The sequence below is a fragment of the Paenibacillus puldeungensis genome (assembly GCF_042678945.1).
GTDB classification, from domain to species: Bacteria; Bacillota; Bacilli; order Paenibacillales; family Paenibacillaceae; genus Fontibacillus; species Fontibacillus puldeungensis.
Window position 1 is genome coordinate 172,163 of the sequence record NZ_JBHTLM010000003.1, and the last position, 115,343, is coordinate 287,505.

General features: G+C 45.8%; 113 protein-coding genes, 1 pseudogene and 1 riboswitch (1 of these 115 cut by a window edge). Of the genes and pseudogenes, 17 read left to right on the forward strand and 97 right to left on the reverse strand.

Annotation, left to right across the window (positions count from 1 at the left end):
* Window positions 1–127: 127 nt before the first annotated feature.
* The 4 genes from ACFQ3W_RS05770 to ACFQ3W_RS05785 form a co-directional block, all read right to left on the reverse strand.
* Window positions 128–811 carry a DUF554 domain-containing protein gene (locus ACFQ3W_RS05770; protein WP_379317564.1) on the reverse strand — a complete coding sequence of 228 codons (684 nt, stop codon included), beginning with the start codon at window positions 809–811 and terminating at the stop codon, window positions 128–130.
* Window positions 792–1,412 (reverse strand): MerR family transcriptional regulator, encoded by a 621-nt coding sequence (locus ACFQ3W_RS05775; RefSeq protein WP_379317566.1) that lies wholly within the window; start codon window positions 1,410–1,412, stop codon window positions 792–794. The genes ACFQ3W_RS05770 and ACFQ3W_RS05775 overlap by 20 nt, the downstream gene beginning before the upstream one ends.
* A 90-nt stretch (window positions 1,413–1,502) precedes the next feature.
* On the reverse strand, window positions 1,503–2,060 hold the full coding sequence (locus tag ACFQ3W_RS05780) for an NAD(P)H-dependent oxidoreductase (protein ID WP_379317568.1): 558 nt from the start codon (window positions 2,058–2,060) through the stop codon (window positions 1,503–1,505).
* A gap of 36 nt (window positions 2,061–2,096) precedes the next feature.
* Window positions 2,097–3,071 (reverse strand): aldo/keto reductase, encoded by a 975-nt coding sequence (locus ACFQ3W_RS05785; protein ID WP_379317570.1) that lies wholly within the window; start codon window positions 3,069–3,071, stop codon window positions 2,097–2,099.
* 242 nt (window positions 3,072–3,313) lie between these two features.
* Here ACFQ3W_RS05785 and ACFQ3W_RS05790 point away from each other — a divergent pair, with 242 nt between their 5' ends.
* Window positions 3,314–3,859 (forward strand): TetR/AcrR family transcriptional regulator, encoded by a 546-nt coding sequence (locus ACFQ3W_RS05790; RefSeq protein WP_379317572.1) that lies wholly within the window; start codon window positions 3,314–3,316, stop codon window positions 3,857–3,859.
* A gap of 100 nt (window positions 3,860–3,959) precedes the next feature.
* Here the strand turns inward: ACFQ3W_RS05790 and ACFQ3W_RS05795 are convergent, their stop codons facing one another.
* A complete protein-coding gene (locus tag ACFQ3W_RS05795) occupies window positions 3,960–5,012 on the reverse strand; it encodes an SGNH/GDSL hydrolase family protein (protein ID WP_379317574.1) in 1,053 nt (350 codons plus the stop codon).
* A gap of 238 nt (window positions 5,013–5,250) precedes the next feature.
* Between ACFQ3W_RS05795 and ACFQ3W_RS05800 the strand changes: the two are divergent.
* Window positions 5,251–5,391 (forward strand): annotated as a pseudogene (locus ACFQ3W_RS05800) (helix-turn-helix transcriptional regulator); the annotation flags it as partial.
* A gap of 37 nt (window positions 5,392–5,428) precedes the next feature.
* Here ACFQ3W_RS05800 and ppsA read toward each other — a convergent pair.
* A complete protein-coding gene (gene ppsA / locus ACFQ3W_RS05805; protein ID WP_379317576.1) occupies window positions 5,429–8,041 on the reverse strand; it encodes a phosphoenolpyruvate synthase in 2,613 nt (870 codons plus the stop codon).
* 236 nt (window positions 8,042–8,277) lie between these two features.
* Window positions 8,278–8,793 carry a GNAT family N-acetyltransferase gene (locus tag ACFQ3W_RS05810; RefSeq protein ID WP_379317578.1) on the reverse strand — a complete coding sequence of 172 codons (516 nt, stop codon included), beginning with the start codon at window positions 8,791–8,793 and terminating at the stop codon, window positions 8,278–8,280.
* A 127-nt stretch (window positions 8,794–8,920) separates the two neighbouring features.
* Here ACFQ3W_RS05810 and ACFQ3W_RS05815 point away from each other — a divergent pair, with 127 nt between their 5' ends.
* Window positions 8,921–9,559 carry a YczE/YyaS/YitT family protein gene (locus ACFQ3W_RS05815; RefSeq protein ID WP_379317580.1) on the forward strand — a complete coding sequence of 213 codons (639 nt, stop codon included), beginning with the start codon at window positions 8,921–8,923 and terminating at the stop codon, window positions 9,557–9,559.
* Between the two features lie 153 nt (window positions 9,560–9,712).
* Here ACFQ3W_RS05815 and ACFQ3W_RS05820 read toward each other — a convergent pair whose 3' ends face one another.
* Together ACFQ3W_RS05820 and ACFQ3W_RS05825 are read right to left on the reverse strand one after the other, a co-directional pair.
* Complete coding sequence (locus tag ACFQ3W_RS05820) at window positions 9,713–9,949, reverse strand: NTF2 fold immunity protein (RefSeq protein WP_379317582.1); 237 nt, start codon at window positions 9,947–9,949, stop codon at window positions 9,713–9,715.
* Window positions 9,834–10,202, reverse strand: a complete 369-nt coding sequence (locus ACFQ3W_RS05825; protein WP_379317974.1) for a hypothetical protein — start codon at window positions 10,200–10,202, stop codon at window positions 9,834–9,836. Before ACFQ3W_RS05825 ends, ACFQ3W_RS05820 begins: the two co-directional genes overlap by 116 nt.
* A gap of 272 nt (window positions 10,203–10,474) precedes the next feature.
* Here ACFQ3W_RS05825 and ACFQ3W_RS05830 point away from each other — a divergent pair, with 272 nt between their 5' ends.
* Window positions 10,475–11,752: an MFS transporter gene (locus ACFQ3W_RS05830; protein WP_379317584.1), complete on the forward strand. Its 1,278-nt coding sequence runs from the start codon at window positions 10,475–10,477 to the stop codon at window positions 11,750–11,752.
* A 69-nt stretch (window positions 11,753–11,821) separates the two neighbouring features.
* Here the strand turns inward: ACFQ3W_RS05830 and ACFQ3W_RS05835 are convergent, their stop codons facing one another.
* Both ACFQ3W_RS05835 and ACFQ3W_RS05840 read right to left on the reverse strand, forming a co-directional pair.
* Entirely contained in the window at window positions 11,822–13,462 is a 1,641-nt protein-coding gene (locus tag ACFQ3W_RS05835; RefSeq protein WP_379317586.1) for a glycoside hydrolase family 43 protein, read from the reverse strand.
* Window positions 13,463–13,478: 16 nt separating this feature from the next.
* A complete protein-coding gene (locus tag ACFQ3W_RS05840) occupies window positions 13,479–14,645 on the reverse strand; it encodes a glycoside hydrolase family 5 protein (RefSeq protein WP_379317588.1) in 1,167 nt (388 codons plus the stop codon).
* 149 nt (window positions 14,646–14,794) lie between these two features.
* Between ACFQ3W_RS05840 and ACFQ3W_RS05845 the strand changes: the two genes are divergently transcribed.
* Window positions 14,795–15,595: a helix-turn-helix domain-containing protein gene (locus ACFQ3W_RS05845; protein WP_379317590.1), complete on the forward strand. Its 801-nt coding sequence runs from the start codon at window positions 14,795–14,797 to the stop codon at window positions 15,593–15,595.
* A gap of 169 nt (window positions 15,596–15,764) precedes the next feature.
* Here the strand turns inward: ACFQ3W_RS05845 and ACFQ3W_RS05850 are convergent, their stop codons facing one another.
* On the reverse strand, window positions 15,765–16,163 hold the full coding sequence (locus ACFQ3W_RS05850) for a methyltransferase family protein (protein WP_379317592.1): 399 nt from the start codon (window positions 16,161–16,163) through the stop codon (window positions 15,765–15,767).
* 350 nt (window positions 16,164–16,513) lie between these two features.
* Here ACFQ3W_RS05850 and ACFQ3W_RS05855 point away from each other — a divergent pair, with 350 nt between their 5' ends.
* From ACFQ3W_RS05855 to ACFQ3W_RS05865, 3 genes are read left to right on the forward strand one after another with little or no spacing between them, the layout of a single operon-like run.
* Window positions 16,514–17,311 carry a MerR family transcriptional regulator gene (locus ACFQ3W_RS05855; RefSeq protein WP_379317594.1) on the forward strand — a complete coding sequence of 266 codons (798 nt, stop codon included), beginning with the start codon at window positions 16,514–16,516 and terminating at the stop codon, window positions 17,309–17,311.
* Complete coding sequence (locus ACFQ3W_RS05860; RefSeq protein WP_379317596.1) at window positions 17,312–18,127, forward strand: ABC transporter ATP-binding protein; 816 nt, start codon at window positions 17,312–17,314, stop codon at window positions 18,125–18,127.
* Window positions 18,124–18,840: an ABC transporter permease gene (locus ACFQ3W_RS05865; RefSeq protein ID WP_379317598.1), complete on the forward strand. Its 717-nt coding sequence runs from the start codon at window positions 18,124–18,126 to the stop codon at window positions 18,838–18,840. Before ACFQ3W_RS05860 ends, ACFQ3W_RS05865 begins: the two co-directional genes overlap by 4 nt.
* Before the next feature lie 190 nt (window positions 18,841–19,030).
* Here the strand turns inward: ACFQ3W_RS05865 and ACFQ3W_RS05870 are convergent, their stop codons facing one another.
* The 7 genes from ACFQ3W_RS05870 to ACFQ3W_RS05900 form a co-directional block, all read right to left on the reverse strand.
* The gene (locus tag ACFQ3W_RS05870) at window positions 19,031–20,725 is read right to left on the reverse strand and encodes a M3 family oligoendopeptidase (protein WP_379317600.1); all 1,695 of its coding nucleotides are present in this window, start codon (window positions 20,723–20,725) and stop codon (window positions 19,031–19,033) included.
* 166 nt (window positions 20,726–20,891) lie between these two features.
* Window positions 20,892–21,914, reverse strand: coding sequence for an NADH:flavin oxidoreductase/NADH oxidase (locus ACFQ3W_RS05875; protein ID WP_379317602.1), 1,023 nt, complete (start codon window positions 21,912–21,914; stop codon window positions 20,892–20,894).
* Window positions 21,915–22,075: 161 nt separating this feature from the next.
* Entirely contained in the window at window positions 22,076–22,498 is a 423-nt protein-coding gene (locus ACFQ3W_RS05880) for a MarR family winged helix-turn-helix transcriptional regulator (protein WP_379317604.1), read from the reverse strand.
* 198 nt (window positions 22,499–22,696) lie between these two features.
* Window positions 22,697–23,215, reverse strand: a complete 519-nt coding sequence (locus tag ACFQ3W_RS05885) for a cupin domain-containing protein (RefSeq protein ID WP_379317606.1) — start codon at window positions 23,213–23,215, stop codon at window positions 22,697–22,699.
* Between the two features lie 62 nt (window positions 23,216–23,277).
* Window positions 23,278–24,702: an L-arabinose isomerase gene (gene araA, locus ACFQ3W_RS05890; protein ID WP_379317608.1), complete on the reverse strand. Its 1,425-nt coding sequence runs from the start codon at window positions 24,700–24,702 to the stop codon at window positions 23,278–23,280.
* A 36-nt stretch (window positions 24,703–24,738) separates the two neighbouring features.
* Complete coding sequence (locus ACFQ3W_RS05895) at window positions 24,739–25,434, reverse strand: L-ribulose-5-phosphate 4-epimerase (protein WP_379317610.1); 696 nt, start codon at window positions 25,432–25,434, stop codon at window positions 24,739–24,741.
* A 16-nt stretch (window positions 25,435–25,450) separates the two neighbouring features.
* Complete coding sequence (locus tag ACFQ3W_RS05900) at window positions 25,451–27,049, reverse strand: xylulokinase (RefSeq protein ID WP_379317612.1); 1,599 nt, start codon at window positions 27,047–27,049, stop codon at window positions 25,451–25,453.
* 352 nt (window positions 27,050–27,401) lie between these two features.
* Between ACFQ3W_RS05900 and ACFQ3W_RS05905 the strand changes: the two genes are divergently transcribed.
* Window positions 27,402–28,487 carry a GntR family transcriptional regulator gene (locus ACFQ3W_RS05905; protein ID WP_379317950.1) on the forward strand — a complete coding sequence of 362 codons (1,086 nt, stop codon included), beginning with the start codon at window positions 27,402–27,404 and terminating at the stop codon, window positions 28,485–28,487.
* A 108-nt stretch (window positions 28,488–28,595) separates the two neighbouring features.
* On the opposite strand, the gene ACFQ3W_RS05910 is transcribed toward ACFQ3W_RS05905, so the two are convergent.
* The gene (locus tag ACFQ3W_RS05910) at window positions 28,596–30,074 is read right to left on the reverse strand and encodes an Lsa family ABC-F type ribosomal protection protein (protein WP_379317614.1); all 1,479 of its coding nucleotides are present in this window, start codon (window positions 30,072–30,074) and stop codon (window positions 28,596–28,598) included.
* A gap of 429 nt (window positions 30,075–30,503) precedes the next feature.
* Between ACFQ3W_RS05910 and hmpA the strand changes: the two genes are divergently transcribed.
* The gene (gene hmpA / locus ACFQ3W_RS05915) at window positions 30,504–31,676 is read left to right on the forward strand and encodes an NO-inducible flavohemoprotein (protein WP_379317616.1); all 1,173 of its coding nucleotides are present in this window, start codon (window positions 30,504–30,506) and stop codon (window positions 31,674–31,676) included.
* A gap of 108 nt (window positions 31,677–31,784) precedes the next feature.
* Here hmpA and ACFQ3W_RS05920 read toward each other — a convergent pair whose 3' ends face one another.
* The 10 genes from ACFQ3W_RS05920 to ACFQ3W_RS05965 form a co-directional block, all read right to left on the reverse strand.
* Window positions 31,785–32,621, reverse strand: a complete 837-nt coding sequence (locus tag ACFQ3W_RS05920) for a YitT family protein (RefSeq protein ID WP_379317618.1) — start codon at window positions 32,619–32,621, stop codon at window positions 31,785–31,787.
* 141 nt (window positions 32,622–32,762) lie between these two features.
* A complete protein-coding gene (locus ACFQ3W_RS05925; RefSeq protein ID WP_379317620.1) occupies window positions 32,763–33,545 on the reverse strand; it encodes an aminoglycoside N(3)-acetyltransferase in 783 nt (260 codons plus the stop codon).
* A gap of 56 nt (window positions 33,546–33,601) precedes the next feature.
* On the reverse strand, window positions 33,602–34,636 hold the full coding sequence (locus ACFQ3W_RS05930; protein WP_379317952.1) for a threonine aldolase family protein: 1,035 nt from the start codon (window positions 34,634–34,636) through the stop codon (window positions 33,602–33,604).
* Window positions 34,636–35,073, reverse strand: a complete 438-nt coding sequence (locus tag ACFQ3W_RS05935) for a MarR family winged helix-turn-helix transcriptional regulator (protein ID WP_379317622.1) — start codon at window positions 35,071–35,073, stop codon at window positions 34,636–34,638. The genes ACFQ3W_RS05930 and ACFQ3W_RS05935 overlap by 1 nt, the downstream gene beginning before the upstream one ends.
* A gap of 178 nt (window positions 35,074–35,251) precedes the next feature.
* Window positions 35,252–35,782 (reverse strand): DinB family protein, encoded by a 531-nt coding sequence (locus ACFQ3W_RS05940; protein WP_379317954.1) that lies wholly within the window; start codon window positions 35,780–35,782, stop codon window positions 35,252–35,254.
* Between the two features lie 67 nt (window positions 35,783–35,849).
* Window positions 35,850–36,797 (reverse strand): helix-turn-helix transcriptional regulator, encoded by a 948-nt coding sequence (locus ACFQ3W_RS05945; protein ID WP_379317624.1) that lies wholly within the window; start codon window positions 36,795–36,797, stop codon window positions 35,850–35,852.
* 40 nt (window positions 36,798–36,837) lie between these two features.
* Window positions 36,838–38,040 (reverse strand): iron-containing alcohol dehydrogenase, encoded by a 1,203-nt coding sequence (locus ACFQ3W_RS05950; protein WP_379317626.1) that lies wholly within the window; start codon window positions 38,038–38,040, stop codon window positions 36,838–36,840.
* A gap of 69 nt (window positions 38,041–38,109) precedes the next feature.
* On the reverse strand, window positions 38,110–39,264 hold the full coding sequence (locus tag ACFQ3W_RS05955) for a MalY/PatB family protein (RefSeq protein ID WP_379317628.1): 1,155 nt from the start codon (window positions 39,262–39,264) through the stop codon (window positions 38,110–38,112).
* 10 nt (window positions 39,265–39,274) lie between these two features.
* Window positions 39,275–40,135: a DUF3737 family protein gene (locus ACFQ3W_RS05960; protein ID WP_379317630.1), complete on the reverse strand. Its 861-nt coding sequence runs from the start codon at window positions 40,133–40,135 to the stop codon at window positions 39,275–39,277.
* Window positions 40,136–40,193: 58 nt separating this feature from the next.
* Window positions 40,194–40,586 carry a MerR family transcriptional regulator gene (locus ACFQ3W_RS05965; RefSeq protein ID WP_379317632.1) on the reverse strand — a complete coding sequence of 131 codons (393 nt, stop codon included), beginning with the start codon at window positions 40,584–40,586 and terminating at the stop codon, window positions 40,194–40,196.
* A 152-nt stretch (window positions 40,587–40,738) separates the two neighbouring features.
* Between ACFQ3W_RS05965 and ACFQ3W_RS05970 the strand changes: the two genes are divergently transcribed.
* Together ACFQ3W_RS05970 and ACFQ3W_RS05975 are read left to right on the forward strand one after the other, a co-directional pair.
* Window positions 40,739–41,062: a carboxymuconolactone decarboxylase family protein gene (locus tag ACFQ3W_RS05970; protein WP_379317634.1), complete on the forward strand. Its 324-nt coding sequence runs from the start codon at window positions 40,739–40,741 to the stop codon at window positions 41,060–41,062.
* Window positions 41,063–41,079: 17 nt separating this feature from the next.
* A complete protein-coding gene (locus ACFQ3W_RS05975; protein WP_379317636.1) occupies window positions 41,080–41,472 on the forward strand; it encodes a cupin domain-containing protein in 393 nt (130 codons plus the stop codon).
* Between the two features lie 67 nt (window positions 41,473–41,539).
* Here the strand turns inward: ACFQ3W_RS05975 and ACFQ3W_RS05980 are convergent, their stop codons facing one another.
* The 8 genes from ACFQ3W_RS05980 to ACFQ3W_RS06015 all read right to left on the reverse strand — a co-directional run bounded on the left by ACFQ3W_RS05980 (window position 41,540) and on the right by ACFQ3W_RS06015 (window position 50,905).
* Window positions 41,540–42,472, reverse strand: coding sequence for a GNAT family N-acetyltransferase (locus ACFQ3W_RS05980; RefSeq protein ID WP_379317637.1), 933 nt, complete (start codon window positions 42,470–42,472; stop codon window positions 41,540–41,542).
* 30 nt (window positions 42,473–42,502) lie between these two features.
* Complete coding sequence (locus ACFQ3W_RS05985) at window positions 42,503–43,738, reverse strand: cytochrome P450 (protein WP_379317639.1); 1,236 nt, start codon at window positions 43,736–43,738, stop codon at window positions 42,503–42,505.
* Between the two features lie 344 nt (window positions 43,739–44,082).
* The gene (locus tag ACFQ3W_RS05990) at window positions 44,083–45,288 is read right to left on the reverse strand and encodes an MFS transporter (protein WP_379317641.1); all 1,206 of its coding nucleotides are present in this window, start codon (window positions 45,286–45,288) and stop codon (window positions 44,083–44,085) included.
* A 67-nt stretch (window positions 45,289–45,355) separates the two neighbouring features.
* The gene (locus tag ACFQ3W_RS05995; RefSeq protein ID WP_379317643.1) at window positions 45,356–45,946 is read right to left on the reverse strand and encodes a TetR/AcrR family transcriptional regulator; all 591 of its coding nucleotides are present in this window, start codon (window positions 45,944–45,946) and stop codon (window positions 45,356–45,358) included.
* Between the two features lie 235 nt (window positions 45,947–46,181).
* Window positions 46,182–47,003: a GNAT family N-acetyltransferase gene (locus ACFQ3W_RS06000; RefSeq protein WP_379317645.1), complete on the reverse strand. Its 822-nt coding sequence runs from the start codon at window positions 47,001–47,003 to the stop codon at window positions 46,182–46,184.
* A 39-nt stretch (window positions 47,004–47,042) separates the two neighbouring features.
* Window positions 47,043–48,791: a glycoside hydrolase family 13 protein gene (locus ACFQ3W_RS06005; protein ID WP_379317647.1), complete on the reverse strand. Its 1,749-nt coding sequence runs from the start codon at window positions 48,789–48,791 to the stop codon at window positions 47,043–47,045.
* Window positions 48,792–48,982: 191 nt separating this feature from the next.
* Entirely contained in the window at window positions 48,983–49,801 is an 819-nt protein-coding gene (locus ACFQ3W_RS06010) for a DUF2935 domain-containing protein (RefSeq protein ID WP_379317649.1), read from the reverse strand.
* Between the two features lie 90 nt (window positions 49,802–49,891).
* A complete protein-coding gene (locus ACFQ3W_RS06015) occupies window positions 49,892–50,905 on the reverse strand; it encodes a serine hydrolase domain-containing protein (protein ID WP_379317651.1) in 1,014 nt (337 codons plus the stop codon).
* Window positions 50,906–51,056: 151 nt separating this feature from the next.
* Here ACFQ3W_RS06015 and ACFQ3W_RS06020 point away from each other — a divergent pair, with 151 nt between their 5' ends.
* Complete coding sequence (locus tag ACFQ3W_RS06020; RefSeq protein ID WP_379317653.1) at window positions 51,057–51,557, forward strand: hypothetical protein; 501 nt, start codon at window positions 51,057–51,059, stop codon at window positions 51,555–51,557.
* A 29-nt stretch (window positions 51,558–51,586) separates the two neighbouring features.
* Here the strand turns inward: ACFQ3W_RS06020 and ACFQ3W_RS06025 are convergent, their stop codons facing one another.
* Window positions 51,587–52,231: a hypothetical protein gene (locus ACFQ3W_RS06025; protein WP_379317655.1), complete on the reverse strand. Its 645-nt coding sequence runs from the start codon at window positions 52,229–52,231 to the stop codon at window positions 51,587–51,589.
* A 128-nt stretch (window positions 52,232–52,359) separates the two neighbouring features.
* On the opposite strand from ACFQ3W_RS06025, the gene ACFQ3W_RS06030 reads away from it, so the two are divergent.
* Entirely contained in the window at window positions 52,360–53,742 is a 1,383-nt protein-coding gene (locus tag ACFQ3W_RS06030; RefSeq protein WP_379317657.1) for an SMI1/KNR4 family protein, read from the forward strand.
* A 71-nt stretch (window positions 53,743–53,813) separates the two neighbouring features.
* Here the strand turns inward: ACFQ3W_RS06030 and ACFQ3W_RS06035 are convergent, their stop codons facing one another.
* Genes ACFQ3W_RS06035 through ACFQ3W_RS06050 form a run of 4 tightly spaced genes read right to left on the reverse strand, consistent with a single transcriptional unit; the run spans window position 53,814 to window position 58,190 of the window.
* Window positions 53,814–55,493, reverse strand: a complete 1,680-nt coding sequence (locus tag ACFQ3W_RS06035; RefSeq protein ID WP_379317658.1) for a DUF6138 family protein — start codon at window positions 55,491–55,493, stop codon at window positions 53,814–53,816.
* Window positions 55,490–56,194 (reverse strand): DUF4274 domain-containing protein, encoded by a 705-nt coding sequence (locus tag ACFQ3W_RS06040; protein ID WP_379317660.1) that lies wholly within the window; start codon window positions 56,192–56,194, stop codon window positions 55,490–55,492. The genes ACFQ3W_RS06035 and ACFQ3W_RS06040 overlap by 4 nt, the downstream gene beginning before the upstream one ends.
* Window positions 56,195–56,243: 49 nt before the next feature.
* A complete protein-coding gene (locus tag ACFQ3W_RS06045) occupies window positions 56,244–56,861 on the reverse strand; it encodes an SMI1/KNR4 family protein (RefSeq protein ID WP_379317662.1) in 618 nt (205 codons plus the stop codon).
* A 27-nt stretch (window positions 56,862–56,888) separates the two neighbouring features.
* Window positions 56,889–58,190 (reverse strand): DUF1963 domain-containing protein, encoded by a 1,302-nt coding sequence (locus ACFQ3W_RS06050; protein ID WP_379317664.1) that lies wholly within the window; start codon window positions 58,188–58,190, stop codon window positions 56,889–56,891.
* Between the two features lie 107 nt (window positions 58,191–58,297).
* Between ACFQ3W_RS06050 and ACFQ3W_RS06055 the strand changes: the two genes are divergently transcribed.
* The gene (locus ACFQ3W_RS06055) at window positions 58,298–59,101 is read left to right on the forward strand and encodes a phosphotransferase family protein (protein WP_379317666.1); all 804 of its coding nucleotides are present in this window, start codon (window positions 58,298–58,300) and stop codon (window positions 59,099–59,101) included.
* Here ACFQ3W_RS06055 and ACFQ3W_RS06060 read toward each other — a convergent pair.
* From ACFQ3W_RS06060 to ACFQ3W_RS06080, 5 genes are all read right to left on the reverse strand, one after another.
* On the reverse strand, window positions 59,090–61,351 hold the full coding sequence (locus ACFQ3W_RS06060; RefSeq protein ID WP_379317668.1) for a hypothetical protein: 2,262 nt from the start codon (window positions 61,349–61,351) through the stop codon (window positions 59,090–59,092). The genes ACFQ3W_RS06055 and ACFQ3W_RS06060 overlap by 12 nt on opposite strands.
* A gap of 387 nt (window positions 61,352–61,738) precedes the next feature.
* Entirely contained in the window at window positions 61,739–62,368 is a 630-nt protein-coding gene (locus ACFQ3W_RS06065; RefSeq protein ID WP_379317670.1) for an RNA ligase family protein, read from the reverse strand.
* Between the two features lie 11 nt (window positions 62,369–62,379).
* Window positions 62,380–63,339 (reverse strand): AAA family ATPase, encoded by a 960-nt coding sequence (locus tag ACFQ3W_RS06070; RefSeq protein ID WP_379317672.1) that lies wholly within the window; start codon window positions 63,337–63,339, stop codon window positions 62,380–62,382.
* A gap of 74 nt (window positions 63,340–63,413) precedes the next feature.
* Window positions 63,414–64,727, reverse strand: coding sequence for a hypothetical protein (locus tag ACFQ3W_RS06075; protein WP_379317674.1), 1,314 nt, complete (start codon window positions 64,725–64,727; stop codon window positions 63,414–63,416).
* 61 nt (window positions 64,728–64,788) lie between these two features.
* Window positions 64,789–65,436 carry a hypothetical protein gene (locus ACFQ3W_RS06080; protein ID WP_379317676.1) on the reverse strand — a complete coding sequence of 216 codons (648 nt, stop codon included), beginning with the start codon at window positions 65,434–65,436 and terminating at the stop codon, window positions 64,789–64,791.
* 112 nt (window positions 65,437–65,548) lie between these two features.
* Between ACFQ3W_RS06080 and ACFQ3W_RS06085 the strand changes: the two genes are divergently transcribed.
* A complete protein-coding gene (locus ACFQ3W_RS06085; protein ID WP_379317678.1) occupies window positions 65,549–66,205 on the forward strand; it encodes a DUF2625 family protein in 657 nt (218 codons plus the stop codon).
* A 1-nt stretch (window position 66,206) separates the two neighbouring features.
* On the opposite strand, the gene ACFQ3W_RS06090 is transcribed toward ACFQ3W_RS06085, so the two are convergent.
* The 3 genes from ACFQ3W_RS06090 to rhaD all read right to left on the reverse strand — a co-directional run bounded on the left by ACFQ3W_RS06090 (window position 66,207) and on the right by rhaD (window position 68,911).
* On the reverse strand, window positions 66,207–66,992 hold the full coding sequence (locus ACFQ3W_RS06090) for a class I SAM-dependent methyltransferase (RefSeq protein ID WP_379317680.1): 786 nt from the start codon (window positions 66,990–66,992) through the stop codon (window positions 66,207–66,209).
* A gap of 50 nt (window positions 66,993–67,042) precedes the next feature.
* Window positions 67,043–67,936 (reverse strand): polysaccharide deacetylase family protein, encoded by an 894-nt coding sequence (locus ACFQ3W_RS06095; RefSeq protein WP_379317682.1) that lies wholly within the window; start codon window positions 67,934–67,936, stop codon window positions 67,043–67,045.
* A gap of 129 nt (window positions 67,937–68,065) precedes the next feature.
* Window positions 68,066–68,911 carry a rhamnulose-1-phosphate aldolase gene (rhaD, locus tag ACFQ3W_RS06100; protein WP_379317684.1) on the reverse strand — a complete coding sequence of 282 codons (846 nt, stop codon included), beginning with the start codon at window positions 68,909–68,911 and terminating at the stop codon, window positions 68,066–68,068.
* 271 nt (window positions 68,912–69,182) lie between these two features.
* On the opposite strand from rhaD, the gene ACFQ3W_RS06105 reads away from it, so the two are divergent.
* Entirely contained in the window at window positions 69,183–69,938 is a 756-nt protein-coding gene (locus ACFQ3W_RS06105) for a DeoR/GlpR family DNA-binding transcription regulator (RefSeq protein WP_379317686.1), read from the forward strand.
* A gap of 167 nt (window positions 69,939–70,105) precedes the next feature.
* On the opposite strand, the gene ACFQ3W_RS06110 is transcribed toward ACFQ3W_RS06105, so the two are convergent.
* The 46 genes from ACFQ3W_RS06110 to ACFQ3W_RS06335 form a co-directional block, all read right to left on the reverse strand.
* Window positions 70,106–71,002, reverse strand: coding sequence for a cation diffusion facilitator family transporter (locus ACFQ3W_RS06110; RefSeq protein ID WP_379317688.1), 897 nt, complete (start codon window positions 71,000–71,002; stop codon window positions 70,106–70,108).
* Window positions 71,003–71,074: 72 nt separating this feature from the next.
* Window positions 71,075–71,172: riboswitch (NiCo riboswitch) on the reverse strand.
* Window positions 71,173–71,221: 49 nt separating this feature from the next.
* The gene (locus tag ACFQ3W_RS06115; protein WP_379317690.1) at window positions 71,222–71,419 is read right to left on the reverse strand and encodes a hypothetical protein; all 198 of its coding nucleotides are present in this window, start codon (window positions 71,417–71,419) and stop codon (window positions 71,222–71,224) included.
* 79 nt (window positions 71,420–71,498) lie between these two features.
* Window positions 71,499–74,699 carry a bifunctional cytochrome P450/NADPH--P450 reductase gene (locus ACFQ3W_RS06120; RefSeq protein WP_379317692.1) on the reverse strand — a complete coding sequence of 1,067 codons (3,201 nt, stop codon included), beginning with the start codon at window positions 74,697–74,699 and terminating at the stop codon, window positions 71,499–71,501.
* A gap of 247 nt (window positions 74,700–74,946) precedes the next feature.
* The gene (locus ACFQ3W_RS06125) at window positions 74,947–76,464 is read right to left on the reverse strand and encodes an Ig domain-containing protein (RefSeq protein WP_379317694.1); all 1,518 of its coding nucleotides are present in this window, start codon (window positions 76,462–76,464) and stop codon (window positions 74,947–74,949) included.
* A 2-nt stretch (window positions 76,465–76,466) separates the two neighbouring features.
* Entirely contained in the window at window positions 76,467–77,684 is a 1,218-nt protein-coding gene (locus ACFQ3W_RS06130; protein WP_379317696.1) for an NAD(P)/FAD-dependent oxidoreductase, read from the reverse strand.
* A complete protein-coding gene (locus ACFQ3W_RS06135) occupies window positions 77,681–78,013 on the reverse strand; it encodes a (2Fe-2S)-binding protein (RefSeq protein WP_379317698.1) in 333 nt (110 codons plus the stop codon). The genes ACFQ3W_RS06130 and ACFQ3W_RS06135 overlap by 4 nt, the downstream gene beginning before the upstream one ends.
* On the reverse strand, window positions 78,013–78,291 hold the full coding sequence (locus ACFQ3W_RS06140; protein ID WP_379317700.1) for a (2Fe-2S)-binding protein: 279 nt from the start codon (window positions 78,289–78,291) through the stop codon (window positions 78,013–78,015). The genes ACFQ3W_RS06135 and ACFQ3W_RS06140 overlap by 1 nt, the downstream gene beginning before the upstream one ends.
* Before the next feature lie 11 nt (window positions 78,292–78,302).
* The gene (locus tag ACFQ3W_RS06145) at window positions 78,303–79,739 is read right to left on the reverse strand and encodes an aldehyde dehydrogenase family protein (protein ID WP_379317956.1); all 1,437 of its coding nucleotides are present in this window, start codon (window positions 79,737–79,739) and stop codon (window positions 78,303–78,305) included.
* A gap of 63 nt (window positions 79,740–79,802) precedes the next feature.
* Window positions 79,803–80,690: a dihydrodipicolinate synthase family protein gene (locus ACFQ3W_RS06150; protein ID WP_379317702.1), complete on the reverse strand. Its 888-nt coding sequence runs from the start codon at window positions 80,688–80,690 to the stop codon at window positions 79,803–79,805.
* A gap of 38 nt (window positions 80,691–80,728) precedes the next feature.
* Window positions 80,729–81,739: a proline racemase family protein gene (locus ACFQ3W_RS06155; RefSeq protein WP_379317704.1), complete on the reverse strand. Its 1,011-nt coding sequence runs from the start codon at window positions 81,737–81,739 to the stop codon at window positions 80,729–80,731.
* 25 nt (window positions 81,740–81,764) lie between these two features.
* Window positions 81,765–82,766 (reverse strand): proline racemase family protein, encoded by a 1,002-nt coding sequence (locus ACFQ3W_RS06160; protein ID WP_379317706.1) that lies wholly within the window; start codon window positions 82,764–82,766, stop codon window positions 81,765–81,767.
* Window positions 82,763–83,962 carry an NAD(P)/FAD-dependent oxidoreductase gene (locus tag ACFQ3W_RS06165; protein WP_379317708.1) on the reverse strand — a complete coding sequence of 400 codons (1,200 nt, stop codon included), beginning with the start codon at window positions 83,960–83,962 and terminating at the stop codon, window positions 82,763–82,765. Before ACFQ3W_RS06165 ends, ACFQ3W_RS06160 begins: the two co-directional genes overlap by 4 nt.
* Window positions 83,963–83,983: 21 nt before the next feature.
* Window positions 83,984–85,054, reverse strand: coding sequence for a M24 family metallopeptidase (locus tag ACFQ3W_RS06170; RefSeq protein WP_379317710.1), 1,071 nt, complete (start codon window positions 85,052–85,054; stop codon window positions 83,984–83,986).
* An 89-nt stretch (window positions 85,055–85,143) separates the two neighbouring features.
* Window positions 85,144–85,974, reverse strand: a complete 831-nt coding sequence (locus ACFQ3W_RS06175; RefSeq protein WP_379317712.1) for a carbohydrate ABC transporter permease — start codon at window positions 85,972–85,974, stop codon at window positions 85,144–85,146.
* 5 nt (window positions 85,975–85,979) lie between these two features.
* Complete coding sequence (locus tag ACFQ3W_RS06180) at window positions 85,980–86,783, reverse strand: carbohydrate ABC transporter permease (protein WP_379317714.1); 804 nt, start codon at window positions 86,781–86,783, stop codon at window positions 85,980–85,982.
* A gap of 127 nt (window positions 86,784–86,910) precedes the next feature.
* Window positions 86,911–88,284, reverse strand: coding sequence for an ABC transporter substrate-binding protein (locus tag ACFQ3W_RS06185; RefSeq protein ID WP_379317716.1), 1,374 nt, complete (start codon window positions 88,282–88,284; stop codon window positions 86,911–86,913).
* A gap of 116 nt (window positions 88,285–88,400) precedes the next feature.
* A complete protein-coding gene (locus ACFQ3W_RS06190; RefSeq protein ID WP_379317717.1) occupies window positions 88,401–90,221 on the reverse strand; it encodes a cache domain-containing sensor histidine kinase in 1,821 nt (606 codons plus the stop codon).
* A 16-nt stretch (window positions 90,222–90,237) separates the two neighbouring features.
* Window positions 90,238–91,755, reverse strand: coding sequence for a response regulator transcription factor (locus ACFQ3W_RS06195; protein ID WP_379317719.1), 1,518 nt, complete (start codon window positions 91,753–91,755; stop codon window positions 90,238–90,240).
* A gap of 143 nt (window positions 91,756–91,898) precedes the next feature.
* Window positions 91,899–92,444 (reverse strand): helix-turn-helix domain-containing protein, encoded by a 546-nt coding sequence (locus ACFQ3W_RS06200; RefSeq protein ID WP_379317721.1) that lies wholly within the window; start codon window positions 92,442–92,444, stop codon window positions 91,899–91,901.
* A gap of 195 nt (window positions 92,445–92,639) precedes the next feature.
* Window positions 92,640–93,029 (reverse strand): YmaF family protein, encoded by a 390-nt coding sequence (locus ACFQ3W_RS06205; protein ID WP_379317723.1) that lies wholly within the window; start codon window positions 93,027–93,029, stop codon window positions 92,640–92,642.
* 23 nt (window positions 93,030–93,052) lie between these two features.
* On the reverse strand, window positions 93,053–93,268 hold the full coding sequence (locus ACFQ3W_RS06210; protein ID WP_379317725.1) for a hypothetical protein: 216 nt from the start codon (window positions 93,266–93,268) through the stop codon (window positions 93,053–93,055).
* 30 nt (window positions 93,269–93,298) lie between these two features.
* Window positions 93,299–93,640, reverse strand: a complete 342-nt coding sequence (locus tag ACFQ3W_RS06215; RefSeq protein WP_379317727.1) for a hypothetical protein — start codon at window positions 93,638–93,640, stop codon at window positions 93,299–93,301.
* An 89-nt stretch (window positions 93,641–93,729) separates the two neighbouring features.
* On the reverse strand, window positions 93,730–94,734 hold the full coding sequence (locus ACFQ3W_RS06220) for an alpha/beta hydrolase family protein (RefSeq protein ID WP_379317729.1): 1,005 nt from the start codon (window positions 94,732–94,734) through the stop codon (window positions 93,730–93,732).
* Window positions 94,731–95,396 (reverse strand): GNAT family N-acetyltransferase, encoded by a 666-nt coding sequence (locus ACFQ3W_RS06225; RefSeq protein WP_379317731.1) that lies wholly within the window; start codon window positions 95,394–95,396, stop codon window positions 94,731–94,733. Before ACFQ3W_RS06225 ends, ACFQ3W_RS06220 begins: the two co-directional genes overlap by 4 nt.
* Window positions 95,365–96,186 carry a MerR family transcriptional regulator gene (locus ACFQ3W_RS06230; RefSeq protein ID WP_379317733.1) on the reverse strand — a complete coding sequence of 274 codons (822 nt, stop codon included), beginning with the start codon at window positions 96,184–96,186 and terminating at the stop codon, window positions 95,365–95,367. The genes ACFQ3W_RS06225 and ACFQ3W_RS06230 overlap by 32 nt, the downstream gene beginning before the upstream one ends.
* Window positions 96,187–96,326: 140 nt before the next feature.
* Complete coding sequence (locus ACFQ3W_RS06235) at window positions 96,327–96,623, reverse strand: putative quinol monooxygenase (RefSeq protein WP_379317735.1); 297 nt, start codon at window positions 96,621–96,623, stop codon at window positions 96,327–96,329.
* 20 nt (window positions 96,624–96,643) lie between these two features.
* On the reverse strand, window positions 96,644–97,273 hold the full coding sequence (locus tag ACFQ3W_RS06240; RefSeq protein ID WP_379317958.1) for a nitroreductase family protein: 630 nt from the start codon (window positions 97,271–97,273) through the stop codon (window positions 96,644–96,646).
* Window positions 97,274–97,317: 44 nt separating this feature from the next.
* Window positions 97,318–97,749, reverse strand: coding sequence for a MarR family winged helix-turn-helix transcriptional regulator (locus ACFQ3W_RS06245; RefSeq protein WP_379317737.1), 432 nt, complete (start codon window positions 97,747–97,749; stop codon window positions 97,318–97,320).
* 171 nt (window positions 97,750–97,920) lie between these two features.
* Complete coding sequence (locus ACFQ3W_RS06250) at window positions 97,921–98,637, reverse strand: VIT1/CCC1 transporter family protein (RefSeq protein ID WP_379317739.1); 717 nt, start codon at window positions 98,635–98,637, stop codon at window positions 97,921–97,923.
* A gap of 117 nt (window positions 98,638–98,754) precedes the next feature.
* Window positions 98,755–99,327, reverse strand: a complete 573-nt coding sequence (locus ACFQ3W_RS06255) for a nucleotidyltransferase family protein (protein ID WP_379317741.1) — start codon at window positions 99,325–99,327, stop codon at window positions 98,755–98,757.
* Between the two features lie 18 nt (window positions 99,328–99,345).
* Window positions 99,346–99,786, reverse strand: coding sequence for a SecDF P1 head subdomain-containing protein (locus ACFQ3W_RS06260; protein WP_379317743.1), 441 nt, complete (start codon window positions 99,784–99,786; stop codon window positions 99,346–99,348).
* The gene (locus tag ACFQ3W_RS06265; protein WP_379317745.1) at window positions 99,767–100,240 is read right to left on the reverse strand and encodes a GNAT family N-acetyltransferase; all 474 of its coding nucleotides are present in this window, start codon (window positions 100,238–100,240) and stop codon (window positions 99,767–99,769) included. Before ACFQ3W_RS06265 ends, ACFQ3W_RS06260 begins: the two co-directional genes overlap by 20 nt.
* A gap of 175 nt (window positions 100,241–100,415) precedes the next feature.
* Window positions 100,416–101,111: a HEAT repeat domain-containing protein gene (locus tag ACFQ3W_RS06270; RefSeq protein WP_379317747.1), complete on the reverse strand. Its 696-nt coding sequence runs from the start codon at window positions 101,109–101,111 to the stop codon at window positions 100,416–100,418.
* Window positions 101,112–101,343: 232 nt separating this feature from the next.
* Complete coding sequence (gene moaA, locus ACFQ3W_RS06275; RefSeq protein ID WP_379317749.1) at window positions 101,344–102,357, reverse strand: GTP 3',8-cyclase MoaA; 1,014 nt, start codon at window positions 102,355–102,357, stop codon at window positions 101,344–101,346.
* A gap of 89 nt (window positions 102,358–102,446) precedes the next feature.
* Window positions 102,447–102,680 carry a molybdopterin converting factor subunit 1 gene (gene moaD, locus ACFQ3W_RS06280; RefSeq protein ID WP_379317751.1) on the reverse strand — a complete coding sequence of 78 codons (234 nt, stop codon included), beginning with the start codon at window positions 102,678–102,680 and terminating at the stop codon, window positions 102,447–102,449.
* Entirely contained in the window at window positions 102,677–103,120 is a 444-nt protein-coding gene (locus tag ACFQ3W_RS06285; RefSeq protein WP_379317753.1) for a molybdenum cofactor biosynthesis protein MoaE, read from the reverse strand. The genes moaD and ACFQ3W_RS06285 overlap by 4 nt, the downstream gene beginning before the upstream one ends.
* A 40-nt stretch (window positions 103,121–103,160) precedes the next feature.
* Window positions 103,161–104,414 carry a molybdopterin molybdotransferase MoeA gene (locus ACFQ3W_RS06290; protein ID WP_379317755.1) on the reverse strand — a complete coding sequence of 418 codons (1,254 nt, stop codon included), beginning with the start codon at window positions 104,412–104,414 and terminating at the stop codon, window positions 103,161–103,163.
* A 40-nt stretch (window positions 104,415–104,454) separates the two neighbouring features.
* The gene (locus tag ACFQ3W_RS06295) at window positions 104,455–105,480 is read right to left on the reverse strand and encodes a ThiF family adenylyltransferase (protein WP_379317960.1); all 1,026 of its coding nucleotides are present in this window, start codon (window positions 105,478–105,480) and stop codon (window positions 104,455–104,457) included.
* An 8-nt stretch (window positions 105,481–105,488) separates the two neighbouring features.
* Complete coding sequence (locus ACFQ3W_RS06300) at window positions 105,489–107,015, reverse strand: nitrate/nitrite transporter (protein ID WP_379317757.1); 1,527 nt, start codon at window positions 107,013–107,015, stop codon at window positions 105,489–105,491.
* Between the two features lie 570 nt (window positions 107,016–107,585).
* Window positions 107,586–108,233: a response regulator gene (locus tag ACFQ3W_RS06305; RefSeq protein ID WP_379317962.1), complete on the reverse strand. Its 648-nt coding sequence runs from the start codon at window positions 108,231–108,233 to the stop codon at window positions 107,586–107,588.
* Window positions 108,234–108,239: 6 nt separating this feature from the next.
* A complete protein-coding gene (locus ACFQ3W_RS06310; RefSeq protein ID WP_379317759.1) occupies window positions 108,240–109,331 on the reverse strand; it encodes a sensor histidine kinase in 1,092 nt (363 codons plus the stop codon).
* Window positions 109,307–109,765 (reverse strand): GAF domain-containing protein, encoded by a 459-nt coding sequence (locus ACFQ3W_RS06315; RefSeq protein WP_379317761.1) that lies wholly within the window; start codon window positions 109,763–109,765, stop codon window positions 109,307–109,309. The genes ACFQ3W_RS06310 and ACFQ3W_RS06315 overlap by 25 nt, the downstream gene beginning before the upstream one ends.
* A gap of 47 nt (window positions 109,766–109,812) precedes the next feature.
* The gene (narI, locus tag ACFQ3W_RS06320; RefSeq protein WP_379317763.1) at window positions 109,813–110,499 is read right to left on the reverse strand and encodes a respiratory nitrate reductase subunit gamma; all 687 of its coding nucleotides are present in this window, start codon (window positions 110,497–110,499) and stop codon (window positions 109,813–109,815) included.
* Window positions 110,496–111,062: a nitrate reductase molybdenum cofactor assembly chaperone gene (narJ, locus tag ACFQ3W_RS06325; protein WP_379317766.1), complete on the reverse strand. Its 567-nt coding sequence runs from the start codon at window positions 111,060–111,062 to the stop codon at window positions 110,496–110,498. The genes narI and narJ overlap by 4 nt, the downstream gene beginning before the upstream one ends.
* Window positions 111,055–112,692, reverse strand: coding sequence for a nitrate reductase subunit beta (narH, locus tag ACFQ3W_RS06330; protein ID WP_379317768.1), 1,638 nt, complete (start codon window positions 112,690–112,692; stop codon window positions 111,055–111,057). Before narH ends, narJ begins: the two co-directional genes overlap by 8 nt.
* Window positions 112,682–115,343: the 3' portion of a nitrate reductase subunit alpha gene (locus ACFQ3W_RS06335; RefSeq protein ID WP_379317770.1), read on the reverse strand. 1,013 nt of this gene lie beyond the right edge of the window; 2,662 of the gene's 3,675 nt are visible here — the last part of the coding sequence; the start codon falls outside the window, past its right edge — the gene reads right to left on this strand; it ends in the stop codon at window positions 112,682–112,684. Before ACFQ3W_RS06335 ends, narH begins: the two co-directional genes overlap by 11 nt.

The window sequence follows — 115,343 nt, forward strand, 5'->3', positions numbered from 1 at the left end:
GCATTAAGAAATTACGCTATTCAGTATTGCTTATTACACGTACATCGTAACACTAAGTAGTGAGGGTGTCAACAGGCTTTCTAAATGTTTTTTACATCGCTCGGCAGTTAGAAAACAAAGTACTCTATTACATACCTAGTACATTTTTGAGTATAAAAAAGACAACCGGTATCATTAGTGCGGGAATTAGATTCATCGTCTTGAAGTTTTGTATGCCGAGAATGCTTAAGCCAGAGCAAAATATTAGAACTCCGCCAACAATTGATGTCTCAGTCAAAAGCTCTGGGGTAATGAATCCTGATAAAACATTGGCCAGAAGGTACAGCAGCCCTTGCCAACAGAAGAGTACCGCTGCAGACCAAATGATCCCAATACCAAAAGTTGACGCCAGTACAATTGAAGTTACTCCGTCAAGAATAGCATTTGTGAATAAATACGTGTGATTCCCATGTAAAGCACTTTCCATTGGCCCCAGTATGGACATCGTTCCTAAGCAAAATAACAGTATCGCGGTTGATAACCCCTCTGCTAAATTCCCCTTTGAGATTCTGGTAACTAAATTCTTGAATCGTTGCTCCAAATTAAGCTTCTGACCAATGACACCACCTAGTGCAAAACTAACAATAAACAATACGGGATACTGGCTAGCCGACATATACGTGACGATCGAGTGGATGCCAAGGGCAGCCGCTGCAAGTCCCATTGCCTGCATCAGAATATTTTGGTAAGACTCGTTCAAACCCTTCTTGAAAAGACTTCCGGCTACGCAACCTGCCATAATGGTTGATACATTAACAATCGTTCCAATCATTGTTGCTCTCCCCGCTTGCATATGCCAGCAATTTTTCATAATCCGGCGATGCGTCTGCATGCGTGCCTACAAAACGAATCGTCAGATATTTTTGCTGAGGAAGCAATTTCGTAGTTGATTCCAAACGTTTAGGATCATCCGGTTCTACGAACAGGAATAAAGCATGGTACTCTTCGAAATTCCTTTCATGCAAATTTGTGACTGAGATCGTCAAACCTACTTGGCCCAAGAAAATACTGGACTTCATATTGTTACTATTTTCCCAAAGATCCTCTACTTTAGACGCATCTTCGATCTGCTGGATTCGGTTATTAATTTTCTGCCCAATCTGTTCGAACTCACGAATCTTCTCTTCCGTTCTGCGCTGTTGTTCCTTTAATAAAGACAGAATATGATGGATATCCCGCTGATCTATAAACTGCTTGATTTCCTTTAGAGGAACATTCAAGGCTTTGAGGTAAAGTATCGTATTCAAGCGCTCAAATTGCTCGATGGAGTAATAACGGTAGCCAGTTACATTGTCAACAAACGCTGGCGTGAAAAGATGGATCTCATCATAATAACGCAGCGTCCGGATATCGATCTGAAAGAGCTTTGACATTTCGCCGATTAAAAACATATTCTCATAGTTTCCCCCCTGCCCTTTGTTTCTTTACTTACCTTTTCATTAAGAATTGGAATTTGTACTTTGTCAATGTTCAATGAAAACGGTAAGCGGCTCAAGTTCAGGGTTTAGCGCATAGGCCACATAATCACGGGCGCTTAGCTCAAGCTCCTCGTCTGACAGATGCTGCATTACGCCGTACAAAATATAGGGTGTCAAATAGCGAGTCCCAATCAAGCTGCTGGTTGCCTGAAAAGGTCGGAGCAGCTCTGGAACGGTGTATTTAAAATTGCCGTCTGGTGAATAGTTTTCTTTAGCTGCACCGGTAGAAACGGCGATCAGCAGCTCTTTACCATGCAGCTTATCGCCTTTGCTTCCATAAGCCCAGCCGTAGGTGAGGACTGTATCCTCCCATTTTTTCAATAATGAAGGGCTGCTGTACCAGTAGAAAGGAAATTGTATAACAATACGATCGTGTTGCTCCAATAGTCTTTGCTCGGCTGCGACGTCAATCTTCTCATCGGGGTAAGCCTCATAGACACGGTGTACGGTAACTCCAGCTTGCTTCTCCATCTCTTCTGTCAAGCGTCGATTCACACGGGAAGCAGTTAAATCAGGGTGAAAAACAAGAACGAGTGTTTTCATATCAAATCTCCTCATAATTAGATCCTACTTCTATGCTTAAAAATGTCCAACAATTCGGTGCGGGACATACGGATCTTCCAAAAATGAAATCTCCTCGGGTGTTAGTTGAATGGAAAGAGCGGTTTCCGCATCTTCTAGCTGGGAGATCTTTGTTGCACCGACAATAGGAGCGGTTACCGGCTCTTTGTGAAGAAGCCATGCCAGTGCGATGTGAACCCGGTGAACGTTATGTTTCTCTGCGAGACTCGCAACCCGGTCTACCACCAACTGATCTGCATCTGCGGTTGCATCATATTTTTGTTTAGCAATTTCATCGGTTTCAGAACGAGGCGTGGCCACTTCCCGGGCTAATCTTCCTCCTGCCAGAGGGCTATAAGGAATGACTGCAATTTTTTCTTCCTTACAAAGCGGCAGCATCTCCCGCTCCTCCTCGCGGTAAATGAGGTTTAAATGATCCTGCATGGATACAAATCTTGTCCACCCATTCTTCTCAGCTACATGTAACGCCTTCTGAAACTGCCATGCCCACATGGCAGAAGCACCGATGTAACGCGCTTTACCGGCTTTAACTACGTCGTGAAGGGCCTCCATCGTCTCTTCGATGGGTGTGCTATAATCCCAGCGATGAATTTGGTACAAATCAACGTAATCGGTTTTCAGCCTTTGAAGGCTCTTATCGATTTCGCTCATGATTGCTTTGCGAGAAAGCCCGGCACCGTTGGGCCCTTGATGCATTCGTCCATGGATCTTAGTTGCGATGACAATTTCATCGCGGTTCGCATAATCCTTTAGTACTGCCCCGACAATTTCCTCGCTGGTCCCCTCAGCATAGACATTTGCTGTATCAAAAAAATTGATCCCCATATCCAAAGCTTTTTTGATGATGGGTCGTGCCTGTTCTTCATCAAGCACCCATCGATGATGTCCTTTTGAAGCATCGCCAAAACCCATACAGCCCAGACAAATTCGGGATACATCAAGGCCGGAATTTCCAAGCTTTGTATAATCCATTTTCTTGTTCCTCCCTTTCAGCTTTGATGAATATCAAGCGTTGTGTTGATATTATAAGCGTGTACCAAACTCGAATAAATATTAAGTAATCCTGAAATAAATGAACATTGATCGATTAATCAACTATAGTTTATAATTCTAGCCAGAAACAAAAGAGGTTCAATAATCAATTATTCGCGATGTGTGGATTACTCAACATATTTTTAATAATTGCCCATTATCTCAGAAGGAGGACTATAGAAATGACTAAAGTGGATCGGAGGGTGCTCAAATCCCAAGAAGCCATAAAGAAAGCCATTCTGGAATTAATGGCCGAGAAAAACTTTGACAATATTACCATCCGGGATATTTCCGACAGGGCAAACGTGAATCGGGGAACTATCTATCTCCACTACATGGATAAATATGACTTACTGGATAAAATTATTGAAGAACACATCAACAATCTCCGCGATCTTTGCCACTCTGCGTCTGAAATGAGTTTCCAGGAAGGAAATTATGTCTGGTTCGAATATTTTGCAGAAAATCATTTGTTCTTTTCAACCATGCTAAATACAAAAAGCGCAGCTTTTTTTCGTAGCCAATTCCTTGATTTAGTCGTTCAGGAGTATGGGGTTGAAGTAGATGTAACCGGGGGGAAAAATCAAGGCTTAAGTAAAGAGGTCATTCTACAATTTTTTGGAGCAGCTGTCGTGGGTGCAGTGGAATGGTGGTTCAGAAATTCAATGCCTCTACCACCTCGCTTCATGGCAGAACAAACTGGAATATTGTTAGATAGAAATTTTTAATTCCCGCGTTGTTTCAGGAAAATCTCTGGTCAAAGAACCCACATGTACTCTTAACAATAGAACGGCTTTATCCGGTGACGGATAAAGCCGTTTAATGAAGTCACCACTTCATAAGCTCTTTGATATGAGCAGTTAGTTTATTCGCCGCTTTACGATGAGTAGCTTGAGACGGGTGGAAGTCGGCTGCGTAGCCGTCAGTTGGCAGCTGCACGTCAAACCTCATGACAGTAATATTCCTGTCGCCTGTTTCCCGGCTATACCCGCTAACAGCTTGTTCGACAAAAGGATACAATCTATCCCCCATCATCCCCAACGTACACAGAATTGCGGCATGAGGATTGTTGCGTCTGACCATTTTTAGAAATTCAATATACTCCTGGGCATATTCTGCTTGCTTACTGGCTTCCTCTTTGGTGTAAGAATCATCGTTTGTTCCGAGGTTAATGACAATGAGATCAGGCACAAACTTATTGAAATCCCACCATAAGTCTTGAGGCAGCAGTGTACCATCAAATTTTCCCTCAGACTTGCCCACTTTTTCATAGTAATCCGGGATAAGATGAGTGGTAAGCTTTTGATCGTTTTCCGTGTAGCCTGTAATGATGCCGTATCCGCTGTAGGAAACCATGCTGTAGTCAGCCTGCAACTGCTGAGCGGTCAGGTATGCATATGTTTTTGTGACATCTTCCGTAGCCGTGGAAAAGGAATTCAGCTCATGCTCATCATCAACACCATAGCCGCAAGTAATGGAATCGCCGATGAACTCAATAGTATGTGCGTTGTCCGGGGTTGGCTTAATTCCATCTGCAGCGTCAACGGCGATCTCCTGAATCCCGACTGTTGACATCGCCGACTCAGATAGTTTAATAACCGTTACTGTTATATCCTGCACCGTATCGCTTTCAAATACAGTATACTTTGTAAGTGGCTTATTCAATTGATCGTCAATGACCCGTTTTCCGTTTACGCTGATTCCAATTCGGGCCAGATTATTACCTGTTGAGGCAATAGCATCCCCTTTTAATGTAATCTCCGCTTTTTTACCATAGAATGAAAATTCCACACCGCCGCCTGAGAGAGCCAGCCACAGCACATCATTATAATAGTGAGTCCGACCTATGATTTTGACATGGTTCTCTGTTGCTTTAAACACTTGGATTGATTCCAGCATCCTGAACCTACCTTCCTTTTCTGCTTCTGTACATGTAACAGTAACATAAGTCGTTCTATTGTTCCTGCAAATAATTACAATTTACTCTAATCTTCAAACCGTCGTTTGATAAATTCAAGCTCGGTTTCGATGTCTTGGACGTCCATAATTGAAAGTATCTATTGTAAAAATACTAGTCGGCATCGCCTGTCGAGGAATAAAATAAGCGATGGAAGTTTCAAATAATTCAGAAGAATTAACCGAAATAATAAACTGGCTACTTTTCCTAGGTGGGGATAATAAGGTCAGAGAAGTGCCAGATGAAGTCTTGGAGGGTTTACAAGAGAGATTATACTTATACTGTACTAAGATGGGTAGATGAAAGGGCGATCAGAGTAACCGCCCTTTTATCTTAGCTATTACAATATTTCGATATACCCTTCTGTTCCATGCACGCGAATTCGTTGCCCATCTTTGATCCGTTTGGTAGCATTCTCCACTCCGACAACGGCTGGCAAGCCATATTCACGCGCAATAACGGCTCCATGGGTCATCAGCCCGCCAACTTCGGTGACCAGGCCTTTAATGGATATAAACAATGGCGTCCAGCTCGGATCCGTAAAGGAGGTGACTAATATATCTCCATCTTCCAGATCAGCATCTTCCATGTTTAAGATAACACGCGCTCGTCCCTCTATCACTCCGGAAGAAACAGGTAGACCTATAATCGCTTCGGCTGGGAGGTTTTCCCGTTTGTACTTCCCTGCAATGATTTCGCCATCAGACGTAATAACACGCGGTGGAGTTAGTTTTTCATATAATTTGTACTCGTCTTTTCGTTTGCTGATGACTTGGTAATCCAGTTGATTTGTGCGGACGGCTTCGCGAAGCTCTTCAAAGGAGAGGTAATAGATATCTTCTCTTTCATGAATAACGCCCGCTTGTACGAGTTGTTCGGCTTCCTTCAGTAAAGCCTGCTTATAAACGAAGTAACGATTAACCATGCCGTATTTGGGATATTCCCGATATCCGGCGAAATTCCGGATGAGGTCGATCATTCGTTTGGTTTCTTTGGCTTTTTGTTCACCATCCGGTAATTGCTTCAAGCGATCTAATAATTCTTGTTCTTTATTCAAAGCTTCCTGTCGCCCTTGCTCAAATTTCCGAATGCTTGCATTAGGCACAAAGTTTTTGATGTTACTCAGAATCAACGGGACAAGTGTAGTTGGTTTTTCGCTCCAACGAGTTCTGGTTATATCGATTTCTCCGGCACATCGCATTCCGTATTTGTTGAGATAAGCATTGATCGCATCATAGGCTTCCTGCCCGCCCTCAAACTTAAGCAATTCATCCATAAAGCGATCATCTTGTACCTGCTGCAAATACGCAATGACTTCCGGATAAGGACGAATCACATCCGCGACATCCAATAGCGCCAGACCCATTTCCGAAGTAATATTGCCCGATACAGATTGAGAAAGCGTGTCTGCTGCGTTTTTTTCACCTAACCATTTGTTCATGTTTTCATTGATCCATGTTGAAGCATTCATGGCTGTCATAATTACACCGAAGCTTTGTGGATCAGATAAACTCCTCTTTAATTGCTGGATATCTTCCAGTATAAAATCAAACAGATCAGACCCTGATTTCGTTTGGATTTTTTGTTTTAACTCTTTTATCGATGTTTGACTACGCTTAATCAAATCAGAAACGATTGTCGGATCGTAGTCGATTAATGTATGGTAATCCGCAGGTGGCACATCTTTTTTGCTTTTACCGGGGCGCGTTTCTTTTTCATCATTGGGTAATTTTTTTATAAAATCTCCTCGCTCTAGTACGGTCATGAGTGCGTCTTTTATGAGCGGATCGGATTGTCCCAGTTTTAATATAGTTTCTCTACCGACAGGTGAAGCCAGCATAGGTGCAACATCAACAAACAACCTTCCAGCGGCTATACGCATGGTTGCAGGAGTCGTTAACAGCCAAAAAGACAATCCCAATGGTTTCATGGGGTCTGTCATCATTTGTTGGTGACCAACAGATACATAAACATGATTTTCCTGATCATTCGCCTCAGGGATCGGGTATAAAGTCGTGATTGGCCGGCTTTGGACAATGTAAAATGTATCATGGGCCAAACACCATTCGATATCCTGCGGCTGGTCAAAATAAGCTTCGATCTGTCTTCCAATGCATGCCAGTTGTAAAATTTGTTGTTCAGTAAGTGTTTGAATCGTTTGCTGATCAGGATCAAGCTGCTGAATCTCTGTTCCGCCTTCTTTTCGTCCATAGATCGCCAATTTTTTGGTCGCTATCCGTTTATCGACGATTTCCCCTTCCCGTACTTTATAATTATCGGCAGATACTAAGCCAGAGACCAGCGCTTCACCGAGTCCAAAACCGGCATCGATGGATATCAGCTTTCGGCTTCCGGTCATGGGATCGGCGGTAAATAAAATCCCCGAAACCTGCGGCAAAACCATCCTTTGAACGATAACAGATAAATAAACATGCCGGTGGTCGAATCCATTTTGCATGCGGTAGATGACTGCGCGATCCGTAAATAGGGACGCCCAGCATTTGCGGATATGCTGCAAGATGGCATCGACGCCGATGATATTTAAATAGGTATCTTGTTGACCGGCAAAAGAAGCCTGCGGCAAATCTTCGGCAGTCGCACTGGAACGCACGGCAAAGCCAAGTTCCTCGCCAAACCGGGAGAGATAGTGAGTCACTGCTTTCACAACATCGGAAGGAACTTCTACGTCCAAAATGGTTTGCCGAATCTTCCCGCTGATTTCGCCAATTTGGTCTCGATCCTCGACTTTTTGCATGGTTAGTTGATCCAATAAAGCTTGATACGTTGTGTTTTGTTCGATGGCTTTTTGAAATCCCACGGTTGTAACACAAAATCCTTCAGGTACTTGTATCCCTTCAATTTTTGATAACTCCCCTAAATTTAACCCTTTTCCGCCAACGAGCGAAAGCTGTGTTTTTTCGATTTCCTTAAAGCCGAGAACCAAAGAACTCATTCAACACCTCTCCTAACCATTAAATTGAGAAAAAACGTTTGACAAGAGCTTACCGACGTGTTACTATTAAAATGTAAGATGAGATTTTTATATCTATACATAATCACAGTCGCGATCTGATTATATCATCGTGTCTGTTTATATGCAATATAAAAGAACCTGGCAAAATTGCTCAGGTTCTTTTTTTGATTTCCGCGCTTCCCGCTCTGCATTTTGACTTTTCAAGTGATGGTTACCTATAGTGTCTTGACCATTATAAAATCTATTTGTTCTTCATCACCCATGTAGAAAGCGTGGGCTCCGGTTTGAACAAACCCCATTTTTTTATAAAAAGCAATAGCATGATCATTATTTTCCCATACGCCTAGCCAGATTTTCTTCTTATTACATTCCATCGCAATCTCCGTAGCTTTATTAAGCAAACTTTTACCAAGACCATGTTTTTGAAATTTATTTTTTATATAAATTCTTTCGATTTCAAGGGATTCATCGCCCATATCTTCAGACTGAGCATCATCGGTATTGACCTTTAAATATCCAGCGACTTCACTGTTCAAATAAACAAAAAAGAATTGCGAAGAATTATTGGACAATTCTTTTTCTAATTGTTTCAAGTTAAAAGCTCTTTCCAAATAGGCATTCATATTTTCAGGCGAATTCTGATGCTTAAATGTCTCATTAAATGTTTCATAACTAAGTTTCTGAAGTTGGCGTGAGTTTTCGAGGGTACACTTTCTAAAATGTATAGTCATCGTATGCATCGCTCCTTTTATTCAATCAATCATGTATTTATTGTTGCAAATACAACATTAATCTTATATATTAAAGTTACACCGATAATATTGTAAATGCAATAATAAAATAAAGAGGTCGAGTAAAATGAAATATTTATTTTATGTACTAGGAATTTTAACTTTAACCCTTGGTATTTCTTTAACCATACAATCAAACCTTGGAACTTCACCATTTGATGCACTTTTGGTAGGATTGTCCGCAAATGTAGGGCTTACTGTGGGAAGTTGGGAAGTAATAACTGCTTTATTATTGATTTGCTGCAATTCACTTTTAAAAAGACAAAGGCCAGAAGTTTTGGGGTTGTTTACAGCACTAATAACGGGTAGTGGTATTGATTTGTGGCTTTTTTTATTGCGCAATTTGATAACACCTGAGCTTTGGTACAGCAAACTGGTTTGTTTTGGAATAGGTTTAGTTGTTATCGGATTAGGAACTGCCACCTATTTGCACACAAACTTTGCACCGATCCCAGTTGATCGATTAACATTAATCATACAAGAGTTAACTAAAACGAATTTATTTTTCTCAAGAACAATCATTTACCTCGTATTCTTAATCATTGCCATGATTTTTAATGGACCAATTGGTGTTGGAACTTTATTAAACGTTTGCTTTGGAGGACTAATACTGAATTACTTTATGCCATTTACAGAAAAGATTTTAAACCGCGTAATAACACAATCAAGTACATCATCAATTCATGAGAAAGAAGAACCTATATGAAAAAAAAGAAGAAGATCGGTTGTCCCATGCTAAGCTCTGCTTGGACAACCAATGGAAGAGCTCGAGGGATGGGTCATCATTCGCATAGCTTTCATTATTAAAGGCGTATATCACCATTTATAATGGCCCATGAGTGTGGCTATACGCTACATCTCATCTGGTCCCATGCATCATGAGTAGATTGCCATTTTCCTTCGCTAGAGCAATATAGGTTACTCCGCCTACCCATCCTGGAGGCAGCGTTCCTTCAATAATCCAAGCTTCTGCAATAGGGTTATAGCTGATCGCGAAAGGGGGATTCCTCCAAGATAAAAGGGTAATGTTCCGCCAAATAGAGGAAGATTGCATTTGCAGCTGCATGTTCATCTGGTAGCTCACCCAAAGCAGCATCTTCTCCCACTCGGCTTCTCTGAATTAAAGTGTCCCGATCGGCGAAATAAAGCTCATATCTTCCAATTAAACTTTCATCGTCCAAATCGCGTTCCACCAATCCATATTCGATAGTCGTTTCCTGTTGGTGCACCTTGCTTTTGCTCTTTTTCTTAATTTTCACTTTTATAGTGATTTGATTAACGCGAAGCCGATCTCGTTGCCGCTGCTGCTCCGCGACCAATTCCTCCCAAGCATCCATAAAACCCATCATGAATCATCCTCAATAAACTTATTGTTGAAAATACTTTTCTATAGGTAGCTTTTCTCGCCTTAGTGAACGGAAAACCAGCCTCCCGTTTTTTTCATTTTATCACACTAGAAGAATCTGCTGCTTACTGCTATTGTTCTTGTTGTTCTTGTCACTGCGATTGTGAAACGCGAGAACTTCCTTCTATCGTCGCTACCTGCTAAAATAATAGATTAGCTGGTAAGATGAAAGTGAGGACTAGAAAAGTGGGCTTTATACGTTCTTTTTTTCTGGAAATGCAAGAATGGTCCAGAAATATCAGGCTATTTTTTCTAGCAAATATCCTGTATCAAATTGGCACCGGTATGTTCGGTGTGCTTTATAACCTTTACATACAAGGACTCGGCTATGGCGATGCCATGAACGGGCGCGTCGTCAGCATTCAGTCCTTAGCTACAGCGCTGTTGTTCGTACCTATCGGCATATGGGGGGACCGGACTAGTCACAAAAAAATACTTGTACTCGGTGCCTTGCTGAGTGGAATTGGCTTTATCCTCCGTTCGTTCTCATCCGGTGAAATCGCGTTAATCGGCTTCGCCGTATTCACAGGTCTGTTTGCGTCTTTTTTTCAAGTGTTGTCGATCCCCTTCCTGGCAGCGAACGTGGACAGCAAGAAAAGACTGCGCATGTTCAGCTATTTTTCCTCCCTTGGTCTTGCTTCACAGGTGATCGGTAGCATGGGAGGCGGCGTTATTGCCGATGCGCTCAGATCCATTGGCTTTACGAATTTACTCAGCCTGCGAACCGTGCTGGTCATGGGAGGAGCTGCCACCTTGGCTGCCTTCATTCCTATGCTATTCGTCCGTGAAAACGGCGGACCAAGCGCCGCTCAGCTTGACCAGAAATCTGCAAACAAACCGCCAAAACAATTGGTACATACCACCGCCGACGACTCTACTGGTGGGGCTGCAGCCGAATATCGTATGATCGCCCGCTTCGTTTTCGCGCAGCTGCTGATCGGCTTCGGCTCGGGCCTTGTTGTTCCTTATCTGAATTTGTATTTCACCAACCGCTTCTCTATTTCGCTTTCGCTGATGAGCTTTCTGATATCGCTTGGGCAGGTCATGACAATCTTATCCATGCTGATCGGTCCAACTCTGGCAACCCGGGTCGGCCAGGTGAAAGCCGTCGTATGGTTCCAAATGTTGTCCCTGCCGTTCCTAGTGCTAACCGGCTTCACGAATTGGTTCGCCGTCGCCGCCATCAGCTTCCTGTTCCGGCAAGCGCTTATGAATGCGGCAAATCCGATCCAGTCCGCCATCATGATTGACCGAATCGGTGACAAACGGCGCGGCATCGCGAACTCGCTGACTCAGACCGCCTTCATGCTTGGCTGGGCCACGATGGGCCCCGTTCAGTCGCATTTGGTTACCACCTACGGAACGTACTGGGGTTATGCCATTACGTTCAGCATTACCGGTTGTCTATACGCCGCCGCCTCATTTTTATATTATTTCATGTTCCGAAAACATGGCTATCGTGAGGTCGGTGATTTGGATACTCCCCACAATTAACGGAAGTTTGACAAAAAAGCGACCTCATTCCCCACTTTAGCGGTGGATTATGAGGTCGTCCAATTTTGCTTATTTATTTATTCCATCGGCGATATATTCGAAAAAGTCAAAATCAGCATAATGTTGGTGCTTAACATGATCGGCACAGGTCAAACCAACAAAACTGCCTGTAAACTCACCATACCTGCTGTACTCATCAGAGAATTTCGTAGTATCAAAGTCATTTCCTATTCGTGTATACACTTTGCCGTCATAACTCCATTCGAACCAAAGCTGGCGCTCTCTGATATTCAGACGCATATAAATCGGGACGTCATTTACAGGTACCCGGGTACTCAACAACTCAGCCTTCTCCCCATTTTCCAAATGAATAATGGACAAGGCACTTTGCCCCAAAGTTTCGCTGTAGTATTTTCTTAAATTGACATAGTTCATGTTATCGTAATACAAAATCAGACCGGCACTATGTTGAGGCACTTCAGGCATAAACTCCATTTTTGTTGTCACCGTTGCATATACGGATGTCAATTTTCTGGCTAATATGCTTACCTTATTTAGAGATGCTCTTGATTCCTGACCGCGAATTCTTACATAACCCGGGCGCGCTTTTACATCAGCGAAGTGTTTCGGCATGATTCTTGGCGCATAGTATTGTATGCCCAATTCTCCTGAATCAAAATGGTCAAACAAAGGAATTTCATTCACTGGGTATTCCGGCAGCTGGCTCTCAGGCACATATTCCTTGGCCAGATTACTGCCATCTTCCATCCTGAGCCACCCGTCCGCAGTCCACGCCATTTTCTGTATGGCCGTCTCGCGTCCCAGCGTACACCGAAGCTCCGGTACGAACGGTCGTGCACAGAGGTGAACCAGATAGACTTCACCAAACGGGGTTTCCACATAGCTCCCATGTCCTGATTTTTGCAGCACAGAATCCGGATTGAAATATTTAGGCTTTAAATGATCCGGATCATGCCTTTCATAGAAGTCACCTGGTATGGAGGTCACGATTGGATTCATTGGATCTTTTTCGTAAGGTCCCCACACATTTTTGGCTCTCCCCATAGTAACACTGTGGCCATAACCGGTACCGCCTTCAGCGCACATAATATAATAGTAATCCCCACGTTTTGTCAGATGCGGTGCTTCAATGCAGCCCCTGTCGGTCCCGCCTGTCCATATTCTTTTCGGGTAACCTACGATTTCTTTATTCTCGGTGGAATACTCTACCAGACAGATCGCTCCGGGCTTTTCATATCCCTCTCGGGTCTCCCATTCCAAGGATACAATCCACTTCTTTCCATCAACATCATGCAGGATCGAGGCGTCAAATCCGGACGAATGCAGATAAACCGGCTCACTCCAGGGTCCTTTGATGTCTTTTGCCGTTATTATAAAATTATCAACATCAAAATATCTCGCATTCATGGAATTCATTACACCATATACAACATAAAACAGATCATCTTGCTCACTGTAGGTTAGAGAAGGAGCCCATATGCCTTTGGCAGATGGCAGTTTCTTCAAATCTACGACAGTGTCATCGGTCAGCACATGCGTGTACAGCTCCCAATTCTTCAAATCCCTAGAATGATAGATTGGAATCCCGGGGAACCATTCAAATGATGATACGGCCAGGTAATAATCGCCCCCTTTTCTGCAAATACAAGGATCGGGATTAAATCCCGGAAGTATAGGGTTTCTGATCATTCAGTACACTCCTTCCCTAGAACTCTCCGGGATACCAGCCAAGACTTACGGATTTTCCCAGATCCCAGCTATCCCAACCGATCCAGCCCGGCTCATTGACCGTGTCCAACAACAATTTATAATTCCAATAAAAATGGCCGCTGATTTTTTTCCATGCTTCCAGCTGCGCTAATGCAATCTGACTGTATAATTCTTTTCGACTTTCAGCATTCAATTTATCTTCACTTGCTTCAACTCCGTTAACGGGCGACAATCCACCTGCAGTGTCGATCCCGCAGCCATAGGAATTGAACAGGCTCCATTCTCCACAGATTACGGGAAAGTACTCCTGCATTTCCTCGATATCTCCGGTTAAATACTCTTCGACATATTTCTTATACCCCTCAAGGGATTGTTCGCAACCGTACATTTCAGCCATCATCAAATACTGGTGCGTGTCCAGCACGACATTTTTGAATTCTGCTTCTCTCATGAAGTCCTTCCACGCTTTAAGCTCGAAACCATCATGAATGACAATAACCTTATCCTCCGGAAGATAACGACGCATTCTGCGATAGGCTTCCACATAAAACTCGCGCAGAAAATCCAAGGAAATGGGTGCACTGCCTGCCGCCAGCTCCAGATCTACTGGTTTATACCGATTCTGAATATCCATTGCATTCCAGGTCCGCTCGGTAATAGGCTCATTCAAAACACCTATTCCCCATAGGCTAGAGTTTGTTCCGTATCGGTTGGACAGCTTTTCAAGTAACTGAAGTGCAAATTCTACACTGTCAGGCTGCTGCGCCCATTTGCATACCCCGGAGATACCTCCATTATCAAAACCATTCTGGCTTCCCGGCACAGTATGAAGATCAATCAGTATCTTTAAACCGTATTTCTCAGCCCATAAAAAAGCTCTATCCAGTTCTTCTACACAGCCGACAAATGGCGGACAATCTCCCATAATAAAGTACGGAATGGGGATGCGCACCGCGTTCATTCCAAAAGAACGGATCGCTGCAAAATCCCGCTCGGAGATGTATTCGCGACGATGCAATTTAATACGCGCCTCATAGACTTTTTGGGAAAGTTGGGTTGGTAGATAGTACTCATCCTCTGCCGTAGTACCTTCGAAAAGCCCCGGACTCATCCACTTCTCCAGCACTAGCCAATTTCCAAGGTTTACACCATTAATATACATATACGTGTCCCCTTCTGGATTAAAATATTGAATTACATATTAAATTGTAGTGGGTAGGCCGTCTATCTTATATCACAAATCCCATGAATATATCATAGAACTCAGACTTTTCTTTTGGTACACTACTTTTGAGAAAAGGGGGTTATCGCATGATTAGTAAGGATGCATTGCTGGACAACAATATCGACACCGAGGCAGAACAAAGTGTAAAAAGACACTTTTCACATATACTGTTTCAAAATCAGGAAGTGGGAAAAATGCACAATCCATACGATCAGGAAGTCCGGGAAATCAGCAGTATTCGTAACGGTGATATGAAGCAGCTGGAAAAAAGCTTGAGCGAGAACTTCAAGGGTCATTATGGCGTTCTTGCCAAAGATCATCTTCGTTCCGTAAAAAATATATGCATTGTTGTAATCACACTGGCAAGCCGTGCCGCTATTGAAGGTGGCGTTTCTCCTGAGATCGCTTATTCTCTTAGTGACAGCTACATCTATAAAATCGAAGAGTTATCTGATTCACAAACGATACAACGCTTGTGCCGCCAAGCAGAGTACGAATATACCCGGATGGTCCATCACATCAAACAACAGAGACATAGCAATCCCAGAAAGAAGAGCAACAACCCTCGGATTAATCAGTGTAAAGACTATATTTTCAAGCATCTTCATGAGAAAATCAGTATCAAAAATATCGCACAAGAATTAAAAACGAATTCAAATTACTTGGCAGAACTATTCAGTCAAAGTGAGGGAATCACAATCAGAGATTTCATTATGCAAGAAAAAGTGAATCTGGCGAAAAACCTTTTAATTTACTCAGAGTATTCATACAGTGAAATAGCAACCAATCTGGGCTTTTGCTCCCAGAGTCACTTTGGTCAAAATTTTAAAAATGTAACCCACCTCACACCCAGACAGTTTCGTGAAGTGTACGGTGTCAAGAGTTAAGTATGTGAAATAGAAAATGCGAAAGATTCCAAGTCTCAATTCGATCCATTCCGGCATCACCGTAATAAATCCCCCCGAATTCAAAATTGAGACACCAACAGGCGAAAAAATGAAAGCCGCTACCCCTGCTTAATAGGGTGGCGGCTTCATGTTGCTCCTTCGTATTTTGCTAAATATAGCGTCTTACTTTTTTCATATAACTCATGTACTCTTCCCCAAATTTCTCTACGCACCATTTCTCTTCGGAAAGAATAATCCAATGCGCTGATACTTGAAAAACGATTAATGACGCAAGCAATATGAACGACTGTGTAAGCAGCACGCAACCTAAGAAATAAATTAAATATGCCACATACATGGGGTTGCGGGAAACACGGTAAAGTCCTTTGAGATTTATGCCGTTCTTTGCAGGCTTGGCAAAATTGGATACGGACACGATGCAAAATAGAACACCTAAACCATATACGACTGAGCCTGCATAAAACCAGACGGAGTCAATATTGATTTTGAGGAAGCATAAATATACGAATAAAAATATGGTTGCAATTTGATAAAACCAGAACGCCACCTTTTCTTTTTCAATCAGCGGAGGGAAAAAAGCCGCACGCCTTAACGCTTCTTTATTTAATAGCCTTAAAAGCCCGTATCTTATCAGTATAAGTGGGATTAGCAACAGAAATCCGTTCATTTTATCTCTTTTCCTTACCTACCAATTGTATAAAATAATCCGAAATTCAAATTATTGTTTGCCATCATTGTACCATTCGCACCCGTTCTGTTCAATCGACCTTATACAAATAAGGAAACAACCGCCGAATACAAGAATATTAAGATGGACAGCCAGCAGACGGAATGTAAAAAAACATCTTGCTTATAACGTAACGTGATAAGCAATAATATAGACAGGAGGTCATGAATATGGAAAAAAACAGAGCGATACCACAAGGGTATATGACGGTTGGCGAGGTTGCAAAGAAAATGGGCGTCACCGTCCGCACCTTACAATATTACGACGAAGAAGGTCTGCTTTCGCCGTCATGCGAGAGTGAAGGGGGCCGCAGACTTTATACAGACAAGGATGTGATTAAACTCTATCAAATTCTTTCATTGAAACACCTGGGGTTTTCATTGGATGATATAAAAAATCGCCTGACCTCTCTTGATACTCCCGCCGATGTTGCGGACGCGCTTACAGAACAAGCTGCCACAATACGAGAAAAGCTGGAAACTCTGTCAGAAGCCCTAAAAGAGATGGAAACGTTAAAAGCGGAAGTTCTGCAAATGCAATCGGTGGATTTTAAGAAATACGCTGATATTATCATAAATCTACAAATGAAAAATGAGCTCTACTGGCTTATCAAGCATTTCGATGATAAGACCCTTGACCATTTTCGGAGCCACTTCGATAAGGATAGCGGCCCCGCGATGATGGAGACTTACACACGCCTGCTTGATGAAGCAATACGGCTTCAAAATGATGGTGTGCCGCCCGAAAGTGAGAAAGGGCAAAACTTTGCCAAAGAGTTTTGGAAAATGCTTATGGAATTTACGGACGGGGATATGAGTATGCTGTTCAAACTTAAAGAGACTGAAAATATTGATGGCCCGGATAGTGAATGGAAACAGAAACAAGCGACTGCCAATGCTTTTATCGAACCGGCTTTGGAAGCCTATTTCACAAAGCTGGGATTAGACCCATTCGAGGGGGGGAGTTAAATGAGCTACGCAATACAGATTGACAGGCTAAAGAAAAGCTATGGCGATCATACTGTGCTGAATGGCTCAAATTTCAATGTAATAAAAGGTGAGATTTTTGCTTTACTTGGCATAAATGGCGCAGGCAAAACCACAGCCCTTGAGTGTATCGAGAGCTTACGAAGGTATGACAGCGGCCATATCGTGGTGAGTGGCAAGATGGGTATCCAGTTGCAATCGGCATCACTCCCGGCCCATATCAAACCGATGGAAGCTGTGCGGTTATTTGCAAAATGGAACAAAACAAAAATAGACGATTCTATGCTTGCCGCCCTTGGGATTAACGAGCTGACAAAAAAGCCGTACATAGAACTGTCAACGGGGCAAAAGCGGCGTTTGCACCTTGCCCTTGCCTTAATCAGCGACCCGGATATTGTGTTTCTTGACGAGCCGACTGCCGGGCTTGATGTTGAAGGCAGAATATCGCTCCATGACCAAATCCGCAAACTGAAAGCTCAGGGAAAGACAATCATTTTAGCCAGCCACGACATGGCAGAGGTTGAAAGCCTGTGTGACCGCATAGGTATTCTGAATGCTGGCAATATTGTGTTTTTGGGTACGGTTGCAGAATTGACCGCAAAAATCGGCAAACGCTATACCCTTCACATCAAGACCGAGCAAGGCGATGAAAAATTTGAATCTGACAACATCGGGGATACCATGCTTACTTTACTTGAAGATTTCAAGCAGAGGGGAATTGCCGTGCTGGACATTAAAATAGACAGAGGTACGCTTGAACAGCATTTTATCAACATAGCAAGGGGGAATGGCGAATGAGTGCGTTTTTATACGGAGTAGCATTGCAATGGAAACTGGATATACGAAGCAAGTCGCTGCTGATTACTTGTTATGTGGTTCCCCTTTTGTTCTTTGCTGTTATGGGCGGGATATTCACATCCATAAACCCGGAGGCCAAGTATACGCTTATACAATCTATGACCGTGCTGGGTGTATCAACAGGCGCGCTGATGGGCTTGCCGCCTTCCCTTGTAGAGATATACGCGAGTGATATAAAGAAAGTGTACAAGGCTAATGGGGTGCCGTTGTATCTTGGTCTGGTTTCGATGTTTTTGTCAGCATTTATTCATCTATTGATTATGTGCGTGATAATATACCTTGTCGCCCCCATTGCTTTTGATGCAACACCACCGGTAAGTCTGCCGTTGTATTTTGGCTCCCTCGCAATTTTTACTGCGGTATCATTAAGTATTGGGAGTATCTTGGGGCTGGCGGTAAAAAGCCAAGCAAAACTAACTATGATTTCACAAGTGATATTTCTGCCCTCCATTATGCTGTCGGGGATTATGTTTCCTGTTGATTTACTCCCTCGGATTTTTGAGATTGTGGGAAAAATATTCCCCGCAACTTGGGGATATAAATTACTGGCAGGCGACGTTTTTTATTTTGGCAACCTGTGGCCTTTGGTGGCCATCCTCTTAGCTGCGGCTATACTATGCGGTTTTATGTTAAAAAGACTGCAATCGGAATAATGAGCCAATCACAGCATAACCACATGCTGGAACCACTATAAGCAGTACAGATAAGGTAAGCGTGTTTTATCTCCAAGTACATCGTTCTCCCATTCAAATCATAAAAACCACTGATTCTTTTCGAACCAGTGGTTTAGTAGTTCCATGATTAACGTATTCGTAGTCTTCTGAGTAACTTTCCTCAGACTGATTATAGAGCTGCGTCATCCACGCTATTAAGCCACGCTTCGATGCTTCCGATAACCGACGTAATGCAGCCATCCTCAAACGGCGAGATCAGTCCCGCAACCTTCACAAGCTCAGTAAACGATTGGCTGCCACCTTCACGGCACAGACGCAGATAATCTGCCCAAGCTGCCTCACGATTTTCATGCATCTTCTTCCAAAATTGGAACGCGCAGAGCTGAGCCAGGGTATAATCGATATAATAGAATGGGGTATTGAAAATATGACTTTGCTTTTGCCAGAATCCCCCCTGCTCATAATACGCATTATCTGCGTAGTTACGATGAGGCAAATACTTGCGTTCGATTTCTCTCCACGCTTTTTTTCGTTCAGCCGGCGTTGCATCCGGGTTCTCATATACAAAATGCTGGAATTCATCGACTGTTACGCCGTAAGGAATAAATATGAGCGAGCTCGCCAGATGATCGAAACGATACTTATCGACTTCTTCCTTAAAGAAAAGATCCATCCAAGGCCAAGTGAAGAACTCCATGCTCATAGAATGGATTTCGCAGGCTTCGTAAGTCGGGAAGTTGTATTCCGGTACTTCGAAGCCGCGGCTCTCGTACACCTGGAAAGCATGGCCGGCTTCGTGCGTCAGCACATCGATATCGCCAGAGGTACCGTTGAAGTTCGAGAAAATAAACGGTGACTTGTATTCGCTAATATAGGTGCAGTACCCGCCGCTCTGTTTTCCTTTTTTCGCAACGAGATCCATGAGGCTGTTATCCAGCATATAGGTAAAGAATTCATTCGTCTCCTTGGACAGCTCCGAATACATCTTCGCCCCGTTGCTCACGATCCACTCCGGATCGCCTTTCGGCGTCGCGTTGCCTGACTTAAAGGCAAAATTCTCATCATAGTACAAAAGTTGGTCCACGCCGATCCGGTTCTTTTGACGTTCCTTCAGCTTCGATGCGACAGGAACGATATGCTTGAGCACCTGGTTCCGGAAGTTGGCCACCATTTCGGCATTGTAATCCGTACGGGCCATCCGTGCATAGCCAAGCTCTACGAAATTTTTGAAGCCGAGCTTTTTCGCGATTTTCGTTCTGACTTTTACTAGGTCATCATAGATGCGGTCCAATGTATCCTCATTCTCAGCCATAAATCCGCTGGAGGCTTCCATAGCGCGTTTACGCACATCCCGATCCGTAGATTGTTGAAAAGGAACCAGCTGAGCCAGCGTGCGTTCTTCACCCTCGAACGGAATTTTCGCGGAAGCGATCAGCTTTGCATATTCGGTCGTCAGTTTATTCTCCAGCTGTAGATCCTCGATGACCTCAGGGCTGAATGTTTTCAGCGAGAGTTCGGCTAGCCGGAACAACTGGCTTCCCCATTTCTTCTCTAGCTCAGCACGAAACTTGGAGCCGACCAACGCCCGGTAGTAATCCGTAACAAACTCTTGTACGACCGGACCATTTTCGTCGAAAAAGTCCTGTTCTGCTTTATAAAACTCGTCGTTGGTATCGATCGAGTGGCGAATGCTGACGAGCTGCTCAAGCGTATCGAATTTACTCCGCAGCTTGTTAATTTCCGTCATCACTTGATCCTGCTCTTCATATGTACCCGCAGACGTAAATTCGTTCAGCAGCTCCTTGAACTTATGTTCGAAAGCCTTGACATCTGGTCGTTCATAATGGTAATCATTAAATTTCACGACATGCACCTACCCTCTCCTATAAAAAAATAAGTCAGCAGTTTAAGATTATTATACAGCAGCTGTCACAAATCCGCTAACTTCTGGAAAACAAAAGACCGGTAAAATACCGGCCTTTTACATCCTATGCTATAGTTTTGTTAATTATCAAACACGGCAATTTATCTTAAAAACCTGCTGTATATTGTCTAGGGATCGCTGTTTCTTTTCTAAGATGCGCTGCGGCTTCCAGTGCCCAATGAGGGTTTCTTAGCATCCCTCTTCCTACAGCAACCAGATCGGCGTCTTCATTACCGATTACAGCATTCGCTAAAGCCGGGTCATCAAGTCTTCCAACAGCTATTACTGGAACATCAAGAGCTTCTTTAATTGCTCGAGCTAGCGGAACTTGATAAGCAGCATGGCTGCCTGGTCTGCCAAATGCGGCAATTGGTCCTTCACCACCGGATGAGATGTCAAACATATCTACCCCTGCTCCTTGATATTCTTTCGCAAAAGCGATGCTTTCTTGAATGCCATATCCGCCTTCGACGTATTCCTTGGCGGAAATACGCATCAAAAGTGGCATGTCTTCCGGCATTTCAGCTTTGGCCGCCTGAATAATCTCCCGGCCAAACTTGGTAAGGTCTTTCCCATACTCATCTTCTCTTTTGTTTGTAAGAGGCGAATGAAATTGATGAATTAAGTAGCCATGGGCCCCATGAATTTCAATGGCATCGAATCCAGCTTTAACAGCACGAGCTACAGCACTGCGGAATTTTTCCACAAGCCCCTTGACTTCTTGTGTTGTTAGGGTTCGAGGTTGTTTTGAATTCTCATCAAAGGCAATGGCAGAAGGCGCTACGGGAACCTCAGCATCTTCCGCTTTACGTCCGGCATGAGCGATTTGAATGCCCACTTTGGCACCGTAACTATGGCAAGCATCTACAATTCTTTTTAATGCTGGAATTTGCTCATCAGACCACAATCCCAAATCGAAATCGGAAATACGTCCATCCGGTTCTACATCTGTCATTTCAATCACAATAAAACCAGTACCGCCAACCGCACGACTTACATAATGCAGATAATGCCAATCTGTTGCAACACCATCTTTTTTGTCAACCGAATACTGACACATTGGAGGCATTACAATACGGTTCTTTAATTCCATACCTTTAATTTTATAAGGACTGAATATATGGTTCATGATAAAGACTCCTATCTTTTCAAGATTTATAACATGTATGCACATGCATATATAATATCACGCTATTTTCTTTTGTCAACCTGCATGAAATACAAATAAAGACACCCCCCTCAGATCATGTGTGGAGTGCCTTTCGCGCAAAAGCTGTTTGAGAATGAACTCTATAGCATCTGTATAAGTGTTTGTAATTCCAATTTTACTCCATTTTTTTGAAGTGAAGTTTCTAAAACCTCGTTAACGGTTTCGAGGGCCCGTTGTAATTTCTTTTCACCTATTTCGGTAATTCCAGTATAAATACCTCTGCGGTCATCCTTGCATATATGTTTTTGCAGTGCGCCGCATTTTTCTGCCTCCATCCTTACCACAAGCCTTGATACAGCACTTTGGCTTAAACCAACCATTTCTTGCAGCTGCTGTATACGCAATTCCTTTTTTTCTGACTGAGATATAAATTTTAGGACAAAAAACTCCTTTAAAGATAAATCATAATGTTGTTGTAATGCCTGCTCTAGTTCATCGTTTATGTTGGATAGAATTTGGGTCAAAGGCAACCAAGTATCCAAAAGTTCGTTATTCGTTTTCAACTTCAGCACACCCGATCTATATTGAAGTAATTTAAAACACATAGAGTTAAATAATATTCTATCAAGGTTAACTAAAACGGTCAAAAACTTAATCGTTATTTTCCATTAAGCGATTTTTCTATGTATGAATAAACAAAAAAAGCTCGAGCCATGGCCTACAAAGGCATGAACCGAGCAAGGGTAATTAATAGCTTAATCCTAACTATTGTGCTCAGCAGACATGGCATCTGCTTTTGTCTCATGGATCGTACCATAGGGATGCTGAGGAGGAGCATATATCACGTATACTTTTAATGGCACATTGCCCGTATTGGTTATGTTATGCCATTTTCCGGCAGGTATCATAATGGCAAAACCATCACCGGCCATTGCTTGAAAATCCAACTCATCTTTTCGATCCCCCATTTGAACAAGGCCCTGTCCCTCTTCGATCCGTATGAATTGATCCGTTGTGGGATGCATTTCCAGGCCAATGTCGTCTCCCACATTAATGCTCATAAGGGTGACTTGAAAGTGTTTTCCAGTCCATAAGGCGGTGCGAAACGTATTGTTTTGTTTCGCAGCTTGTTCTATGTTCACTACAAGAGCTCTTGGCCCATAGTCCATTAATTTAATACTTTCTTTATACATAATCATTCTCCTCCTCATGATTTCATGATTTATCCTATGCAGTTGCCCATATAAAGGATTGGAAAATGGGCAACTGCCTATCCTCAATAAAAAAGAACGCCCTTTGTAAGAAAGGGCGCTCTTAGAGCTCTTAGTCGTTACTTATTTAATTACTTAATAACTACGTATTCCAAGTTAACCAGTTTGGCATAGGTTGCAATTTGGTCTGTTGTTAGGTTCAATGATACCACGGTATGGTGACCGCCGCCATTTTCAATCCAAGCTTTAACCCCATCTTGGAAGTTAGGTTTAACGTTCCAAAGTACACGCGCTACTGGAAGTTTTGGCGCTGGAACAGTCGGCTCAAATGCGGTAACTTCGTTGATTAGAAGTTTGTAATGAGTACCAAAGTCAGCCATGGAAACAACTACACCGTCTCCAGCCTTGCCGTCAAATACCAAACGAGCTGGATCTTCACGATCGCCAATACCTAATGGAGAAACGACAATTTTCGGTTTGTTGCTTGCGAGGCATGGGTCTACTTCAAGCATATGGGATTGAAGTATGGATTCTTGACCCGCCGTTAATTCATAAGTGTAATCTTCCATGAAGCCAGTTGATTGGTTATGACTCATTACTTTAAGCAAGCGGTCGAGTGCTGCTGTTTTCCAGTCTCCTTCGCCAGCAAAACCATATCCTTGTGCCATCAAACGTTGGACAGCAAGACCTGGAAGCTGTTTCATCCCGTGCAAATCTTCGAAGTTTGTTGTGAAGGCATTGTATCCGCCACGATCAAAGAAATGCTTCAAAGCGATTTCGTAGCTTGCTTGAATTTTTACGCTAGCTTCCCAATCTTCCTTACTGTAAGTACCATAATCGAATTCATAAAGTTTTGCGTATTCATCAAATAAAGCGTTGATTTCTTCTTCTTTTACTTCATTCACGATTTGAACAAGGTCGCCGATACCAAAATAGTCCACGGTCCACCCGAATTGAATTTGGGCCTCCACTTTATCACCCTCGGTAACGCCTACATTACGCATGTTGTCACCAAAGCGAGCAACTTTAATGTTGAAGCTCTCATTGTAAGCAACTGCTACGTCCATCCAATCGGCAATTTGCTTCTGCACTTCAGGACGTTCCCAGTAACCTACAACCACTTTATTTTGCTTCTTCAAACGAGCATTAATGAAACCATATTCACGGTCACCATGAGCTGCTTGGTTCAGGTTCATGAAGTCCATGTCAATCGTAGCCCAAGGAATACTTTCATTGTATTGAGTTGCCAAATGCAACAACGGTTTTTGAAGCATTTTTGTTCCGCGAATCCACATTTTTGCAGGCGAGAAGGTATGCATCCAAGTGATGACACCGGCAACTTCGTCACGGTAGTTGATTTCCTTCATGATGCTTGTAATTTTATCGGCAGTAACAGCTAGATCCTGCAATACAAGCGGATAAGGTAATACACCGCTTTTATTTAAGGCGTCGGTCATTTTTTGTGCGTGTGCTTTGACTTCCGCCAGTGCTTCTTCACCATAAAGATGTTGTGAACCTACAACAAACCAAAACTCTTTTTTCCCTGTTGTTAACATAGTGAGGATCCTCTTTTCTTTATTTTGTAGTTTGTATTATTTTTGCCCATAATAGGCGTTTTTACCGTGTTTCCGTAGGTAGTGCTTATCAAGAATACGTTGTGGCAATTCTTCAGCAAAATGATTAAGTTCTCGTGCAAATAAATTCATTTTCGATACTTCTTCAAGCACTACACTATTCATTACCGCCGATTTAGCATCCTTTCCCCAAGTAAATGGTCCATGACCTTTAAGCAACACACCAGGAACCGCTAATATGTCTAGTCCACGCTCCTCAAAGGTTTCGATGATCACGTTGCCAGTTTCCGCTTCATAACCACGGTCAATCTCCTCTTGGGTTAAAAAACGGGCGCATGGTACGGAACCATAGAAGGTGTCCGCATGAGTCGTCCCCATCACGGGGACATCAAGGCCAGCTTGAGCCCAAACGGTTGCCCAAGTGGAATGCGTATGCACAATGCCGCCGATTTCTGGGTAATGTTTATAAAGTACGGCGTGGGTCGGCGTATCTGATGAAGGTCGAAACTCACCTTCAACTACATTGCCATCTAAATCAACTACGACCATATCACTGGCTTTCATGGTGTCATAACTAACCCCACTTGGCTTGATTACGAATAAACCACTTTCGCGATCAATGGCGCTTACATTTCCCCATGTATATTTGATGAGGCCATGTTTGGGTAATTCCAAATTTGCTTGAAACACTTCTTCTTTCAGTTGTTCTAACATGTGAGTCCCTCCAGTTTTACACTAGATTATCTACAGCGGCCTGTTCAATGGTTAAACCTTTTTTATACCGCTCGATAAATGCTTCAAATCCTTTAACGTCAATTTCATCAGGATAAATTTCTTGTGCCTCAACGTCTTTAAACACTTTTTTGTCGAGGAAGGCATCCAAACTTTCTTGTTGATCTTTGTTCATCATGTAAGAAGCCAGAATGGCAATTCCCCATGCCCCGCCCTCTCCAGCTGTTGCCATGACAGAAACAGGAACGTTCATTGCTGCAGCAATCATTTTTTGCCCGACTAAAGGAGTTTTAAATAAACCACCGTGAGCCAAAATGCTATCTATTGCGACATTTTCCTCTGTCAAAATATCCATTCCGATTTTCAACGCGCCGAAAGCGGTAAAAAGATGAGTCCGCATGAAATTCGCCAAATTGAAATTGCTCTCAGGTGTGCGGACAAATAGTGGACGGCCTTTTTCCAATCCGGTGATATTTTCACCTGAGTAATAACCGTAACTGAGCAAACCGCCACCATCCGGGTCAGCTTCCAAAGCTTTATTGAACATCACGCTGAATAATTTGCTATTATCAACCTTTTGTCCCATGGCCTCAGAGAATTCACGGAACAATCCCATCCAAGCATTGATGTCGCTTGAACAGTTGTTCGCATGTACCATACCAACTGGACTTCCGTCTGGTGTAGTGACCACATCAATTTCCGGATATACTTTTGAAAGCTCTTTTTCCAACACAATCATCGCAAAAACTGAAGTTCCAACGGACACGTTTCCGGTACGCTTTTTCACGCTATTCGTAGCAACCATTCCTGTTCCAGCATCACCTTCCGGAGGGCAAAGAGGAATACCTGGCTGTAAATTTTGCGATTTATCCAGAATTTTGGCTCCAGCTTCGGTCAATACACCGGCTTGTTCACCTGAAACATGAACCTTAGGAAGGATACCTCTTAGCTTCCAAGGATAACCTTTGGCCTCAATGAGTTCATCAAATTGCTTAACCATCGATTCATTGTAGTCATGTGTGGATTCATCAATGGGGAACATACCTGAAGCATCGCCGATCCCAATAGCCTTATTACCAGTTAGCAACCAGTGAATGTAACCAGCTAAGGTTGTAATAAACTCAATTTGAGGCACATGTTTTTCCTCGTTTAAAATGGCTTGATACAAGTGAGCGATACTCCATCGTTCAGGGATGTTGAATTGGAACTTATCAGTCAATTCTTTGGCTGCAGCACCAGTTGTTGAGTTACGCCAGGTCCGAAAAGGAACAAGCAGCTCGCCCGTGTTATCAAAAGCCATATATCCATGCATCATGGCAGAAAATCCGATAGAGCCAATGGTTCGAATAGTGATTCCAAACTTCTGTTCAACTTCTTGCTTCATTTCACTGTAAGCTGTTTGCAGACCCGTCATAATATCCGGTAAGTTGTACGTCCAATATCCATCCTCCAAGCGGTTTTCCCACTCATAACTTCCGGATGCGATCGTTTCAAAGTGATTATCAATTAAAACTGCTTTAATACGTGTGGATCCGAATTCGATCCCAAGAGATGTTTCTCCCTTAGAAATCGCTTCTTTAATGTTCACATGATTCATGATCACGTTAGTCCCCTCTCTGATAACGGTTTAATATTCAAATCGAAGAAGGCGCTTTCCTTATTAACAGCTTTAGTATATTTTTTTGTGCGTACATTTGTCAACCCGATTTATTAATCATCCCTACAAATATTACAATTGGAACTTTGCTGTTTACTCAGTAAGTTTTCAAAAAGTATTCTTATGATATGCAAACTATATAAAAATTATAAAAAGTATCAACATTTTTATAATTTGTACGCAATAAAAGGGGAACATTTAAATTCATACAAAATCATGCTAAAATATGTCCATACAAATATTCGCAATCCGGAAAATTAGTATGAGACCTACTATGAAAGAAGTGAATGAAGTGAAACCGAAGTATCAGGTTATCATTGATGACATAAAAAGTAATATCCTTTCAGGAGGGTACAGCTTAGGGGAACAAATTCCTACGGAATCCGCTTTGCAGAATATGTATAACGTTAGCAGGCACACGGTTCGAAAGGCCATTTTGGAGCTGTCTAACGAGGGATTCTTAAGAAGTGAAAAGGGTTCGGGCACCTATGTTAGCAACCAATATCGATCTAAATCCGGTGGTCATTCGAACAAAAAGACGATTGGTGTCATCACGACTTACATTTCCGATTACATTTTTCCCTCCATTATTCGTGGAATCGAAGGAAGATTGAATGAAGATAATTATTCGTTACTATTAGCTAGTACAAATAATGATGTTGCTCAAGAGAAAAAGGCCTTACAAATGATGTTGTCATTTGGTGTGGACGGTTTGATTATTGAGCCTACAAAAAGCAATTTATACAATCCTAATATCGCGTACTACCTGTCATTCAAAGAACAGGATGTTCCCTTCATCATGATCAATGCTTATTATGAAGAACTGGATGTTCCCTTCTTTTGTCTCGATGACGTACAGTCGAGCTATCTTGCGACAAAAGAATTGATTTCCAAAGGGCACACACAAATTGGTATCATTTCAAAAATGGATGATTTACAAGGAAAATACCGTATGAAGGGGTATATCAAAGCCCTTGGCGAGGCAAAATTGCGATTTCACCCTGAGCAAGTTCTTTCATTCGATACAGAGACGAAACAGGATCTATGCACGAACCTGAAGAAGTTCCTAAATGATAATAGAGATGTATTGACTGCAATTGTCTGCTACAACGACGAGGTCGGACTGGAGGTCGTAAATGTATGCAGACAACTTCATATATCTGTTCCAGAACAGTTGTCAATTATTGGACAGGACAATTCTTATATTGCGAAAAATGCTAACATCAAATTAACGACTTTGACCCACCCTCAAGAACAAATGGGACGGGATGCAGCGGATTGGATCATAAAGAAGCTACAAGGCAAGAAGGATTTACCTAATAAAACCTATTATCAGCCTGAGTTAATTGAAGGAGAAACTGTAGCGTTGAACACTTAGCGAAAACTAGCAATCATTGCGCTGGAAAGTATCAAATCATGATTTAAGTTTTCAGCGTAATAAAAAACGAGGGGGTTCTCCCCCTCGATGAATCAGGTCATACCCTCACTACAATTTCACCAGCTTGGTGGCAATTTTACGGCAAAACTCTTGATCATGTTCCACAAATAATATGGTCGGCTCGTAATCCAGCAGCAGCTCTTCGATCTGCATTCGGGAAATAACATCGATAAAATTCAACGGTTCGTCCCATATGAGAAGATGTGCCCTTTCGCAAAGACTTTTGGCGACGAGCACCTTTTTCTTTTGCCCACCGCTGAAATCCGCTATGTTCTTTCCAAATTGTTCTCGGGAGAAGTCCAATTTTCGCAAAATCGCTTTAAACAGGCTTTCATCAATGCCATGGGTTTGGGCATAGTCCGACAAATCCCCCTGTAAATGCGAAGTATCCTGAGACACGTAGGAAATTTTCAACTGACTTCCCTTACGAAACGTGCCTGTATAGCTGATATCCTCACCGTTAATCAGTTTGATGATACTGGATTTGCCGGAGCCGTTTTGCCCGGCTAACGCAATCCGGTCCCCCTTCTCAATAATAAAGCTAACTTCCCGACAAACCTGCTTTTCACCATAATAAATCGAGATTTTCTCCAACTCGCAGAGCTGCGTTTTGTGGTAGTCGAGCTGTGAAATTTTCAAGCTGTCCGAACTTTCGACATTTTTCAGCAACCTGGACTTTTCCTCGATGGCGGACTGCTGTCTTTGTTCCATGGACTTGGAACGCTTCATCATCTTCTCGGCCTTGTGGCCGATATATCCTTTATCCACTTTAGAGCCGGAGTTTCTTGTTCCATTTTTGGTTTTCTCCACCTCATGAGACCATTCGCTCGTTCGTTTGGCCGCCTCCGATAGGCGCTTGATGTCCTTGCGCAGCTTTTCGTTTTCCTCAACCTCGAAGTGATCCTGGCGCTGTTTGTTTTCCCACCAAGCTGAAAAGTTACCTTTTTGGATCTCAATATTCGTTTTGTTGATGGAGAGAATGTGATCCACGCAGTTGTCCAGGAAAGCCCGGTCGTGGGACACGAGAATAAATCCGCTTTTTCCGTTCAAATAATTACTGACGATCGTTCTGGCTTCCATATCGAGATGGTTGGTCGGTTCATCGATTAACAGGAAATTGTTTTCCTTAAGAAACAAAGCTGCCAGCATCACTTTCGTTTGCTCCCCGTTCGATAATGAATTGAAAGGCCGATACAACACCTCGTCCGAAACCTTAAGCAGTGAAAGCTCGCGCATCAATTCCCAAAGGAGATAGTCCGGAGCTATATCTTCAACGATGTCGAGAGTTTGCTTTTCCTTGTCCTGCACCTGGAAAGGGAAATATTCGAAGCAGACATCCGCAGAAATAAATCCGCTGTATTCGTATTTGCCAAGCAGAAGGTTCAGAAAGGTTGTTTTCCCCCGCCCGTTTCTACCCGTAAAGCCCAGCTTCCAATTAGTATCGATCTGAAAGCTGACGTTCTCAAAAATATTGTCGTAACTGCCGTCATAGGCAAAGGTTAGGTTGCTGACATGGATTAATGACATAAGAGTTACCTCCCAGTTCAAAAAAATAAAGGCTGCAAGAAAGTTACTACTTTCCTGCAGCCCAAATATACAGCAAACCCACCGAGCCATATGCGGCATCAGATAAGGATATATCCGTAGAGCGAAAGGATGAAGTAACTTTCTTGCATAAAGACAAAAACATGCGGACTCGTCCGCAAACTGTTTTGTATCCTTAGCAAGAAATATCCATCCTCTTCAACTCCTTCGTTATTGTCATTTCATATCTTAACACGAACCTTGATGGGACTTCAACGCCCCCCCAAACAGAGCGGGTGACATTTGTCACAACATTCATAATAAATGTGATCTGAATCACACTTCAGGACTCTGTGCTGTTCTACCCTTATACCGTAATGGAACATGTTCCGATTTTTGTAAATAGGACCATTCATTTAAGGAGGAATCAATATGTTGTCTCAACAGACCCGCGATATCGTTAAATCTACCGCCCCAGTGCTGGCAGAGCACGGAACCGCGATCACTTCGGTATTTTACCGCAATATGTTCGCTGCACATCCGGAACTGCTGAATATATTTAATCATGCCAACCAGGCGAAAGGCCGACAGCAGACCGCGCTGGCCAATACCGTCTACGCCGCTGCTGTACATATCGATCATTTGGAGGCGATTTTGCCCGCGGTCGTACAGATTGCTCATAAGCATGTCAGCCTGGGGGTCAAGTCGGAACACTATCCCATCGTTGGAGAATACCTGCTGAAAGCGATTAAGGAAGTGCTTGGGGACGCTGCCACTGATGACATTATAGAGGCTTGGAAAGAAGCGTATGGCGTAATTGCCGAAGCATTCATCGGCGTTGAGGCAGGAATGTACAAAAAGGCACAAGAGCAGGAGCATGGCTGGAATTTCTTCAAGCCGTTTATTGTGGCCCGTAAAGTAAAAGAAAGCGGCAATATCGTCTCCTTCTATTTGAAGCCGGGCGACGGAAGCCGTGTTCCTGACTATGAACCAGGCCAATATATATCTGTTCGCGTAGCCATTCCGGGCGAGCCGTATACGATGATACGCCAATACAGCCTATCGCAGGCGGCCAAACCGGACGAATTCCGCATATCTGTCAAACGGGAAGCCGATAACGATCCAAACGGCCAGGTGTCTCTTTATCTTCATGACGTGATCAAGGAAGGCGATACTTTAGAGGTAAGCCCTCCAGCTGGCGAATTCGTTCTGGATCCGGCGAAAACGACTCCTGTTTCCTTTGTATCTGCAGGGGTAGGAATCACTCCAATGATGAGCATGTTCGAAACCGTTGCTGCCCTAAACCCTGGCCGCCCAACCGTTTTCTTACATGCTGCCCGCAACGAGAAACTTGGCGCTTTCCGGAACGATATTGAATCCTATGCCCGGCAAATGAGCAGTGCCAGATTGAAGTTCGTGTACTCGGACCAACCGGACGGAAAGATCAACAAAGATCTGCTTGAGGAATATGTAGATCTATCCGGTGATGTATATGTATGCGGCCCCGTACCGTTCATGGAAACGGTCATTCGCGATCTCAAGGCGCTTGGCCTTCGCGATGAGCAGCTGCATTACGAGTTCTTCGGGCCTGCTCTCCAGTTGTAGTCCAAAAAAAGGATGGCTGTCGGCATTCATTGTCGGCCGAGAATAAAAAGGGACTTCACCCCGTGAAGTCCCCTGTTTTAAACGGCTAATTTCGCAAAAAATTTAATTTTACGCGGAAATATCAATAAACCCTTCGCCAAAAACGTCGCGTACATCGTGGATCGTCACAAAGGCGTCTTTGTCCTCGGCGCGTACTATTTTTTTGAGCATCGACACCTCCTGCTTGTTGATTACTATGTACAGCACTTCCTTCGACTGTCCGGTGTAATAGCCGTATCCCCGCAGCACGGTTACTCCCCGATCCATTAATTTTGTCACCTGTTCTGCGATGCGGTCATGGTTAGCGGAAATGATGGTTACTGCTTTTCTGGGATTCAACCCCTCTACCATGAAATCCATCGCTTTCGTTCCGACATATAAAATGACCACGGTAATCATGACCCTCTCGATCCCTATCACGAAAACAGAAAGACCGGCTACGATCAGATCGAAGAACAACAAAGCGTAGCTAATATTCCAGTCCCAGTATTTGTTGGCGATCCGTGCAAGTATCGTCGTGCCTGCCGTTGTACCCCCTACTCGAACGATAAGTCCGATGCCGACGCCGACAAGCAGTCCTGCGAAAATCGCATTGATAAACGGTTCTTTCGAAGATATTCTCCAATGCTCGGTCAGATGCAGGAACAAGGAGTTAAAGCTGACGGCAATCACCGAATAAACCGTCGTTTTTTTATCCAGCAGCTTAAACCCGATCAGCAATAAAATGCCATTCGCGACAATGCTGACGAGCGCTGGGGACCACTTGAACAAATAAAACAAAATAATCGTGAGCCCAGTCACACCGCCCTCCCCAAAGTCATTTGGAATGATAAATAGATTCACCGCCAGAGCAAACAGGAGCGCCCCAACGATCAACATCGATAAATCAAACAATCTCTTTTTCAAACGATAACCTCCAATAAACCAGAACTCACAAAGAAAAGCGACTAAAGGAAAAGAACATCCTCTAATCGCCTAATGAACTATAGTTTGCGAAGCTCTTTAATAATTTCCATTATAGTAGTCAGCCTATGTGTTGTAAATGCACTAACGCTTCACAAGCCAATTAGGCTCTTTCCGCAGACGTTCAACGGTATAATCTAGCATCGCTCCAGAGTCGATAAGGAAGCACTCAGCTTCACCTACACTTCCCTTTTTCATAATACCTTGTTCCAGAAAAATATCAGCTGCTGCCATGAAACGACGAGGCGTCCCCCAATCATGCAGCATTGTTTTGCGAAACAAGGTTCGGCCCTTATAGTCAATCATCTTACACTCCACCGGTTTGGCTTGTAAGTGGTACGAAACACCAGCTATTTCTTCGGCAGTGTGAAAGGTCGTATTGCTATCCAGCGTTACTCCGAGCAGCAAAATCTTTCCGCCTCTTCGGGCCAAGCGATAATAAGGACTGCCGTAGCCGCATGTCGTCCAGCAATCCTCATGTCCTGTTGTTAGAGAGACCGCATTAGCGCCAATCGCTGCGACAGAGTGGGTTGGATTTAGTGAACGATCTGCTTCTGGGCGCAACCGTAGGGTTTCGGCAATGCGACCAGTCCAACAAGGTGTACGAGTGACATCGAATAAAGGCGGATTCTCAGGACTATCCTGGGCGCTGCCCGTTAATGTCGGAACCAGAACAGTGCCTTGCGTTGAGTCAACGACAGCAAGCAATGCATCAATTAATACATCTGCTCCACCTTCTACGTGGCCAATGGAAGAAAGTGAGCTGTGTAATAGCACCTCCGAGCCGGGGTGTATACCGAGTCTCCTGAAATCTTCCGCTAACTGTACCTGATCATAAACCCGTCCCAGTCCCATAGGTTCACTCACTCCCAGCTATAAAATGGACTTGCGGTCTTACAACTCAACATAGTATAGTGTACGCCTTACAATTCCTTAATAGCCTTAATTAGTGCTTCAACATGTTCTCTTTTTGTTGCCCAGCTGGTACAAAATCGTACAGCACTATGATTAGCATCGATATTTTCCCAAAAGGAAAAAGAAAACCCTTCCCCTAGCTTCTTTAACACATCATTCGGTACAATCGGAAACTGCTGATTGGTTTGGGAATCATAACGTAAGGAGAATCCTTTTTCAATAAACGCCTCTCGAATCATCATCGCCATTTCGATAGCATGATTAGAAATATCATAGTATAAGCCATCTTCAAACAAGGTTTCAAACTGGATCCCTAATAGTCTTCCTTTAGCCAGTAGTCCTCCCTTTTGCTTAATCATATACCGGAAGTCTTTTTTAAAATCATCGTTTATGATGACTGCGGCTTCTCCAAACAGTGCGCCAACCTTCGTTCCTCCGATATAGAACACATCACAAAGACTCGCAATATCTATCAAAGATAAATCATTTTGTTTTGAAGCGAGGCCGTACCCTAGTCTGGCGCCATCCATAAATAGCGGTAATCCACATTGTCGGCAAACCTTGCTTAATTCCTCCAGCTCAGATTTAGTATAGGTTGTTCCATTCTCGGTAGGATGAGAAATATAGACCAAGCCTGGTTGCACCATATGCTCATGCGTGGCATCATTCCAATGAGCATCATATAATTCTTTTACCTGTTCAGCTTGTATTTTTCCGTCTTCACTTGGTATAGTAAGCACTTTATGTCCAGTAGCCTCAATGGCTCCTGATTCATGTACCGCAATATGTCCCGTCGTTGCAGCAATTGCGCCTTGATGCGGACGTAATATGGAAGCAATAATCGTCGTATTCGTTTGTGTCCCCCCAACTAAGAAATGTACATCCGCATCCGCTGCACCACACGCTTTTCTAATATAATCCCTAGCTTTTTCACAGTGTTCATCTGTTCCATATCCAGGTGTTTGCTCTTCATTGGTTTCCAACAATCGTTTCAGAATCCGTTCGTGAGCACCTTCTGTATAATCATTTTCAAAACGAATTATCATATCAATCTCTCCAATTTTCTCTGAATTAACAACATACAAGTATGTATTTCTTTGATTTCTGTTTCAGATAAGCCTTGCAGCAAACTCTCGATTTGTTCATCTGACTTTTGATTCAGCTGGTTAAATAATTCGATTCCTTGGGGTGTCAATCGAATCAGATTCGTTCTGTTATCCGAAGTCGATTCTTCCTTCATGAGCAGGCCGTCTTTACTCAGCTTGGCAATGATTCTGCTCATGTAACTGCGATCAATGTCCAGCTTATCGACTAAATTGTTGGCTATACACTGTCCCATGAAACCAATCTCTAAGATCACCCGAGCCTCTGTGAAAGAATATCCGGTATTCAAGACGTGTTTATCTAATAAACCGAGGATGTTCGTATAGAAGCGATTAAATTGTCGTATGTCAGCTACGCTCGTACCATTTAAGCTCATGGTTTCACCTCTTTTTTGTGGACACTGTCAACAAATAATTTAGTGTGTTTAGTGGACATTGTCAACTATTTCGATAATTCATAAAAAAATGCACCCCATACAATGCATTGGTCACCCAAGAGGTATTCCCAATGTCTATGATTAGAGGTGCACTTCATTATTATTTTGAGGTTAAAGCTTAAACCAAGTTTAACTCATGTTTTAAACGATCCAGCTGTAATAAATGATGCCGAAAATGCATTTCGACCAGCAAAAACCATTCCTTAGCATTTAACGCGCCAAATCCGGGATGATCTATTCTATTCTGTTCCGGTGCCAGGCTTAAAGTGGGTTCCGTATCTTTCATTCGCTCCAATACACCACGGAGCCCTTCCACAAGCTGTTCCTTGCTCTCCGGCTGCTGCGGAGTATATTGTGGCGAAGCCGGAACCCGAATCCGAACGGGCGGAAAACTTCCCAGTTCAAATGCCGCCTTGCCATTCTCTGTCTTTTCCCCCGTAGGGCTCGCGTTTTCGTTCAGACATTGGTCTACATTGTGCAAATGCATGAATTGTGCCGAGTTAATCAAGTGCATAACCATTTGCCCGATGGACCATTCCTCTTCGTTCGTTTTTTTAAGCAGCCGCTCCATATCAAGGTTTTCCAGTTCGATCAGATAGCGTTCAACAGTCGATTCAAACTCCCGTAATGCTTCCGTAGTACTTGTCATCATCAACAACTCCTCTTTAGTTTTGGTTATGAATCCAGTATAAAAAAACGCTACTGACAACTGTGTGTCAGTAGCGTTTAAATATTTTCTCAGCCTCTTCTCGAACCTGCCGGCGGAATGCCTCCGGTTCCAGCACCTCGACATCCCCGCCCCAGCCAAGTACATAAGGCAACAGCTCCTCTGTCTGCCTAACGCGAAAGGTGGCTAGCAGATCGTTCTTCCGCTCCTCTATGGCTTCCAGATAATAATTTCCGTTCTCAGTAATTTTATCGGTAATTTTGGGATTTACCCGAACAAGTACCAATACGTTACGGTCGTCCGGGGGGCGGTAACGACTCAAGTTAAACCCTGGCGGCATAGAAAATCGCTCTTCCAACACAGCAAGCTCCGTCATCCGCGATAAACGGAAATGTCGGACATCCTGCCGCAGGTCACAGTGTGCGACCAGGATCCAATTTCCCTGAACGAACGTCAGACCATATGGAGCGATCTTCCTTCTGCTATCCCGATTGCCGTCCGACTCCGGAATTTTTTTTACGTACTTAAAGCTTATTTTACACCGCTCCAGAATCGCGCGCCGAACCTCTGCAAGATATTCTCTTTCTTTCTCGCTGGTTAAGGGCTCACCCGTATGAAGAAGCCGCATCGTTTCTCGCACACGTGTCGACTCACTGCGAACGGTTTCCGGTAAAATTGCTTCAATTTTGCGCTTAGCTGCCTTAGAGTAACTGCCATATTCGGCATCCAGCCTTTGCTCGATAAAATCCGTTCCCATAAGCAGGGCCACGGCTTCCTCCGCCGTAAAGCCGACCGGAGGCAGAAAATATCCTTCCATCAAGGAGTATCCTTGACCGGGGGATCCAACAATTGGAACCCCTGCTTCGCTCAGGGCTTGGATATCTCGATATATCGTCCTCACGCTTGTCTCGAATTGGGCCGCTAAATCTTCCGCCCGGAGCACTTTACTACGCTGTAGCTCAAGCGTAATGGCCAGCTGTCGCTCGGTTTTGTTCATTTTCTTTTCCCCTCGTTACTTATAACCCTGACGTGAAGCCCTATTCAAAAACTTCCTCGTAAATGCTAAGGACTTCATCCGCGGTAATTGGGTGTGTTCCGTCCAGCGAATTTTTACCTAACCCTCCGACTCGAATGGTTTCCTCGGCCATCATCTTTAAGTCTTCCTTTTTTATTCCCAGGTTCTTCAAGGTATCGTAAGTGCCAATTTCCTTAAACCACTCCACGAGCGCCTCAATCGTAGCGTCACATGCCGCCAAATCATTCTCAAGGGAGATATTAAAAACTTGACGACCTAGCCGGGCTAACCGATGAGGACGATCTTTTATGATAATTTTCCGAAAATAGGCAGGAGTGAGAACAGCTAGTCCGCGACCATGGGAGATATCATAATGTGCGGACAGGGTGTGTTCGATTTTATGAACGGGGTTGCTGCCCCCTCTTCCCGCATTCGCAATGCCAACTAAAGCGAGGGTGCTAGTCCAAAGAAGATGAGCTCTAGCATCATAATCCTCAGGCCGGTCAATCGCTGTTTTAGCGTACTTCACTGCATTTCGCATTAATCCTTCCGTCATTTCATCCTGAACATTCGCATTCTCATCACCTGTCAGATAGACCTCATAAAGATGTGAAAACATATCTACAGCCCCGTCGGCCGTATAATGGGCAGGCACGGAAAAAGTTAATTCAGGATCAAGAATTGCCGCACGCGGAAATAAAGCTGGACCCGATATCCCTGCCTTTTCCTTGGTTTCCCAGTTGGTAATGACCGCGTTGGAGTTGGCTTCAGAGCCTGTTGCAGCTAAAGTTGGGATTGTAATGACAGGGAGAGCTTCTTTTACCGGCTGAAGCTGTTTCCAAAGGCCCGTCTTGTTTCCTCTTATATATTCGTGTATCGGTCTTGAGGATATGGCTATGGCGGCAATCGCTTTAGCCGCATCCATTGCGGATCCTCCTCCTAATGCAAGAATCAGTTCACATTGTTCATCACGAGCTAACTGCCCGCCCTGGTCCACAGTTTCCGCACGGGGATTAGGTTCTACTTGATTAAACAAGACGTATTCAACGCCAGCTGCTTCCAAGGATCGGGTTACTTTATCCAGAGCTCCCGTTTTTTTCGTTGACGATCTCCCGGTAACCAACAATACCTTGTTGGCATATTCTTTTACAATCTCGCCGGTCCGTTGGACTTCCCCTTTACCAAAAATGATTTTCGTAGGAATGTGGAGCGTGAAGTTTAACATGTCTTTCTCCTTTCAAATGCGCACTGATTATGCCTCAACATTACTCTCTTATTATAACAATTTGTGCTTCTACAAGTCTCTTATAGTGAGCCACGCTTCATTTCCTTTTTTCAGTCGCTGTAATCCATCTTCAAGACGCGCCTTCGGACAAGCGTAGTTCAATCGGATAAAGCTGTGTCCGTTTCCACCAAAAATGGCCCCCTCGGAGACATACAGCCCTGTTTCTTTCCTTATGAATTCACAGAAATGATTCGTGTCCTGGGTAACAGCCCCGCAATCAATCCAGGCCAAATAGGTAGCTTCTGAAGGTATGACTTTAAGCTCAGGAAGCTCATTTGTTACAAAACGCTCGATCAACCGCTTGTTTTCCATCAGATATTCGAGTAATGCCTCAAGCCACGGCTTCCCTTCTGTAAAGGCCGAGATGGCCGCTTCAATCGCAAAAGCGTTCGGTTCTGCGACTTCATCCGTATTGATTCCGCGATTCACGAGTTTTCTCAAGCTGGGGTTAGGAACGATAATACTCGACGTTTGAATCCCGGCTAGATTGAAAGTTTTCGTGGGCGCGACACAGCTAATGCAGTTTTGAGCAATTTCTTCAGATACAGATGCAAATGGGATATACCTATGACCTGGATGCGTTAAATCACAATGAATTTCATCCGAAAGAATCAGCACATGATGCTTGATGCACAGCGTGCCAATTCTCTCTAGCGTTTCTTTGTCCCACACCTTACCTATTGGGTTATGCGGGTTGCAAAAAATGAAAAGCGTGGTATCAGGATCGGCCAATTTTTGCTCCAAGTCTTCAAAATCAATCGAATACATACCGTCCATGTAATTTAATTCACTTGTAAGCACATGACGTTGATTGTTAATGATCGAGTTGTAAAAGATGTTATAGACTGGCGAGAGCACCAGCACTTTGTCTCCGACTTTGGTCATTTTGCGCACGATCGAGGAAATGGCCGGCACAACTCCTGTGCAGAACATGATCCATTCCTTTTTCACAGAAAAATGATGTCTCTTCTCCCACCAACGAGCTACCGCGGTATAATAGGAGTCCGGTACGCTCGTATAGCCGAATATACGATGGTCTAACCTTTTTTGCAGTGCTCGGACAATGGCTGGAGACGTTTCAAAGTCCATATCTGCCACCCACATGGGAAGTTCTTCGCGCCCTACCTCCCATTTGTAAGAATTGGTGTCAAATCGATCCGTCATTTTATCAAAATCAAACGCCAAAAGTCTCACCTGCTTTAGCCAGCTCGTAATGCGTATTGGCCGCGACGATTTCCTCGTCATCCAAAATCAATTCGCCAATATCTTTCGCTTTAATGGTTCCAGATATCGGATTTTTCACACTATCGATGATCGTGGTCGCTGTCACATCAACGGTTGAATATTCAAACGCTAAATCCGTATTGATAATTTTCCCATTTTCGATCATTAAATGATCCATGTAGCACATTCCTTGATTGCTTTCGATGATGCAGTTGATAAACGTGATATTTTTCGAATTCCATCCCAAATACTCGCCAATGATGAGCGAATCATATACCGTAACATTTTCACAATTCCAAAAAGCGTCTTTGGATATTAATTTCGTGTTGCGGACTTCAACATTCTTCGCCCCATCAAAGGCATAGTTTCCCACCAAGGTGAAGTCGTCAATCCTAATATCCTCGCTATTCATTCCAAAGTAATCCCCTTTAGCGGTCACATGAGACAAGTGAATATCTTCACAATTCCAAAGAGTCTCTTGCGCATTAGGCATATTTACATGTTCCAGGTGAATATCGCTCGATCGCCGAAACGTTTTTGGAGCCTCGATGACACTATCACAGATCGAAATGTGATGAGTATACCAAATGCCCGAGCGCGCCATTTCCAGCACAGTACTGTTCTTAACCTGAATGTTCTCGCAGTACCATAAAGGATATTTCCACTTAAATATACTACTATCGATGGAAATATCGCTGCTTTCCTTCAGTGGTGATTCGCCATCTGCAAATATGGAATTCGTTATAAAAAGATCTCTGCTTTTAAATAAAGCGCGTTCTCCCGTTAGCATTTGTTGATCAATGGTTTCCATAGTCAATCCCCCTATCTCTTTAAATTAGCTTACAACTTAAAGTTCACTTTAAGTCAAATCATTGGCTTAAACTGTTGATCGTAAGTTCAGCCTCTTTTTCTACTAATCTACCATCGTAGTCTTCAATCTTCCTATTCAATCTCAGAATCGTCTCGTCAATCTCTCTCCGCTTTTGGGACAGCTTCTCCCTTTCATCAATCAGAATTTTCTTGCGGGCTTCTATGGTGCGATCTCCTTCAATAAATAGAGTGGTATATTCAATCAGAGCCTCGATCGTCAATCCGGCACTGCGCATGCACTTTATAAATTCTATCCATTTGATGTCGTGTTCATTGTAATCTCGGACACCGCTTTGTTTGCGATTTATCGGCGGGATGAGGCCCACGCTTTCGTAATATCGGAGAGTGGCTGTCGTCATACCGAACTGATTGGCTACTTGAGTAATATTCATTATTTCACCTCGTAGTTTTTATGAGTTGAATTTATCACTTAAAGTGTACTCTAAGTCAATAGCAGCATTCATTTATGGCTTGCTTTAAAGTTCACATTAAGGTTTATACTTCACCTGTAACCAATCATAAAGAGTTGGAGGTAATTACTCAAATGGTAAAAAAACAAACGGCGGGGCGAGACATGTTAGGCGAATTTGCGCCTAAATTTGCCGAATTAAATGATGATGTCTTATTCGGCGAGGTTTGGTCCAGAGAACAGGAATTGTCTCCTCGCGATCGCAGTATGATTACAGTTTCAGCACTGATTGTGGGAGGAAACTTTGAGCAATTAACTTATCACCTTCAAAAAGCGAAGGAAAATGGAATAACAAAGGATGAAATTGCAGAAATCATCACTCATCTTTCGTTCTACGCAGGATGGCCCAAAGCTTGGTCGGCATTTAACATCGCCAAAGAAATCTACAAAAATGAATAGAAAGTAGGAATTTGATTATGAAAAATGAACAATTAAGCAACAGCACGATTTTTCCACTCGGTAACAAATTAGAAGCTAACTTTATCGGGGATGCATATTTGCAAATGGTGTTTACCGACCCGACTCCACTTAATGCCGCGATCGGGAATGTCACTTTCGCTCCAGGGGCTCGCAATTACTGGCATTCGCATAAAGTCGGACAAGTTTTATTAGTTACAGGCGGTGAAGGTTGGTATCAAGAAGAAGGAAAATCAGCTCAATTGCTCAAAGCGGGCGATGTGGTCAATATTCCACCGGGTGTAAGGCATTGGCACGGGGCTACAAAAGAAAGTTGGTTTGTTCATTTGGCTATTACCCCGGGAGAAACGAATTGGTTCGAGCCTGTTGATGATGAGTGGTATAAAAAATAACCAGCAGAGCAAAAGCTCTGCTGGTTATTGCGTGCTTAAATGATGGAAGAATGACAATCGAATTGTTTTATTCAGACGGGAATTGCAAAACTTTTTCATAGATGCTAATTTCATAATCTGGCTTCATGCCGGCTTTCTCATAAAGGCGATAGGCACCCGAAGGATTCGCGGTATCGACGCCAAGCGAAATATGCGGCTGGCCTGCGCGATAGGATTCCTCGAACAAGGACTGAAGAAGTGTGAGCGCAAGACCTCGCCCACGGAACGGCCGGCGAACACCAATTTGCTCGATGAAGAGCAGGTCTTCACGCATGCGGCCAAGGGCAAATCCTGCCACATCACCGCTAGAGTTGCGGGCTATAAGCCACCATCGTTCGTCGAAGCTTGGAAGCTGTGTTTTTTCCACCCATTTTTCAAAAGGAGGAGCTGCGAAATCCCAGTGATCGGCGAACGATTCAATATAGGCCTCATAGACCGCTTGTTCGTCACGCCCCTTTATGAACGGTTTGATGGTGAAGCTATCCGGTGTGATGGATGCAGCCGGTTCTGTGTTCAATCGAATTGCCATCCGCTTGAAGTATCTGACCGGGGTGAAGCCTTGAGCTTCAAACAGTTGGACCGCGTCTTCGCATAACGTTGGAATCATGCTCTGCAGGCGCTTCGTAATGCCAGATTCACTGCAAAGTTGTGCTGCACGCGCTTGAAGCGCCGCTACGAGCGCCGCACCAACACCTCGGCCGCGAGCGGCAGGCAATACGCAACCATAGCTGAATAGCTTCTCATCGCTATCCTCTTCGAGGAAGGCATAGCCGAGTAATGCGGAGTCTGTGTCTTCAACAACCCAAACATTATTCTCTAAATCGAAGCGGGACCACATGTCTAGGATGTCGTCGAGAACGACGTCGGGGGCTCCGAGGTCTTCGGTATCACAGGCGGCTACAAGGTCGCAAACAGCCTGGGCGTCATCCTGTGAGGGACGTCGAATTCGAAAGGTCGTCATAGAAATAATCTCCTAATTCTTATATATTGCTTACCTTCGGTTCATGCGTACGGGTAATGAGGCTAGCGTCTGACCGGCTGCAGAAGGAGTTAAATGCTCCTCTAACTTGAAGTCCGGAACGGGTTCTAAGTCTTGGAAATGATCCATAAAAAGCCCCAGACCGATATTGGCTTCCAGCCTCGCCAGTGGTGCTCCCAGGCAAAAATGCGGTCCGTTTCCGAAGGTGAGATGCATTTTGTTATTCGGACGGCGAATATTTAAAGTAAATGGGTCCTCAAACACTGCTTTGTCCATATTAGCTGCGCTCATCCAGGTGACGACGACATCACCCTTCTTGAGTTCTACACCCAGCACATTGTTATCCTGCTTTACTGTACGGTCCATCTTGGCAATATGGAAGCGGTAGCGGAGCATTTCTTCCACCGTGTTCGGGAGTAGCTCGCGGTTTGACTGGACCTCTGTATAGATATGATTGTTATCATACAAAAATGAATAAAACGTGCTAGCCAACAAATGACTTGTTGTTTCGACACCAGCGCCAAGAATAAACATGGTCATCCGGACGATTTCATCATCCGTTAACCGTTCACCATCGACTTCTGCTTGAATCAAGTCGGAGATGATATCGTCCGTAAGGTGATTTCTTTTAGCCAGAATATGTGGGTAAAGATAGCTGTAGTAATCCTTGGCTGCCTGCCGCTTCAGCTCCTGAACATGCTCGATGTTGTCGACCGGGAGTGGAAGGAAAAGATGATCTACCCACTCTTTAAACAGGAAGCGATCCTCGGATGGGACGCCGAGCAAATCTGCAATGACAATGGTCGGGAGCGCACTGGAGAAGCTATTGACGATATCGATAACCGGTTCGTCCCCCATATCTTTGATGAGCTGGCTGACCACCTCGTGGATACGCGGCTCCCACAGTTTCAAGCTTCTGGGCGTAAAGGCGGCTGAAAGCAAACTGCGGCTTTTTCTATGTTCTGGCGGGTCCGAGTTAAAATTTACCCTTTCAGAACCAAATTGTCCCGCTTCATTGTCGGCCCCAACGCTGATCGTTGTCCGGGTCCTCTCGCTCGAGAAGTACTCGTAATCGCTAAGAACTCTTTTGACATCATCATATCGGAAGACATTCCAGGAATTCGTTTCCTCATGGTAGCTAATCGGCTCATATTCCAATTGATGCTTGTACCATTCAAATGGGCTAAATTCTTCGACAGCTGATCGAAACTGGGTAATTTTTGCTAAGGAGATGATTTCCTTCTGCATAGTACTCCCTCCCAAATTATATGGTATAAAGTAACAATGTATATATATTTTAACATTGTATAGAGCAAATTATAGCCGCATGCTATCGTGCGCACAACATACATTTTTAAGGAATATGTATATTAATTTACATTTCAGGTGGGAAGAGTACGTAATTTTTCGTATAAGCTACAAACACCGAATAGGTTGTTTATTGAATAAATGTTCGGTTTCTATCTCTCTTCCATTTCAGTGTTTAGCAAAATGATTAGGAATTACTTTTTTACTTTACGAAAAAGAAATGCCCCCATCCCTAAAGGAATGAGAGCATGAACTGACGTGGAATGCTACGGCTTTTCATGGATTCAATCAAAGCTCACTGTAGCGTCACGCTGTGTCTTTACTCTTAATGAGAAAACGAAACAGATGAGCAAGACTATACATGCGAGCACATATGGGTAGTTGATATCGAGATCGAATAAAAATCCGGCTACGATAGGTCCTGCAATATTGCCGAGACTAGTAAAGGCTGAGTTTAAGCCGGCAACGTAACCTTGTTGTTCGTTAGCCAGAATCGACATTTGGGTACCAATCGCCGGGCGTAAAATATCAATCGCCAGAAAAACAATAAATGTAACTGCAAAAATCATCCAGAATTTATGTGTGAACAGCGTCAGTAATATGAACACACCCGCAAAAAGAAGGCAGAGCGAGATCACACGTTTTTCACCAAAACGCTTCAAAATCCAGCTAAAAGCGGTAGCTTGAATCACAGCGCCTGATATGGAACCAAATGTAATGATAAAGGCGATATCTTGCGGATCAAACCCAAACTTATGATCGACAAACAATCCAAATACAGTTTCAAAATTAGCTAGTCCGAAGGACATGACAAATACAATGATTAAGCTTAAGAAATAGGGCTCTCGATAAGAGGATTTTAACTGAGAAAGAAGACTGCTTTGTGGTTTCTCCTCAGCCAAATAACCAGCCGTTTTTTCCTTTACAGGTTTGGACTCTTTAAGAACTAATGCTGTGATGCATGCGGCGACAATCCCAGCAACTGCAGCGCTATAAAAAGGGACTCGTATACCAAATTCCGCTATATACCCGCCAATACCCGGGCCGATAATAAAACCCGTTGTAATGGCTGCGTTAACAAATCCCATTCCGGCTGCGCGTTCATCGTTCGTCGTGATATCTGCAGTGTAAGCCATAATAGCCGGCATAATCATTGCAGCACTGATGCCCCCGAGCATCCTGGCAACAAATAGCAAGACCGGCGAACTCGCCAACCCGAACACCCCTTCAGAGATAGCAAACAAAATCATACCGCTAAGAATCATCCGCTTTCTTCCATACGAGTCAGACCATCTACCAGCTAACGGCGAAAAAAGAAATTGTGTCAGAGAAAAGGTGGCAACCAATAAGCCGATTGTACTCCCGTTAATGCCCAAAATGTTCATGTACTTTGGCATGATCGGTATGATCAGCCCAATCCCAGTAAACACTAGGAAAATATTAAACATCAAAACTAGTAAAGCTCCCCGTTTTTTTAATAGTATAGCCACTCTTAAATCCTCCTATTTTGTATAAACATACTGAACGTTCATTCTAGATAATAATAAAAAAAAGAGGCTACTTGGCAACACCATGTAAAAATACATCCACCGCCAATCGATAAGCCGCCAGCGTATCCTCTCTTTTCATACTAAAGGTGTGTTGACTTAAACCGTATAGCAGACTATCCAAGATAATAGCGATTCCGGTCACATCCATGTCTTTTAATTCACCTTGATCGATCCCTCTTTGCAATAGCTGCTTATTAAAATCGACATATCCCTTGACCATTTCTTCGATTCGGTTTTGTACATCCGAGACTTTCTCCGAGTTGTTAAAAAACTCATCAATGACCTTGGCTAACGGATGATTCAATTGCTCAACCACTAAATGTTCAGCAAGTCCGTACAATTTATCTATAGTTGTATAGTATAGAGGCTCTTTGGTGAGCCATTTCTCTTCCCATTCATTGTCCCATTCCTCAACTAAATATAGAAACAGCCCTTCCTTGCTCTTAAAATGATAATAGATATTACCGGCGCTGCACCCCGTTGCCTTTACAATATCGCCAATTGAAGTGGCATTGTAGCCTTTCTTGATAAACAGCAATCTGGATGCATCGGCTATCTTCTCCTTGGTGTGCTCGCTCTGTTGTTTCTTCTTATTCAATACGCTTCACCTCAATACATAATAATACTGAACGTTAATTCAGTATTATAGCCAATATAAGTATAATTAGCAAACGATCATTATGAAGAAATACATAAAAGAACGCCTGATGGCGTCCTTTGAGATGGTTTTGACTTCTACATTGGAGGTATGGGAGGGAATGGGGTATGGGGTTCCACCCCATACCCATTCCCTCTTCTGTTCTACTTCACGGACCTACCACTCTTTTACATCATCAAAAATAAGGTACATTCCTGTTCCATGTATGCTCCGCAAAATGAGACTGCTCGACAAAATGGTGTCTTTCATAAAACCTTTTTGCCCCACTATTCGATTGCGCCACACGTAATAGAATGTTTGTAATTCCTAATAGGTTGGACATTCGGTCCACACAATTTTTCAATATCAGGCTTCCATAACCTTTATTCTGGAACTCAGGATGGATAACAAAGTCTCTAATATACTGATCTTCTATGATATAAGCCCCAATCAATTTGTCATCTATCCAAAAAGATCTTACTCGCTCATCCACTTCGTAATTCTGTAAAGTACTCAGGAAATGGTTCGATTCTAGTCGGTATGAATCAGTGCTCCAGCCATTATCTTTATTTAAGTCAAAATAAGCTCTCTCAAATAATTCAATGAAATTGTCTAACATGTCCGGGGTAAATCCCTTTTCGACAAGCGGACCTGTTTCCAGCATTTTCTTTTCCTTGCTGAAATCGTACTGAAGCTCATACCCCTCCATATCTGACACAAAACCAAGTTCTCTAACATACCGAACTAGTTCCCTATTTTTTCCATACACGTTAAAGCAAATCTCTCTTGTTTCGCTCGGAACTAAATGCTTATTCAGTTCCTTTGTAATAATGCTTAACAAAGCCTCATCATGGCTGTAACGAGGAAATGCAGCGTATGCTATGATACAATCTGGGTTTTCAACGACACAAAAAGCGCCATGATCTAATGGTGATTCCTCAAAGTGAACAAAAGTCACAGTTTGATGATGAAAAGCATTTTTAACATATTCTATTGCGCCCGTAGAAATCAAAGACATGAACTGGCACAATTTAGTTTCCGTACTATTCTTCTTAATCTAAACCTCCACGGAGTATATCGCAAACTGCTTGGGCTCAAGCTTAAAGGCTGGCTCCCCTTCTCCTAGCTCCCGATCGTTCCATACATCCACAACTCGATGCTCTGCTAAATCGCTCGGCAGTATAACGTTAACGGAAGCCTCCCCGTTATTAAGAGCGACTACGATTCTCTGCTGGCCTTCACCTCTTGTGAAGACAAGCAGTCCGGAATCGGTGTCGGCTTCAATTAAGCCGAAGCGGGCATTGTCGGTCAATGCACTGTATGTCTTTCTAATCTGGATTAACCGTTTCATGAAGGTAAGCAAATTCTGATCCTGCTTCTTCGGATCCCATTCCATACATTTACGGTAATAGGCAAAATCGTCGCCGTCTCCTGTTAATCCGATCTCATCCCCATAATAGATGCTCGGGCTTCCCGGATATGTCATCAGCAGCAGAAAGGCAAGCTTTAATTTATCCTTGTCTTCTTGACACTCGGTTAATATTCGGGCTGTATCATGGCTTCCGAGTAAATTAAAAAGTACTTCACTTACGTTATCAGGGTACAGCTGAAGATGGTTAATGATTTCGTTAGCGAATTTTTCCGCACCGATCTTGCGCTTAGCGACAAAATCGATGACCGCCTCTGTGAACGGATAATTCATGACTGCGTCAAACTGATCCCCTTGCAGCCATGGCATCGCATCGTTCCAAATCTCGGCAACAATATAAACATCCTTTATCTCCCTAACAGCATTTCTAAACTGCCGCCAGAACTTGTGGTCAACCTCGTTCGCTACATCCAGCCGCCAGCCGTCGATGTCACATTCTTCGATCCAATATTTAGCGACTTTCAAGAGATATTTCTTTACTTCCGAGTTAGATGTATTCAGTTTTGGCATTTCAGGTACAAAAGCAAATGTCTCGTAAGATGGATGCTCTCCTTCTTCTCCAAAGCTCGTGATGTGGAACCAATCGGCATAACGTGATTTAGCCCCGTTCTTTAACACATCCTGAAAAGGTGCAAAGCCATATCCGCAGTGATTGAACACGGCGTCCAGCATTACGCGAATACCACGTGCATGGCATTCTTTAACTAGAGCCTTGAAGGTCTTCACATCACCAAATTGCGGATCAATTCTCAAATAATCCGTCGTATCGTATTTATGGTTTGTTGGGGACTCGAAAATCGGATTCAGATAAATTCCCGTAATACCCAGCTCGGTTAGATAATCTAGATGCTGTATAATTCCTTCCAAGTCTCCACCGAAGAAGCTGTCTGGTTTTGGGACATCCCCCCACTCCCCGTTCACATTCGTTTTGCGAGCCGGATTACCATTCTCAAATCTTTCAGGGAAAATTTGATACCATATCGTGTTCTTCACCCATGCAGGTGCGTCAAACACATCAATAGCATTTAAATAAGGAAAGCGGAAGAAGCGGTTATCATCTAAAGAAGGGGTGAAGCCCTTCTCTCCGTAAATAACGACTTCTTCTCCGTCATGAAGCTCAAACATATAAACGAACCGGTTATTTTCTGGAGAAATTGCTATAAACCAATAATCGTATAGCTCATCCGTGGTTAGCTTTCTCATCGGAATGGTGTCAGACACCATATGGTTCTCGGCCCAACGATATGGATCGCCATAGATTAAGTTCACTTTTGAAAGATCATTCTTTTTGCATCTTAATCTTAAATGTAATGTCTTTGTGTCATACGCATAGGCATAATTATTTTTGGGACGATGATATACAGCTTCTTTTAACATCTTTTTTCCCTCCAGTTAATTAATGATATAAAATAAAAAAGAGCACCTCCCCAGTTGATTACAACGGGGTTGTGCTCATCATTCACAAATGAACGAAATAATGGCAGGCATTGCCCTTAAACTAAAAATCATTTTTCATCTGTAGTATAAAATTCCATAAAAGCAATGTCAATAAATAATAGGCAAATATCTTAAAACAGGATTTCCCTCTTATTTACCTTGATGCCAGATAACGATCGTTCAAACATATCCAGAATAAATAGAAACCGTTCAGCCTCCCGAAAAACATGATCTGCCAGTAAAGGGTGAATGATGCTTTTTATCCGGCATGCTTCAATTAAATCACGAGCTGTTTTCTTGAAATCTCGCAGAGACTCAACGGAAACCCGATTCTCATCTACAAATTGACTTAATAACGGAATGGTTTGAGATTGAGGTCGCATCGAGCTTAAATCAATCGCCTGAAACATAAGGGTATCAAAATCTTGGCTAAATTCTCTTGCCTGTTCGACAAGCTTCCGTTCCGAAGGATCAAGCAGATGACCAATAAACTTCGCATGGTCAGCCATTATTTTTAGAAAGAAAACATTCTCATCAATGATGGCGTCATGCAGAGGCTCAAGCGTTCCAGAATTAAGCTCCTCTAATCGATTTCTAAAATAATTCGCTTCCCGGCTAACATGATCAACGAGTAAAGGGAAATTCGTTGCTCCTGGGAGCTTGCACTGCAGAATAAGGCCAAGGACTTTTCTTTTAAACGCCCAAATGTGGGTTGCGGCATTGTGTACTTCTGAGTTAAATTCCCTAATCGTTTGAGGGTCCGTATTTACAGTGAATTCATGGGCTCTTCTTTCTATGTCTTCAAATAGGCCCTGGAATTGAAGAGCTTCATTAATTAATTGAGTATCCTCACATCTAAAACCTAATCGAAGAAAAAGAGAATGTTCTTTCATGATTCGTGACCAAAAACGAACTTCGTCTAGTGACCGGACTACAAACTCGTCAGGCAAATATACCCCTCCATCCGATTTAAGCTTAGGCCTAGCATCCTATGGGAATATATGCCTATTGCTCGTTCCAGTATTACCGATTTGTGGCCATCAGGTGTGTTGACATACCAAAAAACTTTTCTCAAATAGCTTTGCCACTTCCCCCGCCGCAGGAGGATCGTAATTTGAAAGGACCGACACGATATAGCCCTGTTGCTGATAGATTGAAAACTGCGCGCTAATCCCCCGACCGTCACCGCCATGTCCTATCTTTCTCAGGGCATCGTCTATGAAAAAACCATACCCGTAAAATGGGGAACTCAGTTCATGCTTAGGTGACATGACAAGCTCGGTCAACTCCTGAGACAGCAATCTATGATTAAGTATGGCTGACCCGAATTTATTAAGATCGATAACCGTTGAGTAGCACCCGCCGGAGGGATTCCCCCGTTGGATCGGCTTAACCGCATTACTCCTGTATGTTTCGCCATCTTTGTAATATCCCGTTGCACGGTTTATCACAGGGATATCCGCGTCAAGGAAGTTGCTATGCTCCATTTCCGTACGGTCGAAAATATACTTCTGGACATAATCAAAATAGCTCATGTCTACGACATTTTCGATCAAAACACCTAATAGGACATAACCGGCACTGCAGTATGCCCAGCTCGCGACAGGCGAAAATTGGCATTTTAAACGACTGAGGAGCGGACGATAATCTTCCATATCCCGAAAAATCGAGGTGTGGGGCTCCGCATATAAAGCCTCAAAATAATCGTCCAATCCTGAAGTGTGAGAAAGAAGATGTCGAACCTGAATATGTTTACATAAGTCTTGAGGCAGCCATTCCTCGGATATGTATTTATCAATAGGATCTTCGAAATCTATTTTCCGTTCCTCAACCAACTGGGCGACGGCTACACCCGTAAACATTTTTCCGACAGATCCAATATTAAATTGCGTATCTATCTGATTGGGAACTTTATAGGCTTTACTTGCATATCCATATGATCCTTGAAAAAATACCTGATCCCCTTTAGTGATGAAAACGCAGCCGGAAAATCGATCGTCATAAACGAATGATTCGATAGATTTTTCAAAAGTGACAAGTTTATGCTCAATCATAGAAATCGCCGCCAATCCGTCTTGTTGGGATTATCGTAACACTTTTTGGAAATGAAAAGAACCTAAAATGATTCTGGGATATTAGACGCCCCGCAGGTATAATGGTAAAAGAAGGCAAAGCCCATATAATGACAATGGAAGGTGGATGTAAGTGAATTATTTCATGGCTTGTCCGGAGCCTGGTATGGGCACTTGGTATTTCGAAGTTGATGCTGAAGGAGTCGCCTATAGACAGATTGTTGTAGAGGAAGACGGCAGCTGGGTTACCTCCAACCAGAAGCACGAGCAATACCATTTTATGCTGGCCGAACACCCCATCGATCTTGACGATCCTTATTATGAGAACATAGCCAAAACGCAGTTTGAAGAGCTATGGTCCCGTTCCCTGCAAGCAACCATGGAGAAGTGGCAGAAAATCAAAAGCATTCTTCCCGTCGGTATGAAAATTGAAGGTGAAATTGAAGCTTTTTTCCCGCAAGGTACACTAGTGAACCTGTTTAAACAGCAGGCTGTCGGATTGGCGGATACCGCTGAGTTAAGTAAAACTTCCCCGCCGGAAAAAATGTATCCCAGACACAAGCTGACAGCCACGGTAAAGGGCTACGACGAAGTGAATCAATGGGTGGTGCTGGAACACGCCTACATGGTCTGAAGTTAATTTGCGTAGACTTAAGGGCCCCGTCAGATTTGTGATGTCTTGATTTTCTTCAAGTAGTCGTATACCTGGGTCAGTGGGATTTCAAGTCGATCAGCGATTTCTTTGATCTGTAGCCCTTGTTCACTCATGGCCCGGATTTGCTCGGTAACACGCTCTTCTTGATCCTCGGCCAATTGGTAAATCGGTTCCAGCAGCATTTCCCATGTGTCGGAGTCAGCGTATTCATCTGCCCCCACAATGTCCGAAACTAGAATATTTAATTCAGCACGGGTGATTGGCGAGTTCGAATGTTCAAGATGACTTTTCATAAATTTCATCACTTTTGCAAGGGCGTCTCTCAATTGCTTAATCGAACCGGCGATATAGCTCCCTGCCCCCCACTCCCCCATGCCATGCATCAGGTAAGAAACAGGCTGACCTTCTTCATTAGTATCTATGATAATCGGGTCACCAATCAGCTTGGTGTAACCGATCACGATCCACTCGGGCTGCCAATCTCCTTCTTCGCCGGTGATGAGTGAACGGCCTGCCGGGTCCACGCTGTAGCCAGCCTGTGCTTTCTCTAGCTTCTCCGGTGCAAAAATGGCAAAATCAATCCATTCTTCCAGCTTTTCACTCTCTAGTTTAAGCAGCTCCAGTTCCTCTTCTAAACAGGCGTCCAAACGCATTTTTGATCACCCTACTCTCTTAAAATTATAATCCATTTGGCATATATTAATTGGCGATAATTGGATTGTAGAATTAGGTGAGTAACATGGCAAGAGCTAATTATTAAAGCAATGGATTGGAGGATACCATGGATCAGAAACTAATTGATCAGTTGAACCAATGGCATGAAGAAGACGAGCATCAGCAAATCGTAAATACGCTGCTTGCGGTTCCCGAGGATGAACGGGACTATGAAATGATCAGCCGCTTGGGTAGAGCCTATAATAACTTGGATCTGTATGACGAAGCTCTCTCACAACTTGATAAAATCGCCGAAGCCGGAAAGCAAGATTCGATTTGGCATTTCCGGGTTGGTTATGCTTACTATTATTTAAGAAGATATAAAGAAGCGGTGCAGGCGTTCGCCACCTCGGACAAGCTAGAACCGGGGGACGAGAACACGGAATACTTCCTGCAAATGAGTCGGCGAAAATTGAAGAAGCAGCAAAGGCAGAAGCAGCGACTAGCAGCTAAACAAACGGCCTTAGAGTCCAGCAGGTCTTCCATAGATACGGTTCCATTTTCGGACATGTCACTAACAAACTTTTGGGAGAAAAGCGAATACGCCCGGCAAGAATATGTTTCCGAACCGCCAACGGATGAATTGATCGCCTCCATAGAAGAAGAGCTGGGATATAAGCTGCCAGCCTCTTATATTACGTTAATGAAGCATCAGAATGGCGGTATTCCTAGGAACACCTGCTTTCCTACGGAAGAGCCGACCTCGTGGGCGGAAGACCATATTGCCATTACGAGCATCCTGGGGATTGGACGAGAAAAAAGTTACTCGCTATGTGGAGATAGTGGCAGCCGGTTTATGATCGAAGATTGGGGATATCCCGATATCGGCGTGGTCATTTGTGATTGTCCTTCGGCGGGCCATGACGTGGTCATGCTGGACTACCGGACATGTGGACGTGATGGTGAACCTGAGGTCATTCATGTTGACCAGGAGGATGATTACGAGATTACATTTCTGGCCGAAAATTTTGAGGAATTCATTAAAGGTTTGGTCAGCGAGGAGGAGTACGACACCTCCGAGGAGGACAAAGCAACAGATTTGCACAAAGTTGCCCACGGAAAATTCTCTTCCTTACTTGAAGAACTGTGCGCTAAAGTGACGGAAGTGGAACAGATTGAGCAAAAGATTCGTCGTATCTGCACCGAGATTGTTGAGGAAAAAGGTCATTTCTCCTTCCATGCCGATGAAAAGTCGTACTTGATGTACGATGTGCAGTTTTGGCTTTATACGAAATCATACCCCGATACCGATCGAGAGCATTATTTAGATATCTATCCGAAAATGATTGCCTTTGGCGGTGAATTCGGTCAAGGCGGCTATGCCCCCTCCTGGATTACCGGCTGGCTCGATCAGCGTAAAAAGGAAGGCCGAATCGTCAAGGATCACGGACGACTTCAGTTTACGGATCAGGCTATAGCTGAATTGATACAGCAGCTGCAGAAGGCCTAATGTTCAGACGAAGTAACGACAAAAGCCCGCGGAATTCGCGGGCTCCTTTTATAGATGAACAACAACATGTTTTACTTCAAAAAGGTTAGCATTTGGAGCGCCACCAGCTCCTCCAATCCTTCCTTTAGTGGCGGCTCAGCTTTTTTAGCCGCAGCGACCAATTTCTTCATGCTTCCGAAGATTCGGCACAGCACCAGTTCGCGTTCGTGAATTTCTTTGCCTTTCAGCGCCTTATGAAGCGCCTCGGCAAGCTCAGGTCGATCGATAGCAAAATTTTTTACCAGCCTCCCCTCCTCATTTCCGCCCAGCAAAATGCTCACAATGACCGGCATGTGCTCTGCCTTTACGCCATGCGCTTCAATAAATGCCTCCGCATAATAGTCTTGAACCATTTGATGTTCTGTATCCACCAGCTCCATATACCGACAGACTAGCGGAAAATAGGATTCGCTATATAAACCTAACCCCATGACGGCATAGGTACCCGGCATCACCGATTTTTCACCCGGCTCCACATCCTCGTACCAAGCAAACTCTTCCATAGCGGTATTCGCATATTCCGCAAGCTTGGGATAGAGGTTAGGATAAGTGACCGCACCTGCAAAAAACTGATGCAGATTGGACTTCGCCAGTTTTTTTACAGGAAGGAAATGCTTTTGGCGGCTCTTCAGCTTGAGCATGTATCCCTTGGGAAAACCTTGCTTCAAAAGGCCGATGATATAATCCAGCGCTTCCCCGTAAGCAAGCTCCTCTTCGGAGAGAATCCGGATCTCAATCGTTTGTGTTACGTCGTTATTTCTGCACTCCACTCGCTCTCCCCGGTATGTACTCGCAAATTTCCCGCTGCCGGTCCTTAAATAATCCGCCGCCCGCTGGGAGCCCAATTGGGCCGCAAGCTCCAAATACTTTTGCCGGGTGTCTGGTTCGGTGAAACCGATTTGCAGTGCTGTATAAATAAAGAAATTCAGTTCATCCGCATCTACAGAAGGATTTTCTGCCTTCTCTTGGGCAATCCACTCCGTACTATATTCACTTACTTGGTAAAAATACTGTGGCAAAAAGTGATCCCGCGCCCAATAGTCGAGTGCCCGAGTATAATGTCCGACCCACTCGTCCTTGCGCTTTGGGTTCGTACGCAGCTTGTCTGAAAGCCGGCGGATCAGCGGATCGACGATATTTTCATCCTGTTTCATCATGTCGGGATTGACCAAATGCTGGGCGAAAAAGAACATATCCTCTTCCCCTGGCAGAACAGGCGGCTCTGAGAGAATCTTACCTTGTATGAACTCCTCCAGTGTCTTTTGGAGACCGATCAACTTGGGTTCATTAAGCAGCTCACGGTTAAGGGTTAACTTCGACTTCTCCCATTCAAATTCAAATACAACTTCAAACCGGTAGTCAAAAAAACGGGGGCCCAGCTCATCCGAGCGGAACAGATTATCGATACGCCCACACAAGGCAGGGAAGAGCTCCTCAGTCAACAGTTCGTCCGTCAACTCTGTAATGTAAGTATCCGCTTCAACTTTATAAGAGTCATCACTCCAGGAGAAGGGTTCAAAGACATCAATATGAATGTTCCCACCGGCCCAAGCGTATTTCCCTTTTCTCCACGCTACTCGAAGGTATTGCATGACTCCTGCCTGCAATCTACTAGGCTTATTAAATTCTCGAATCCTTTTACTTTCTTTCGTGTAAATCGTCGTGATTTCCGTCCATACCTTATTCAGAAAAGCATCCACTGCCTGGTTCAATAATCTGCTCCCTCCAATCGTTTTTTGATCCCTAAGGCAAGCTCCAGCCAGTGCACTCCATACAACCTGTTCTCTAACTCTGTCGCTTCTTTCTGCAGCCAGTAATTTCCGTCCAACAAATCGTACATATCATGCAATGTAATATCCAGAATTGAGGGATTGCGAAAAGCCTGCAGCATCGGTTCAGGGCCATCGTCCCAGTTATATTCGTTCACAACGGCATGCAGCAAAACCGGGGAATCCAGACAACGGATTTGTTCGCACATTTTCTTCATAGATTCCTCGTATAAAATTCCATCAACGACTTCATGTTCTTGGCCAGTCAACGTGAGTCGGACTGCTCCGGTTGTTCCAAGCAACAAATCCGCGATTTCTTTGTTACCCCGAGCCAAGTTCCAGGCAGTAGACAGAATGCCGTGGGGGGAGTCAAGCTTAGCGCCTGCTTCGATCAGCATAAGCATCGCTTCTTTTTGCTTGAACTTGACCGCTTTCCTAAGCGCTGTATCTCCCAGCTTGTCCTCTGCCTCGAGATCCGCCCCTTGATGGATTAACAATTCTATAGCCTCTACAGGCATTCGGTTGGTCAAAAATAGCATAAGCGGCGTTCTGCCGCGATCGTCCCGTTCATTCACATCCAGCTCAGATATGGCTTCCCGAACGACTGCGAGATTTTTCGACTTACTGACCTCTACCCAATTCATAGACGTCTCCCTTCCTTTTCGAACGCTTGAAAGCAACCTCTTAGACCTGTTATGTGTTTATCTTTTCAAGAGATTGATCCAGCCAGGTTTCATACCAATTCAGAAAGGTCAACCGTTCTTTGTTGCCAAAATAGTGATCCGGGTAAATGCCGCCGCTGTTAGCGCGGTCGTCAGCCCATATTTCACCGTAACACTGGCCCTTGACCACCAGATTCATAGAGACCCCACAGCCAAAGTTGCTAATGCGAAGCAGACCGGCTGAATGCTTCGGGCTAAAGTATTCATTTTCCAGCTCCGCCCATTCCTCCTCGGTCATGCTTTCACCGTCCCAATCATAATCCGGGTTCCATTCTTCCGTATATGGAAACTCTTTGGATATTTCGTTCAGCTCTGTTCGGTAATCCAAGTCTCCATAAACGCCATTCTCCGGCTTTTCTAAACCGTAGTAGGGTCCTGCTCCACCGCTGCCAACCTTCAGAAGAAATTCTCGATACTCCTCCGGCAATACAATGTTCCAGTTTTTTTCAAACCTTGTTATGTCATCCGGTGCCCAAACCGGGTCCAGATCATACTCGTGAGCCTTCGCGCCAAACAGCTCGAAGTCCGAGTCCGTTCGTTTGAGCATTTTCAGTTTGGAATGAATACGTTCGATTTGCTGATCATGCATAAGAAACCTTCCCCCTTTCATCCCGGCTTAGCTCTGCTGATACAATGTTGCAGTCATCATGTCTTCCGCACAAAGAAACATATAGAAAATGCCCTCGCCGTAATTGTCGAAATCCGCCCAGTCCACCTGACCGATAAATCGCATACGCTTGTGACAACATGGGCACTCGGGATATTCGGCGTCCTGAACCCAGCTCGGGTGTCCACCAATTTGCGAATCCGGCTGAGACAACGTCCAGATGGCGGCATAGAACGGGGAGCGTGGTTCATCCGAGAGAGTCAGATTCCAGGCGGCCGGATCATACCCGTAATCCTCCTCATCAAAAATGCGTAAGTAGTCTGGCTCCCGATTTAACCGGCTCCAAGTCGGTACGCCATCACGGTCCAAGTCCATGTAGATCGTTCCGAAGCAACCACAGCGCTCGCAGGTTTCAACCCGCAGCCGTTCGGTTTGCAGATTGAGATAGGCTAAAGAAGAATGGTTTGCGTTTACATCCATCAGGGTGATGAGCTTCCCGGAGCACCACGGGCAGGTGGAGATGCTATTTGTCAAAAAGTCAGCTGCATGCGCCTCAGTACGGGAATGTTTCGGCTCCTTCGCTTTTTCAATCGCATAGTTCATGCCATTAATCAAGTCGCGCCGACCTCCATCCGATGTGAGCTCCCAGCCTGCATCCAAGGCGTAGATCTCTGGTGCAACATACAGCTTATCCACCCATTTTGGCGGATTGGATCGCCATTCTCGAAACTGATTGATCACCTCGGAATCCCCGATCCATCCCAAAATCAGTAGGATATGGTTACGGTTATCGTCATCCCACTCCACCTGCCGGATCAGATGATCCCTGATTTCGGGAGTGGCGTCCTTGAACAATATGGCAGGGTGGTAAATCCCCTGCTCCAGAAGCTTGGGCAAGACTGCGGCGATATTGTCATTGCGATAGCAGACTAGTGACAATAGTATATTTTCGGCTATATCCGTTTTATCAGCATCGTCCTCTTTCAAGAGGTCCTCTGCAAAACTTAGCATCCGTGCTGCTTGGTCAGTCGTTAATGTGACATACAACTGCTCTTTGCTCAGCGGATACGGAGCATATTGAATCAACGGATCGTACTGCTTCGGAGCGTGCATGATCTTCAAAATGTCTACAGGATCCGTCAGACCCTCATATAAGTCTACTGTTTTGCGGTGCTTTTCAATATAAGCTTGCCGCTTTTGCCGTTCCTGTTCTTGATGGCAGGGCATGCAATAGCCGCCTGTCTTTGCAGCGGTGGTTGGTAAAATGGTAGCCTTGCACCCTTCCGTTTTGCATGGAATACGTTCTGTCATAATAGTTGAACCTCCGATAGAATCTGTATGGGATATAGCACTTCATCTTTTTAGAGAGTAATATGAGAATCGAATGTATCAAAGAAAACATGACAGGAGGGGATTAAATGAACGAGCCAGAAAAACTAATTGGATCCGGCGGTACCGCAAATGTATATGAATGGACGAACAATGAAGTCATTAAGATTTATAAACCTCATGTGTCCATGGATATGATAAGAAGTGAAGAAAATATAGGGAAGCTATTAAATAACACAAAATTATGTATACCAAAGTACATCAAAACCGTCGAATTGAACGGTAATTTAGCCATTGTATATGAACGTGCTGAAGGGAGACCTCTGGTAGAAGCTTTGATGGATTCCACAGATCAATCTAGTATTTCTGCTAAGTTCGCTAAACTGCATTACGAAATCCATCAGTACACAATCGAGAGATTACCTGCACAGAACAGTATGTATCAATGGCGGATTTCAAGAATGAGAAACAAATTAGGGAAGGCATTTATAAAAGTACAAGACCTCAACAACAGCCTCCCCCTAAAAAACAAGTTATGCCATGGTGATTTTCATCCCTTAAATATCCTTGTTCATAACAACGAATATCAAGTCATTGATTGGAATGATTGCTGTTCAGGCAACCCGCTATTGGATATTGCTTGGACTTACTTACTATTAAACTCACCCTCCCTTGAGGCGATGTTTGGGCAAACGATGGCTAAAGCAACTAAGGAGTTTTCAGATGAATATCTGCAATTTTATAGCCAATATGCAAATATGTCTAAAAACGATGTGTTCATGTACTTACCGCTTGCTGCTACACGCAGATTAGATGATAATCTGTCTTCGGAAACGGACCATTCGAAATATGAAAATAGCTGGCTGAAGGATATAATCTTATCACTGCGTTGAATAGTTAATGATGATCGCTTCCCTAGTGCTTTCATCGTAAGCAATCCACAGTTCATCGCCTACCACAACGCCATAAACAGGCTCAATCGTTTGAGTGATGCGGTAAGCAACACCGCCACGTTCTACCGTAATGTCAGCCAGCGGCCGTTCGGCCAGCGTTCCGGTGAATCGTACGGAGGTTACGATAGCTGCCCCCTGTTTGCCTCTACTCAGTCTAGTTTCTTTTAAAAAGTCGTTCTTTCTCATGGTAATTGGAATTACCAAACCCGCCTGCACGGGAAGTCCTTTCGGTACAAAGATACTATTCACTTTACGAATTGGCGCGGGTCCGTCGTTTATATTTACTTCCAGAATCATTAGCTGTCGGCCCCCCGTAAAAATGGGGTATTTCTCCACACCGATCACTTCACCATTTAGCGAAATTTGATCCGACTTCTCAAAAGCCCCTTCGTTCCCATAGCTATGGATTCTAGTTGTACCTTGAACCATCATTAGGTCCGCCTTTTCACCTATGCGGTACTCAAACCCAGGTGGTTGTACGACGGGTACCGTATATTCGCGGCCTTCTGCTACAAAATAAAGCTTCAGTACCTGGCTGCGATTGACATCTCCAAGAAGTTCGGTACGACGCAAAACCGCATTTTTGATGACATCAAGCTCTTGGTCTTGAGGAACATCCTGATCCGTCACGAACTCTGCGCTTTTCTTCTTCCGGTTATAGCTGATGATTACCGAATCACCGACTTTAATGTCCGTGAAATAAGAAATTACTTTCTTAATCTCAACCTCTTTCATCTGGCCTTCATCAGCAAACTGAACGACAAAGCGAACCTGCGGCTGCTCATTGACAAAAAGACCGGTTTCCTCCATCCGGACGATTGTACCTGGAAGATGCAACCCTTGTGCAATCCTTTTCTTTCTCGATTTATTAATATTGAGAGATATAATTGCTATAGAGCTGAATAAAATTAATGGCATGAACAACCAGACTAACCAATTGATTACGACTGCATTCCACTGCTTGACGTAGTTCCAGAAGCTTTTAAGCGAGAACTGGTTCGCTCCTTTTTCAACCATCCAACCTTCAACTTGCTCAGTCGTCAGAAGCTGAGTGTTATGGCTTTTCACATTCATGAAGCCGGCTGCTTTCTCTCCGCTTTGGAAATATAACATATCGCTGCCAAGCTCTTTATAAAAGTTAGCGTCGCTCCCTTCCAATTCCTTATAAGAAATCTTTCCAAGGAGCTCAGTAGCATCTGTGAATTTTCCGGTTTTCTCATTGAACACATAACCCAGCACGGTTCCATCAAGCTCATCCTTGGCTGTCGATCCGGCGATCAACACCTCTTGGTCATTTAACAGGAAGACTCTAGCCTGATACACTGGCTTGGGGGTTGGAACTACTGCCCCCCATTTTCTCTCGTTTTTATTGTAAAATTTGGCTGATTCAGGATACTCGCCGTCCACCCGGATTAGCTTTGAGTTATTGAACCCAAAGCTCTTAGCAAACCTGGCGCCAGCTTCATCCTGAGCATCGAAGGTGTTTAACTCCTTAGATGGAATTAATACCGAAAGCCTGTTGTTTTTGTCAAAAACTCCGCTGACATAAGCGGTTCTATCATCTTTTAAGTCTACTTCAAAGATCGGTACCGCGAAATCGTTTTTAAAGCTGCCTGTTACTTCGTCTACACGAACTGGCCTCGCAGGAAGCAGGTTGTCTGCCGTCAGAGCGATTCTTTTGAGCTGTCCATCCTTAACTTGAACTATAAATGGGTCCGTATCCCGCGCATCTCCGGAAATGATCATTCTCCCGCGCCAGGAATAGACACCCGAGGTTAAGGAGTTGGGGATGTATAATGTACTTTGTGCAAGCTCTTCAACCATGCCTGACGGTTTAAAGAAATTAAGCTGCAGTCCCGAACTTTCATCATAGGTTGGAATGATTACGCCATCCTGCTGATAAGATATGGCCTTCATTTGGCCAAACATGTTGGAGCGAATATCCACTTTGCTTAGTAACTTCCTTGTTTCTAAGTCAAACAGGTAGGCTTTTTTTAACCCATCGTCTTCTTTATCGGACAATCCCACGACCTTGTTCCCCTGATCCATCACGTATATTCCTGAGAGTGAGGGCAAGTAGTCATCGATATGATTGATATAACCTTTATAGTCGTTCCATACTGCAAAGCTTAATATAATAGTTGGTATAAAAAACACCAAGTTTATCAAAGATAGTCCACGTTTCTTCATCTATTTCTCTCTCCTTTCAGCTTATCCAAACCGCCCTAATTCTCCTTTCATATGTCTAGGATCGAATCATTTGCTATGTATTGGTAAGTGACTCTCAAAATAAAAAAATCAGGAGATTGGAGACCCTATTGTCCATTAACAGATGAGGTAGAAGGAAGGGATTCCATAGCCTGATTCATAAATAGTATACGGTTTTAAGAATTGCACAATCAACTAAAATCACCTCTCAAATTGGAAAAACATACCTTTGACCTACTTAATTAAGCCCTAATTCCCTATGTATGTTGGTGTTTAATTAGATCAAATATCACGGGAAAATGTGAGTAACCTTAACTGCATTACATGACAATCCCTCCTCATTTTTTTAATCATACCCACACTACTTCTCTACGCTAAATCGTTTGGTTCTATGGGTTTGCTTAACCAATGCTCATCGGTTTGCACGTGATTTTTTCGGACAAACTTGGCGACGGATCGCTTAAAATCCTCATATGCAAATTCGGATGCCAGCCGGACCACATAGCCCTCTTGTTCTCCGCCGAATTTGGACTGCATAGTGTAGCATTTCTTCGCAGCTTCTTCGCTCCACATCCCGCGATACAGCACCGGAACAAGTGGAATCCCGAGCTTTTCCGCCCACGCCGTGGTCTCATCCCAGGACATACAAATGTTTTGATCGTTCCAGACCGAAAAGAGCAGGAAATAGCCTGGAAGAGACGTATAGGCGAGCGAATGCTTCGCATACACGTTTTCCCCGCAAAGCCGGTACCCCTCCGGGATCATATAGCGGATTCCCCCGTGCAGCGTCTTCACATAATGTCGCGAGGGATGATCCTTGCTGTCAAGCGATCTGGCGTGAATAAAATCGCAATACATCGTCGTGTTTTCCCCGTCCATTTTTTCGGTAATCACGACCTCACGCCCGTTAAAATGGTCTGTACCTGCGAGAATCTTATCATCGTCCGTATAGCTCCGTGACCAAGGCAGGTGCATTGTCTTCGGATATTTTACCTTCATATAAATCACCTCTATTTCGCGAACGTGTCCGCTTCCGCAAAAAAATACAATTCAGCGAGCAACTCATCGCCGAGTAAATGATAAATCCTAGATGCACCGGCGTCCCCGCCATGCAAAATCTCCATATGGAAGCTCACCATGTTCACCACATGTAACATAAAATCGTCGTCATATCCCAGCTCTTTCAGGACATGGCAGGCGATTGCGGCGGATACATGCTCGTGTCCAAAATAAGAATAATATCCCCGGTTTTCCTTCCAGATCTTACAGAACGGTTTCCCTGCGTCATGAAACAAGGCAGCAAGCTGCATCTGAAGCAAATGCTCCCCTTCGTAAAAAACGTTGATATAATCCATAACCGCAAAGGTATGCTCGGACAACGTTTTGGAATGATGCGGATTTCCCTGATCAAAGCCTAGCATTACGTCAAAATAAGGTGACTTCCGCAAATAGGCAAACAGCTCGTCATGATCCGGTTTTCGCGCAAGCAGCTTCTCCAGTTCTTCCCGGTTTAAGTCGACGTCTGCAGGCGTATGAACGATATGCAGGCGATCAAAGCCTTCGGTCAGCACAGGAAACTCAAAGTTTTTTACATACTTCTCCAGCACTTTGTCCTCGATTTTTCGCTTTCGCGTCCTAACTCGTTCCCTGGCAATCTCGTAGGGCGTAATACAGGCATGGCATTCTACCGGGACATTCCTAAATCTCTTCAAAAATTGAATCCGCCGGTCTCGGGCAACGTTCGTAGCATCAAAAACGACGTTCCTTCCGGACGACAGCGTCTGTTCGATCTCGGCAAACGCTTCGTCAAAAACAAGGTACGTGTTTTTTTGTCTGGTTTCGCTTCCGAACAGCCTTTCACGAATCGCGTCTGTTGCCACCAGAACTGCCCTTTCACGCTTGCATAATTGTTTGGCGTAATGGCTTTTTCCGCTCCCCGGAATGCCGACCAACATGTGTATCGTATTCATCTTTATCACCTCCTTTCCGGCATAAGGTAAGCTACCTGCCATAGCCGACCGGGGAGCGGTCCGTAAAAACCCATTTACCAGCGTAAAGGCTCCTGATTCCGCCACAGTACCCAACGGTCCGTTTCCAAAATATCGGCTGTCCCGATGCTGTACTCGCTCTTCACGCCGCTATCTAGATTGAGCAGATGGAGCATTCCTCCGTAAGTGCCAACGGCAAGTACCTTCTCGTCTGAGGTTGCTGTCATTCCGAAAATCGTGCTGCCTACGAAGTAACGCCAAACCTCCTGACCATTCTCATCAATCATTTTAAGGTATCCATACGCATCGCCCAAAATAAGCCCTTTCTTCAAAGCCGCCGCTGCGTAAACCCGCATTTCCTCATTCATTAACGGCCATTCTACCGAGTTGTCGCTGGCTATTCCTTGTCCGGCTTCCGCCACTGGCACCTTAATCGTTGCCCCATTATAGAAATGGCAGGCGTTATACCATACCTCACAACTGTCCTTCGAGAACCGAGCGAAGTGCGGGTAGCTGGAGGCAGGTTCGAAGGCATATACCTTTCTGTCCTTTAGATCCATCAAGACATGCTCACTGCTCTGCGAACCGTAGGTAAGCCATCTTCCATCCGGTGATACGTCGCCATGGGCCATGTCTAAAACTGTATCCTCCATATCGTACTTTCTGAGATCCGCCAATTCAGGGTGAAGCAACTCGGCCTCGCCCTCACTGAGTAAATAAATACCATATCCGCAAACGAGCAGCAGTTTTTTCCCTTCATCAAAAGGAATCACTTCATCCATCACGCTCTCGGGTTGCTCTACGTCAGCCAATGATTCCAGACCTGGGAGTGCGGTCTTGAGCTTGTTTTGGATATCCTTCCACAGATAAACGGCTACCTGCTCACCTTCCACATCGCTCATCATTCCGCGAATGACTCGAATTCCCTCTTCATTAACCAGAGCAACATACTCCCCATCCCGCGAGCCTCCGGCAAAATTGGCCCCGAGAACCTTGGTCAGTTCCTCACCTTGAGCGATATATAGAGTTCCACCTTCATTAAACCCTCCGGCGTGGACCAGCAAGCTTCCATCCTGCAAAAAGGCCAAAGGTTTCACAGCCTGTAATTGCTCTTGAAACTCGGACGTCAACGGCCAGGATGCAGGAGGGAGCTCCTCGCGCAGCTTTTTCATTTCGCCAGCCTGATTGGCCCCGCGAATCATCTCTATGATATCTGCGGCAATACTTCGGCGCTGATCCTCTTCCGGCTCCTTCAAATTCTCCTGCCAGCCGGTCTCCATGCCTTTGCGTACATATTCGTTGATGTCAGAAGCATATCTCTTTCCTTCCGTCCTCCAGCGTTCTGCAATCTCTTTGTTTAACCAACTCATCACAATCCGTCTCCTTATGTACAGTGTTAGGCAAACCTTAAGTCAATTTTATTGATTTTAACTAAAGCGATAAATAGTCTATGAGATGTGCTGTAGTTTCTTTCCCCAATAGTTCCCACAATGGTGGCTCTACTAGCTCCAGGTAAGTCTCTTTGGTTTCAAAGGACTCTCCATCCTTTACCTCACCGCCAAAGGCATAAGCCCCCTCAATTAGAATGGCTAGAGCTATGAAAAAGTCTGCGAGCGACGCAGCTACGCACTCAGGATTAGCGCCAGCAACACATGCATATACTGGTGAGTCCTGCGAGGATGTATCTACAATTAGGGGATCATCGTTGAAATTGGCGATAACCACATGCTGGCTCTGCCATGTTTCGGACTCCCGGTAAGGCTCGTTCTGACCGATCCAACGGAACCCTAGCTGCTGGCGTTGCAAATGCTCCGGTGCCGCAAAAAAGAGCACGGCCGCATCCCCTATTTCTACTGCTGCACTTTTCATCTTAAGCGTCCCTTCGGCGCTCGCATCCCTGATTTCACATCGGGTGTAAAAATACTCAAGCTCTGCAGATAGAGGAATCCGCTGATCGACTACCGGTTCAAATGGCGCCTCCCGAAGGCGTATATCATGATTTTTAAACAATCCGTATGTTATATTATATTGGTCCTGCTGCTCCAAAAATCGTTTTAATGCCGCGCCTAATCTCTCCAAGCTTACCTTTCCTTTCTTACAACACTCATTACTAATTCTTATTTATCCATGATACACTGGAAAAGCTAGGAAGCGACAGGTACAAAATATGCAAATAGAAAGGGGATTTTTCATGCATTCATTAACTGTGGAAGAGCTGATCGACAGAGACAATCATGCCTGGGAGGAAATCCTTGAACTTTTGCGCGGCGGCCATAATTCCTCTATCCTCCCTTCTAATCGCGAGTTTGCGCAGGATATGCTATATCATTTGCAAGTAAGCACAAAGTCCTATTTAGGAGCAATTGCTTATGAAACAGGGGGAATCGTGTGGGACAGCGGCTGGATTACCTTGCTTGGATCTGGAAGCCCCAGTATCTTCGGTAGTTTAATGACGTGGAATGGGCTACAAAATTCGGTAGATCCTGTAGTTCCCTCTCTTGACGGCATGCTTGTGGTTGCCTACGACGCAGCTGGAGGTTTTTTTGCGCTGGATACGGGTAAGTTTGGTCGTAGCGGTCTTATCTATTATTTCGCACCGGATACCCTGGAATGGGAATCGACGGACCTCCAATATTCCGGATTTCTCGGATGGCTGGCGGAAGGGGATCTAGAACAGTTCTATCAAACCTTTCGGTGGGAGAGCTGGCGTGAGGATATGAGTCGCCTTGAAAAAGGTCAGGTTTTTGCTTATTATCCTCCGCTTTGGGCCGAGGAAGGCAGCGGAGAGACAAGCCAAAAGGCCCCTGTTTCCGTTACGGAAGCATGGGACCTCACCTTGGAACATTGAATTAACGCATGATGGTTAAAGGCTTTTTTGCCAAATACAAATCGATCGTATCGTAAATTGTGATCAAGCCTCCAAACTTATCTATAGACTGAGCGATTTCATACTCCAAACCAGCTTTTACCTTCTCCTCCAAAGCTCGATGGTCTGAATATGTATTGAGCAGTGAAATATATTCTTGGGCATTTAACTGACGGGTTTGTCGATAAATCTTGGCCCTAACATCTTTGAAGCCGTATGTTGACAAGGCATCTGTGTACGGCTTTAATGAGCTTTCATCAAACTCAGTGAGCGTTTTTTCAGGTGGTCTATACTTGGCGTATGCCTTTCTAATTTCTTGATGAAGCGCATCGTCACCTCTACCTACAAAGGGATGGTTCCAGAACAAAGCGATCGTTCCTCCGGGCGTAAGTAGACTGTATGCCTTAGTTAGGCCCAATTCCTGCGGTATCCAATGAAAGGCCGTTGCCGAATAGATGAGGTCATATTGATTACCTTCAGCGGTATACTGTTCAAAATCAAGGTTTATAACTTCGAAGTTCCTGAATTCTGAAAACTTTTGTTTTACATACTCGGCCAAATCCTTTCCAAGCTCGACAGCGGTAACTTTACAGCCTGTTTTCAGAAAGGGTAAGGTTGCTTTCCCCGTTCCGATGCCAATTTCGAGTGCACTTTTTGAATTAGTCAATTCGGAATAATGGATGATATCATCAAATAGTTCGGTTACGTACGATGGCCGCAACTGGTCATAGTTTTGAGGGTCCTCATTAAATGTTAATCGCAAGTCCACTTATGTTCACCTCCGTAAAGATATCAACAAATTAGGAATTATACAGCTAATTAATTATTGCACATTGCTCTCTGAAAATCCCGTACAACTCTCCAAGAAATAAGCTCTAGCCCTTCTTTATTCATAAGTTTTACAATCTCCGGATCTGAAAACAAACGAAATTCGATTTCCCTCTTTTTATAGTGCGGCGTTAATGCTTGGATTTCCGGTGTGGTCAGAGAAGGATGTGCGACAATTTGTGTAATGCCAGGCCCAAGGTGCTGTAGTCGCTCGATGAATTCTCTCTTTATATCATCGTAGTCTTCACCTTCTTGTAACTGATAAGGAAGACTGTACAAATCATGAATTAAAAGAATGCCGCGTCTCTTTGCAGATTCGATCCTTTGAGCAAATCGTTGTTTTTGGCTTTCGGTGTAAAAAGGTTGCTCGATGATTCTTTGCGGTAAGTTAAACGGAAGCCTAAATTTTTCGCATAAATCAAAAGCGATTTCCAGGAAATCGCGGTCAAAATTCAGTCCCATAATACTTCCGGCATGGCTGTCCAAATGTGTGGGGTCTAATCCGAATGAAATAGCCGAAGCAATTTGCGCTTCTAATTCCATTCGAGCTTCTTCGGGATCGGCCTTCTTTTCCACTTCTGATATGTCATGTGGGAAAAATCCTTCTTCGGTTGTTAGCGTACGCAGATGTTTACTTCGAAACACCGGTTTTAGATATTGGCTCTCCACGCTCGTCAGTGTAAGATGAATCCCGATGTTAGGCTTATTGATCCTTTTACAAAGTCGAACAGCAGCATGTGCATGGGCGCAAGGCACCATTAAGGATGCGGATGTAACAACATTCTTCTGCAGTAGAGCAAATATCGCTTGGTTTGTTGTGCGAGTAATCCCTAAATCATCAGCATTGATTATGATATATCGTTTTTTTGTAAAAATATCTAACATATTATCGCCCCAATTGTCGGTTTTAATAGTTTCTTTTGCAAGAAAAAAGGCGCCAACACAAAGTTGTGTTTACGCCTCATAATTTTGAAGATTCATAGGTAGTCCATAAAAACTCATTATGCCCCTTCGTTAGTCCTTTAGTACTCCTGGCTTCGGTGTGACTCCGAAGGCTTTGGCCAAGTCTCGAAGCTGAAGTTCAGTGATGCTTTGCTTGATTGGGAGATGCGCAATCAACATATATACTTGTGCTGCTTTCTCGACCGTTTCGATCAGTCCGAAAGTTTCATCGATCGTGGTGCCTGCACCGTAAATACCATGCTGCGGCCATATTACCACTCGGCTCGATTTCATTTTCTCGGATGTCGCCCGTCCGATTTCCGTCGTTCCAGGAACAATCCACGGAATAACGCTGACCCCATCAGGGAATACAACCAGACATTCGGTGCACATTTCCCAAAGGGTTTTCGTAAAACGATCCTCGTCTAGATCGTGGATAAAAGTCATGGCAATTACGTTCGTTGCATGGGTATGAAGGACAACTCGGTGATTAGGGTCAGCCTTCAGACGTGCCATGTGGCTCATAAAATGGGACGGCAGCTCGCTTGTCGGAACACCGCCATCTCTTAGGCCCCAAAGGACCTCAAGCTCTTCACCTTTTTTCGATACCCGCAGCACGCCAAGATTTAGCTCAGAATCCGCCATCACATTTTTAAAATACTTGCCAGACCCTGTAACAACAAAATACTTTCCTGCTAAGTCATGAACCGGGAACGTTGGCTTAATAGTTCTTAGCACGTTATGGATATCGATGTATTTAGCCACTTCAGACTCGTCAATAATATAGCTGACGTTCCCCCCGTTGCGCTCATCCCATCCATTTCTCCACATGTTATGAGTCACTTCGGACATTTCCCGGATAAACGGAGCTTCTACCGTGCCGATATAATTCAAAGAATCGTTGACGTATGATTTCATATGTCCAATCTCCCCTGTCACCATTTTTTGGTTCAAACGTATTTGTTTACTTCAATCAAGATCGACCACACCTTCATGCTAATTCCAGTGTGTTGTTTTGTCAACGAAATTATGTTTGAATTATGTTGTATTTATTTGTTTTACGTCTGTTTAATATTCTTCTAAAGGTTTAAATCAAAAAAAAGATAATACATTGCCAACATATTCATACTTTCGATATGATAAAGGAACATGATTATTTCATATCCTTATGGATCGAGGGGAGTTTTTTATGCTAGCAGCTGAAAGACGCCAAAAAATCGCCGATCAGGCCATGCTCGAAAAGCGTGTTCTTGTTGCTGAATTGGCTCAAATGTATAAGGTGACAGAAGAAACCATTCGCCGCGATCTTGAAAAGCTGGAGAAGGAAGGCATTGTAAACCGGACATACGGCGGTGCAATTGTTACCCGTCAGTCGAGTGAGGACCTTCCTTTTGCCACAAGAAACGCGACCAATCAAGATATTAAAATGAAAATTGCATTCAAGGCATTAGATTTGATTCAAAATGGCGACACATTGATGATCGATCCTAGTTCTACCGCCTATGAGTTATTAAAGCAATTGAACAAAAAGCAGAACCTTACGGTAATTACCAATTCAGTCGAAGCCTTGCATGAATTGGCGGGTCAAGACATTCAGTTGATTTCCACAGGAGGCACCCTTCGCAATCGTTCCTTGTCCCTGGTCGGTCCAGTTGCGCAGGACACGGTTCAAAAATATCATGTGGATAAAGTGATCATCAGCTGCAAAGCCATATCCGCCGAAAAAGGGGTCATGGATTCCAATGAACCGGAATGTGAGCTGAAGAAACGGATGATCCAGCAAGGGAGCCAGGTGATTTTGCTTGTAGATCACACTAAGTTTGATAAAGCCTCCTTTGTTCAGCTGTCGGATTTGGAGCAAATTCATGTGCTTGTCACCGACGAAAAGCCTTCTGACGATTGGCTCGCTAAACTGGCGGATCTCGGTATTGAAGTGATTTACTAGATTTTCGATGTGATCCGAAAATAAAGAAAAACGACGGATGTCCAGGGGTTATCCCTGAACATCCGTCTAAACAGGTTCAAATTGAAAATAAGAGTCTCTATTTCCAAAATCAGTGCTAATGAATTACAGCTTAGGAGTACTGCCAAAAAGCTGATGCAGCCAAGAAATCATTGTCCGGTAATTTTAAAATCATCCGGTTCAATGTGAATAGTGACGTTTGTATTTACAATTTGCTCATCAATATCCTTTTCAATAAGGTCGCAAATATGATGAGACTCTTCTACCGTTAAGCGTTTATTCACAGTGATATGAAAATCGATAAATTTCGCATTCCCTGCTCTTCTTGTCCGCAAATCGTGAAAATCAATAATTTGCCCGCCATATTTGTTCAGAATCTGAAGTATCTTCTCTTCTTCTTCATCGGACAGTTTACCATCCAATAGAGGTTTAAATGCAGTGCTGACTAACTCCCATGCTTCCTTGATGATTAAACACGCCACCAGGATAGCAACGATTGGATCGAGTAGTTTTACTCCTGTTAGTTGAATTAATAGTATTCCTACTCCAACTCCCAAAGAGGTGTAAATGTCTGTTTTCAAATGAAGCGCGTCAGCTTCAAGCGCAATCGAATCTTCTTCCTTAGCAACCCTATAAATCATTCTAGATACGAAGAAATTCGCCACTGCTGCAATCACCATGACACTGATAGCTACTGTTGTTTGCTTGATCTCAGAGGGATACAGTATTTTTTTAGCTGCTTCTATAATGATTAATATCGCTGCGACAAAGATCAAAAGCCCTTCAATGACCCCAGATATATTTTCGATTTTACCATGTCCATACGGATGATCTTTATCAGCCGGCTTGGAAGAATATTTGACAGAGAAAAATGCGATCAACGAGGCAACGAGGTCCATTGAGGAGTGAATCGCTTCTGAAAGAATACTGACCGACCCGCTCAAAACCCCTGCGATGATTTTTAAAATGATGAGCGCTGCATTAGAAAAAATGGACAAGGCAGCAACTTTCGTTTTTTTCTTTGAATCGGACATGGCCATAGACATAGACCAGTTAACCTCCTAATTATAGAATGAGATGTATTGGATTAAATCAAAAAACACCTGTGAGACTATTAAAATAGTCCCACAGGTGTATACATCCTTACCTGCTGCCAGCTATGCCAGCCCGGCACATACATCTGTATAAGATGTATTGCCTGATCCATTGAAGATATTTCATTATTTAATGAAATTATAGGGAACACGATAGGAATTGTCAACAAATTAGTTGGTTGATAGCTTCTGGAGTTCATTTTTCAGACGTTCATTTTCTACTTTTAACTCAAAATATTCGGAATGAATATTCCAATCGGATGCTAATAGATTAGAAGAGGAGCCCCGTTCACCCCGATTCTTCTTGCCAATTATCTTAAAGCCTAAGTTTAATGGAATCAGTATTATTTGCAACCATGACCGTGTCATTGATATGCCTCCCTTGTTGTTTTATTGTCTTTATCTTAGGGAAGAGTTGTGTGGATCTAATGGTGAAAATGTGCGTTTTTTATCCGGCCCATACATCTTTGGCATAGGTGCCTCGGCTTTGTAAATCCATTAGCCACTGGTTGGCCTCTAGTTCACCAATACCATTAATGTTCTGGTAGGCTTTGCACAAAGCTGCCTCTACATCCGGCGCCATTTTGCTGCCGTCACCGCAGAGGTACAGACCTCCCCCGTTTTCCAGCAGTCCAATGATAAGCTCTGCATCTTTTTCTATAAGGTGCTGCACATAGGTTTTGGTGCTTTTTTCATTACGTGAAAAACCGGTATGCAATGTCACGATGCCCTCCTGCTCGTAATGCTCCAGTTCATCACGGTAAATAAAATCCAATTCGTTGCGGCAGCCGAAATATAGATGTGCCTCCCCTAGTTTGACACCCTCCCGTTTAAAAGCTTCACGCGCCTGTAGAAAACCGCGGAATGGTGCCACACCGGTTCCCGGGCCTACCATCACGATCGGCGTACTCGGATCTTCAGGCAGCTGGAAACCGGATTCCGGCGTCCGGATGAACAAGAGAACATCCTCACCCGGATTGCATTCCGCCAGGAAATTGGATGCTAATCCTCTATATTCCCCCTGTCCGTTACGGGCTGGACCACGTACTACGGCAACCGTGATGCTAATTTGGTCCGGAATTAATTTGGGTGAGCTCGAAATGGAATAATACCTTGGCTTTAATGCTGGGAGCAGCTCCAGAAACCGTTCAAAGGGCAGCTCGCTGGCTGGATATTTTTCCAATAAATCGAGCATGGTAATTCGTTTGCCAAGCACCTCGCTTCGGTAAGTCTGCTCCTCCATCAGTTCTTCAAGCTCGATCTTGTGCGGCGGACATACCGTATAAGCTGCCAATTCACGTAGCTGGGCTCGAGTTGCCGGATCTTGCAGTTCTACGCTAGACCGAAGTAGATCATACAGCTTGACCGGGTGGCCCAATGGAAGATGGGCTGCGCTCAAGCCGCTTGCGGTAAGGAGTAAATGATCGTTCGCGTTCAACTTAAATCGGCGGAGCACTCGGCTGACGTTCTCATCTGAATTTAACGGTAGAATGCCTGCATGATCGCCTTCCTGGTAAGTCATCCCCTGGGGAAGCAGGATTTCCAGATGACGGGTACTGCGTCCGCTACCAATAAGCTGAAGTTCTCGGTTTACCTTAACGGTTGCATGCACCGCTTCATACGTTTTAGCGAGCGGAGATCCTGCCGTACCACTGACGAACTGAACATTCAAGGTACTGCGTTCCTTCTCGATGTTTTCATTCAGCTTGAGTTGAAAAGCCTCCATGGCATCCTTCCACATTTGGTGCTGCCATTCGTCAAACTGCTGTTCGAAATCAGCGCTCGCATCTCCCTCGCCTCGTGGTGAGAAGCGAACCGCGCCGATTCTTGCCAGCTGCTCATCGATATAGCGGGGTACTGCCTGATAGGTGCTGGACCAATTGCGGTCACCGCAGCCGAATACGGTATACCGAACGCCCTCACCTTCACCAGGCCCTGCGTTCTCCAGCCATTGCATGAACTGAATTGCATTCGTCGTCGGCTTCCCGTTATAGGAAGAGGCGACAATGATTAATGCACCTTCTTTTGGAAGGCTGTAGGCCCGGTCGTTCAGCGCCGCTACCTCGCTATTGACGCCATGCAAGTTGGCCGTATCGGCCAATGTACGGGCAATGCCCTCTGCCGTTCCCATATTCGAGCCGTACAGTACAAGAAGTGGGCGATTGTTTATTCCGAGCAGGGTGCTGTTTGGTAACGGCTTGATCTGCTCTGGCACTCTAGCGCTTTCCGATTTACGTTCTGCCGTCAGAATTGCCGCAGCGGAAGGCCTTAGCTTCTCATCATCACGCGGACGCACACGAATCATCAAGTGATCCGGCTTCAGCGTCAGCGTTTGTTTGATTTTCAGCTTGTAATTACGGTCGTCAACCAGCTCAAATGATTTAAGGACCATCCCGAGGACAAGGGCAGCCTCATGCATGGCAAACTGCATGCCGATGCAGGCACGTTGGCCATTGCCAAACGGCTTATAGGCATGTGCGGGGATTTTGTCCGGATCAGAGAAGCGTTCGGGACGGAACTCCTCCGCATCTTCTCCCCAAGCATTTTTATCCCTGTGCAGCTGGGGCAATATGATTACAAGCTGTTCCCCTTTGGCAACGGGATATTTTCCTCCGATCACAGTATCCTCTTTCGCGTAAAGAGAGAAAGCCGGTGCCGTCGGCCACAACCGCAGCGATTCGTTCAGAATCATTCGGATGTACTTCAGCTCCGTCACTTCCTGATATGTCGGAAATTCGCCAGAGATGACGCGGTCCGCTTCTTCGTAGGCTTTGTCCAGCACATTCGGAAATTGGGTCAAAAAATACAGAGTAAACGACAGCAATCCACTCGTCGTCTCATGTCCGGCAATCAGAAACGTGATCATCTGGTATCGAATGTTTTCATCATCCAACCTTTCACCCGTTTCCGGATCCCTTGAGTTCAGCATACGGGCAAGCAGGTCGGTTTCCCCTTGGTCCCCCAGAGTCTTTCGATCGGAAATGATTTTGTCTACGAGGGCAAACATCGATTTCGTATCGTGCTCGAACTGACGCCTTTTTGAGACCATCAGCTTGTTCTGTATCGGAAGCCGGGATCCTTGATGCATTGCTTCATCGAGGGCGCGAACCATGCTTTGAATAAATGGATTCGCGTTTTCGCGGTAAAAGCTGTTGAACCGGTAGCTGAAACCGCATAAACCGATTGTATCTAGTGTCAGACGTGTCATGTCTTCCGGCACATTAATAATGTCGTCCGGATTTAGCCTCGCCCATTTCTGAATCAACTGCAGGGCAATGTCAATCATCATAGGGTGATAGCTCTTCATCGCTTGCTGACTAAACGCGGGCATAAGGATATTGTGTGCCTTTCGCCAATTCGGCTCATCGGTTGTGCTGGTAAATAGCCCGTCGCCTGTAAAGGCACGCACTTTTTCTAGAGGACCTTTGATGTTCTTGTCAAAGCGTCTTTCATCGCATACCTCGGCAGCCAGTTCATGACCGGTAATCATGAGAGAGGAATCTCCACCAAATTTTTGAAAACGAAAAATCGGTCCGTATTCTTTAGCCAGTTCACCAAGCGATAAAGTTGGAGTATCGGTATCAATCAACGGAATATTGCCAAGAGGTCCATAGGTTTTCGGCTGGGGAATCGTCGGTAGTGTCTTCAAAAGCAAAGCCCTCCTTTAAAAAGTTAATGAATAACTAGAAAGGAATTATATGTATTTTATAATAATTCAAATTTGTAGATATGTCCTCAACTCAGGGGCCTGTTTTGTCATGACTTTAGACCTACAGGCTCAGGCTTGCCAAAAATATTTTCACAAAAAAACGGCAGCTATGGACTATAAAAAGTCCTTAACTACCGTTGCATTTCTTATTGTCTTGGTGTGTGCATAGGTGGTTTCCTACCAATTCTTATTGACCGACATTTATAGTAAATCCCTTCTGAACCGGAGTTCCTTGCTCATCGTAATCCCGGAGCTGTACGGTAAATGTGTAGCTGCCTTGGGCTTGGCTGGATACTTTTCCCGAGATTTTGCCGGTAAAACGGTCTAACGCGAGTCCTTCCGGCAGCGAGCCAGCAACGATGGTCCAATCATAGAAAGGAACTCCGCCTTCGGCCTGCAGCTTCAGCTCGTAATCCTGTCCTTGCTTTGCATTTGGAACAGAAATGTTTTTGATGGCCGGGCTTAGGAAGGGGGTTAGCTCGCGATTTAACTTCCAGCCTGCTTTTTCCGCAATCAACAACGTCAATTTGGTCAGCATCCAGCGCTTATTATGAAAGAGGTGGGTACGTCCGCCATTTTGGCCGCTGATGCGGTCCCAGTACTGCACTTCGCCTGGAATATGATACGTATTGTCCAGCGGAACCGGATTCCCTTGGTAGGCTACGATATTGTTCGCAGTTCCGCCGCTTTGTTTGTATGCCGCCATCCCTTTCCAGCTATCGGAGAACGCAAGCGCATGCCCGAATTCATGCATAATGAGACCGTAGACATCCGTTGACGTGTTCGACATTTCCGTCAAGTACCATTCCTCATCATTAAGCGAGGTAAACGGCGTGGCGGTATCGTAAAAATCAAGAATGGTCATTAAGGAACGATGTATTTTATCGGGAATCGTCACTCCGTTTCGTTTATGGTATTTTCCATTGTTTGAAGGTCCGCCGGTGGAATACGGCCCATTGATTCCCCTCAGGTAAATCCACATCCCGTTATAAGGCTGATCATTGGTCACGGTGATATGTCCGTTAAAGTTATCCTCCGGCAGGTGGGTCACTTCCGAATTCGCCGGGACGGTATCGAACGGCTCCATATCAAAGAAGTAGAACCAGTCCTTGATGGCCTGCTCACTAGCCGTGCGGATCGCGGGATTACTGAAATAAGGCTGTATCGTGTCGTATCGGTAATCAAACTTGAGCGGAAGTCCAGGCTCGCTCTCGTCATCCTGATCCAATACCCGAATCGGGGTAGTTTGTTTGCGGACCACGCCTTGCGCGTCGATAACCGACAATTCAAGGCTATAGTTCTCGATCTCGCCATTCCCGCCTATGCGATCCGGATGGATTTCGAGCAGGAAAGGTTTGTTTTCGCTGGAACTTTGGAACGATAGCGTCTTCTCCGCTCCGGTTGCGGTGAGTGTGCTCGGCCGGTCCATCATCAAACGAGACGTGCCTTTGGCCTTGATGTTTACGGTTAGTGGATAGACGGAACCTGCTGGCGGAACAACCTTCAGTTTGACATACGGGTTGGCGATATAGCCTTGCCAGTCTACCAATTCAATCCCATAATCATTTAGCGTTCTTCCGTAGATGTCCACGATTTTCGCATCACTTCCGGCTAGTTCGGGTGTGTTAGGTTCGGCGGCTGCCGGGAATGCGCACAATGAGACCAATAACGCGATACTAATCCCCATGGAAACCCATTTTTTCATATTCAGCCTTCCCCTTCCCACTTCTTATACATTTGTTCCCTGGCATTCGGGATACCTGGATGAAACTGGATCAAAGCGGTGGCGCGAACGCGCCGGACATGCTCTACGGCGTTATGCAGCATCGAGTCCCGTCTATCCCCAAGAGTCCCGGCATCGCTGCAAACCGTAACGCCCGCAAGCCGTCCTTGAGCCATGGCAACAAGCGCACTTTCGATACCCGTAATATTGCCGGCCACATACAATCCTTCGACAGGTGTCTGCATTTTCTCATTGTGAAGCGGAACATGGCCACCCAGCTCTTCCATATAGACAAAAGGACATCCGGCAACCGCAGCAAGCTCCGCTAGCGGGTATAGTCCGCCCGCAACAGCTACAAAATCCACCACCTCCTCCCGCTCGGTTCCGGGTACGATGTCACCACTGCTGGTCATGTCTGCCAGTGTCACCGATTCCACATAATTCATGCCATTAACTGATACAGCGGCAGTCCGCAGTTTTAGAGGAATACCCCACACTTTCATTCCACGGCGCGGAAAAAAACGAGACACCCATCCGGCCATTCCTAGCGAAAGCGCTGCTCTTCCCCCTATCCTCATAAGCGGAGAAGGCGCCAAGTGAGCCAGCCGCATCAGTCTCTCGACATTGGTGCCAGGCAAGGCATCTTTACCGGAAAAGGGACCCGGTCCGGGGAGTACAATTCCCGCGATGGATACCCCGCTGACCGTCAGCTCCCGTGCAATGGCCATGGCAAGAACATTTACGCCAATGATCAGTCCGCGTTGTCCCGGCTTCACATAATGCACGTTGGTCATCACTTGTGCCGCGCCGATCGACATCACCCCCGGCAGCGTCCAGCCTGCAGTGGGCTGCGGAATCTCGGCACCACCCGTAGCAAGCAGAACTCTTGCCGCCGAAAGCGAACCGCAGGATGTTCTAAGCACCCAGCGGTTATCTGTCCGCAGCATACCGTGAACGGACACCCCACAGCGTATATCTACTCCCAAAGCATGGCACTGGGCAATGAGCTGCTCGGCTGCCTGTTTGCCGATCCACCAGCGTCCCTTTTCCTCGTGAAACTGGCCCAGCATGCGCCCCCCCGGTACAGGGAACTCATCCAGTACGGCTACCTCAAGCCCATGGCTCGCAGCTTTCGCCGCTGCCGAAAGCCCTGCCGGACCGGCCCCCACAATCAACAGGTCGTATTGCGGCATATGGATCATGAAAGCCTCCTTCCCGTGATTTCATTAGGAAGCTGCTGACCTTCGGTAATGCACATTCCCTCTTCAAGCGGGGTGAGACAAGAACGTACCAGCCCTTTCCCCAGAACATTCAGCCGACATTCCATGCAGTGGCCGATGGCGCAATACAATCCGCGGGCGATGCCGGATTCCTCGTGCCTGCGAAGCGTACGAATGCCGCTTGCCAGCAGGGCCGCCGCAATCGGCTCGCCTTGCAGTCCCGATAGTTCCTTGCCGTTAAATGTAAAGCTTACAGGTTTACGAGAGGGCGTCATCCGGCCGAGAATCGGATGGTTTGTTATTCTCTCCATCACACCTCCCCCTTTGCAAGCTGACCGAATGTCACAGGCCGAATAGGCGGACGATGCGATAACAGCTCGGCATCCCGAGGAAGCTGCGGGCTTGTTGCATGGACCCAAGCCTCCAGCAGCTGTCTGCACACCCGGCCTTGACAAGCTCCCATAGTGGCCCGCGTTTTCATCTTTAACTGCCGAGAAGTGCAGCAGCCTGTTTCGTAGGCTGCCTCCAATTGCTCAAGCGTTACTTCTTCGCAACGGCAGATGATCAGGGATGTATGAGAATGATTCATCGGAAAGCCTCCTAAAAGTAACGGATGGCACAAGTCTTAAGCTCGGTATAAAAATCGAGTGCCGCTTGGCCTTGCTCGCGCGTATGCGAGCTTGAGAGCTTCATTCCTCCGAACGGAGACTGGTACTCAACCCCCGCCGTCTCCTGGTTGACGCGAACCATACCGGCTTCTGCTTCGTCCAGGAATCGGTGGGCATAAGACAAATTTTGCGTAAAGAGCGAAGCGCTGAGCCCATAGACGGTCTGATTGCATAATGCGATGGCATGGTCAAAATCGGATGCCTCAAGCACAACGGTAACAGGACCGAAAATTTCCTCCTGAACCAGGGAATGCTGAGCGTGTATGCCTGTCGCCACGAGCGGCTGGATATAGTAGCCTGTTTGATCTCCTGCAGCAGCCGGGCCTTGTGCCAATATGTCGGCCTGATCCCAAGCCATATTCACGTAAGACATCACGGTCTCGTACTGGCTGGCGGAAGCCACCGGGCCAAGATAAGCGGACGGATCAAGCGATGGGGCCAGCTTGATTTCAGATATGGCTTTTGACAATGCCTTCGTAAAGGAATCATAGATTCCGGATTCCACGATGATCCGGCTCGTGGCCGTACATTTCTGGCCTGCCGAGCGAAACGCGCCGCTGACTATCATCGGCAGTGTCTTCTCGATATCGGCATCGTTTAGCACTACAGCGGCATTTTTTCCGCCCATTTCGGTTTGGTATTTGATATTGCGCTTTGCGCAGGTCTGCGCGATTCGACTGCCGGTAGACGTCGAGCCGGTAAAGCTCACCGCGTCCAAAGTAATTTGCTCCAAGAGGGCATCGCCGATCTGACTGCCTTTACCGATGACCAGGTTGATCACACCAGCAGGAAGGCCTGCTTCAGCGAAAACTTCCACCAGCCTGGTTGCAGTCAAAGAGGCGAACTCGGCTGGTTTCCAAATAACCGTGTTTCCGCAGATTAGTGCAGGCGCGATTTTCCAAATCGGGATGGCGACCGGAAAGTTCCAAGGGGTAATGATTCCCACCACCCCAAGAGGGACCTTTTTTGTATACTGCAGTACATTCGGCTCGCTGGAAGGAATGACAGCCCCATTTGCCCGAACGCCTTCGGCAGCGTAATACCGAAGAAGATGAACTCCGCGCATGACCTCGCCGCGCATTTCCGTGATCGGTTTGCCCATTTCCAAGCTCGCGAGCTGAGCGACGTCGGCAGATTTAGATTCGAGAGCAGCCGCGAGTCCGTACAAGTGCTCGGCTCTTGCCGTGCCAGTCAAGCGGGACCACGACGTAAAGGCTTGGCGGGCCGCTTGCTCTGCCTGAATAACATGGGACGAATCCGATAAATGAAGAACCCCCACTTCTTCCTGAGTGTTGGATGGGTTTATGACAGCACAAGCTTTGGAGGTAGGCGTGAACCACTCCCCTCCGATCCAATTACGGCTGTTTATCAAGACTAGATCCCTCCTGTTTAGACTCTACTTACGGCTATGGACTGTAATTAAGTTATCTGTTCAATTCGCCGGCTGTTTGCGGTTAACCGCGTACTCAAATGCTTCTCTGATGGCTTTGTAATCGGCTTCTGGCAAAGGAAGGCGAGGCGGCCGCGTTGGCCCTGTTGGAAATCCAGCCAGCTCCATCATATATTTGATGGATTGTACAAGCTGGGCGCTGGCATCGAAGTGAAACAGCGGGAGCAAGTGCCGGTAAAGGGGCAGTGCCTCCTGAAGCTTGCCTTGTCTCGCAAGATTGAACAGCTCTACGCATTCCTTTGGCAGGGCGTTCGTGATCCCGGAAATCCAGCCCGTAGCTCCAAAAAGCGGGCCCTCCAAGGCTAAATCGTCGACACCGATCATCACTTCCAGATCCGTAGTATCCAAAATATCGTGCACGCGGCGAATGTCGCCGGAAAATTCTTTGACAGCTACTACATTTTCAAGCTTGGAAAGTCTGGAGAGCAGCTGCGGCGTCAAATCGATTTTGTAATCATGCGGATTGTTGTATGCGACAATGGGCAGCCCCACTTCATTCAACGCTTCGTAGTGAGCGATAACCTCGTGCTCTAGCGGTCTGTAGTTGATCGGGGGCAGCGCCATAACACCGGCCGCTCCCGAATCCTTCGCATGCTTCACCCAATCGACGGCTTGCTTCGTTGAAGGCGCTGCAGAGCCGACCACTACCGGTACCCGGCCCGCCGCTGCCTCGATCACGGTTTCCACGACCTTGGCCCGCTCCTCACTAGTCATAGTGGCATATTCGCCGAGGGAGCCGGTAGGAACGAGTCCGTGAACCCCTTGGGAGATAAGCCAATCGCAGAGCTCGGTCAGTCGCTTATAATCCACCTCGTAATTTGCTGTAAATGGTGTAACGGTAGCAACGTAAACACCTTCAAATTTTGCCATTCCCATTCTCCTTTTAGTTCATTATATTAAATATTCATTTAGTTAAGAATAAAGCCTTCAGCTAACGGATCCGTCGGGTCAACGATAAAATTCATAAAACCCAGCACATAAGCGCTGCCTGTGAGCTGCGGAATGACGGCTTTGTAACCGTACGCCTCCGTTTCTTCAGCAATTTTCCCCGCCACCCGAGTTCCGGTAATTCCTTCATAGATCACCTGCTGCCCCTGGCTCAGCCGGCCGCGAGAATATAACAAAGCCAGATGAGCGCACGCTCCCGCTCCTCCCGGCGATCGGTCAAGCTGCTCTCCGGCAAACACTGCCGTACTGCGGAAAACAAGTCCGTTCGGCTCACGGTTATCCTTTTGATAAAAGAAAACGCCATAGGTCCCGGAAATCCAATCGTGCTGGGGATGCTTCACATCAAGCTGTCGCCGGATCTCCTCGCGGATCAGCCTGCTCCATTCCCGTAGCTTGTGCAGCGGGTATTCCCCTTCTCGAACTCCCAGCTCAGAGGCATCGACGAGCGCATAAAATTCGCCGCTATAGGCTACATCTATACTCACTTCAATCCCATCAACCGCTGCTGTGAGCGGCTCGGCAAATACAAAGCTTGGGACGCTCCGAAACGAAACCGAGCGTATTTCATCTCCTTCGCAGTTGGCATATGCTTTTACCGTTCCCGCCGGGCAATCGATGAGCACGCCCTCCGCCGCGTCTGAAGCATCGAGCTGTCCTGTCGCAATCCATGCTGTTACGGCGGCGAATATGCCATGACCGCTTATGGAAGCGCAGCCTTCCTGATGCAGGAATAGCAATCCGAACCGCGCTTCGCTTGTTACCGGTGCCGTGACGATGGCTCCTGTCATCGCGTGATGTCCGCGCGGTTCAGCCAAAAGCTGCCTTCGCACGGCATCAAAATGCTGTTTGAAAAATGCAGCTTTAGCTTGCTGTGAGGATCCTTCCATCTGCGGCAAACCGCCGGTGATGATGCGGAGCGGCTCCCCGCAGGAATGCGTATCTATAGCTGCAAACCATTTGATCATTTCCATGTGCAAAGCCTCCGCGAAATAAGCATTAAAGCAGGAAAAAGCCTTGTTTCAGTTCATCCTGATCCTGAAATACAAACTGGTGAAAGCCCGTAATCCAAGCCGAACCGGAGATTTGCGGAATGACTGCCGGCAAACCGCCCACTGTCGTTTCCTCCAGAACCTTTGCCCGGAATATGGACCCGACGATGCTTTCGTGGACAAACTCCTGTCCCTGCATCAACTCTCCTTTGGCGTAAAGCACAGCGACCTTCGCCGAGGTTCCCGTTCCGCAAGGGGAGCGGTCGATACCGCCGGGGGGCACGACCACCGTATTCCTGCAGTGTGCCGCTGGCGATACGGGATCGCTGTAGAACTCGATATGGGTCAGCCCCCGGATGACGGGAATTTCGGGATGCACGACCTCAGTCTCCCGATTCACTGCGTCACGAATCTTTATGGCCAGTCGGACGATTTCTGCCGCTCTATTAGGCGCAAGTGTTAGCTGAAGCGGGCGGGCATCAACGAGTCCATAAAAGTTGCCGCCATAAGCAATATCCACCGAAATCACGCCTACATCCTCGACATGAACCCGGATATCTTGCTTGTATAAAAAGGAGGCGATATTCGTGAACGTGACCTGTCTGACTTTTCCCTTCTCAATATCAAGCCTCGCCTCCACGAGGCCTGCCGGCGTATCAAGACGAATGACGTCCTTACTCTCGGGGAAGATCCCTCCTTCAATCAGCGCGGTGCATAGTCCGATCGTATCGTGGCCGCACATCGGCAAATATCCGCCCGTTTCAATGAATACCACCCCAATATCTGCCCTCGCGTCGCACGGAGTCGTCAGAATACAGCCGGACATCACTTCATGGCCTCGCGGTTCATACATCAGAGCCCTGCGAAAATAATCGTAATGCTCCGACATGTACACCATCTTCTCCGTCATTGTCCTCCCCACCAGCTCCGGCGCTCCGCTCGTCACGGTTCGGGTAGGATTCCCCCCCGTATGCGTGTCGATCGTACTGACCATCTTGGTAAACCTCATTGAGTCACCTCCTGATGAACAGCGGCGCTGCGGAACCGGTCATATCGGAGTGGCTCGACCGGAATGCAGGTTTCTCCCGCTCCGCTAAGCATTTCGCAGATGATCTTGCCTGTGACCGCAGCCAGGCTTATGCCGTCCCCTTCATGGCCCGCCGCTACATAGAAGCCGGGAATTTCGTCAACGGGCGAAACGATCGGCAAATGATCCGCGGTCCAGGGCCTAAGTCCCGCGTAGGTTCGCAGCAGAGGGATATGCTCCATGACGGGGAAGAAGCGGATCGCCCTTTCCGCGATGAGTCGGATCACCTCCTGATCCACACGAGTGTCCATTCCGACAAATTGGCGGCTTGATCCGATCAGGAAGTTTTGGGAGGCCGTCGGCTCAAAAACAAGCGCGATCCCGTATTTTTTAAAACGTGGATCTACCTTGCGCTGTCCGCCAAACTTGCTGATCAGGTATCCAAACTCCATCACCTTCCGCTTCCCGATGCTCTCCCAGCGGGAGGCTACGAGAATATGCCCTTTCCTAGGCTCTATCGGAATATCAATGCCCGCCATTTTTCCAATCTGCTTCGCCCAGACACCAGCAGCATTAATGACCGTTTTGGCTCGGATCGCACCGTCCGCGGTCTCGACGCCGCGAATTCTTCCCTGTTCATCCAGCAGAATGGCCGTAACCGGCGTATGAGTGAGAAACCTTGCACCATACCGGCGAGCAGTCGCCGCCAGCGAATAGGTGAGCAAAACGGGATTGACCGTAGAGTCCGTAGCGCACTCCAAGCCACCTGGCAAATCATCCGCCATATAAGGCCACTCATTGCGTAAATCCTTACGATCCAGCATGCGAAACGGGAGACCGGCTTCCTTTTGACGGGACACCCAGCTTTCGGCCGCTTGCATCTCTTCGTCCGTCTCACACACGAGGATGCTTCCGGGGGCCCGGTACTCGAATTCCTTATCGAGCTCCCGAGCCCACTCTGCTACGAGCTCCTGCGATTTCAAGGACATCTGGCTATCGAAGCCGGGATCCTTATCGATGGCGAGAATATTCCCGTCACATTTGGAGGAGGTGCCTCCGGCGATTTCGCCGCGCTCTACCACGAGGACGTCCATTCCGGCTCTCGCCGTATAGTAGGCAATGGACATGCCGATGATCCCTCCGCCGATGATGACGATTTCTGCAGATTCGTGATTCATAAGCGCGATCACTTCTTTCTTTTATAAAACGATCAACTCTTTGCTCGACTTGGTGAGCACTTCAATGCCTGTATCCGTGATGAGAATGTCATCCTCGATGCGAACGCCGCCAAAATCAGGCAGGTACACCCCGGGTTCAACCGTCAAAATCATGCCGGGCTCCAGGATGTCCTCAGTCTTTTGCGAAAAACGCATCGGCTCATGAATTTCCAAACCAAAAGCATGGCCGAGTCCATGGCCGAAATATTCACTGTACCCATAGCCGGAGATACAGTCTCTAGCGAGAGAGTCCCCTTCCTTCCCCGTCATGCCCGGCTTCAGCCCGCTTAACGTCGTTTGGTTTGCTTCCAGCACGATCCGGTAAATCTCTTGATGGCGTTCCGTTGGTTCACCTATAAAGACCGTGCGAGTCAAATCGGAACAATAGCCTTCGTAGCTCGCTCCGAAATCGAGGGTTACGAATTCATTCTCGCCAAGCAGCTTCTCGCTGGCCAAACCATGCGGCAGCGACGAGCGGACGCCAGAAGCAACAATTGTAGGGTACGCGGAGGACGTGGCTCCGTTTCTGCGCATCACATATTCAAGCTCTGCGGACACCTCCCTTTCGGACACGCCCGGCTTCATGAAGCCTAAAATATGCTCGAACGCCTTATCTGTAATTTCGATCGCTTTCCGAATGCGGCCGAGCTCCCACTCATCTTTAATGCCGCGCAGCTTTTCGATGATATTCTCGGTCGGGACAAGCTCGATCCCTTGAAAAGACTTCTCATAAGCGTCATAACCTGCATAGGTGACATGATTTTTCTCAAACGCTAATGACCTGACCCCGGCTTCGTCCAGCTTCTCACGAATTTGCGCAAGCGTCTGGCCCGTATCCTGAACAATCTCATATTCCTTGGCCTGCTGGGCCGCTTGCCGGGTATAGCGAAAATCGGTCAGGAGCCAAGCCCGGTCCTTGGTAATAACCACGGAGCCTGCAGTACCGGTAAATCCGGTAACATACCTGCGGTTAAACGGGCTGGAAATCAGAAACCCGTCTATCCCCTGCTGTTCGAGAATTTCCCTTACTTTTTTGAGACGCTGAGCTTCCATTTACCTCACACTCCCTCTACAAAGTATCTAGCACAATGAGCAAAAATTGATTCAACCAGGTTGAATGACGGATACGTCACTGCCTGGATTCATCCTTTCATGCCAGTAAGCGTAATCCCCTCGATAAAATACCGTTGTCCTATGAAAAACACGATGATGACCGGCAAAATCACCACGGTGGAGGCTGCCATTAACAGATGCCACTGCGCGCTATGAAGCGACTGGAACATTTGCAGGCCAAGCGCCATCGTAAACTTGCTTTCTTCATTCAAGTAAACCAGCGGACCCATAAAATCGTTCCAGGAGTTCATAAAGGAAAACAGTCCGATTACGATAAGCGGCGGCTTGGATAGCGGAATGATGATTCGGGAAAAGACGGTCCATGGACCGGCGCCGTCCACATAAGCAGCTTCGTCCAGATCCCTTGGAATACCGGCATAAAACTGCCTAAGCAAAAATATATCAAAGGCCGAGCCGAACCAAACCGGCAGGATGAGCGGCACATAGGTGTTAATGAGATCAGCCAGTCTCCATCCGATAAAAGTTGGAATCAGCGTCACCGCACTAGGCAGCATCATACTGGCCAAAAGCAGTCCGAAGAAAAACTTTTTCCCCGGCCAGTCTAACCTCGCGTAGCTGTATGCGCCCAGCGAGCTGCTGATCAACGCTCCAATGAGACAGCTGACAGTAATGATGAGCGTGTTTTTGAAAAATCGGAAGAAATCAATCGTTGTTAAAGCCTCCACGTAGTTTTGAAGACGGAACGGTGAAGGTATCCACTTGGGGGGCATTTCAAAAATTTGCAGCGAGCTCATCATCGAACTGCGGACCAGCCAGAACAACGGAAGTATGCAAAAGGAGGCCCCTACGATGAGAATGGTGTATACGGATATCTGCGAGATACGACGGGTCTTCATCATAGGAATTACACCTCACTTTCATAAAATACCCAGGTTTTGGACGTGCGGAAGAAGATAGCTGTAATCACCAGTATGATGAGGAAGAGAATCCAGGCAATCGCCGAGGCCTGCCCCATTTCACCGAACTGAAAGGCTTGCCGGTAAATGTAATAGTTGTAGAACAAGCTGGCGTTGTTGGGACCGCCCTGCGTCATGATCAGCGCCTCCGTAAATACCTGAAAAGCGCCGATCGATCCCATGATCAAGTTGAAGAAAATAATCGGCGTCATCATCGGAATGGTTATATGGCGGAACTTGCGGAGCGCGCCGGCGCCGTCCACAATCGCCGCTTCATACAAGGATCGCGGAACGCCTTGAAGCCCTGCCAGAAAGATGATGATTGTACTCCCCATTGCCCAAAGGCTCATCATGACGATGGAAGGAACAACGGTTTCTTCGGCATAAAGCCAGCTGAGGGTAGGCAAGTTTAGGGCTTCCAGGAAGCTGTTGAACAAGCCTAAGTCCGGACTGAACAGCCATATCCAGATCATGGAGGAAGCCACCGCGGGCACGATCGAAGGCAAATAAAAGATGGTACGAAATATGGACTTGCCGCGGATAAAATCCATGTTCAGTAAAAAAGCAGCGATAAACGAGAAGAATAGTCCGAGGGGAACGCGCAGTATAACATATTTGAAGGTAACCCAAAGCGAGTTGTAAAAGTACATATCCGTTCCATCAAAGAGCCGGATGTAATTCGTCAGTCCGATGAATTTTGGCGTATTTACGATGCGGTAATCCGTGAAGCTGAGCAATAAGCTGGTAAGCATGGGCAAAATAACGAACAGCATCAGCCCCAGAATGCTAGGCAGCGCAAACAGAATACCGGCAAGTGCTAGACGGCGTTTATGCAGAATAACAATCCCCCCTTGTCTCGATGGAATTTGACGATCTGGATTACCTTCCGTAATAGCCCTGAATGAGCGGCTGTACCTTGGGTTCTACTCCCTTAAGCGCTTTCTCGGCACTTTCTTTACCTGTCCAGACCAAATCCAGAGCAGGGGTCACTAGCGCGTTGATTTTATCCAGGTTTTTCACCTCAAAGCCCGGAGTACGGATACCATTATCAATCGTCTGCTTCATGTACGCTTCCGTGTATCCTTCCGGATGCGCTTTGTTTCCGGCTGCCCATTTGTTGATCAGCTCCGGTTTTGTGTACCACTCCTTCTTCAGCGGCATCCATAAGCCGCCTTCGATCAGCGGTAGAACCGACTCGGGGTCCGCCATATATTTATAGAGCATCCATGCTTCCTTCGGGTGCTTCGTTGATTTAAAGATGACCGTCGGCGCGCCGTCCAGCAGTGTATTGCTCTTCTTCAGCTTGGGCAGAACTCCAACTCCAAGATTAAAGTTCTGCTCGGCGAAAGCTTGCAGCGCCCAGTTGCCGGATACCGTCATGGCGACCTTCTTCGTCTGCAGCGCCGTATCCGGCAAGTTCTTGGTTTGCAGCGGTGTCGGTGAGACGTGGTGCACATACATTAAATCCGCCAGCTTTTGAATAGCATCAATGGCTTCCGGCTGGGCTAGACCGAATCCTTTCCCATCCTCTGTTAAGAAGTTGCCGCCGTTAGAAACGACCGCCGCCATCATGTTGTACGGATCATATTGAAGACCATACTGCTTGATTTTATCCGGGTTAAAGTTCGGATCGAGTGCATTTCTCCCTTTGTCGTCAAGTGTCAGCTTCTTCGCATATTCAACAAATTTATCCCATTCCCATGCCTTATTTGCCTCCGTAGGCGGAAGCTCCACACCTGCCTCAAGCAGCAAATCCTTGTTGTACATGAGTCCGTACCCTTCCACAGCGGTACTCATGCCGATCGTATTGCCCGGTTCGATTTCATACCACACTTGATCGAGATAGTCCTCTTTCTTGAAGTCGGGGTCGCTTTGGATAAGCGGGTCGAGGTTTAGCAGCTTCCCGTCCCTTCCCCAGCTTAGCGCAGCGCCGGATGACAAATACCCTACATCAGGAGCGACGTTCCCTGCCACCATGGTCGTGAGCTTCGTCAAATAATCGGCCGGAACATGCATGGGTTCCACCTTGATCCCGGTTTTTTCCTCAAAAAGCTTAAGCGCCTCGGTAACGGTTTTCTTCTCAATCGTGTCTCCCCAGAAGGAAAACTTCAGTGTGACTTGTTCTTCTTTGCCTTCTTTATTGCCGCCTTGGCTTTCAGGTGCATTCCCACCGCTAGAACAAGCTGTTAGCGATACGGTGATCGCAAGAATTGCCGATAAAGCCAATCCTGCGAGGCGTCTTGCCTTCTTCATCCTCTATCCCTCCATTCATCTCAAATAATTATTTGTATAATTATTGTAAAAAAGAGCGGTTCCATTGAGAATTCGAACATTTTTGGAATGGTGGAGGATTTTTGGCAGCTTCTATTTTATATGGGCAGGTTTATTTTAATGGTAGTTCCTGCATTCTCTCTTGAAGTCAGAGTTACGCCATAGGCTTCTCCATAAATAAGCTTGATTCTTTTATCTACATTCTGAATGCCAATCGAATCGCTCTGTTTAGCCTGAGCCATTTGCTCCAGTTTGTGGGAAGGAATCCCCTTTCCGTTATCCTCGACCATGAAGATGCGTTCTGTGTCCGTCATCCAGCCCTGAATCCTGATCCGCCCTCCGCTGTGCAGATGAGAAAATCCATGTACGATTGCATTTTCAACAAAAGGCTGCAGGAACAGTTTAGGAACTTTGTGAGGAAATAGCTCAGGTGCGATGTCTATGCTTACCGTAAACTTGTCCTCAAAACGCTGATTCGTGATGTATATATAGTGCTGGAGCCAGTTTAGATCCTCCCCCAGATCTCCGATATCCTGATGACTTTCAGAGGTATACTGCAGCATGGAGGACAAGCTGACGATCATGCGGCTGAGCTCCTTTTGATTGTTTTCCAGAGCTGTCCAATTCATCATGTTGAGAGTGTTATATAAAAAGTGAGGGTTCAGCTGAATATTCAGCGACATGATCTGGGTTTCTTTTTCTCGCAGCTTTACTTTGTAATTCTCTTCAATCAAGTTGTTAATCTTCACATTCATTTGATTATATTTGTGAATCAGCAGACCCATCTCGTTATAGGATTCCACCGGTATTCGGGTATCGAATTCCCCTTCCCCCGTCTTCTTTATCGCTCGAAGCAGCTGATGAATCGGTCTCGTAATTGAATTGGCGAAAATCAATGCAAGCAGGAGTGAGATAACTAACAATAACGAGGTTAAGTAGAATGTATCCATTTTGATTTTCGGCAAAAAAGACGCGCCAAGCGCATCGGGCGATATCGTTACACCGGAGATCCAGCCGGTAACCTTTGATGTATCAAAGCAAACGATCAGCGGCTTTCCACCTTTTGTGATCACCAATGTTCCGGTTTTCATTTTTACCATTTGGTCTAGTAAGTTAAGCTTTGTTCCGGAATCCTCTTTCCCTATCGTGTCTGTTCCAGCCACTAGATTTCCAGCTTGGCTCATGATAAAAAAAGAGGATCCGGCGGAAGGGAGCGCATTTTGAATCCTAGAAAAATATATTTCAGGCTGATAAGTAATAACCAGCACCGGTAGCTCAGCTTTGCCCTGCAGCCAGGTCACCTCGCCATTATTGATTTTAAATAAGTTTAGCAGCCGTACACCCGCCAGAAGTTGGACATCCTTAGAAGGATTGGAAGGGCTGATTTCATGCTGAAACATTCTCTTATATGAAAAGGTAGGCACCCATGCCACGCCACCGTTACCCTTGATAGCTTCCTGGTAAAGCGTTGTTCTTTTAAAACCATCATAAGGGATCAAGGTTGAAGCACCCGTGGAGCCAATATTCGCGTAGCTGGTAATCAAGTGAATGGAGTACATCTCATTCAGGTATGGAAAATACTTGTTCAATGCCCGGCTCACCTTTTTTTCCATCGTAATCATGCTGTATTCATCTTTTGGACTTGCAGCCGAGTACTGATCGTACAGTTCTTGCTCCGCCACCAAAGCGAGACTGCTTTCCTCCACTTGAGTTAGTTTGGCATCGATAATTTCATTATGTTGTTTAACGATGGAATATAGATTTTGCCGGGCAAAATCGGAGACGAACTCCCTGCTGGAGTGATAGTTTTTCCAACTGAGGACACTAAGCGGAATGGTGACAATGAGGGCATAGGTTAAGAAAAGCTTGGACCTATATCTGAGATCTTTTAATCGTGGAAAACGGTGACGTCCTCTCAAATGGCATCCCCTTCCTTTAGCGAGTAGCTGATAAATGGCGATATTCCTCTGGACTTGTGCCATATTCCTTGCGAAATAGACGAATAAAGTATTTTACATCTTTATATCCAACATTCTCGGCGATTTGGTAAACCCTTTGGGAGGTGTTAAGCAGCAGATTCGCAGCCGCTCTCATTCTAGTTTGTGTAATGTATTGAAGGATGGTCATATGGGTGTGCGTTTTGAAAAGGAGACAAAAATATGAAGGGTTAAAATGAAATTGAGTGGCAAGCCTGCTTAAACTTAAATCTTCCTCATGATAATGCGAATCGATATACGACCTACAGCTTTCAATAATCGATTCCGTTTTACATCGTTTGCGCTGATCCAGCCGGTCCGATAGCTCAAAAATCCACTCCCGAGCCGATTTTTTCAATTGTTCTATTGAATGTGCGTTTAATAAAGCTTCCTCGTATGCAGCGCTATGTAGAGGGGTGAGCCCTTTCTTCATGAAAAAAGCGGTGAGATGATGGATTGAGGCGGCAATGGAATATTTTAAAGTATCTGGTTCCGGCAAGCTGACCGCCATAGTTTCGTTAACGGCCGAATCAAGGTAAGAATGAATTTCCAGCTTATCCCCCGCTAAGATCCATTTGGTTAATCGGCCGATCTCAAATTGGATAACAGTAGGCTGGTTCGCATCTTTCATATGCTCAGACCGATATATTCCACCCCCTCCTTTATAAAATTTTGCTTTGAGCGCTTGACAGGCCTGCCTATAAGCACGTTTTGCTTCCTGCTTCCATTCCACAAAATCCTGCCCTATGCCAATGGTTAGCTCTGCATTGTAGCTTCGCGAAAACTCCTGAATCACCTCATAGAGCTTTGTTTGAAAAGCAGGTGAAATGATGGAGGTTGGTTCATGGCTCATAATAAGAGTGACCAGTGTTTTCCCCGGTATAAAAAATGCGCAAGAAAAGCCAAAACTTTTTAGGGTCGGCTCAAGTAACGCCTTTAATAGGCATAATAAGGGTTTATCGTCCATAGGTGAGCTAAACTCGGCAATGAGCACATTCCCACGTTTAATATTCGGAAATGAACTTTGAAATAATTGATAATCCGCCTCAGTCGGATATCCTTCAAATATCTCCGATAGTATACATTCCACTGATGCAGCCCGTGTGGAACTCACTTTATGTTCGGCTTTGGTTAACAACGGTATTATTTTTTGTTCATCAACGGGTTTTAATAAATAGTCGCTAGCCCCTAGTTGCAGCGCCCGCTGGGCGTAGGCAAAATCGGAATATGCGCTCATGATAATAACATTTTCGTTTCTTCCGCGCCGGATCAAATGGTCCAAAAATTCAAGGCCGTCCATGATCGGCATCTGAATGTCTGTAAACACCAAATCTATCGGATGAACGTTCATGCTGTGCAGAGCCTCCACCCCATCTCTGGCATTAAATATGTTGTATTCCGGCTTGAGATGCTTCAACATGCGGGTTAGCCCTTTTCTGTGCTTCGGCTCATCATCAACCACCAAAATGTTTAACATACCTAATCCCCCTCGCACAAATGTTGAAAAAAAGCCCATGTGGGTTTCGAGTAAATTGGAAGTTTAGAACTGCCACGGTTTACAAGATATCCATCATGAGCATGAAATGGCCTTCGCCATGTTCTCAAGTTTCTTTGATCCTTCTAAGCTTTAGAATCAGAGCAAAACACCGACAAATATTTTACCTCATCCGTTACGAGCGTATATTTATGATTTTCAACCGAGTCGAAATACAAGCTGTCACCAGCGTTTAGGGTGTATTCCTCTTTACCGACGCAATAAAGCATGGTCCCCTCGAGCACATAAATAAATTCCTGGCCGACATGGGATACGGTTCGCTTCCCCTCTTTGCCTTTTTTCGCCACAAAATAGAAGGGCTGCATTAATTTTTGCGACCGCTCTGCCGCAATTGCGGAGAATGAGTATCCTTTATCCGTCTTGACCATTTTGTCCATGCTCATGGCTTTCGTTGTGTGCACCGTACCGATAAAATCGCTATCATCCAGCAGTATAGAGATTTTGGTTCCAAGCGCTTCGGCGATTTTGATGAGCGTTCCGATCGGCGGAACCGTCTTCCCGTTTTCGATTTTGGACAACAGGCTTTTGGTGAATCCGCATACCGAGGCTATGTCATCTAAGCTTCGCTTTTGCTCCTTACGGATCATTCGGATTTTGCTACCCAGTTCCACTAAAGTAATCTCCTAATTTCAAAATGAATTCAACAGAGTTTAATAAAATGAAACAATATTTAATTAAAATTGTCAATAAAAATTAACATTTAAGTCTAGATAATTTTACAGAAATATGATTTATGCCGCACAAAAAATAAACCACCCGGATTCGGAGAACGAACTCCAAATCCAAGTGGTATGACATAGACCTGCTTATCTATCGCGTCCCGTATTTCCTTTGTACCTGTGAGAATGAGGGATTTTACCGTTAATGGTAGTAAATCCCTCAAATTCATGGTAGTGCCCACCACCGCCTGGTATAGGAATGGCTGGACCTGTTTGTCCGCGTACATAATGAATGTGCTGATCATTAAAGGAGGTTTCCACATTGTAATAATGAATATGGGGAACTCCGCTTGGGGCTGGATCCGTGAATCCGGAATAACGATGGTAGTGTCCGACATCATAAGAGGTATCGCCCGAAATTGCATGAACATGAACAGATACCGGTCTTCCGTCCCACGAGGTGATGAGAAGGCTATGGGCGTGCTCGGAACCGGAATCCATGGAATGATACAGTAAACCTGTAATAGGTATTTCCATTTCACAATCATCCTCCGGCTAATTTAATGTTGAAAAGCGGACGGAAACTGTTGGACGATTCCGTTTGTCATCACATCGGCCATCATAAGTGCCTGTGGTTCGATCTGGTCGTTTATTGCAATATTTTCCGCATAATTTTTTGCCAGGCGGCTGGATACTTCCTTCGTGAGGAGCCTTAAATGCTCATGAAGCATACTTCTCCACTGTTCTTTAGACCAGTAAGGATTGATTCTACCCAAGAACTCGGCAATCTCGTCGGCATTCTTGTATCAGCGTTTTTGGGCGTCCGCAGCCGCCGCGGTATTTCCAGCCTGCAAATCCTTGATGAGCTCTGCCGCAATAGTGAGATGAGCGCGCAGCAACTCAGCAAATCTGGTAGCTATAGCAGGCCCGTACAGAGGTCTGAGGACAGCCGCAAAATCATTGGGGTTTCTGAGAAGCCTTGCCGTCGTATAGCTTTCATCCGGAAGCCGGCCGACGATGCTGTTTATCGTCAATCTTGTCCAGTATATGTGCTGTTCCCATAAAGCACGTAATTTTTGATTCAATTCTACCCTGGACGGCGTCCAAGCTGCAGCGTAGGCAAATCTGTACTGGCTTCGCCCATACATGTTCATGTCGCTCCTTTTTTAATGACTTTCGTACAGTATATGGGCAGCATTAGGTTAGGTGCATTTCCAACTAGAGATTTACAATCGGTTCAGGGAAGGGCCTTTAAGAAATGCTCGATATGATCCATGTATCCGCTCACTGTAATCATTCTGGGCACAAACAAGCTGATAAGCAATGCACGCCAGTTCGAGTCCGCGGTTTTGGTAGACAGCATGGAATGTTCTGTATCCGGAAAGACGGTGACTGTTAATAACGATGGGGGGATCTCTTTACGATATACCTGTTCCGTCTCTTTCACATCTACATTAACATCATCTTCCCCTAGCAGCAGGAGTACTGGCGACTTAAAGCTATGCAGGTCAGCGGTTGCATCAGATAAGAAGTTTTTGCTCGCAAAGGTCCATCGCTCTCTGGACATTACGTCTTCCTTATGAGCAAATTTCACATATTCATCATAGGAGGTACTCTTTTTCAATAGAGCAATTATTTGCTGTTCATAAGCTACCTGCTTGGAAATTTCATCTGCGGAGAATCCGTCCTTAGCCATTTGCTGGCGTGTATTATACTCTCCCTGAGATAACCAGTTGATGGCCGGGGACACAAGAATGGTGAATGCAAGCTGCTCCTTCCCTGCAAGCTTCGGAATGACCCACCCTGCCTGGCTCGCTCCCCAAACACCGATCCGTTTATCATCAATCATTGGAAGCGCTCTGGCCCAGGCTAGTGCCTGACGCGCTTCTTCTACTCGATCATCCATGCTTTGATCCAGCCAGTTCCCTGCAGAACCGTGGATCCCTCTTTTGTTGAGGGATAATGAAGCATATCCTTGGGAAGCAAGACGTTCCCACAACGGCTTGTATCCATCATTATGAGAAGCATCAATCGGCCCGTCGCCATGAATGAACAACACAAGCCCCAGATTACCCGATACGTGCTTGGGCAAAGCGAGTGTGCCCGTCAATTTGCCCTGCGGAGTTGGAATTTCAATGGACTGCTCTACGATGTCAAAGCGGTTCTGCAGCAAAATATAAACTCCCGCACCTACGAGTATCAGTAATAGGGCGATGAAGGTGATGCCGATTTTCTTTTTCATAGCGGCTCCTTTTCCAGTGTCATATAGTCCCATTTCCATTCACGAAAAAAAAGAAACCTCAGCGGACTGCGCTCTTTCTCGTGGGTACAGAAGGACAGTTGCTCATACAGACGCTTGGCACCCAGATTGCGGCTTGAGACGTGCAAGCTGAGAAATTTGAACGACGGATGGCTATGTGCATATTGCTTCGCCCACTGCAGCAGCAGCTTGCCAGTCCCCTTCCCTTGATGGTGAGGATGGACAGACAGATCCGCAATATAATATTCTCCCACCTGAGGTTTGTGGCTCAGAAGATGCAAGCCGGTCATCATTTTAATCACATTCCATTTTCCAAAACTACTGAATGCCTGCCATAGTCGGGGCTCTGGCTGTGAGTTCTGTTGATGTTTTACCGTTTTATCGTCACTGCCTGATTCCACCTTCCACTTAACTAGCAAGGTTCCGATGACCTCTCCCTCCTGAATGGCCACCATTCTTTGACTTGCATTTTGTTCCGGAAAATGGTCCAGAAGCTTTTCGAAAAATAGAGCCAGCTCGTTGTCGCCTAGTTTAGTCAAAGGATAAAACTTTCCGCGGAACCCGTGCACAAGCAAATAGCTGACCTGCCGATTGTATTTGGCCTGCATCGGTTCAAGGATGATGAGCTTGTCTGTGTCTGTCATTGTTTGCCTCCTCACATTCTGAAGTTACAGTGGATTCAATTCGTGCCAACAGCTCATAATGCAGCTTGTTATGGTTTAGCAAGGAGAGATACGATTTCTCAATAACGATAAGAGGTCCGTTCATAGTAAATGAGTGCGAAGCAGCATAGTCATAGAACTGCGCAATCTTCTGTTCAAGATCGGCCTCACTATCAATCAGAAACCGGGCAGTGAGATGATCTCCCGCCGGCAAGGCCAGGTTGCCTTGATCCTTGGCTACCGTACATATCGCAATCGAGTTGGAACCGTCATACACATAATGAATGTCCGATTCGAACAGCTTTGGAATGCGGCCTCCTTGCTCAGCAAGTAGTCTGGCATGAAGTGGAGCTGATGCGTTCATCTTGAACCAACACATCAAATCGATGGGCTTTCGCCACTCCACTCGGTAAGTCTGGCTCTCATTGGTGAAGTCAAGATGTTCGTCCAGAACTTTGTTGATAAATTGCTGGAGCTCCTGAAGTCGAACAATCTCCGCGCTCGTGTCAGCTAAAGATTGCTGCAGCAACTGCTGAACCTGATCTGGAGCAAAGCTGGTTAAACACTCTTTAATCGACTGAACAGACAGACCCAGCTTGCGTAATAGCAAAATCTGCGCCAGCTCGTAGACTTGATCGATGCCATACATTCGATATTGGTTGTTGTCTACATAGGTAGGAAACAGGATTCCCTTTTCTTCAAAATAACGAATTTGATGTACAGACACGTTCATCAGTTTAGCTAATTCACTAATAGTAATTTCATTTTTCAAGCGCAAGCACTCCTTGGCGGTAAGTGGTTTACCATAAAGATACACCTTAGGTCAGACCTAAGGTCAATAGCTGGGATAAAAAGAAAAATCCCCATCCGCTAGGTAGCTAACGAATGGGGATTTTGATTGATTGAGATAATCTATTTTTTCAGTAGTTGTCCGTCATATGCAGTAATATCCAGTGGAGCAGTCAAGTAGTTCTGCGCTTTAGCAACAAAGGATGTGAAATGCTCACTTGCATTATGGGAGCCAACAGCCTCCATATCTTTCCATACTTCAACCATGATATATGTGTTTTCTTGCTCTGTATCCTTGTACAAATTATAAGAAACATTACCGTTCTCTTCTCTTGAAGCGTGAATCAGTGAATTGATCTCTTCTAAGAAACTATCTTGCTTGGTAGGGTTAATATGAAATACAGCATGTACAATGATCATTGGTCATCTTCCTTTTCTAATTATTTCCACTCTGCAATCTTGTCGATAGGTAAGCGGACAGATTGATATCCTGTATCAACTGCCTTACCTATTGAAATTAGCATCACGGGTACATAACGTTCTTTGTCTAAGCCAAAAGCCTCCGCGATTTGATCCTTTTCATATCCGCCCATCGGGCAAGTATCATAACCATGTGCCCGTGCCGCAAGCATAAGCTGCATGGATACTAGGCCAGCATCAATGAGCACGGTTTCTCTATTTACCTGAGGATCTAATTTTGAAAAATGGGCTGCAAGGCCAGCCATCTGTTTTTCTTTAACCTCTTGAGGCATATACCCAAGCTCAACAGCTTTGCTATATATTTCTTCGCCGTAATCAAAATTGTTAAGATCACCAAACACAGCGATAACTGCTGATGAGGTACTAACCTGGGTTTGATTAAAACGTGCAAGTGGTGCCAGTGCGGCTTTGCCTTCTTCACTATCAATGACAAGGAAACGCCATGGCTGCATATTTACGGATGAAGGCGCAAGGGCTGCTTCTGTGAGAATTTCCGTCATTTCTTCTTTGCTAATTTTTACGGATGCATCATATTGTCTGATGGAACGGCGTCCCGCTACTATTTCGTTAAAATCATTTGTTTTTTGTATGTTACTCATATGTTTCTCTCCATTCCTATTTATATTTCTTGAGATTATAGATCTTTAATGCAATGGTGAATACGACCTAGCAAATCAAGAAGGAGGTTTTTCTCTTCTTCATTGATTTCTTTTAACATCGATGCAACGAAGCGCTTCTTTTCCTCTTGAAAGGAGCTGATTTTTTGACGGCCATAATCGGTAAGTTGCACCAGAGTGACTCTGTTGTCACTTGCCTTTTTACGTCTTGTAATCATACCGTCTGCTTCAAGCTGCTTTACATGACGAGTGATTGCTGCATTATCAATTTTGAGCTCTTGTTGAAGCTCTTGTTGACTCAACTCACCTTCAATCTGGTAAAGCTGATGCAATAGCTCAAGTCGTGACTGACTAATTCCTGTACACTCTGAAAATTTCGAGTTAATTTCTTTGCTGAGAAAATGTAATCTGTATAAAATTATCGACTCTACAGAGTGTTCCTCCGTCAATTTCTCCCCTCCTTTTGTATGTAAATAAATATATTTGATACATCAATGTTTGATACATCAAATATAATAGTACATTTAAATTTAAATTACAAGTACTATTTCCTAATTCCCGAAAATGAAAAACCACCGGAATCGAGATTAATCTCAAATCCAGTGGTTGTGTATGGTCCATTATGATATAAGTTTAGCGATAAAGAATGCAATTCCTGCAGCCGCTCCGCCAACCAGAGCGGTTTGCCAAGCGCTTTTAAGCGGCTTCGATCCGGTGAATTTACCTTTCACGTATCCAAAGACGAAGAGTGCAATCAATGTAACAATGACCGATGTAACCAGCGCGGTTTGGGCATGCTCGATGATCATGTATGGGAATAAGGGAATAATCCCGCCTATTATGTAAGACAAGCCGATCGTCAAGGAGCTGTTCCGCGCTCTTCTCGGCTCAGGTTTTTCAAGCCCTAATTCATATTTCATCATAAAATCAACCCAGCGTTCCGGGTCCTTGCTAATGGATTCAACAGCGGAATTGACGGTTTCTTCAGGAAGCTGCCATTCCCGCAAAATATCCGCGACTTCTTCTCTTTCCCGGTGAGGAAGCTCCTTCACTTCTTGCCATTCCCGTTTTAATTCGGATTCATAGTGCTCCTGATCAGTACGGGCTGCTAAATATCCGCCAAGGCCCATAGCAATCGATCCGGCCGCAATCTCGGCCATACCCGCGATGACGACCAAGCTTGCATTCGCTACGGACCCGGACAACCCGGCGGCGAGAGCAAAAGGAACCGTCAGGCCATCCGACATGCCAATGACGATGTCCCGGATTAGATCCGTCGCCATAAAGTGCTTCTCTTCATGTTTTCCTTCCGACGTTACATTTTCAGTTTGCTGCATACTGTTTCACCCTTCAGTTGTTAAAAATAGGATTGTTACTGCTCGTCCCTAATTGAACATCATAAACCTAGCATTGTCACAGCGCAATGAATGAGGTTTTATTTCGTTAAAAATGCTTTAGTCCCACTTCATGATCTGTAATTCCGGCCATTTTTCCTTCCACTTATCGGCTTTTTTCATATATATTTCTTCAGTAATTAACTTCTTGTTGGGTCTCACGATGAGATTGAATAAATCATTTAACCCAAAAGGGGCGTACACTTTCCAACCATCCTCGTCCACTTTCCTTATGCCAAGTGCTGTAGCCGTAGTTGGCCACGTATCAATCGCTTGTTCAATCGTTTGATACGGAGGCAACTCAATACCAAACTTGTCCTTGTACCACATATGTACCCTGGCCTGGTTTTTAATGTCCAATTTTGTGGGAATGTTTGGAAATAATTTCTTTACATCTCGGATGACCTTATCTTCAACCTCATAACTAAGATCCCGACTATCAAAATAGACGATGTCAATGTCGGTAATGCCATAATCGAGAGGGCGCTCCGTCAACTCGTTCCAAACCGTCTGTGTAATGCAACCCGCCCCAATATAGTATGTATCCAATTTAAGCTGATTTATATGCGAAAAAACTTCCATCAACATATCGCTTTTCTTCAAAATTTGGAGTAGTCTTTCTTGATGTTCCATCTGTAACGCTCCCTGTCCTTATTCCATACTCTCTTTTAGCAGTTCAGCTACTTCTTTCGCCCTCTCTAAAGTAAACCCTCCAGATATGGTAAAGTCGCCAGAAGTTATTTCACCGCTCACAACGACTGAAATGATTAATTCATCATTACCATAAATGGACAATGTCTCGCCTATCATATTGCGTGTCATTTCTTCAAGCTTTTTGGGGTCTTTGAACTTGCCAGTGACTTGACAATCCATTTGTTCTCCATATGTAATCTGGACTGAAGATAAATCTGCGCCCGTCGCCAGAATTATTCCATCCTTATCTTCAAATGTTACGACGGCTTGTTCTTGACCAATTTCAGGTACATCCATGCCCAAATGAAGACCATTTGAGATTAGTATCATGAGATACAAAATCATCTTTAACAAAGTACCTTCTCCTTCTTTTTCATTCTCAAATGGTGCGATCTCCATTTTCAATTTTCAAACAATAAACCATTTCATCGTCCATGATTTGACCTGTATTCTCAAAGCCAATTTCTTCATAAAGCTTTTGAGCCGAATGGTTATTAGGATCGAACGAAATATAAATTTCAGTGCAGTTTTTGTTATGGCTTAGTTCATCAATAATTAATCTCAGGGCCTCTCGGCCGAACCCTTTTCGTTGAAATTTATGGTCAATCATGATGCGGCATATTTCAAATAAACCATCTTCCTCCGAAAATCCATACATCGCAAATCCAACCATCGTATCTTCGTTGTAAATTGCTTTTGTAATCCAGCCCTTTTCTACCTTGGATTGGGCAATCGAAACGGCATTTGACGCTACAAATTCCTCATTGAGATTGTATTTCTTATCGGGATCCGTCGTTAGAAGAATGCATTCGATCCAGTTTGATTCGTCAATGTCCTTTAATGTTACTTTCAAGAGATCGCCTTCTTTATGATTAGTGTATAGCGTAAACATTTCTTAACATCATACCGCAAGTTTTATGCATCCCAAATTTCCCGTAAAAACCCTCCAAATCCGCATCGCACACGATTTGATCTATTCCTTGTACAGTTTCCCGGTAAATGATCTCCAAGATAATCACCTTCAAGTTTCAGATTTGTGACAATGCTCGTTTGGCGGCTAATTTTCCATTATGCTGTCCGTGAACCATAACATCTTTTAATTTCTCTTGTGCGGGCGTATATCTATGAAAACCAAAAGTTTCACAGGCTCTTTCTTGAACAAACATATCCTCATCGTCTAAATACTTAAGAAGCGTATCGAGCTGGTTATACGGGGTTAACGCCATGATACAGAAAATGTACTGACATCTTAGTTCATCGTCCAACTCTGAGCTTTCTAACAGTTGATTTAATTGTTGGATGCAGCTGAGATCATGATCCATAAATTCATTGTTGTTGTGTTCTTTATCCCTTGGATAATCCTTTTCCAATTCATCCCAGTCAAGTTGAGGATTTTTTTCTAATTCAGCAACAAACGAATCAACGCTTCTAAACCCCGGCGAGATATCCGTCTCCTCGTGATTGATGTAACAAACTCTATATTTTAGCGGGCCATCGTAAAATAAACCTATGTAATTGGAATTGTCGTCTGTCCATATTGGAAAGATGTTTCTATACACATCGATGCTATACATATATTGAAAAAACTCAATGCCCTCATCCTGTGTCAGCATCCGCAAGAAAAACTCATTTTTTTCCTGTACTTCATAATGGGTATTCAATTGGATAGAAATGTCCTCGGGGATAAAAATAGAACATGCTCGGAAAATGTCACTAAAATACACATCTTACACTCCCTTTTCTATTTCTTACAAAGTCTAATTTCTTGTCTTATATATTTAAGTTTAAGCGAAACCAGCTGCTAACCAGCAAGGGATATCCTGACTTTACCATATCTAAGTATATGGCGATAGACAGGGCGACTAAAAAGAAAGACCTGACAGAAAATCACTGTCAGGTCCTTTGATGTTCAACTAGATACTGTTGTGGTGTGAATCACCGCTAAATGCAAGTAAATTATCCACCGATATAAGACATATCGATCTTTTTCCTCTTAACCGTCTGCTCCGTTCGTTCATCGGAGTAACGGTCCATTCGGCTTTCCCAGATTTCAGTAATCGCCGAAAGTAATGCATCGTCGTCCGTGCCATCCCGTAGCATTCTTTTTAAATTAAATCCGGAGGAAGCAAACAAGCAGGTATAGAGCTTCCCTTCAGACGATAGCCGGGCCCGCGTACAGGTCGAGCAAAACGACTCGGAAACCGAGGTAATGAAACCGACCTCTGCCCCTCCGTCTTTATAACGATACCTCTTGGCTACTTCTCCAAAATAGGCGCGATCAACGGGCTCCAATTCGTAAACTTCCCGGAGGCGTTCATAGATTTCCTTCTTTGTAACAACTCTCTCGAAGCTCCAGCCGTTGTCATTACCCACGTCCATGAACTCGATAAAGCGAAGCGGTATCCCCCACTCCTTGAAATGAGCGGCCATCGGCAAAATTTCCTGATCATTCACATGTTTTTGTACCACCATGTTGACCTTGATTTCAAAACCAATCGCTTTAGCCAGCTTGATATTGTCCAGGATCATATCGGGCTTGATGCCTCGTCCGTTGATTTGGCCGAACAGCTCTCCATCCAAAGCGTCCAGACTAACATTCAGACGACGGAGTCCGGCTTCATACAGCGGCTGCGCCTGCTGACCAAGAAGCAAACCGTTTGTGGTTAATCCGATGTCCTCGATTCCTTCAACGGATGAGATCATAGCCACCAAGCCCGGAAGTCCGCTCCGCATCAGCGGTTCACCGCCGGTCAGGCGGATCTTTTTCACCCCAAGTGACGCAAAAAGCTTCGTAAGCCGGTGAATTTCTTCGAACGTGAGCAGCTCATTTTTAGGGAGGAACGCATAATCGTCACCAAACAGCTCCTTGGGCATGCAGTAGGTACAGCGGAAATTGCAGCGGTCTGTGACCGAGATCCGCAAATCCCGAATGGGTCTTTGCAACTGGTCCTTTGGCGTTCTATTTCTCATGCGATCGATTCCCTCCCTTCGTAGTCTTTCATGATGTTAATATTGCCATATTTAAATAACTCGCGCTAGTCCGAAGCTTCATCAATTTATTAACCTCCGCTAACAGGAGGAATGAAGGCGACGACGTCCCCGTCCTTCAATAGATCCGAAGTCAGCGCATACTCCTCATTTACGGCAACCCGCAGCGAATCCACAGGAAGATTAGGATATTTGTCCGCTGCCCAGGCAAGTATACCTCCAACGGTTAATCCGATCAGGTCTACCTTCTCTTCGGCCACGCCACAGACATCCCGAAGCCCGGCAAAATATAAGAGCTTAATCATGAACAAACTCCTCCTTCCGGTTTCTTTTTTTGATGTCCGATCCACTGCGTCCCATCTTCCCAAATTTCTTTTTTCCAGATCGGAACGATTTCTTTAATTCGCTCAATCGCATATTCATTGGCTTCGTAAGCAGCCTTGCGGTGCGGAGAGGAAACGGCGATGACCACGGCGATATCACCTATTTGCAGTTCTCCGATACGGTGGGCGATGGCAACCCGAGTCCCTTCCCATCCCTCCTGTATTTCGTCTCCAATCTCCGCCAGCTTTTTCTCCGCCATCGGGATATAAGCTTCATAAGCCAGATACAAGGTGCGCACCCCGTTGGTCCACTGTCTCACATGCCCCGTAAAAACGGTGACCGCACCGGCCTCGGGGCGTAAAACGCAGTCGGCATATTTTTGAGGAATGATCGGTTCTGTTACGATTTCAAATGCTTTCATATTATTGCTGTTCACCCTTGTCATGAGATCGAGACACTTCCTACGATAACGCCCAGCCACTGAGCCCTTCATCGACGCCAAGCAGGAGCACGTCAACTACATCCCCTGCTTTAAACCCTCTCGTTCCCCCCGGCAGCACAATTAGGGAATCCCCTCTTGCAATGGAGGATACCGCGTTGGATTTATTAAATCCGGCTGGGCGTACATGAGTTCCGTCATACACAGCCCGAACGAAGCGGGTAAACGGGTTTGCCTTTGTGAAATCCCCGGCCAGCACGGCCTTTGTACGGGGAAGATACAGCTTTTGGGCACCCATCTTTTTCAAAAGTGCGGGGCGTACAAACAACTCAAAACCTGTATAGCAAGCGGATGGATTTCCCGACAGGCCAAAGAGAAAATAGCCATCCACATGAGCTACAGTGGTCACACTTCCAGGGCGCATTGCCACTTTGTTAAACAGTACCTCCGCCTGGATGCGCTCATAAATGGCCGGAAGGTAATCAAAGTCACCGACGGATACGCCACCTGTCGTGATGAGACAATCCGTCTCCTCCATTGCCTTGCGCACGGCCACCAGACATTCTTCCAGATTGTCGGAGGCCATTTTGTACATTTTACAAGGGACACCCATTCTGGCAAGCTGTGTTGAGATCATCGGTCCGTTGCTGTTGCGGATTTTTCCTGGTGTCAGTGCTTCGTGAACCTCCAGCAGCTCGGTGCCCGTAGCGAGAACGCCTACCACAGGGCGTTTTGCAACCTCTACCTCTCCATATCCGAAAGTAGCGAGCAAAGCTGCCGTTCCGGGATTGATAAAGCTGCCGGCAGGAATGACAAACTCTCCCTCTCTCATATCTTCTCCGCGGAGTGAGAGGTTCTCTTGTTCAGCGAAAGGTTTTCGTATCATAAAGGTTGCTTCCGCTTCGGAGCTAATGGCCTGTTCCAGCATGACCACCGCATTAGCGCCGCTTGGTACCGAGGCGCCGGTCATGATGCGCACCGCTTCACGCTCGCCCAGCGTTTTGTGCGATACTTCCCCAGCTCCTATATGATCAACAACCGTAAATGTGATCCGATTCTCATTGGATGCGCCAGCCGAATCCTGTGACCGGATTGCAAATCCGTCATAAGGCGCCCGGTTAAAAGGCGGAACATCATGGGTGGCCACCAGCGGAGCAGCCAGGATCCGTCCATAGCTTTCCGCGAGCAGTACGGTTTCCGAGCCTAGGGGGAGTGCTTTCTCTATGACACGGGCGACGGCTTCCGACACGGGAATCGGTGTTCTTGCTTCCAGCATTTCTCGTCACGTCCTTTTTCACTTTCTCATATAGCTACCCTTAACCGAACAGCTGATGGTACAGCTTCCGTGCTTCGGGGATGCTTCGTGCTCCATGTATCAGAAGTCTTCCGTTTTGAAACAGAATCATTCGGTGATTAAAGACCTGCAGCTCGACAAAAAAAGGCGTCCTCCTCATTTGATTGGCTGCTCGTCTGCCAATGTTCTCCGCATCGTCCAGAGAGATTGGACGGGCCGGATCAGGCAGCACCTGAACGACATCTCGTCCACAAAGTGTGGAAAACGCCAAACTGCGCGACCTGCTTGCACTTATGGAAGGATAAGTCGGATGCTCCCCACAGGTTGCACAGTCCGCATTGCGGATTTTTGAGATCCCGATATCCATTTGCGTGTTCTGCCATAAATCGAAATAGTGAATCTTATGGCGGATCGCTGCTCTATTCCCGCTCAGCCACTTGAGCGCCTCCGTACACTGGAGCGCTGCCGTCACCTGTACCGCGGGAGATATGATGCCGGCCGTATCGCATGTTTGATTCACGGGAGGCAGCGAAGGAAGCAAGCAGCGAAAGCAGGCGGACTCGCCGGGAATGAACGGAAACACCACCCCGGCGCTCCCTACGCAGGCTCCATAAATCCACGGAATTCTCGCTTTGGCAGCGGCGTCATTAATCAGGAGCCGGGTTTCAAAATTGTCCGTAGCATCCATAAGGAGCATGCTTTTTTCGGCGAGCTGCTCGGCCAGCGGCGCATCCAGATCATCTAGGTACGTATGCAGCCGCACATCTGACCTGATGGCCCTTAATCGGCGTTCGGCGGCGGATACCTTCGGCAGCATCTCATCCGCATCCTGCTCCGTAAATAATTGCTGACGCTGGAGATTGGAATGCTCTACGAAATCACGATCTACCAGGTGAAGCTCACCGATCCCTGCCCGAACCAGGGTTTCGGCGATGGCCGAACCGAGAGCTCCGCAGCCGATTACCGTGACTACGGACTCGGCTAACCGCAGCTGACCTGAAGGACCGATCGGAGCAAATCGGATCTGTCTAGAGTAACGCTCACTCATGGAATCGCTCACTTACCACCGGAAGTAGGCCGATTCTTTTTCGCCTTTTCTTCCGTAATGTCGCTGAACGTTCCCACGTACCGAAGATCCTCTCCCGTTTCATCCCGAACGGCGCTGATCGTCAGCCACTGCAAATACTCCTGGCCATTTTTCCGCTTATTCCAGATTTCTCCCTGCCAGATGCCCTTATCTTTAATTTCTTTCCACATCAATTGATAGAAATCGCCTTCTTGCCGGCCGGATTTTAGGATACTAGGTTTGCCCCCCAGCACTTCCTCTTCTGAGTAGCCTGTCAGCTGACTGAAGGCGGGATTAACCGTCACGATTTTTCCAGCTACATCGGTTACGAGAATGCCCTGACCTGCGGAATTGAAAACCTCGGAGGCCAAGGACAAGCGATTTTGGTAATACAGAAGCACCACTAGCACCAAACTCAGCAATGCCACTTGTGAGAGCAGCATAAAGCCGATCGAATATTGACCGGTTGCCGCGTGAATCGCAGAAAGCATGATTGGCGGGAAAAATCCCCCCAGGCCACCCATCATCGAGACAATCCCGTTTACGATCCCCGCTTGCTTATTGAAGTAGAATGGTACCAGCTTAAATATGACGCCATTCCCGATTCCGGCGCTTACGGCTATGGCCAAGCTTCCCACGGAATAAAGCCCCAGCGAAGGTGAAAAAGCAAGCAAAATAGCGGCTACCGTATAAATAGAAAATGTACCGATAAGCAGAAACAAGGGTTGAAAGCGGTCACCCAGCCAACCGCCGATGGGTCTAAAAAATGTAGCAACCGCAATAAAGCCTGCCGTCCGCATACCTGCGTCCACTTTATCTAATGCAAAATTGGAAACAAGGAAGTTCGGCAGATAAACCGTGAAAGCAACGAACGAACCAAATGTTATAAAATAAAACAGTGAAAAGAACCACAGCTTCTCGTTTTTATACACACCTTTGATTTGCTCTACTATTGGCGTTTTTACTTTGGTTTCCTTACGGTCCCCAAAAAAGAAGTTCAAGGCTATGAAAATAAGCAGCAGGATCAGATACAGCTTTACCGTTGACTCCCATCCGATTCGAGTAGCTAGCACTGGAGCCATAAATGTCGTGATGGCCGTCCCGATATTGCCAATCCCGTAGATCCCGTTGACAAATCCGTGCTTTTCCTTCGGATAGTATTTGGGTATAGAGGTTACGCCAACCGAAAACACCGCCCCGCCTATACCTAGGAATAACCCCCCGATGATCAAATCGGTCATCGTCGACGCTGCGCTAATGTAATAAACCGGAAACAGCAGCATGACGAAGCTAACAAGAAAGATGACGCGTGCTCCGAAAATATTGGCATAGTAACCAAGCGGTATCCGGAGAATGGACCCGAGTACGACCGGAATAGCCGTCACCATGGCCAATTTGTCGGGCGGGATTTGAATATCCGCCTTAATAAAGGGCATCAAGGAGGAAATGATGACCCATACCATAAATCCGATGATCAGGTTCATGGTCTGCAGAGGTAACTGAATTTTTCTAATCATTCTACGCACCTTCTCAACATATGAACTGTGAAAATAGAGACTTACCGATTCTGTCCCCATTGTATTCGCTCCGGGCGCAGGTCAGATATAGGGGATTCCCCTCTCCCTGCCGGGGGAATCCCCCGCAAATTAGAAAAACCCAGCCTGTGGCTAGGTCTTTGTCAATCAGATGTACTTCAGGGGAGACAGACCGCAGGCTGGGGGTACTTTTTGCGTTGGGTCACATCCATATGGTTCTTACCTCTCTCACATGGTAGCGTCCTCACCATTCACCACTAAATGTATTTAGTGCAGTTATTTCTAGGCAAAATGTGGATTTTTGGATTTTAGATGCAAAATGTACATCTAAATTGGATTGATTTGCATTGTCAGGGTTATTTTGTTCTTTTTAGCTGTACTTTTTGCATTTAAATGCCCAATACTTCCAATAGGGCTCTGTTTAACTGTACTAAATGCATTTAAGTTCTAAGGAAACCGTAAGTTCTAAGATTCAGTAAGCTTTAGGATCATTAAGCTTAATGATTCAGTAAGTTCTGCGGTAACAGTGAGTTTTATGATTATGGTCGTAGATTAGAAATCCAGCAGTTTTTTCCTAAGCGCGTACTCCACCAGCTCAGGCCGGCTTTTCAAATTGAGCTTTTCCATAATTTTCGCCTTATGCGCCTCCACCGTCTTGACGGAGACATACAGCATCTCGGCGATTTCCTTGTTGCCGTAACCCTTGGCGATCAACGGCAAAATCTCGAGCTCCCGCTTGGACAACTGCTCTAACGGGTCCTCAGATTGGATCGACTTATCCTTCTTGATAAACTCGCGCACCAGAGACGTGGCCATTTTAGGGTGAATATAGGTTCCGCCGCTATAAATCGTCCGAATGGCCAGAAGCAGTTCCTCATCGGGCGAATTTTTCAGAACGTATCCGGAAGCCCCATTTTTCAGAACGTGGAACAAGTAATCTTCATCGTCATGCATCGTCAGGATGAGAATTTTCGTATCCGGAAAATCCTCTTTGATCTTCCCTGTCGCGATCAGTCCGCTTTCTCCCGGAGGCATGCTGAGATCCATGATAAGTATATCCGGCCGACATTTTGCCGTAACCGTATAGGCCTCGAGACCGTCTGCCGCCGTTCCAATGACCTCCATATCCTCCTGAAAATTCAGAATCATGGAAAATCCGCTGCGCACCACCGCATGGTCATCCGCGATCACGATTTTTATCATGTCTTAGCTCACTCCTCTCTCATGTCCAACCGGGACCTGCAGAACAATTCTCGTGCCCTGTCCAACCGTAGATTCGATGTTGAAGCTGCCGCCCACCAGCTCCGCACGCTCCTGCATCCCGTAAAGGCCCATTCCCGTACCCAGCGGTTTGTCCTCCGGATCGAAGCCAACCCCGTCGTCTTCAACGATGAGCTGAAGCTTATCCCCAAGATCTGTTAACTCTACCTTAACCATGTCAACTCCGGCATATTTCAGGCTGTTGAGCACCGCCTCTTGGCAAACCCGGTAAATGACCGTCTCAATTTCGCTCGCGTAACGCTTTTGCGAAAGATCGGAGGTGAATTCGATAAGCAGCCCGTAGTTGCGTTCCAGGCGCTTAAAATGCGATCGAAAGGCGGCTTCAAGACCGAGGTCATCCAGTGTCGGCGGGCGAAGCTCTACGGACAAATTCCGAATATCATCAAGAAGACGGGTCATGGACGCCTCGGTCTGCTTCATTTTCTTAAGAAGCTGTTCATCGTTCGTCATATATTTCAACACCCGGAGATCGACAACGGCGCTCATCAGCTCCTGCGCCACGCTATCATGCAATTCCCTGGATATGCGCTTGCGTTCATTCTCCTGGGCTTCGATAACATGCTTCATCATTTTATTTTGGTAAAGATTTTCCTGGGTTTGAAACTGCATGGTCAGATCTCTAAGCATAAAGACGCGGATGCCGTTCACGGGATCAATCGTGTGAAACGAGGCCGTATACGGGACGACGCCTTTTCCTTTCGTCTCCAGGTATACCTGGAAGGAGGTCCTATTCTCTGATTCAGGGATATGCAAAAAGCAGCCGATACAGGTCCGAACTTCCGTATCGCTCGTAAAGCCTCTACACGCTGAGCATACGGCATGTTTCTCGCCGCTACGCAATTGGGTCAAGACCTCATCATCCAGCAATTTCTCGGCTGCCGGATTTATGGCGAGCATAACCCCTTCCTTGTCAAAAATAAAAATAGCATCAGAGCTGTTTTTAAACATTTTTTCCATGAGTGCGCTGATCAGCTCTAACTTCGCTGGAGTCGTCAAGGGGCCATCCGTTCCTTCCATATGAAGTCTCCGATTCCTTTCTGGGTTAGCTCCTCTAAGTGCTGAAGCATCTCTTCCGTAACCTGCCGTTCATCACGGTAGGCTCCCATCAGTACGCCTTCAACACGTTCATCCTTCCACAAAGGCACCGCACCGACGCTCTTAAGACTTTCCGATTGGACGATCGGATAATTAAAGAGACAGTCTGATTCCGCATATTGATCCATCGATGGAATCAGGATCGGTTTTCCGGTTTTAAACACCATGCCCGCAATCCCCTTGCCGGACTGCAGGACAATCCGCTTATACCTGTCGTTCTTATTGCCGGAAACATACTTCCATTTGATGACATAGTTGTATTCCGCCGACTCCGCAAGGGCAAGCCCCATAAAATCGAAATCAAGATTACTCCGGATGCGATCAAGCTCCAGCTGGAATGCCGACTTATTCTTCATCGTTCAACTCCTAACGAAAATATGGAAAGAAGGCAGAGCCTCCTTTCCTAGTTCGATTTATGTCTTCTATACAGAATATATCTTCTGTTTATATAATTCAACGGGACGCTCCACACATGGACCAGACGCGAAAACGGCCAGAACACGAAAATGGCAAAGCCCATCAGAATGTGCATTTTAAATGACAGCGGCACATCCTTCATTAGGGACGCGTCCGGGCTAAACATGAACAATCCTCGGAACCAGACGGAGATCGTCTCCCGATAGTCGAATTCGGGCTGAACAGCGTTCGTGACGAGCGTAGCGTACATCCCCATTATGACGATCACCAGCAGCATCACGTTGACAGCCATGTCGGATACCGAGCTTAGGCGTCTAACATTACGCAGCGTAAAGCGGCGAGCGGTAAGAATCAGCATTCCAAGCAGGGTCAGTACGCCGAAAAAGCCGCCGATATACACCGCACCGATATGGTAAATGTGGTCCTCTACGCCAAACGCATGCATCCACGATTTAGGGATGAGAAGACCGGAAATATGTCCGAAAATAACCGGGATAATTCCAAGATGGAACAAAAGGCTTCCGATCATTAGTTGTTTCTTTTCAATAAACTCGCTTGACTTCGCGGTCCAATTGAACTGGTCGTTCCGGTAGCGGAATATGTGACCTACAATAAAAATAACTAAACTCATATATGGGAAAATGACCCACAAAAATTGATCGATCATGTTCATTGAGCGGCAGCCTCCTGTCTTACACAGGCCTTAAGTGTTTCACGCAGTCCTTTAACCAGGTGAAAATAAGGACTTTTTCTCTTTTCAAGCGCATTTAGCAAATGGTAGGTACCATCCTCTAAAATGACCATCGGCACCCGAAAGTTTTCGGGAACACGGGGATCTCTTCTCCACTCGGCGGCATAGAAAAACTCGCACATCAGCGGCAGGTAGTCCGGTAATTCACCCTCCGGCATTTGCAGGCCGAACAGTTCATACAGCATCTTGAGCTTTGCCAGCATTTGACCGCGCTCTTTCGCATCCTCAAACTTAAAATACGTCATGTAGAGCGCGCAATCTTTTTCAAAATCGAAGGTTTCCGTATAAAGCTCCTGAATTTCATCCATGCTTAGCTCCTGCATCAGGGACCAATAGGTGTGAACATAGGAATAGCCCGGATGGTCTACGTCAAAAGATTCCTCCAGAAAAGCTGGATGAAAATCCAGCTTCTCCGGGTACATCAGCTGCCAGGAGAAAAAGCCGAAGGATGGTTTGAAGCTGTACAGTTTTTCTACGTCAATCACGCCAGATCCCTCCGTAGAAGTTTTCTTCATACAACTGTTGACCTGATTTTTTGGGCTTGCTCGATTTATCTTCTGAATGCTCCTGTGATTGGACGGTCCTTGGTGACTTGTCAATAGGTCTTGAATTTATGGCAAAAGCCGGTCCGCAGCCTCCGCAGTCCTGCCCCATTCCTCCGTCGCCCATCATATGGTTGAAGCCGGTTGAGCCCTGGGATCGATACGGGTCCATCTGCTCTTCCTTATGCGACGTTGGAATCACGAACCGATCCTCATATTTAGCTATCGCCAGAAGCCGGTACATCTCCTCCGTTTGCTGTGCGCTCAGACCGACACGTGCAAGCCGACTATCGTCGAACGGCTGCCCGTTGGACTTGGCCCGCATATAAGAACGCATCATGGCCATCCGCTGAAGCGATTCCTTCACCGTTTGCGTATCTCCGGCAGTCAGAAGATTAGCCACGTATTGAATCGGTGTTCTCATCTCCTCAATCGCCGGGAAAATCATGTCCGGATTCGCGATGGAGTCCTTGCCTTCAAAATAATTCATGATCGGGCTAAGCGGCGGTACATACCATACCATCGGAAGCGTACGATATTCCGGGTGAAGCGGAAACGCCAGCTTATGCTCGATGGCCAGCTTGTAAACCGGTGAATTCTGAGCGGCTTCGATCCAGTCCTCTGAGATGCCGTCTTTTTTGGCCTGAGCGATGATTTCCGGGTCTTTCGGATTCAGGAACAGATCGCACTGTGCTTGATAAAGATCCTTCTCATCAGGTACCGATGCGGCTTCCAGCACACGGTCAGCGTCATACAGCAGGACGCCGAGGTAGCGAATTCGTCCCGTGCAGGTTTCGGAGCATACGGTTGGCAGACCGGCCTCGATACGTGGAAAGCAGAAGGTGCATTTTTCTGCTTTGTTCGTTTGCCAGTTAAAGTACACCTTTTTGTATGGGCAACCCGTCATGCAGTACCGCCAGCCCCGGCAGGCCTCCTGGTCTACCAGGACAATGCCATCCTCGTCGCGCTTATACATCGCCCCGGAAGGACAAGAGGCGACACAGCTCGGATTGAGGCAGTGCTCGCATAGTCTGGGAAGGTACATCATAAACGACTTCTCAAAGTTGAATTGGATCTCCTCTTCGATCTTCTTGATGTTCGGATCCATCGGTCCAGTGACATGGGTCCCTGCTAAATCGTCCTCCCAGTTCGGACCCCACTCCAGATTCATTTTTTCGCCGGTTACCGCGGAATGCGGCCGAGCTACCGGGGAATGCTTTTGTTCTTTAGCGTTCGTTAAATGCTCATAGTTATAGGTCCACGGCTCGTAATAATCTTTCATTTCCGGCATATCCGGATTGTAGAAAATTTTTCCAAGCGCCACTTTAGATAGCTTACTTCCGGCCTTCAGCTCCAGCTTGCCTTTACGTAAATGCCAGCCCCCTTTGTAGAGGTCCTGGTCCTCCCAGCGCTTTGGATAACCAATGCCGGGCTTCGTTTCCACGTTATTGAACCAAATGTACTCGGCACCTTTTCGATTCGTCCACGTCGTTTTGCAGGTTACGCTGCAGGTATGGCAGCCGATGCATTTATCCAGGTTCATGACCATTGCGATTTGCGCTTTAATTTTCAAGCCAGTTGACCTCCTTCATTTTACGGACTGCCACATAGACGTCGCGCTGATTGCCGATTGGGCCATAATAGTTGAATCCGTAGCTGAGCTGAGCGTACCCGCCTACCATCTGGGTTGGCTTCAAATGTATACGTGTCGGAGCGTTGTGGCTTCCGCCACGTGTCTCCGTGATCTCGGACCCAGGTACGTTAATGTGTTTATCCTGGGCGTGGTACATGAACATGGTGCCTCGCGGCATCCGGTGGCTAACAACCGCCCGGGCGGTAACGACGCCGTTCCGGTTGTACACTTCCAGCCAGTCATTGTCGGCTATATCATGTGCCGCCGCGTCTTCATTGTTCATCCATACGGTAGGACCACCCCGGAACAAGGTGAGCATGTGCTGATTATCCTGGTAGGTCGAATGAATATTCCATTTGCCGTGCGGCGTGAGATACCGGAGCACCAGCGCATCCTGTCCGCCCTTCACTTCGCGGTCCCGCGGTCCAAGCACCATCGGAGGCAGCGTAGGCTTGTAAACTGGCAGCGCTTCTCCGAATTGGAGGAAAATTTCATGATCGAGATAAAAATGCTGTCTGCCCGTCAGGGTCCGGAATGGTACAAGCCGCTCGATGTTTGTCGTAAACGGTGAATAGCGCCGTCCTTGTTTATTCGATCCGCTGAATACCGGCGTCGGAATGACTTCACGAGGCTGAGATGTAATGCTCTGGAACGTGATCTTCTCCGCCGCCCGGTCCGCGGAAATATCCTTGAGCGGAACGCCATGCTCCTTCTCCGCCTGCTCGTATGCCTTTTGTGAGACTCGGCCATTGGTCGCTGACGATAGGTGAAGTATCGTATCCGCAACTTGCCGGGCCGTTTGAATTTTCGGCAGGCCGTTTTTTATGGTGTCGTCCATATAAACTCCGCTTTGCCGTTTCAATTCCTCATACTCCTCGGCCACCGAGAAGCTTACACCGTGAGCTCCGGTTTTACCCGTCGCCAGGTTCGGTCCGAGCGAGATATATTTATCGTGAATTTTCGTATAATCCCGTTCAACAATGGTTAGGTTAGGCATCGTTTTCCCTGGAATAGCCTCGACCTCTCCCTTAGCCCAATCCTTGACGAGTCCCATCGGCTGAGAAATCTCGCCGTCCGAATCATGACCCAGCGGTGCGGCTACCAGGTCTTTGTATACGCCTGGCAAATGCACCTTGGCCATGTCCGAGAACACTTTGGACAATCGGCTGTAAATGTCCCAATCGGTATGAGATTCCCACAAAGGATTCACAGCCGGATTGAACGGATGCACAAAAGGATGCATGTCCGTCGAGGACAGATCCGTCTTCTCGTACCAGGTTGCCGCCGGCAGCACGATATCTGCGTAAAGCGGAGTCGTCGTCATCCGGAAATCGAGGGCGACCATCAGGTCGAGCTTTCCTTCTACATCCTCCCGCCAAACGATTTCCTCCGGCTTTTGCTCTTCGTTCGGGCGAGCCAACAGGGCATCCCCTGCTCCGAGCAAATGCTTCATAAAATACTCCTGCCCTTTGGCGGAGCTTGAAATCAGATTCGACCGCCAGATGAAGAGCGAGCGCGGGAAGTTTTCCGGTGCACCCGGGTCTTCGACGGCGAACCGGGTTTTTCGCGATTTGATCTCGTCCAGCGTGTAACCTATGATTTCTTCATTTGAGCTTTTCCCCGCCCGCGCCGCTTCCTCGGCGAACATTAGACTGTTCTTGTTAAACTGTGGATAGGATGGCAGCCAGCCGAGACGAGCGGCAAGCACATTGTAATCCGCAGGATGGCTGAACCGCACATCCCCTCCGGTCGGCGATTTGAGCGAATCGGTTCCGCTCTCTTCATAGCGCCACTGCTCCGTTGCAAAATAGAAAAAGGATGTCGCATTTTGTAACCTAGCTGGACCTTGCCAATCTTTAGCAAAGGCGATCGTGGACCAGCCTTCGATAGGCCGGCATTTCTCCTGGCCGACATAATGCGCCCAGCCCCCGCCGTTTACGCCCTGCGAGGCGGTCAGAACGACAAGATTGAGAATAGCCCGGTAAATCGTGTCGCTGTTGAACCAGTGGTTAATCCCCGCTCCCATGATGATCATCGAACGGCCGCCGGTATCGATGGCATTCTGCACAAACTCCCTGGCGATTTGCACTACGACAGACGCTTTGACGCCCGTGATTTTTTCCTGCCAGGCAGGTGTGTAGTGGGACGCGGCGTCATCATAGCCCTTAGCGTTATAGGGGCTTTCCGCCCGGGTTATTCCGTATTGGCTCATCATCAAATCGTAGACGGTGGCGGCAAAACGTTCCGTCCCGTCCGCCAGGCGTATTTTTAAGGCCGGGATGACCCGTTTGAACGTTCCATTCTGCGTATTGTCAAAGTAAGGGAAGACGATTTCCTCCCACTGCTCTCCATGACCTTGCACACTTAACGCAGGCTCGACCTTCGTGCCGTCCTCCCGCTCCAAAATGAGGTTCCACTTCTGATCCTTCTCCCAGCGTTGGCCCATGGTCCCGTTAGGAACTAGCATTTCGCCCGCCGCCTCATCGAAAATAACGGGCTTCCAGTCCGCATGCTCGGAAGTGTCGCCCAGGTCGCTAGCTCTAAGGAAACGTCCGCCCTTCCACGCTTCTTCATGCGGGTCCAGCAAAATC

Bases quoted from the DNA above. Each gene is read 5' to 3' on its own strand.
- ACFQ3W_RS05840 (WP_379317588.1), bottom strand. From the start codon at position 14,645: ATGTATATTAATGGTGTAAACCTTGGAAATTGGCTAGTGCTGGAGAAG.
- ACFQ3W_RS06180 (WP_379317714.1), bottom strand. From the start codon at position 86,783: ATGCTTACCAGCTTATTGCTCAGCTTCACGGATTACCGCATCGTAAAT.
- ppsA (WP_379317576.1), bottom strand. From the start codon at position 8,041: ATGAGTTCTTTGGTTCTCGGCTTTAAGGAAATCGAAAAAACACAGCTT.
- ACFQ3W_RS05790 (WP_379317572.1), top strand. From the start codon at position 3,314: ATGACTAAAGTGGATCGGAGGGTGCTCAAATCCCAAGAAGCCATAAAG.
- moaA (WP_379317749.1), bottom strand. From the start codon at position 102,357: ATGAGAAATAGAACGCCAAAGGACCAGTTGCAAAGACCCATTCGGGAT.
- ACFQ3W_RS06300 (WP_379317757.1), bottom strand. From the start codon at position 107,015: ATGATTAGAAAAATTCAGTTACCTCTGCAGACCATGAACCTGATCATC.
- ACFQ3W_RS05855 (WP_379317594.1), top strand. From the start codon at position 16,514: ATGGAAAAAAACAGAGCGATACCACAAGGGTATATGACGGTTGGCGAG.
- ACFQ3W_RS06170 (WP_379317710.1), bottom strand. From the start codon at position 85,054: ATGGAAGCTCAGCGTCTCAAAAAAGTAAGGGAAATTCTCGAACAGCAG.
- ACFQ3W_RS06070 (WP_379317672.1), bottom strand. From the start codon at position 63,339: ATGAATACGATACACATGTTGGTCGGCATTCCGGGGAGCGGAAAAAGC.
- ACFQ3W_RS06225 (WP_379317731.1), bottom strand. From the start codon at position 95,396: ATGACAGACACAGACAAGCTCATCATCCTTGAACCGATGCAGGCCAAA.
- ACFQ3W_RS06025 (WP_379317655.1), bottom strand. From the start codon at position 52,231: ATGCGTTTGGACGCCTGTTTAGAAGAGGAACTGGAGCTGCTTAAACTA.
- ACFQ3W_RS06130 (WP_379317696.1), bottom strand. From the start codon at position 77,684: ATGATCCATATGCCGCAATACGACCTGTTGATTGTGGGGGCCGGTCCG.
- ACFQ3W_RS06105 (WP_379317686.1), top strand. From the start codon at position 69,183: ATGCTAGCAGCTGAAAGACGCCAAAAAATCGCCGATCAGGCCATGCTC.
- ACFQ3W_RS06255 (WP_379317741.1), bottom strand. From the start codon at position 99,327: ATGGAACATCAAGAAAGACTACTCCAAATTTTGAAGAAAAGCGATATG.
- ACFQ3W_RS06185 (WP_379317716.1), bottom strand. From the start codon at position 88,284: ATGAAGAAGGCAAGACGCCTCGCAGGATTGGCTTTATCGGCAATTCTT.
- narI (WP_379317763.1), bottom strand. From the start codon at position 110,499: ATGAACATGATCGATCAATTTTTGTGGGTCATTTTCCCATATATGAGT.
- ACFQ3W_RS05945 (WP_379317624.1), bottom strand. From the start codon at position 36,797: ATGAACAAAACCGAGCGACAGCTGGCCATTACGCTTGAGCTACAGCGT.
- ACFQ3W_RS06155 (WP_379317704.1), bottom strand. From the start codon at position 81,739: ATGGAAATGATCAAATGGTTTGCAGCTATAGATACGCATTCCTGCGGG.
- ACFQ3W_RS05845 (WP_379317590.1), top strand. From the start codon at position 14,795: ATGATTAGTAAGGATGCATTGCTGGACAACAATATCGACACCGAGGCA.
- hmpA (WP_379317616.1), top strand. From the start codon at position 30,504: ATGTTGTCTCAACAGACCCGCGATATCGTTAAATCTACCGCCCCAGTG.
- ACFQ3W_RS06015 (WP_379317651.1), bottom strand. From the start codon at position 50,905: ATGATTGAGCATAAACTTGTCACTTTTGAAAAATCTATCGAATCATTC.
- ACFQ3W_RS06115 (WP_379317690.1), bottom strand. From the start codon at position 71,419: ATGACACGGTCATGGTTGCAAATAATACTGATTCCATTAAACTTAGGC.
- ACFQ3W_RS05975 (WP_379317636.1), top strand. From the start codon at position 41,080: ATGAAAAATGAACAATTAAGCAACAGCACGATTTTTCCACTCGGTAAC.
- ACFQ3W_RS05900 (WP_379317612.1), bottom strand. From the start codon at position 27,049: ATGAATCATGTGAACATTAAAGAAGCGATTTCTAAGGGAGAAACATCT.
- ACFQ3W_RS05970 (WP_379317634.1), top strand. From the start codon at position 40,739: ATGGTAAAAAAACAAACGGCGGGGCGAGACATGTTAGGCGAATTTGCG.
- ACFQ3W_RS06110 (WP_379317688.1), bottom strand. From the start codon at position 71,002: ATGTCTATGGCCATGTCCGATTCAAAGAAAAAAACGAAAGTTGCTGCC.
- ACFQ3W_RS06065 (WP_379317670.1), bottom strand. From the start codon at position 62,368: ATGAAGGTAAAATATCCGAAGACAATGCACCTGCCTTGGTCACGGAGC.
- ACFQ3W_RS06165 (WP_379317708.1), bottom strand. From the start codon at position 83,962: ATGAATCACGAATCTGCAGAAATCGTCATCATCGGCGGAGGGATCATC.
- ACFQ3W_RS06310 (WP_379317759.1), bottom strand. From the start codon at position 109,331: ATGGAAGGAACGGATGGCCCCTTGACGACTCCAGCGAAGTTAGAGCTG.
- ACFQ3W_RS05770 (WP_379317564.1), bottom strand. From the start codon at position 811: ATGATTGGAACGATTGTTAATGTATCAACCATTATGGCAGGTTGCGTA.
- ACFQ3W_RS06150 (WP_379317702.1), bottom strand. From the start codon at position 80,690: ATGGCAAAATTTGAAGGTGTTTACGTTGCTACCGTTACACCATTTACA.
- ACFQ3W_RS05965 (WP_379317632.1), bottom strand. From the start codon at position 40,586: ATGAATATTACTCAAGTAGCCAATCAGTTCGGTATGACGACAGCCACT.
- ACFQ3W_RS05860 (WP_379317596.1), top strand. From the start codon at position 17,312: ATGAGCTACGCAATACAGATTGACAGGCTAAAGAAAAGCTATGGCGAT.
- ACFQ3W_RS06135 (WP_379317698.1), bottom strand. From the start codon at position 78,013: ATGGAGAGAATAACAAACCATCCGATTCTCGGCCGGATGACGCCCTCT.
- ACFQ3W_RS06045 (WP_379317662.1), bottom strand. From the start codon at position 56,861: ATGCATGATCAGCAAATCGAACGTATTCATTCCAAACTGAAAATGCTC.
- ACFQ3W_RS05910 (WP_379317614.1), bottom strand. From the start codon at position 30,074: ATGTCATTAATCCATGTCAGCAACCTAACCTTTGCCTATGACGGCAGT.
- ACFQ3W_RS06260 (WP_379317743.1), bottom strand. From the start codon at position 99,786: ATGGAGATCGCACCATTTGAGAATGAAAAAGAAGGAGAAGGTACTTTG.
- ACFQ3W_RS05955 (WP_379317628.1), bottom strand. From the start codon at position 39,264: ATGACGGATCGATTTGACACCAATTCTTACAAATGGGAGGTAGGGCGC.
- ACFQ3W_RS06235 (WP_379317735.1), bottom strand. From the start codon at position 96,623: ATGATCATTGTACATGCTGTATTTCATATTAACCCTACCAAGCAAGAT.
- ACFQ3W_RS06175 (WP_379317712.1), bottom strand. From the start codon at position 85,974: ATGATGAAGACCCGTCGTATCTCGCAGATATCCGTATACACCATTCTC.
- ACFQ3W_RS06125 (WP_379317694.1), bottom strand. From the start codon at position 76,464: ATGAAAAAATGGGTTTCCATGGGGATTAGTATCGCGTTATTGGTCTCA.
- ACFQ3W_RS05830 (WP_379317584.1), top strand. From the start codon at position 10,475: ATGCAAGAATGGTCCAGAAATATCAGGCTATTTTTTCTAGCAAATATC.
- ACFQ3W_RS06095 (WP_379317682.1), bottom strand. From the start codon at position 67,936: ATGTTAGATATTTTTACAAAAAAACGATATATCATAATCAATGCTGAT.
- ACFQ3W_RS05810 (WP_379317578.1), bottom strand. From the start codon at position 8,793: ATGACTATACATTTTAGAAAGTGTACCCTCGAAAACTCACGCCAACTT.
- ACFQ3W_RS06030 (WP_379317657.1), top strand. From the start codon at position 52,360: ATGGATCAGAAACTAATTGATCAGTTGAACCAATGGCATGAAGAAGAC.
- ACFQ3W_RS06220 (WP_379317729.1), bottom strand. From the start codon at position 94,734: ATGAAAAAGAAAATCGGCATCACCTTCATCGCCCTATTACTGATACTC.
- ACFQ3W_RS06215 (WP_379317727.1), bottom strand. From the start codon at position 93,640: ATGTATGGGCGAAGCCAGTACAGATTTGCCTACGCTGCAGCTTGGACG.
- ACFQ3W_RS06055 (WP_379317666.1), top strand. From the start codon at position 58,298: ATGAACGAGCCAGAAAAACTAATTGGATCCGGCGGTACCGCAAATGTA.
- ACFQ3W_RS05960 (WP_379317630.1), bottom strand. From the start codon at position 40,135: ATGGAAACCATTGATCAACAAATGCTAACGGGAGAACGCGCTTTATTT.
- ACFQ3W_RS05875 (WP_379317602.1), bottom strand. From the start codon at position 21,914: ATGAACCATATATTCAGTCCTTATAAAATTAAAGGTATGGAATTAAAG.
- ACFQ3W_RS06000 (WP_379317645.1), bottom strand. From the start codon at position 47,003: ATGTCTTTGATTTCTACGGGCGCAATAGAATATGTTAAAAATGCTTTT.
- ACFQ3W_RS06140 (WP_379317700.1), bottom strand. From the start codon at position 78,291: ATGAATCATTCTCATACATCCCTGATCATCTGCCGTTGCGAAGAAGTA.
- ACFQ3W_RS06290 (WP_379317755.1), bottom strand. From the start codon at position 104,414: ATGCTGGAAGCAAGAACACCGATTCCCGTGTCGGAAGCCGTCGCCCGT.
- ACFQ3W_RS05820 (WP_379317582.1), bottom strand. From the start codon at position 9,949: ATGCTGCTTTGGGTGAGCTACCAGATGAACATGCAGCTGCAAATGCAA.
- ACFQ3W_RS06060 (WP_379317668.1), bottom strand. From the start codon at position 61,351: ATGAAGAAACGTGGACTATCTTTGATAAACTTGGTGTTTTTTATACCA.
- ACFQ3W_RS05865 (WP_379317598.1), top strand. From the start codon at position 18,124: ATGAGTGCGTTTTTATACGGAGTAGCATTGCAATGGAAACTGGATATA.
- moaD (WP_379317751.1), bottom strand. From the start codon at position 102,680: ATGATTAAGCTCTTATATTTTGCCGGGCTTCGGGATGTCTGTGGCGTG.
- ACFQ3W_RS06285 (WP_379317753.1), bottom strand. From the start codon at position 103,120: ATGAAAGCATTTGAAATCGTAACAGAACCGATCATTCCTCAAAAATAT.
- ACFQ3W_RS05835 (WP_379317586.1), bottom strand. From the start codon at position 13,462: ATGATCAGAAACCCTATACTTCCGGGATTTAATCCCGATCCTTGTATT.
- ACFQ3W_RS06315 (WP_379317761.1), bottom strand. From the start codon at position 109,765: ATGAAGAATAAGTCGGCATTCCAGCTGGAGCTTGATCGCATCCGGAGT.
- ACFQ3W_RS05785 (WP_379317570.1), bottom strand. From the start codon at position 3,071: ATGGATTATACAAAGCTTGGAAATTCCGGCCTTGATGTATCCCGAATT.
- ACFQ3W_RS05985 (WP_379317639.1), bottom strand. From the start codon at position 43,738: ATGCAGAAGGAAATCATCTCCTTAGCAAAAATTACCCAGTTTCGATCA.
- ACFQ3W_RS06295 (WP_379317960.1), bottom strand. From the start codon at position 105,480: ATGAGTGAGCGTTACTCTAGACAGATCCGATTTGCTCCGATCGGTCCT.
- rhaD (WP_379317684.1), bottom strand. From the start codon at position 68,911: ATGAAATCATACGTCAACGATTCTTTGAATTATATCGGCACGGTAGAA.
- ACFQ3W_RS05775 (WP_379317566.1), bottom strand. From the start codon at position 1,412: ATGTCAAAGCTCTTTCAGATCGATATCCGGACGCTGCGTTATTATGAT.
- araA (WP_379317608.1), bottom strand. From the start codon at position 24,702: ATGTTAACAACAGGGAAAAAAGAGTTTTGGTTTGTTGTAGGTTCACAA.
- ACFQ3W_RS06050 (WP_379317664.1), bottom strand. From the start codon at position 58,190: ATGACAGAACGTATTCCATGCAAAACGGAAGGGTGCAAGGCTACCATT.
- ACFQ3W_RS05895 (WP_379317610.1), bottom strand. From the start codon at position 25,434: ATGTTAGAACAACTGAAAGAAGAAGTGTTTCAAGCAAATTTGGAATTA.
- ACFQ3W_RS06085 (WP_379317678.1), top strand. From the start codon at position 65,549: ATGCATTCATTAACTGTGGAAGAGCTGATCGACAGAGACAATCATGCC.
- ACFQ3W_RS05935 (WP_379317622.1), bottom strand. From the start codon at position 35,073: ATGAGCTTAAATGGTACGAGCGTAGCTGACATACGACAATTTAATCGC.
- ACFQ3W_RS06040 (WP_379317660.1), bottom strand. From the start codon at position 56,194: ATGAATTGGGTAGAGGTCAGTAAGTCGAAAAATCTCGCAGTCGTTCGG.
- ACFQ3W_RS05780 (WP_379317568.1), bottom strand. From the start codon at position 2,060: ATGAAAACACTCGTTCTTGTTTTTCACCCTGATTTAACTGCTTCCCGT.
- ACFQ3W_RS06075 (WP_379317674.1), bottom strand. From the start codon at position 64,727: ATGAGTTGGTTAAACAAAGAGATTGCAGAACGCTGGAGGACGGAAGGA.
- ACFQ3W_RS06205 (WP_379317723.1), bottom strand. From the start codon at position 93,029: ATGGAAATACCTATTACAGGTTTACTGTATCATTCCATGGATTCCGGT.
- ACFQ3W_RS06250 (WP_379317739.1), bottom strand. From the start codon at position 98,637: ATGCAGCAAACTGAAAATGTAACGTCGGAAGGAAAACATGAAGAGAAG.
- ACFQ3W_RS05825 (WP_379317974.1), bottom strand. From the start codon at position 10,202: ATGATGGGTTTTATGGATGCTTGGGAGGAATTGGTCGCGGAGCAGCAG.
- ACFQ3W_RS05940 (WP_379317954.1), bottom strand. From the start codon at position 35,782: ATGACAAGTACTACGGAAGCATTACGGGAGTTTGAATCGACTGTTGAA.
- ACFQ3W_RS05980 (WP_379317637.1), bottom strand. From the start codon at position 42,472: ATGACGACCTTTCGAATTCGACGTCCCTCACAGGATGACGCCCAGGCT.
- ACFQ3W_RS06005 (WP_379317647.1), bottom strand. From the start codon at position 48,791: ATGTTAAAAGAAGCTGTATATCATCGTCCCAAAAATAATTATGCCTAT.
- ACFQ3W_RS05950 (WP_379317626.1), bottom strand. From the start codon at position 38,040: ATGTTAAACTTCACGCTCCACATTCCTACGAAAATCATTTTTGGTAAA.
- ACFQ3W_RS06195 (WP_379317719.1), bottom strand. From the start codon at position 91,755: ATGTTAAACATTTTGGTGGTTGATGATGAGCCGAAGCACAGAAAAGGG.
- ACFQ3W_RS05815 (WP_379317580.1), top strand. From the start codon at position 8,921: ATGAAATATTTATTTTATGTACTAGGAATTTTAACTTTAACCCTTGGT.
- ACFQ3W_RS06160 (WP_379317706.1), bottom strand. From the start codon at position 82,766: ATGAGGTTTACCAAGATGGTCAGTACGATCGACACGCATACGGGGGGG.